Source organism: Flavobacterium fluvii (assembly GCF_900129545.1).
Taxonomy (GTDB): Bacteria; Bacteroidota; Bacteroidia; order Flavobacteriales; family Flavobacteriaceae; genus Flavobacterium; species Flavobacterium fluvii.
In genome coordinates, this window is sequence record NZ_FQWB01000005.1 from 1 (window position 1) to 115343 (window position 115343).

The 115343-nt window shown below is 36.4% G+C and carries 115 protein-coding genes and 1 other RNA gene (1 of these 116 running past the window's edge); 66 read left to right on the plus strand and 50 right to left on the minus strand.

Annotation, left to right across the window (positions count from 1 at the left end):
• Positions 1-159: 159 nt before the first annotated feature.
• The 3 genes from BUC16_RS11655 to BUC16_RS11665 are packed head-to-tail and all read left to right on the plus strand — an operon-like array spanning position 160 to position 1058.
• On the plus strand, positions 160-582 hold the full coding sequence (locus BUC16_RS11655) for a DUF6943 family protein (protein WP_073370784.1): 423 nt from the start codon (positions 160-162) through the stop codon (positions 580-582).
• Positions 583-603: 21 nt separating this feature from the next.
• On the plus strand, positions 604-783 hold the full coding sequence (locus BUC16_RS11660) for a hypothetical protein (protein ID WP_073370785.1): 180 nt from the start codon (positions 604-606) through the stop codon (positions 781-783).
• 2 nt (positions 784-785) lie between these two features.
• On the plus strand, positions 786-1058 hold the full coding sequence (locus tag BUC16_RS11665; RefSeq protein WP_073370786.1) for a hypothetical protein: 273 nt from the start codon (positions 786-788) through the stop codon (positions 1056-1058).
• 75 nt (positions 1059-1133) lie between these two features.
• Here BUC16_RS11665 and BUC16_RS17620 read toward each other — a convergent pair whose 3' ends face one another.
• The 5 genes from BUC16_RS17620 to BUC16_RS11695 form a co-directional block, all read right to left on the minus strand.
• Positions 1134-1310 (minus strand): hypothetical protein, encoded by a 177-nt coding sequence (locus BUC16_RS17620; RefSeq protein WP_170860871.1) that lies wholly within the window; start codon positions 1308-1310, stop codon positions 1134-1136.
• Positions 1297-1533, minus strand: coding sequence for a hypothetical protein (locus BUC16_RS11670; RefSeq protein ID WP_073370788.1), 237 nt, complete (start codon positions 1531-1533; stop codon positions 1297-1299). Before BUC16_RS11670 ends, BUC16_RS17620 begins: the two co-directional genes overlap by 14 nt.
• A gap of 19 nt (positions 1534-1552) precedes the next feature.
• Positions 1553-1969, minus strand: coding sequence for a DUF5675 family protein (locus BUC16_RS11675; protein WP_073370790.1), 417 nt, complete (start codon positions 1967-1969; stop codon positions 1553-1555).
• Between the two features lies 1 nt (position 1970).
• Positions 1971-2726, minus strand: coding sequence for a hypothetical protein (locus tag BUC16_RS11680; protein WP_073370791.1), 756 nt, complete (start codon positions 2724-2726; stop codon positions 1971-1973).
• A gap of 830 nt (positions 2727-3556) precedes the next feature.
• Complete coding sequence (locus BUC16_RS11695) at positions 3557-4213, minus strand: helix-turn-helix domain-containing protein (RefSeq protein WP_073370794.1); 657 nt, start codon at positions 4211-4213, stop codon at positions 3557-3559.
• 100 nt (positions 4214-4313) lie between these two features.
• On the opposite strand from BUC16_RS11695, the gene BUC16_RS11700 reads away from it, so the two are divergent.
• The 4 genes from BUC16_RS11700 (at position 4314) to BUC16_RS11710 (ending at position 8500) form a co-directional block, all read left to right on the plus strand.
• Complete coding sequence (locus BUC16_RS11700) at positions 4314-5027, plus strand: LytR/AlgR family response regulator transcription factor (RefSeq protein ID WP_073370796.1); 714 nt, start codon at positions 4314-4316, stop codon at positions 5025-5027.
• Positions 5028-5447: 420 nt separating this feature from the next.
• Entirely contained in the window at positions 5448-5636 is a 189-nt protein-coding gene (locus tag BUC16_RS17625; protein ID WP_141226148.1) for a hypothetical protein, read from the plus strand.
• Positions 5637-5722: 86 nt separating this feature from the next.
• A complete protein-coding gene (locus BUC16_RS11705) occupies positions 5723-7732 on the plus strand; it encodes a tetratricopeptide repeat-containing sensor histidine kinase (protein WP_073370797.1) in 2010 nt (669 codons plus the stop codon).
• Between the two features lie 408 nt (positions 7733-8140).
• Entirely contained in the window at positions 8141-8500 is a 360-nt protein-coding gene (locus BUC16_RS11710) for a hypothetical protein (protein ID WP_073370798.1), read from the plus strand.
• A gap of 307 nt (positions 8501-8807) precedes the next feature.
• Here BUC16_RS11710 and BUC16_RS11715 read toward each other — a convergent pair whose 3' ends face one another.
• Both BUC16_RS11715 and BUC16_RS11720 read right to left on the minus strand, forming a co-directional pair.
• Positions 8808-9497, minus strand: coding sequence for an SIMPL domain-containing protein (locus BUC16_RS11715; RefSeq protein ID WP_073370799.1), 690 nt, complete (start codon positions 9495-9497; stop codon positions 8808-8810).
• Between the two features lie 50 nt (positions 9498-9547).
• Positions 9548-10189: a rhomboid family intramembrane serine protease gene (locus tag BUC16_RS11720; RefSeq protein ID WP_073370800.1), complete on the minus strand. Its 642-nt coding sequence runs from the start codon at positions 10187-10189 to the stop codon at positions 9548-9550.
• 127 nt (positions 10190-10316) lie between these two features.
• Between BUC16_RS11720 and BUC16_RS11725 the strand changes: the two genes are divergently transcribed.
• Positions 10317-11186 (plus strand): lysophospholipid acyltransferase family protein, encoded by an 870-nt coding sequence (locus tag BUC16_RS11725; RefSeq protein ID WP_073370802.1) that lies wholly within the window; start codon positions 10317-10319, stop codon positions 11184-11186.
• Positions 11187-11349: 163 nt separating this feature from the next.
• On the opposite strand, the gene BUC16_RS11730 is transcribed toward BUC16_RS11725, so the two are convergent.
• Complete coding sequence (locus BUC16_RS11730; RefSeq protein WP_073370804.1) at positions 11350-11733, minus strand: hypothetical protein; 384 nt, start codon at positions 11731-11733, stop codon at positions 11350-11352.
• A 406-nt stretch (positions 11734-12139) separates the two neighbouring features.
• On the opposite strand from BUC16_RS11730, the gene BUC16_RS11735 reads away from it, so the two are divergent.
• Positions 12140-13342: a T9SS type A sorting domain-containing protein gene (locus tag BUC16_RS11735; protein WP_073370805.1), complete on the plus strand. Its 1203-nt coding sequence runs from the start codon at positions 12140-12142 to the stop codon at positions 13340-13342.
• A gap of 37 nt (positions 13343-13379) precedes the next feature.
• On the opposite strand, the gene BUC16_RS11740 is transcribed toward BUC16_RS11735, so the two are convergent.
• A complete protein-coding gene (locus tag BUC16_RS11740) occupies positions 13380-14054 on the minus strand; it encodes a TrmH family RNA methyltransferase (protein WP_073370807.1) in 675 nt (224 codons plus the stop codon).
• 103 nt (positions 14055-14157) lie between these two features.
• On the opposite strand from BUC16_RS11740, the gene BUC16_RS11745 reads away from it, so the two are divergent.
• The 4 genes from BUC16_RS11745 (at position 14158) to BUC16_RS11760 (ending at position 19619) form a co-directional block, all read left to right on the plus strand.
• The gene (locus tag BUC16_RS11745; protein WP_073370808.1) at positions 14158-14871 is read left to right on the plus strand and encodes an SIR2 family NAD-dependent protein deacylase; all 714 of its coding nucleotides are present in this window, start codon (positions 14158-14160) and stop codon (positions 14869-14871) included.
• Positions 14872-14934: 63 nt separating this feature from the next.
• On the plus strand, positions 14935-16281 hold the full coding sequence (purB, locus tag BUC16_RS11750; protein WP_073370810.1) for an adenylosuccinate lyase: 1347 nt from the start codon (positions 14935-14937) through the stop codon (positions 16279-16281).
• Between the two features lie 144 nt (positions 16282-16425).
• On the plus strand, positions 16426-17202 hold the full coding sequence (locus BUC16_RS11755; protein WP_073370811.1) for a polysaccharide deacetylase family protein: 777 nt from the start codon (positions 16426-16428) through the stop codon (positions 17200-17202).
• Between the two features lie 176 nt (positions 17203-17378).
• The gene (locus tag BUC16_RS11760) at positions 17379-19619 is read left to right on the plus strand and encodes a cation:proton antiporter domain-containing protein (protein ID WP_073370814.1); all 2241 of its coding nucleotides are present in this window, start codon (positions 17379-17381) and stop codon (positions 19617-19619) included.
• 98 nt (positions 19620-19717) lie between these two features.
• Here BUC16_RS11760 and guaB read toward each other — a convergent pair whose 3' ends face one another.
• The 4 genes from guaB to BUC16_RS11780 form a co-directional block, all read right to left on the minus strand.
• Positions 19718-21190: an IMP dehydrogenase gene (guaB, locus tag BUC16_RS11765; protein WP_073370816.1), complete on the minus strand. Its 1473-nt coding sequence runs from the start codon at positions 21188-21190 to the stop codon at positions 19718-19720.
• Between the two features lie 210 nt (positions 21191-21400).
• Positions 21401-22792 carry a DUF5723 family protein gene (locus BUC16_RS11770; protein WP_073370818.1) on the minus strand — a complete coding sequence of 464 codons (1392 nt, stop codon included), beginning with the start codon at positions 22790-22792 and terminating at the stop codon, positions 21401-21403.
• Positions 22789-23325, minus strand: a complete 537-nt coding sequence (locus BUC16_RS11775; RefSeq protein WP_073370820.1) for a hypothetical protein — start codon at positions 23323-23325, stop codon at positions 22789-22791. Before BUC16_RS11775 ends, BUC16_RS11770 begins: the two co-directional genes overlap by 4 nt.
• A 60-nt stretch (positions 23326-23385) precedes the next feature.
• Positions 23386-24249 carry a hydroxymethylglutaryl-CoA lyase gene (locus BUC16_RS11780; protein ID WP_073370822.1) on the minus strand — a complete coding sequence of 288 codons (864 nt, stop codon included), beginning with the start codon at positions 24247-24249 and terminating at the stop codon, positions 23386-23388.
• A gap of 197 nt (positions 24250-24446) precedes the next feature.
• On the opposite strand from BUC16_RS11780, the gene BUC16_RS11785 reads away from it, so the two are divergent.
• A complete protein-coding gene (locus BUC16_RS11785; RefSeq protein ID WP_073370823.1) occupies positions 24447-25058 on the plus strand; it encodes a SatD family protein in 612 nt (203 codons plus the stop codon).
• Positions 25055-25768 carry a DUF3307 domain-containing protein gene (locus tag BUC16_RS11790; protein ID WP_073370825.1) on the plus strand — a complete coding sequence of 238 codons (714 nt, stop codon included), beginning with the start codon at positions 25055-25057 and terminating at the stop codon, positions 25766-25768. The genes BUC16_RS11785 and BUC16_RS11790 overlap by 4 nt, the downstream gene beginning before the upstream one ends.
• Here BUC16_RS11790 and BUC16_RS11795 read toward each other — a convergent pair.
• A complete protein-coding gene (locus BUC16_RS11795; RefSeq protein WP_073370827.1) occupies positions 25751-26773 on the minus strand; it encodes a quinone-dependent dihydroorotate dehydrogenase in 1023 nt (340 codons plus the stop codon). The two genes, BUC16_RS11790 and BUC16_RS11795, sit on opposite strands and share 18 nt — an antisense overlap.
• Positions 26774-27236: 463 nt before the next feature.
• On the opposite strand from BUC16_RS11795, the gene BUC16_RS11800 reads away from it, so the two are divergent.
• The 5 genes from BUC16_RS11800 to BUC16_RS11820 all read left to right on the plus strand — a co-directional run bounded on the left by BUC16_RS11800 (position 27237) and on the right by BUC16_RS11820 (position 31416).
• Positions 27237-27818, plus strand: coding sequence for a YceI family protein (locus tag BUC16_RS11800; RefSeq protein ID WP_073370828.1), 582 nt, complete (start codon positions 27237-27239; stop codon positions 27816-27818).
• Positions 27819-27850: 32 nt separating this feature from the next.
• Positions 27851-29245 carry a hypothetical protein gene (locus BUC16_RS11805; protein WP_073370830.1) on the plus strand — a complete coding sequence of 465 codons (1395 nt, stop codon included), beginning with the start codon at positions 27851-27853 and terminating at the stop codon, positions 29243-29245.
• 71 nt (positions 29246-29316) lie between these two features.
• Complete coding sequence (locus BUC16_RS11810) at positions 29317-29937, plus strand: YceI family protein (protein WP_073370832.1); 621 nt, start codon at positions 29317-29319, stop codon at positions 29935-29937.
• Between the two features lie 136 nt (positions 29938-30073).
• The gene (gene prmA, locus BUC16_RS11815) at positions 30074-30907 is read left to right on the plus strand and encodes a 50S ribosomal protein L11 methyltransferase (protein ID WP_073370833.1); all 834 of its coding nucleotides are present in this window, start codon (positions 30074-30076) and stop codon (positions 30905-30907) included.
• Between the two features lie 233 nt (positions 30908-31140).
• Positions 31141-31416 carry an ATP-dependent Clp protease adaptor ClpS gene (locus tag BUC16_RS11820; RefSeq protein ID WP_073370835.1) on the plus strand — a complete coding sequence of 92 codons (276 nt, stop codon included), beginning with the start codon at positions 31141-31143 and terminating at the stop codon, positions 31414-31416.
• A gap of 78 nt (positions 31417-31494) precedes the next feature.
• Here the strand turns inward: BUC16_RS11820 and BUC16_RS11825 are convergent, their stop codons facing one another.
• Together BUC16_RS11825 and BUC16_RS11830 are read right to left on the minus strand one after the other, a co-directional pair.
• Positions 31495-31908 (minus strand): DUF6691 family protein, encoded by a 414-nt coding sequence (locus tag BUC16_RS11825; RefSeq protein WP_073370836.1) that lies wholly within the window; start codon positions 31906-31908, stop codon positions 31495-31497.
• A 3-nt stretch (positions 31909-31911) separates the two neighbouring features.
• Positions 31912-32469, minus strand: coding sequence for a YeeE/YedE family protein (locus tag BUC16_RS11830; protein WP_073370838.1), 558 nt, complete (start codon positions 32467-32469; stop codon positions 31912-31914).
• A 158-nt stretch (positions 32470-32627) separates the two neighbouring features.
• Here BUC16_RS11830 and BUC16_RS11835 point away from each other — a divergent pair, with 158 nt between their 5' ends.
• From BUC16_RS11835 to BUC16_RS11845, 3 genes are all read left to right on the plus strand, one after another.
• Positions 32628-33080 carry a 2-dehydro-3-deoxyphosphooctonate aldolase gene (locus BUC16_RS11835; RefSeq protein WP_073370839.1) on the plus strand — a complete coding sequence of 151 codons (453 nt, stop codon included), beginning with the start codon at positions 32628-32630 and terminating at the stop codon, positions 33078-33080.
• A 61-nt stretch (positions 33081-33141) separates the two neighbouring features.
• Complete coding sequence (gene kdsA, locus BUC16_RS11840) at positions 33142-33960, plus strand: 3-deoxy-8-phosphooctulonate synthase (RefSeq protein ID WP_073370840.1); 819 nt, start codon at positions 33142-33144, stop codon at positions 33958-33960.
• A gap of 13 nt (positions 33961-33973) precedes the next feature.
• Positions 33974-34909, plus strand: a complete 936-nt coding sequence (locus BUC16_RS11845) for a hypothetical protein (protein ID WP_073371233.1) — start codon at positions 33974-33976, stop codon at positions 34907-34909.
• Between the two features lie 43 nt (positions 34910-34952).
• Here BUC16_RS11845 and BUC16_RS11850 read toward each other — a convergent pair whose 3' ends face one another.
• Positions 34953-35303: a DUF1801 domain-containing protein gene (locus BUC16_RS11850; RefSeq protein WP_073370842.1), complete on the minus strand. Its 351-nt coding sequence runs from the start codon at positions 35301-35303 to the stop codon at positions 34953-34955.
• Between the two features lie 75 nt (positions 35304-35378).
• Between BUC16_RS11850 and BUC16_RS11855 the strand changes: the two genes are divergently transcribed.
• The 8 genes from BUC16_RS11855 (at position 35379) to BUC16_RS11890 (ending at position 40865) form a co-directional block, all read left to right on the plus strand.
• On the plus strand, positions 35379-36002 hold the full coding sequence (locus tag BUC16_RS11855; protein WP_073370844.1) for a hypothetical protein: 624 nt from the start codon (positions 35379-35381) through the stop codon (positions 36000-36002).
• 2 nt (positions 36003-36004) lie between these two features.
• Positions 36005-36301: a winged helix-turn-helix domain-containing protein gene (locus BUC16_RS11860; RefSeq protein ID WP_073370846.1), complete on the plus strand. Its 297-nt coding sequence runs from the start codon at positions 36005-36007 to the stop codon at positions 36299-36301.
• Between the two features lie 55 nt (positions 36302-36356).
• Positions 36357-36680, plus strand: a complete 324-nt coding sequence (locus BUC16_RS11865) for a hypothetical protein (RefSeq protein ID WP_073370847.1) — start codon at positions 36357-36359, stop codon at positions 36678-36680.
• Between the two features lie 2 nt (positions 36681-36682).
• The gene (creD, locus tag BUC16_RS11870; RefSeq protein WP_073370849.1) at positions 36683-38047 is read left to right on the plus strand and encodes a cell envelope integrity protein CreD; all 1365 of its coding nucleotides are present in this window, start codon (positions 36683-36685) and stop codon (positions 38045-38047) included.
• A gap of 127 nt (positions 38048-38174) precedes the next feature.
• Positions 38175-38795: a hypothetical protein gene (locus BUC16_RS11875; RefSeq protein WP_073370851.1), complete on the plus strand. Its 621-nt coding sequence runs from the start codon at positions 38175-38177 to the stop codon at positions 38793-38795.
• A 45-nt stretch (positions 38796-38840) separates the two neighbouring features.
• Entirely contained in the window at positions 38841-39335 is a 495-nt protein-coding gene (locus BUC16_RS11880; RefSeq protein WP_073370852.1) for a GNAT family N-acetyltransferase, read from the plus strand.
• Positions 39336-39385: 50 nt separating this feature from the next.
• On the plus strand, positions 39386-39913 hold the full coding sequence (gene hemG / locus BUC16_RS11885) for a menaquinone-dependent protoporphyrinogen IX dehydrogenase (RefSeq protein ID WP_073370854.1): 528 nt from the start codon (positions 39386-39388) through the stop codon (positions 39911-39913).
• A 157-nt stretch (positions 39914-40070) separates the two neighbouring features.
• Complete coding sequence (locus tag BUC16_RS11890; RefSeq protein ID WP_141226149.1) at positions 40071-40865, plus strand: transglutaminase domain-containing protein; 795 nt, start codon at positions 40071-40073, stop codon at positions 40863-40865.
• Between the two features lie 52 nt (positions 40866-40917).
• Here the strand turns inward: BUC16_RS11890 and BUC16_RS11895 are convergent, their stop codons facing one another.
• Positions 40918-41463 carry a nuclear transport factor 2 family protein gene (locus BUC16_RS11895; protein ID WP_073370859.1) on the minus strand — a complete coding sequence of 182 codons (546 nt, stop codon included), beginning with the start codon at positions 41461-41463 and terminating at the stop codon, positions 40918-40920.
• Positions 41464-41773: 310 nt separating this feature from the next.
• Here BUC16_RS11895 and pepT point away from each other — a divergent pair, with 310 nt between their 5' ends.
• Entirely contained in the window at positions 41774-43021 is a 1248-nt protein-coding gene (gene pepT / locus BUC16_RS11900; RefSeq protein WP_073370863.1) for a peptidase T, read from the plus strand.
• A 169-nt stretch (positions 43022-43190) separates the two neighbouring features.
• Positions 43191-43625 carry a hypothetical protein gene (locus BUC16_RS17495; RefSeq protein ID WP_084546181.1) on the plus strand — a complete coding sequence of 145 codons (435 nt, stop codon included), beginning with the start codon at positions 43191-43193 and terminating at the stop codon, positions 43623-43625.
• 151 nt (positions 43626-43776) lie between these two features.
• On the opposite strand, the gene BUC16_RS11910 is transcribed toward BUC16_RS17495, so the two are convergent.
• Genes BUC16_RS11910 through BUC16_RS11920 form a run of 3 tightly spaced genes read right to left on the minus strand, consistent with a single transcriptional unit; the run spans position 43777 to position 45545 of the window.
• Positions 43777-44511 (minus strand): alpha/beta hydrolase, encoded by a 735-nt coding sequence (locus BUC16_RS11910; protein ID WP_170860872.1) that lies wholly within the window; start codon positions 44509-44511, stop codon positions 43777-43779.
• A gap of 4 nt (positions 44512-44515) precedes the next feature.
• A complete protein-coding gene (locus BUC16_RS11915; protein ID WP_073371236.1) occupies positions 44516-45037 on the minus strand; it encodes a DUF8685 domain-containing protein in 522 nt (173 codons plus the stop codon).
• Position 45038: 1 nt separating this feature from the next.
• Positions 45039-45545 (minus strand): peptidylprolyl isomerase, encoded by a 507-nt coding sequence (locus tag BUC16_RS11920; RefSeq protein WP_073370865.1) that lies wholly within the window; start codon positions 45543-45545, stop codon positions 45039-45041.
• A 186-nt stretch (positions 45546-45731) separates the two neighbouring features.
• Here BUC16_RS11920 and uvrA point away from each other — a divergent pair, with 186 nt between their 5' ends.
• The 5 genes from uvrA (at position 45732) to BUC16_RS11945 (ending at position 55531) form a co-directional block, all read left to right on the plus strand.
• Positions 45732-48563, plus strand: coding sequence for an excinuclease ABC subunit UvrA (gene uvrA, locus BUC16_RS11925; protein WP_073370867.1), 2832 nt, complete (start codon positions 45732-45734; stop codon positions 48561-48563).
• 92 nt (positions 48564-48655) lie between these two features.
• A complete protein-coding gene (locus BUC16_RS11930; RefSeq protein WP_084546185.1) occupies positions 48656-49078 on the plus strand; it encodes an endonuclease domain-containing protein in 423 nt (140 codons plus the stop codon).
• Positions 49079-49331: 253 nt separating this feature from the next.
• Positions 49332-50060 carry an LOG family protein gene (locus tag BUC16_RS11935; RefSeq protein ID WP_073370868.1) on the plus strand — a complete coding sequence of 243 codons (729 nt, stop codon included), beginning with the start codon at positions 49332-49334 and terminating at the stop codon, positions 50058-50060.
• Positions 50061-50104: 44 nt separating this feature from the next.
• A complete protein-coding gene (locus BUC16_RS11940) occupies positions 50105-52933 on the plus strand; it encodes a gluzincin family metallopeptidase (RefSeq protein ID WP_317614995.1) in 2829 nt (942 codons plus the stop codon).
• 186 nt (positions 52934-53119) lie between these two features.
• The gene (locus BUC16_RS11945) at positions 53120-55531 is read left to right on the plus strand and encodes an alpha-ketoacid dehydrogenase subunit alpha/beta (RefSeq protein ID WP_073370872.1); all 2412 of its coding nucleotides are present in this window, start codon (positions 53120-53122) and stop codon (positions 55529-55531) included.
• Between the two features lie 99 nt (positions 55532-55630).
• On the opposite strand, the gene BUC16_RS11950 is transcribed toward BUC16_RS11945, so the two are convergent.
• Genes BUC16_RS11950 through BUC16_RS11965 form a run of 4 tightly spaced genes read right to left on the minus strand, consistent with a single transcriptional unit; the run spans position 55631 to position 61169 of the window.
• Positions 55631-57103: an oligosaccharide flippase family protein gene (locus tag BUC16_RS11950; RefSeq protein ID WP_073370873.1), complete on the minus strand. Its 1473-nt coding sequence runs from the start codon at positions 57101-57103 to the stop codon at positions 55631-55633.
• An 8-nt stretch (positions 57104-57111) separates the two neighbouring features.
• Entirely contained in the window at positions 57112-58404 is a 1293-nt protein-coding gene (locus tag BUC16_RS11955) for a glycosyltransferase family 4 protein (RefSeq protein WP_073370875.1), read from the minus strand.
• Positions 58405-58406: 2 nt separating this feature from the next.
• Entirely contained in the window at positions 58407-60845 is a 2439-nt protein-coding gene (locus BUC16_RS11960; protein WP_073370877.1) for a YfhO family protein, read from the minus strand.
• Between the two features lie 42 nt (positions 60846-60887).
• Positions 60888-61169, minus strand: a complete 282-nt coding sequence (locus BUC16_RS11965; RefSeq protein WP_073371238.1) for a DUF4834 family protein — start codon at positions 61167-61169, stop codon at positions 60888-60890.
• A 121-nt stretch (positions 61170-61290) separates the two neighbouring features.
• Here BUC16_RS11965 and BUC16_RS11970 point away from each other — a divergent pair, with 121 nt between their 5' ends.
• Together BUC16_RS11970 and BUC16_RS11975 are read left to right on the plus strand one after the other, a co-directional pair.
• Positions 61291-62226 (plus strand): transporter, encoded by a 936-nt coding sequence (locus tag BUC16_RS11970; protein WP_170860873.1) that lies wholly within the window; start codon positions 61291-61293, stop codon positions 62224-62226.
• Positions 62227-62249: 23 nt separating this feature from the next.
• Positions 62250-63368, plus strand: coding sequence for a GTP cyclohydrolase (locus tag BUC16_RS11975; protein WP_073370879.1), 1119 nt, complete (start codon positions 62250-62252; stop codon positions 63366-63368).
• A 107-nt stretch (positions 63369-63475) separates the two neighbouring features.
• Here BUC16_RS11975 and capB read toward each other — a convergent pair whose 3' ends face one another.
• Entirely contained in the window at positions 63476-64738 is a 1263-nt protein-coding gene (capB, locus tag BUC16_RS11980) for a cysteate-C-fatty acyltransferase (protein WP_073370880.1), read from the minus strand.
• Positions 64739-64999: 261 nt separating this feature from the next.
• Between capB and BUC16_RS11985 the strand changes: the two genes are divergently transcribed.
• Positions 65000-65857: an NYN domain-containing protein gene (locus tag BUC16_RS11985; protein ID WP_073370882.1), complete on the plus strand. Its 858-nt coding sequence runs from the start codon at positions 65000-65002 to the stop codon at positions 65855-65857.
• Positions 65858-65910: 53 nt separating this feature from the next.
• A complete protein-coding gene (locus tag BUC16_RS11990; protein ID WP_073370884.1) occupies positions 65911-67419 on the plus strand; it encodes an FMN-binding glutamate synthase family protein in 1509 nt (502 codons plus the stop codon).
• A gap of 142 nt (positions 67420-67561) precedes the next feature.
• Here BUC16_RS11990 and BUC16_RS11995 read toward each other — a convergent pair whose 3' ends face one another.
• Entirely contained in the window at positions 67562-69421 is a 1860-nt protein-coding gene (locus BUC16_RS11995; protein WP_073370885.1) for a polysaccharide lyase family protein, read from the minus strand.
• Between the two features lie 737 nt (positions 69422-70158).
• Entirely contained in the window at positions 70159-70602 is a 444-nt protein-coding gene (locus tag BUC16_RS12000; protein WP_170860874.1) for a lipocalin family protein, read from the minus strand.
• Between the two features lie 216 nt (positions 70603-70818).
• Between BUC16_RS12000 and BUC16_RS12005 the strand changes: the two genes are divergently transcribed.
• From BUC16_RS12005 to BUC16_RS12050, 11 genes are all read left to right on the plus strand, one after another.
• Positions 70819-71391, plus strand: coding sequence for a non-canonical purine NTP diphosphatase (locus tag BUC16_RS12005; protein WP_073371240.1), 573 nt, complete (start codon positions 70819-70821; stop codon positions 71389-71391).
• A 100-nt stretch (positions 71392-71491) separates the two neighbouring features.
• Complete coding sequence (locus BUC16_RS12010) at positions 71492-73432, plus strand: DEAD/DEAH box helicase (protein WP_073370888.1); 1941 nt, start codon at positions 71492-71494, stop codon at positions 73430-73432.
• An 86-nt stretch (positions 73433-73518) separates the two neighbouring features.
• Positions 73519-74286 (plus strand): carboxypeptidase-like regulatory domain-containing protein, encoded by a 768-nt coding sequence (locus BUC16_RS12015; RefSeq protein ID WP_073370890.1) that lies wholly within the window; start codon positions 73519-73521, stop codon positions 74284-74286.
• A gap of 273 nt (positions 74287-74559) precedes the next feature.
• Positions 74560-75189, plus strand: a complete 630-nt coding sequence (locus BUC16_RS12020; protein ID WP_073370891.1) for a hypothetical protein — start codon at positions 74560-74562, stop codon at positions 75187-75189.
• A gap of 206 nt (positions 75190-75395) precedes the next feature.
• A complete protein-coding gene (locus tag BUC16_RS12025) occupies positions 75396-75854 on the plus strand; it encodes a tungsten formylmethanofuran dehydrogenase (protein WP_073370893.1) in 459 nt (152 codons plus the stop codon).
• A 127-nt stretch (positions 75855-75981) separates the two neighbouring features.
• Complete coding sequence (locus BUC16_RS12030) at positions 75982-76440, plus strand: SRPBCC family protein (protein ID WP_073370894.1); 459 nt, start codon at positions 75982-75984, stop codon at positions 76438-76440.
• 99 nt (positions 76441-76539) lie between these two features.
• Entirely contained in the window at positions 76540-76968 is a 429-nt protein-coding gene (locus BUC16_RS12035; RefSeq protein ID WP_141226151.1) for a copper resistance protein NlpE, read from the plus strand.
• A 239-nt stretch (positions 76969-77207) separates the two neighbouring features.
• Positions 77208-78923, plus strand: a complete 1716-nt coding sequence (locus tag BUC16_RS12040; protein WP_073370897.1) for a tetratricopeptide repeat protein — start codon at positions 77208-77210, stop codon at positions 78921-78923.
• Positions 78886-79065, plus strand: coding sequence for a hypothetical protein (locus BUC16_RS17630; protein WP_141226152.1), 180 nt, complete (start codon positions 78886-78888; stop codon positions 79063-79065). The genes BUC16_RS12040 and BUC16_RS17630 overlap by 38 nt, the downstream gene beginning before the upstream one ends.
• A 76-nt stretch (positions 79066-79141) precedes the next feature.
• Entirely contained in the window at positions 79142-79579 is a 438-nt protein-coding gene (locus BUC16_RS12045) for a VOC family protein (RefSeq protein WP_073370899.1), read from the plus strand.
• A 115-nt stretch (positions 79580-79694) separates the two neighbouring features.
• Positions 79695-80141 (plus strand): VOC family protein, encoded by a 447-nt coding sequence (locus tag BUC16_RS12050; protein ID WP_073370900.1) that lies wholly within the window; start codon positions 79695-79697, stop codon positions 80139-80141.
• 36 nt (positions 80142-80177) lie between these two features.
• On the opposite strand, the gene BUC16_RS12055 is transcribed toward BUC16_RS12050, so the two are convergent.
• A complete protein-coding gene (locus tag BUC16_RS12055; RefSeq protein ID WP_073370902.1) occupies positions 80178-81197 on the minus strand; it encodes an LLM class flavin-dependent oxidoreductase in 1020 nt (339 codons plus the stop codon).
• A 233-nt stretch (positions 81198-81430) separates the two neighbouring features.
• On the opposite strand from BUC16_RS12055, the gene BUC16_RS12060 reads away from it, so the two are divergent.
• The 5 genes from BUC16_RS12060 (at position 81431) to BUC16_RS12080 (ending at position 85659) form a co-directional block, all read left to right on the plus strand.
• A complete protein-coding gene (locus BUC16_RS12060; protein WP_073371241.1) occupies positions 81431-81811 on the plus strand; it encodes a PH domain-containing protein in 381 nt (126 codons plus the stop codon).
• Positions 81812-81971: 160 nt separating this feature from the next.
• Positions 81972-82562 (plus strand): TetR/AcrR family transcriptional regulator, encoded by a 591-nt coding sequence (locus BUC16_RS12065; protein WP_073370904.1) that lies wholly within the window; start codon positions 81972-81974, stop codon positions 82560-82562.
• Positions 82563-82574: 12 nt separating this feature from the next.
• On the plus strand, positions 82575-82802 hold the full coding sequence (locus BUC16_RS12070) for a hypothetical protein (protein WP_073370905.1): 228 nt from the start codon (positions 82575-82577) through the stop codon (positions 82800-82802).
• A gap of 70 nt (positions 82803-82872) precedes the next feature.
• Positions 82873-84105, plus strand: a complete 1233-nt coding sequence (locus tag BUC16_RS12075; protein WP_073370907.1) for an MFS transporter — start codon at positions 82873-82875, stop codon at positions 84103-84105.
• Between the two features lie 513 nt (positions 84106-84618).
• Entirely contained in the window at positions 84619-85659 is a 1041-nt protein-coding gene (locus BUC16_RS12080) for a GMP reductase (RefSeq protein ID WP_073370908.1), read from the plus strand.
• Between the two features lie 30 nt (positions 85660-85689).
• Here the strand turns inward: BUC16_RS12080 and BUC16_RS12085 are convergent, their stop codons facing one another.
• From BUC16_RS12085 to BUC16_RS12120, 8 genes are all read right to left on the minus strand, one after another.
• Positions 85690-86139 carry a cupin domain-containing protein gene (locus BUC16_RS12085; RefSeq protein ID WP_073370910.1) on the minus strand — a complete coding sequence of 150 codons (450 nt, stop codon included), beginning with the start codon at positions 86137-86139 and terminating at the stop codon, positions 85690-85692.
• Between the two features lie 163 nt (positions 86140-86302).
• Positions 86303-87838 carry an MFS transporter gene (locus BUC16_RS12090; RefSeq protein ID WP_073370911.1) on the minus strand — a complete coding sequence of 512 codons (1536 nt, stop codon included), beginning with the start codon at positions 87836-87838 and terminating at the stop codon, positions 86303-86305.
• 70 nt (positions 87839-87908) lie between these two features.
• Complete coding sequence (gene uxuA / locus BUC16_RS12095) at positions 87909-89072, minus strand: mannonate dehydratase (protein WP_073370913.1); 1164 nt, start codon at positions 89070-89072, stop codon at positions 87909-87911.
• Between the two features lie 33 nt (positions 89073-89105).
• Positions 89106-89930, minus strand: coding sequence for an SDR family oxidoreductase (locus BUC16_RS12100; protein WP_073370914.1), 825 nt, complete (start codon positions 89928-89930; stop codon positions 89106-89108).
• Between the two features lie 3 nt (positions 89931-89933).
• Complete coding sequence (locus BUC16_RS12105) at positions 89934-90596, minus strand: beta/alpha barrel domain-containing protein (protein ID WP_073370916.1); 663 nt, start codon at positions 90594-90596, stop codon at positions 89934-89936.
• A gap of 7 nt (positions 90597-90603) precedes the next feature.
• Positions 90604-91053, minus strand: coding sequence for a NanQ anomerase/TabA/YiaL family protein (locus BUC16_RS12110; RefSeq protein ID WP_073370917.1), 450 nt, complete (start codon positions 91051-91053; stop codon positions 90604-90606).
• A 10-nt stretch (positions 91054-91063) separates the two neighbouring features.
• Positions 91064-92107 carry a sugar kinase gene (locus tag BUC16_RS12115; protein ID WP_073370919.1) on the minus strand — a complete coding sequence of 348 codons (1044 nt, stop codon included), beginning with the start codon at positions 92105-92107 and terminating at the stop codon, positions 91064-91066.
• A 45-nt stretch (positions 92108-92152) separates the two neighbouring features.
• Positions 92153-93160, minus strand: a complete 1008-nt coding sequence (locus tag BUC16_RS12120; RefSeq protein WP_073370921.1) for a sugar kinase — start codon at positions 93158-93160, stop codon at positions 92153-92155.
• 163 nt (positions 93161-93323) lie between these two features.
• On the opposite strand from BUC16_RS12120, the gene BUC16_RS12125 reads away from it, so the two are divergent.
• A complete protein-coding gene (locus tag BUC16_RS12125; protein WP_084546191.1) occupies positions 93324-94337 on the plus strand; it encodes a LacI family DNA-binding transcriptional regulator in 1014 nt (337 codons plus the stop codon).
• Positions 94338-94470: 133 nt separating this feature from the next.
• On the opposite strand, the gene BUC16_RS12130 is transcribed toward BUC16_RS12125, so the two are convergent.
• The 4 genes from BUC16_RS12130 to ffs form a co-directional block, all read right to left on the minus strand.
• Positions 94471-94926, minus strand: a complete 456-nt coding sequence (locus BUC16_RS12130) for a hypothetical protein (RefSeq protein WP_244534363.1) — start codon at positions 94924-94926, stop codon at positions 94471-94473.
• 60 nt (positions 94927-94986) lie between these two features.
• A complete protein-coding gene (gene fsa, locus BUC16_RS12135) occupies positions 94987-95643 on the minus strand; it encodes a fructose-6-phosphate aldolase (RefSeq protein WP_073370926.1) in 657 nt (218 codons plus the stop codon).
• 482 nt (positions 95644-96125) lie between these two features.
• Positions 96126-96929 carry an SDR family oxidoreductase gene (locus tag BUC16_RS12140; RefSeq protein WP_073370927.1) on the minus strand — a complete coding sequence of 268 codons (804 nt, stop codon included), beginning with the start codon at positions 96927-96929 and terminating at the stop codon, positions 96126-96128.
• Positions 96930-97002: 73 nt separating this feature from the next.
• Positions 97003-97100: signal recognition particle sRNA small type (gene ffs, locus BUC16_RS12145), an RNA gene on the minus strand.
• A gap of 87 nt (positions 97101-97187) precedes the next feature.
• Between ffs and BUC16_RS12150 the strand changes: the two genes are divergently transcribed.
• Positions 97188-98237 (plus strand): glutaminyl-peptide cyclotransferase, encoded by a 1050-nt coding sequence (locus tag BUC16_RS12150; RefSeq protein ID WP_073370929.1) that lies wholly within the window; start codon positions 97188-97190, stop codon positions 98235-98237.
• Positions 98238-98427: 190 nt separating this feature from the next.
• On the plus strand, positions 98428-99669 hold the full coding sequence (hutI, locus tag BUC16_RS12155; protein ID WP_073370930.1) for an imidazolonepropionase: 1242 nt from the start codon (positions 98428-98430) through the stop codon (positions 99667-99669).
• A gap of 429 nt (positions 99670-100098) precedes the next feature.
• Here hutI and BUC16_RS12160 read toward each other — a convergent pair whose 3' ends face one another.
• The 3 genes from BUC16_RS12160 to BUC16_RS12170 form a co-directional block, all read right to left on the minus strand.
• A complete protein-coding gene (locus BUC16_RS12160) occupies positions 100099-100548 on the minus strand; it encodes a hypothetical protein (RefSeq protein WP_073370932.1) in 450 nt (149 codons plus the stop codon).
• A gap of 721 nt (positions 100549-101269) precedes the next feature.
• Positions 101270-102160, minus strand: coding sequence for a helix-turn-helix domain-containing protein (locus BUC16_RS12165; RefSeq protein WP_073370933.1), 891 nt, complete (start codon positions 102158-102160; stop codon positions 101270-101272).
• Between the two features lie 168 nt (positions 102161-102328).
• Positions 102329-103210 carry a DUF8428 domain-containing protein gene (locus BUC16_RS12170; RefSeq protein WP_073370935.1) on the minus strand — a complete coding sequence of 294 codons (882 nt, stop codon included), beginning with the start codon at positions 103208-103210 and terminating at the stop codon, positions 102329-102331.
• A gap of 92 nt (positions 103211-103302) precedes the next feature.
• Here BUC16_RS12170 and BUC16_RS12175 point away from each other — a divergent pair, with 92 nt between their 5' ends.
• The 3 genes from BUC16_RS12175 (at position 103303) to BUC16_RS12185 (ending at position 106380) form a co-directional block, all read left to right on the plus strand.
• Positions 103303-104346, plus strand: a complete 1044-nt coding sequence (locus BUC16_RS12175; RefSeq protein WP_073370937.1) for a formimidoylglutamase — start codon at positions 103303-103305, stop codon at positions 104344-104346.
• Positions 104347-104464: 118 nt separating this feature from the next.
• The gene (locus tag BUC16_RS12180) at positions 104465-105709 is read left to right on the plus strand and encodes a DEAD/DEAH box helicase (protein ID WP_073370938.1); all 1245 of its coding nucleotides are present in this window, start codon (positions 104465-104467) and stop codon (positions 105707-105709) included.
• A gap of 200 nt (positions 105710-105909) precedes the next feature.
• Complete coding sequence (locus tag BUC16_RS12185) at positions 105910-106380, plus strand: Hsp20/alpha crystallin family protein (protein WP_073370940.1); 471 nt, start codon at positions 105910-105912, stop codon at positions 106378-106380.
• A gap of 113 nt (positions 106381-106493) precedes the next feature.
• Here the strand turns inward: BUC16_RS12185 and BUC16_RS12190 are convergent, their stop codons facing one another.
• The 3 genes from BUC16_RS12190 to aroC form a co-directional block, all read right to left on the minus strand.
• The gene (locus BUC16_RS12190; RefSeq protein ID WP_073370942.1) at positions 106494-108716 is read right to left on the minus strand and encodes a tetratricopeptide repeat-containing hybrid sensor histidine kinase/response regulator; all 2223 of its coding nucleotides are present in this window, start codon (positions 108714-108716) and stop codon (positions 106494-106496) included.
• Positions 108717-108855: 139 nt separating this feature from the next.
• A complete protein-coding gene (locus BUC16_RS12195; RefSeq protein ID WP_073371242.1) occupies positions 108856-110112 on the minus strand; it encodes a dicarboxylate/amino acid:cation symporter in 1257 nt (418 codons plus the stop codon).
• 73 nt (positions 110113-110185) lie between these two features.
• Complete coding sequence (aroC, locus tag BUC16_RS12200) at positions 110186-111247, minus strand: chorismate synthase (protein WP_073370943.1); 1062 nt, start codon at positions 111245-111247, stop codon at positions 110186-110188.
• Between the two features lie 301 nt (positions 111248-111548).
• Here aroC and BUC16_RS12205 point away from each other — a divergent pair, with 301 nt between their 5' ends.
• Together BUC16_RS12205 and BUC16_RS12210 are read left to right on the plus strand one after the other, a co-directional pair.
• Entirely contained in the window at positions 111549-112028 is a 480-nt protein-coding gene (locus BUC16_RS12205) for an outer membrane protein (RefSeq protein ID WP_073370945.1), read from the plus strand.
• Positions 112029-112304: 276 nt separating this feature from the next.
• Positions 112305-112751 (plus strand): hypothetical protein, encoded by a 447-nt coding sequence (locus BUC16_RS12210; RefSeq protein WP_073370947.1) that lies wholly within the window; start codon positions 112305-112307, stop codon positions 112749-112751.
• Positions 112752-112808: 57 nt separating this feature from the next.
• Here BUC16_RS12210 and BUC16_RS12215 read toward each other — a convergent pair whose 3' ends face one another.
• The 3 genes from BUC16_RS12215 to BUC16_RS12225 form a co-directional block, all read right to left on the minus strand.
• Entirely contained in the window at positions 112809-113234 is a 426-nt protein-coding gene (locus BUC16_RS12215) for a protease complex subunit PrcB family protein (RefSeq protein WP_073370948.1), read from the minus strand.
• Positions 113235-113322: 88 nt separating this feature from the next.
• Entirely contained in the window at positions 113323-114456 is a 1134-nt protein-coding gene (gene bshA, locus BUC16_RS12220) for an N-acetyl-alpha-D-glucosaminyl L-malate synthase BshA (RefSeq protein ID WP_073370950.1), read from the minus strand.
• Between the two features lie 120 nt (positions 114457-114576).
• Positions 114577-115343: the final stretch of a TonB-dependent receptor plug domain-containing protein gene (locus BUC16_RS12225; protein WP_073370952.1), read on the minus strand. 1201 nt of this gene lie beyond the right edge of the window; only the last 767 of its 1968 coding nucleotides appear in the window; its start codon lies off the right edge, out of view; the stop codon is at positions 114577-114579.

Sequence of the window (115343 nt, forward strand, 5' to 3'; positions counted from 1 at the left end):
AAATGAGATTTGAGCTTCCATAACATTAAGATTTATACACAAAGTTACGCATCATTCCATTTTCATCCGGGTTTGTGATTGCTCTTTAATCATGACTATTTCTTTTAAAAATTTTATGTGTGCCGAGCGTAGCGAAGCACACATTTTAAATCCAAAGCTATGACCAATTTTATCATCAAAACCCACCGAAAAGACACCCACTACACCAAACCCCATTTATTCATCCTTAACAAAGGGATGAATAGCGGGAAGCCCCAAAACGAGCCTTATACTAACAGCTTTGTAATTATTTTTTCTGAAGAAAAGGACCGGGATAATGTCTTTTTTATTGCATATAGCTTGTGGAAAACAAAATTTTGGTTCCCATACCTTTGCGGCTCAGCCATACTCTTTTTGCACCTTACAGACTTCAAAAAAGAGTTCAACCCCCAAGCCAGTTTGATGATGATGGAACACGAACAGCACATCAAAAATGTGGCAGCACTCAAGCTGTTGGAGAAAAAAGAAAAACAATACAAAGAAGACATAAACCTCATAAATGACCTCCGAAAAGCCATTTTATACCGCTATTGCAGGAAATAATAATCACTTAAACAATAAAATATGGGAATATTTATTTTATACCAAACCGACAAATGGAAATCCAAGGCTTCAAGAATTTGTTTTGGGATTTTCGACAGCAGAATCAAAGCAATGGAATCTGCCAAATGGAATGACCTCTATTCTTACAACTGCGAAGTGGTAATTATAGAGTTGACAATCAATGAATTTGAAGAAATTTAGCAATGAGGACAAATTTTAAAAATCAGGGCTATCTGCTCCTAACAACGGGCAATGACCAAATTATTTCAATAATTATTTGCAAACCAGGTTTGCGCAGTATCAAGAAAAAAATAATTCAAGCCATTTTGGAGGATTTCAATGCAAACAAAGCTGTAATATTGGCAAATGCCACATTGATTGAAAACGCAGTGACAACAATCTTTAAAGCCCAAATCGATTCTGATGTGGTCAGCTTTGAAGAATACTTTAAACTAAAAATTTTACCAGCTTATTAACATAAAAAAAGCCCATTCCTTCCGGTTTGGGCTTTCATTTTGTCTAATCCAAAGGTCACCACAACTAGAATTAGACTATTTTTTGTGCTTCTTGATGAGGTATTTGAGTGTCATCGATATAATAAAACTGACAATCGCTCCAAGAGAAGCCAATATAACAGTTTTTAAAACATCTGCCGAATGTAAATTCGGCAACACACTCAAAAAGGTGCCTCCTGCAGTACCCATCAGGGTATGATTACCGGTCGTCATTCTCGTCCTTGGGAAGAATAACCTCCTCAGTTGTTAGTTGGCTAACAGCCGTGACCACTCCACCCGCAACTGCCATATAACCACCAACAGTAGTCAACACAACTGGCAAAGCGATGGGAGCTGCCAGAATCGTTCCACCAATGGCAGCCATTGCCAATCCAATATTTCGAAGCACTTTAAAAAATTTCGGGGTTGGAGCTTTTACTCGTTTTATAATATTCATCTTTTCTCTTTTTTTTCTGCTATCCTTCCAAAGTCAGGAATACAGATTGAACAATCAATTCAACACTTTCTTCTTTGTCCAGGGCTTTGTAAACCAAGTCTTTTAATTTGATAAAAGCTTTTCGAGACATCAGACCCAATCCTGGTTCAGAAAGTTTCGTTACTGGAGCAATACAGCCTTTCAATTCCCTTTGGGCATTATTGGCAGGATGAAACAAAATCAAGCTTCTGTTTTTTACGTCCAAAACCTCCAAATGCCATTTAAACTTGTTGCTGTAGCGCTTTTTTATAAAATATTTCCCTTCCGGAATGCAGGAAACCTTCGTTTCGTTTTTCTTCCAAGGCAATTCAATCGTGTTGCAGATATATTTGCCCTCGCATTCGAGTTTACCATTGGTTCCATCAGGGAAATAAGTTCTAGATAGCCATAAAACCATCCTACAATCCACTCACCTGAACCAATGCCAATGGATTGTAGGCACCATTTTTCAAGGCATACATTTGTCCATTTACTTCTTGGTAAAACTCGACACCCAAAGCCAAAAACAAGGGTTTCGTGCTGTTTGGAGTCACTGTATTCACCTGATTGATGACAACCGTGGCTATGGCATCCCAAGGTAAAATCGCAGTTTCTGAATGCGCTTCAACAAAAGTTTCAGTTTCAAAATCAATTTCGGCACCAGCTGAAATAATTTTGAAATGGGTAGTGCCACTTGGTGCGGCAATCATGTTTGTTGGAACAAACGGATCAATATCAACAGTGATGTCTCCAGACACACGGTCAATGGCTCCCACATAAGGAGCAAATAAACTGGTGCCCAGTTTCCCCCTGATGTTGAACTCAAAACCGGCCAACAATTCAGCCTCACCGTCAATCACGTTTCGTAACCCTCTCACGCTGGTTACGTCCGCCTGAATCACCTCTACCATTTTCTGGGTCAATCGACTCACCATTCTGCCATCGGCAGTATTCAACAGCAAAGCTCTCAATGCCGTTCTCAAAATCTTGCCGGCTTTCCCGGCTCTGCCAAATTCTGAACCGTTCTCGCGTGTTCTTTGGAACGCAGGATCATTCTTGATTCTGTTGGCGTCGATGCCTCCTTTTTCACGAGCTAGATGCCCATCCTGCGTTTTGTAAAAAGTAATATCCCCGATAGTACCTTTCAATTTAATTATGCCTTTCTGTCTTGCCATAATTTCTGAAATTTAAATTAACAAATCATTTTTTCTCCTTCATTCCGAATACTCGTTGCAACTAAATCTCGAATGATTTCAAAACAAAGTTTCCTCTTTTAATATCACATTTCAAAAGACTGATGTCAATAACAGTACAAAAACGACTATAATTGCCTATTTAAATAACTTATTCATACCTTAGTTTGCATAACTTTGTAATAAAGAATTAGGACGGGTCAGGACGGGTCAGGATGGCAAGTTGAGGCTACTCAAAGCCATACCAAAGGCATAGATAATGTATTAAAACTAGATAAAAGTGATAGGAAGTAACACTAGGGTATGTATTTATCCCAAAGATGTACAACGTATTACAGGTAAAACATATAGGCAAGCAAGATTGTATTTGAACAAGGTAAAAGAAAACCTCAACAAAGAGCCACATCAATTAGTTTCCATTGAAGAATTTTGCAGCTTTTCAGGACTACAAATTGAACATGTTTTACGTTGTATTGTTGGATAAGTTTTGATGCTTCTACGAAGCTCTATAACATCTCCACAATCATTGATAACTAGTTCAACAAGCTGTTCAAATAGTGGTACAATCTGTTGGATTATAAAGAATTAATGACTAAATTTATACCATAAGATTTAATATGATTTAGTCTGTTTTTGGAGGGTGCATTTTCGGTTACCACAATAATGTATAGCTCCAAAACCATTGAAAATAGGAGGATTTTTGGTTAGGTTCGATTCCCGGCGATTCCACCAATCTAAATCAATTAGAACTAAATGCCCGTAAATCTTAGGATTTACGGGCATTTTTGTTTGTATTGCTTTCAAAAGCAGCATTAAATAAATCCTTGTTTTATGGCTTCTTTCACCAAGCCGCTGTCATCGGTTACCTCAAAAGCGGTTTTCATGCGAATGACTCGTTTTTGTACGGCACTAGTGCTGAGATGCACGACATCTTCAAGTTCTTTAACTTTAAAACCTATTGATAGATAGGAAAGGATTTGGCGATTGAAATCATCAAACATTAATTCTTTTTTCCAGATCTCGTTAATGCAATTTTTTACGGTAAGACTATGGTATTGATTGCCCTGCATCACTTCGCTTACAATGAGTTGCAAGTTGTCCGGGTTAATGTCGTTCTTGTTGATGAGTCCGCCAGGATTTACCTTCTTGACAATGTCGTAGATGGTGATTACTTCAGAATGTGCGGTTACCATTATGATTTTGCAATCAGGCATGCGTTTTCTTGTCAGAAGAGCCAAATCACTTCCTGATGTAAGAAACTGCTCCGGGTAACTGGGCAATCCTTGGTCTATAATGGCCAAATCAAATAATTGTCCGTTCTGAATAGCTTCAGTAATGGCAATATAAGCCCCTTCACAAGAATGCTTTTTGGTAAACACGGGTTTCTCTTTTAAAAAATCGGCTTTCAAAAGAACATTCATGAAACCTTCTACCGTCATGGGATGATCATCAACTAAAAGTATGTTCATTAAGTCTAATATTAAATTTTAACATCATAGGCAGTTTTACTGCATCAAAAGAAATAAGTTCCTGTTTAGATTGCGCCCTGCTTATATTAAGTAAGTTTGTATGCGTTTTTCATTTCTTATTATCGACGATAACGACAACTCTGCCAAGGGAATTTTGGATCTATTCGAAAATTTTCCCAATCATTTTTGTGCAGGCATTGTCAAAGATAGTCAAACTGCCATAAAACAAATTATAAAAGTGAAACCACAACTCGTAATTGTGCAAATTCCAACCAAATTAAATGATGCCAATTTATTGTTTGAAACAGTAAAAGAATCCTTTCAATACCTGGACAGTATCCCCTATTTTATTGCGTTGGCTCCAAAACCGGATTATGCCTTTAGGGCTATTCAATCCGGATTTTCGGATTATGTCTTGATTCCTCTGCAAATACATCAATTGGGAAAAAGCCTGTTTCAGTTCGAAAAAAGAAATCCGGCCGCAACGGCTTCAACTATTTGCATCAAATCATACAGTGACTATCATTTCGTGGCCCTGCAAGACATCCTTTACTTAAAATCGGACAATAACACCACCGACATCCAATTGTACAACGGTAAAAAAGTGAATGCATTCAAGACCTTGAAGCATTTTGAAAGCACCCTCCCCTTCTATTTTTTAAGAATCCACAAAAGCTATATCGTCAACATCAACCAGGTATCGCGCATTTATTTCAGCAAATCGAAATGCTACCTCAACTATGACGAGATCTTGCCCTTTTCTTTAACCTATCGAGAAAACGTCGAGGCCATTATACGGAAAATCAATATTTAGTATTCCCAACAAACTTTCTTCATTAAGAAAATTTCTTTCCCCTCTGTCATTGTGAATAGCTTGCACTCAGCTTGACGAAGTGAAGCAATCCTTTGGAAAGATGCTTGGAGGTATTAATTCAAAACCCAAGCTTTCACCATTCAGATATACCCTTAAACTACCACAATGAACCGGGTCACTATAACCCCTTTCAATTTAAAAAATCAACCCTTTTTTAACTGTTATTTTGCCCCCCGATCGTGATTAATAAATCAACCGAAGCTTCAAAAAATCAAGTATCGAGAATGGGGAAAAATCTGCCCATAAAGCAGTGTCATTCTCGATAGTACAGGACAACTACCTCCCAGTTTTTCTAAAAAATCGGCACTCCCACACGGATGTTGCCACACAAAATTATTTCTAATTTTTTAAACATTTTTTATGAAAAAGCTAGTATTTGCTATGGGCTGTTTTGCCGCTATTCTTTTAACTTCTTCCTGCACTGCAGACAGTCCTGTAGAGACCAAAAATGAAAATTTGACAACTCCAAGCAAACCTCCGGTTCCAAGAACTGATACTTCTGCCGATGGGAACGAAGAGATAACTCCTCCGAGACCACCACAACCATAGTTTTTAAAACTTAAACCAGATAATTAAAAAAAGATTATCTGGTTTAAAATATATATTTTTGATGAAAATAAAATAATTGTCAAAAATTGAAAACAAAATCTATAATAGGATTGTTTAGTTGCCTACTTCTGATAATATCTTGTCAGAAAAAAAACAATACTATTGAATATAAAAGCCAAGTTATCATTCTTTTGCAAAGTATCGACAAATCTAGTTCAAAAGAGGCTGGCAAAGAAAGTATATTGGATACTTTGAGTCAATTTGTACTAACTCATGACAATGATTCCATCAACAGAAATTTAATTTTTAAAGTGGCCAACAAGTATTATCATTACAATAAACTTGATAAATATTTAAAGCTGACCAATAAAGTACTTGATTTATCAATTCAAAAAAAGGACTCTGTCAATATTGCAAAATCATTGTATTATATAGGGAATTATTATGCAGATAAATCACAATTCGAAAGTGCTTTTCAGTATTATAATAAATCAGAAAAGATATACAAAACTTTAAATGACACCTTAATGTTGGGTACAATGTCTCTCTTGAAAGGAGGAATGCTATTCGAAACTGGAAATTTTTCGGAAAGTGAAACAGAGACAATAAAAGCATTGCGATTACTGTTAATCGCCAAAAACAAGGACATGATTTTCAATTGCTACAACTTAATTGCTATTTCATTGAAAGAGTTGAATAATTATAAAAAATCACTGGACTATTTTGACCTGGCTTTACAGCAATTGGACAAACTGGAAAAAGAGAATTACCCTAAAAAAACAATAGTACAATATAGAATTAATTGCTATAATAATATAGGCAGGGTTTATGAAAAAACAAAAAACTATACTGAAGCTGCACGTTTTTATGGTATTGGATTGCAAACAAAAGACATTAAAAAAAATTATCCAAGATCCTATGCAACATTATTGGATAATCTTGCCTGTTCAAAAATGAAATCAGGCAATTATTTGGGAGTAGAAAAAATGATTTTGAAATCCTTAAAAATCAGGGATAGTCTCGGTATAGAATCAGGTGTGGCAACAAGTAAAATTGATTTAGGAGAATATTACATTCTCACAAAAGATACGGTAAAAGGATTCACCTATTTGAAAGAAGGCTATTTATTGTCCAAAAAACTGAAAAGCAGTTTCCATACAATGGAAGCTTTAAAATTGTTGATGGAGCATGATTCCAAAAACAAGACATACTATACCAATCAATACCTAAAAATTAGCGACAGCGTACAGCAAGTAGAAAGGGCAACAAGAAATAAATTTGCCCGAATTGCCTACGAAACAGACCAAGTTGAAGAAAAAAACGTGATGTTGTCCAAAAAGAATACCAACATCATTATCGGTTCCGGAATTATTGTCTTCCTTTTAGGCGGTTTTTTGATCATATACCGTCTTAAATCCAGAAACAAGGAATTGCTTTTCATAAAAGATCAACAAGATGCCAACGAAAAAATTTACCAATTAATGCTTCACCAACAAGCGGAAACGGAACAGGCACGCGATGAAGAAAGAAATCGCATAGCAATGGAATTGCACGACGGCATAGTGAACAGTATTTTCACAACCCGTTTCAATTTAATGCAGCTGGAATCTGGAGCCGGGGACAAGAAACAGCAGTTGGTCGAAGAACTCGAAAAAGCGGAAAATGAGATCAGGAGGGTTTCCCACGACCTCAAACAAAATCTTCTTTTTGAGGACAAAACCGTACCTGAGATTTTGGCAAATTTAGTAGAAGCCCAACAAAATGAATTCAATACCAAATTTGATTTGTCGGTTGACAAATACATCGATTGGTCTGCAATTTCCAGCGATGCCAAAATACATGTTTATCGCATCATACAGGAAGCCTTGCAAAACAGCAACAAATACTCTAAAGCGGCAAGATGTTGTGTATTCCTGCTAAAAACCGGAGATAAAACCACCATTCGTATTTGGGACAACGGCATTGGTTTCAATCCTGAAAAAGTAAAACAAGGCATTGGCCTGAAAAACATCAAGGAAAGAGTCAAGTCCTTAAACGGAGAATTAAAAATCAATTCAAGTCCAGAAAAAGGAACAACAATCGAAATTATCTTTTAACAACTAACTCTACTGGCCTTCCACCTGAATATACATTTCCGTAAACAATCCCTTCTAACATAATTTATAATTTGACAACTCCATAATTGAATAATTACAGGAGGTACAATATCATTTAGGTTTTACCCACAATACTTCCCCTCGTATGGAGGGCTGCCTAAAGGGCGGGGTAGTTAATATTGTAAATATCATACTCCCATTCTTTTCTCTTTATTCTTTACTCTTGCCCCAAATTTCCCATCCCAAAACATTAAATTTTAACAAAATAGGCAGTTAAACTACCTCATTTGTTAAATCCAATACCCCAAAAACACCACCTACATCCTTTTGCTTTTACATTTGATATTTCAGGAACTTAAATATCACTGTTGATGGAATACCCCCAATCTATCCCTGCTAAAACACAAAATGAAACATAAAATTGACAATGTAATGGAAACTGGTAAAACAAACAAAACTTATATAAAACACTTGATTTCAAGAATAAGCAAAACAGCAACAAAGTATTGTTTTCTTTTTAAAGAAAATGCCGGCTTTCAACTCAGACAGAAATTATGGAGCAAAAAAATTCTAGCTATACTGTTTGTGTTGATTTTCACAATTGGCAATTGTATGGTTACGGCACATTACTTGTCCAGTTTTTCATTTGAACTCAAAAATGATATGTTTTCCTATTTAGCCTTCATCATTCTTTCCATTTTTGCAATAATAATCATAAATGCTAAATGGATAAAAATAGTGGCAGAAAAATATGCCGATAGATTCTAGAAGACCACTCCATAAACTAGCTAAAGCGTCTCGCTGATGCCAATTGACTTTGGAGATAGCTAAATAACACAAAAAAACAGGAAAGCCGAAAACTCTATCAAAAAGTAGAATCTATGAGAAAGAAAAGAGGCATAAACAAAGGGTAATTTTTAAGTATATTTGAATACTAATTAACAGATGAAAAAAAGTAGTTTTTAATGAAAAATGGAGGTGGTCATTTTGAATTGGAATCAGGTGGTCACTTTAAATTGGAATTGGGTGGTCAATATCACTTGAATTTGCACACATTACCATAAAATATGGATTTCTATTCTAAAACAAAACTCACGCTTACATTTGCCGTAATCTCTATTTCGCCAATGGCCAATGTTTCTCTTGAAGCTGATTCGTCCATAGCCATTGAAGCCTTCATCGCGTATACTCGAGGCTGCGGATGATAGCCTTGTGAATTATCCTGTATCAATAGTGCCTTGCCCACTTTTTGCCCCAATACCGAAACAAAATCCTCTGCTTTTGCTTTGGCATCTTTAATGGCCAATTTTCGTGCATCGGATTGCAATTGCGCCATTTTGGATGACTTGAATTCTACATTGTCAATTCGGTTGATTCCTTCATTGACCAATCCTTCCATCAACACGTCATATTTAGACAAATCTCTCAATAAAATCTGTACCGATTGAGTTGCAATATAACTGTATTTCTTTTTGTCTGCATCATAGTTGGGATTCAAGGAAATGCGTTGGGTCTGAAAATCTTCTGTAGCAATATTCGACTTCTTGATAAATTTCAAGATGGCATCCATTTTTTTGTCATTCTCCTGCTTTACATCCGCAGCTTTTGTTCCTTTAGTTTCAATAGAAACGGAAATCGAGGCTTGGTCTGGAGCCACTTTCAGCTTTCCTTCGCCGGAAACATTAACCATTGGAACTTGTTTTTGGTCTTGCGCATAAGACATTGTCACAAATAAAATGCCCAGAATCAATAGTGCTTTTTTCATTTTAATAAATTTAATTAGTTTTTACAATCTGTATTCAAATCCTGTGCCAATTATAGTTTCCCCATTTTGGACATTACAAAAAGTATCACGATGGGAATAGCCAAAAGCACTACCATAACCGTGTTGTCTACAAACATGGCAGGTTCTTTCAACAAAGTAATCAAATAGCCGCCAATAGCGCCTCCAAAATGAGCCGTATGACCTATATTGTCGTTCTTGGCTTTCATTCCATAAATGGAATACAACAAATAGCCAATACCAAAAAGATAAGCCGGAATGGGAATGGGAATAAAAAACAAATACAAACTCATGCTGGGATCAATCAAAATCGCCGAATATAGAATCCCCGTAACTGCTCCAGATGCTCCAATTGCACGATAACTATAATCGTTTTTGTGCATCATCAAAGTGAGTAAACTCCCAAAAACTAGACTAGCCATATAAATCAAGAAAAAAGAAGCACTCCCAAAATAATTGATTACCACGGGAGCAAACATGAAAAGGGTAAACATGTTGAAAAACAAATGCCCCATATCGGCATGCAAAAAACCCGATGTCACCATTCTTATTTGATCACCGGCACGAATGCTTCCGATGTGAAATTCAAATTTCCTAAAAAATGCCACATCTTTAAATCCTTTTAAACTGAATAAAACAGTGACGGCAATAATTACAATTAAAATAGTGCTCATAAATTGTTGGCTAGTTTTTTTAAAGTGTAAATCTAATTAATATAATGCTCATAAAAACAGCTTGCTCTACACAAACTGTCATTCAAAAGCTTTTTTTGAATTATATTTGTGAAAATATTTTTACCTAATGCGTTTTATAGTTTACCTCATAGCCTACCCCTTTTTATGGTGCATTTCGATGTTGCCGTTTTCATTCTTATACTTGTTTTCAGATTTTACCTACCTAATCGTTTATTATATAATTGGTTATAGAAAAAAAACGGTTCGAGAAAACTTGGCGATGGCATTACCACATTTATCCGCTGAAGAAAGATTGACCATCGAAAAAAAATCGTTTCGTCATTTGTGCGACATGTTTCTCGAAATGATAAAAACAATGACCATTTCCAAAAGTGAAATAGAAAAACGTTTTATTTTTCCCAATATGGAAGTCTATAAAAAACTGGAAGAACAAGACAAAAGTATTGCCATGATGCTGGCACATTATGGGAGCTACGAATGGGTAATTTCGATGAATGCTTATGTAAAATTTAGTGCTTTTGCCATTTACAAAAAAATAGCCAATCCTTATTTTGACCAATTAGTTCGTGACATTCGATCCAAATTCAAGGCTTCACTCGTAACCACCAAAGAAACGATTCCAACCATCATCAACAATAACAAAAGCGGAAAACTGTCCATTTATGGATTTGCAAGCGATCAATCTCCAAAAATTACTTCTGCTTTTCATTGGCAAAAATTTATGGGAATTGAAGTCCCTGTTCATACCGGTGCCGAGATATTGGCAAAGAAATACAACATGAACATAATTTTCCTGAAAGTAAAAAAAGTGAAACGCGGTTTTTATGAAGCCCACTTTGAAGTGCTGTGCGAAAATGCCAAGGATGTGCCCAACTACGAAATCACGGATAAATTCCTGACCTTGGTGGAACAACAAATTTATGAAGCTCCGGAATATTATTTATGGACACATAAACGATGGAAACACAAAAGATAGTGACTGATTGTCTATACAAAAACTGAAAGACTTAGGGACTTTATAAAATCATTTCAACTTAATAAACACTTTTTTAAAATAGTGTCATAATCATAAAAAAACCACCTTTCTCAAGAATGTTCAAGAAAGGTGGTTTTGTATTTTAATCTTAGTCCAGAAAAAATTAGCCCAATTGAATTCCGTTTTCTTCCAGGATTTCGAAAAGATAAATACTATGGTTTGGGTCGTATTTCTCTACTCCACTTAGATACCATTTCTCGATTACATCAAGTTGATATGGTGTATAACCATCTGTATCTATGCTTAATCCCAACAAACCCGACAACAGGAAATCTTCCAACACTTTATTGTTGACGATCCTCTGTGGAATTCCTTCCTTGAGAGTACCGTTCATTTCCTCGTAATCCATCCTTCCAGAAATAAATCCAGAATTAAAGGCTTCATTGCCTTTTATACAATTGGCTTGAGGAAAAGGATTAATGCCTTTAGCATATCCTTCAAAATAATCTTGTCTATAGGCTGGGGTAAATATTTTTTTCGTACTCATATAGAATTTGGTTTCAAATTTCGTTTCAAACTTATTAACAATCTTTAACTTAACATCTAAAAATCGTTTAAAGGAAAAAATACTCTTTAAATTACAAGCTCTATGCCGTTTATCGATAAAAAAAGAAATAATTCAAACGCCTCCTCATAATTCATAAACACTGCCAAATAATTAATTTATTGTAATAAAGGCGGGTTTCAAAAAACCTTGAGTCCCCTTCAACAACAAGAATACTTTTGCTTAATTCCAAAAAAAACACTTGTAAAATTATATTTATTAAAAAAACACGAAATATTATTTTTATGTATTGAATAAATCCATAGTTTTGTTAAACAATCGGTTGTTTTAAACAATCGGTTGTATGATTAAATTCTATTTAACTAACAACCACTTAAAACTTTAAATCATGATTAAAAAATTACTTTTTTTACTGGTAGCTGTAACAGGCACTTCATTGACAATGAATGCACAAAATTTATTATTAAACGGCAATTTTGAAACTGGAACTGGAGATGTTTTCCCGAATTGGACAAAACTCAATGGAGGCACAAGTTTAACGTCTGAAGCTGTAGAGATTCATGGAGGTTTAAGAGCATTAAAAGCTGTACCAACTGGAGTTGCAGGAGAACAATGGAAGGTACAACTGGAAAGCGATGCAGTAACAACTGTAATTGGAAAAACCTACGAACTAAGTATGTGGGTAAAAGGAGCAACAACAGGAAATACAGTGCGTTTTTCCAATAACATTGTTACTTATGGTTCTGATATTGCTGTAACAACAACTTGGCAAAAAATTTTTTACACAATTACAGCAACTACAACGACCACAAAGATTAGATTAGAATTAGGAGGAAACACTACTGCTGCAAATACCTTTTATGTTGACGACGTAGCAATGATTGATATAACTGCAACGTCTAAAGATTTTATATTAAATGGTAATCTTGAACTTGGATCAGGAGATGCAACTACAAATTGGTCAAGAGCCAATAATCCAGGCGGAAATAGTATTGTAGCCGAAACCGTAGAAGTTCACGGAGGAACAAGAGCATTAAAAGCAATATCATCGGGCTTACCTACTGCACAATATACTGTACAATTAATTAGTGATGCAATGACATTAGAAGTTGGGAGATCTTACACTGCAAGTATGTGGATAAAAGCGGCTAGTGCTGGAAATACTGTACGCTTTTCCACAACTGCCACAAGTGCAAACTTTGGCCCAGACACGACTATAGGGACAACTTGGCAACAAATTTCATATACTTTTGTTGCAAAAGCCGCTTCAACAAAACTTAACATAGACCTAGGGGGTAGTGGAAATACATTCTATTTTGACGACATCACTTTTATTGGAGCTTCTCCATTAAGTACAAAAAAATTTGATACAAGTGACCAAACTGTTTTTTACCCAAATCCTGTCAAAGACAATTTGAACATCAATTCCGATCAGACCATAAAATCAATAACCATTACCGACCTTGCTGGAAAAACGGTTCAAACCATCAAAGCCGAAAATATTCAATCGATAGATTTGTCTGGCTTAAATAATGGAATGTATATTTTATCTACAGATACCAACAAACAATTCAAGTTTTTGAAAAACTAAATATCCATAATTAACTAACCCAAAAAAACCAGCCCAATTACGAGCTGGTTTTTGTTTTTATTTCAGAAAAATACCTTGCCTCAATTCGTTTAATATCCTTTATTGAACTCCGTGCCCAAGCCAAACGTTTTTCCAAAATCTCGGCTTCGGATAAATGCCAATCGATATCTGATTGTCGCAATCTATTGGTTAGGTTTTGAATAATTATTGCCGCCGAAACTGAAATATTCAAACTTTCGGTAAAACCCGCCATCGGAATTTTGAGAAAACCATCGGCTCTTTGCATAATTTCTTCCGACAATCCGTCTCGTTCCGTTCCAAAAAACAAAGCGCTGGGTTTCGAAATATCAAAATCATCTAACAGACAATCATTTTCGTGGGGCGTGGTGGCGATAATTTGGTAGCCTTGGTTTTTCAACGTATCCACACAATTGGTCACATTGTCGAATTTATTGATGTCAACCCATTTCTGTGCTCCCATCGCAATTTCCTTGTCGATGCTTTTGCCATAACGCTGTTCAATCACGTTCAATTCCTGGATGCCAAAAACCTCGCAACTGCGCATCACGGCACTGGCATTGTGCATTTGAAAAACATCTTCCACAACAACCGTAAAATGTTTGGTTCGATTTTCCAGAACATTCAAAAATCTTTCTTTTCGATTATCAGTCAGGATATTTTCAAGAAAAGCGAGATACTCTAAATCAATCATAGTGCAACATTATTATTTTTGGTAAAAATAGTAAAAAGGAGTAGTTTTATTTCCAATTAAAAAATCAAAAAAAATCTGCAAATCTGCGATAAAACATTTTAAAATGAAAAAGAAACTAGTCGTCTTGACAGGAGCCGGAATCAGTGCCGAAAGCGGAATCAAAACCTTTCGTGATGCCGATGGACTTTGGGAAGGACATAATGTTATGGACGTGGCAACACCCGAAGGTTGGCAGAAAAACCCTGAATTGGTACTTGATTTTTACAACCAAAGACGCCAACAATTACACGAAGTACTACCCAATCTTGGGCATCAAATTTTGGCGGAATTAGAAAATGATTTCGAAGTTTACATCATTACCCAAAACGTGGACAACTTGCACGAAAAAGCAGGAAGTTCAAATGTACTACATCTTCACGGGGAATTATTGAAAGTGAGAAGTACAAAAGATCATAATTACATTTTGGATTGGCAAGAAGATTTGATTCTGGGCAATGTTGATACGAATGGAAATCAATTGCGACCTCATATTGTTTGGTTTGGCGAAGAAGTTCCCGCTTTGGATGAAGCCGTAACTATTGTCGAAAAAGCAGATATTCTGGTTATAATCGGGACTTCACTCCAAGTTTATCCTGCGGCAGGTTTGATGAATTATGCCAATGCATCAATTCCAGTTTATTATATCGACCCAAAGCCGGCGCAAATATATGACTTGCCAAATGACATTAAAATCATCGCTGCAACTGGCTCAGAGGGAATGAAAATGGTTCGAAAAGACCTTGAAAAAATGAAAAAGCAATTTCAAAAATCAATCTAAAAATCAATTTCAATTTTAAATCTTAATCCGCTATCTTTGCACCTTTCTAAAAAACCGCTAACAATGACAATCTTAAACGAATTAAACGCCGTATCGCCAATCGACGGAAGATACAGAAGCAAAACCAGTTCACTTTCTAAATATTTTTCCGAAGAAGCTTTAATCAAATACCGCGTATTGGTTGAAATTGAATATTTTATTACGCTTTGCGAAATTCCTTTACCTCAACTAAAAGACGTAAACCCGAATGTATTCGAAAGTTTGCGTGACATTTATAGAAACTTCTCTACCGAAAATGCACTTTGGATAAAAGAAACCGAAAAAGTAACCAACCACGATGTAAAAGCGGTTGAATATTTTATCAAAGACGCTTTCGAAAAACTGGGATTATCTCAATTCAAGGAATTCATCCACTTTGGATTGACTTCACAAGATATCAACAATACAGCTATTCCGCTTTCAACCAAAGACGCTTTCGAAAAAGTATATATGCCGTCATTAATCTCTTTGACCTCAAAGTTAAAAGAATTAAGTATTGAATGGAAGGACGTTCCAATGTTGGCCAGAACTCATGGACAACCTGCTTCACCAACTCGTTTGGGTAAAGAAATTGGTGTTTTCGTGGAGCGTTTGGAAGAGCAAATGCGTTTGTTGTTCAACATTCCTTTTGCTGCCAAGTTTGGTGGAGCAACAGGAAATTACAACGCCCATCACGTAGCGTATCCACAAATTGACTGGAGAAAATTTGGTAGCACATTCGTGGAAGAAAACCTTGGTTTACACCACTCCTTCCCTACTACACAAATCGAACATTACGATCACTTTGCTGCCTTTTTTGATGCGTTGAAAAGAATCAACACCATCATTATTGATTTGGACAGAGATATTTGGACGTATGTTTCAATGGAATATTTCAAGCAAAAAATCAAGGCGGGAGAAATTGGTTCATCGGCAATGCCACACAAAGTAAACCCTATTGATTTTGAAAACTCTGAAGGAAACTTGGGAATTGCCAATGCTATTTTCGAACACCTTTCAGCTAAATTACCGGTTTCAAGATTGCAACGTGATTTAACGGACAGTACCGTTTTGAGAAACATTGGTGTACCTGTGGGACATACTTTAATCGCTTTCGAAGCTACTTTGAAAGGTTTGAACAAACTTTTGTTGAACGAACCAAAATTCCACGAAGATTTAGAGAAAAACTGGGCAGTTGTGGCCGAAGCGATTCAAACAATTTTACGTCGCGAGGCTTATCCAAATCCTTATGAAGCCTTGAAAGGTTTGACCAGAACCAACGAAGCTATCACCAAAGATTCGATTCACGAATTTATTGGAACATTAGAAGTTTCCGCAGAAATTAAAGCAGAATTGATGCAAATCACGCCAAGTAATTTCTTGGGGATTTAATAAAACATAAGCTGTGGTTAATACCAAACTAAAAATTAACCACAGATTAAAAAGATTATCACAGATTTCCCTAATAATGCACATAAAATCTGTGTGAATCTGTGCAATCAGTGGCAAAAAAACATTTAAAAGTACAAAGCAATTATGAAGAATTCTATTCTAAAAATCGTATTGCTTTGTACTTTTTTAATTTTATTTTCTTGTGAAAAGGAAAAACCTAAACCAAAACCAAAAGTTAAACCCAGTATTGCAGGAGTCATTTTGTCCTTTGACGATGCTTATGTAAACGCTTGGTTTGACACGGATCAGGAACTAAAAAAATATTCCTGGAAAGGCACTTTTTTTGTTTCCAAAATAAACACCTTGAAGCATTACCAAATCCAGAAACTTCTTCAATTACAAAAAGAAGGACACGAGATTGCGGGTCACGGACTTCATCACTACAACGCAGCCGATTTTACCCGTGTTCATACCATTAATGAATATATGGATCAAGAAATTAATCCGATGTTGAAATTAATGAGTTTTTATGGTTTAAAAGTTTCTTCATTTGCATATCCGTATGGCGGTCGAACAAAAAAACTGGACGCTGCTTTATTGAAAAAATTCAAGATTATAAGGGGACGAGCATTTTGCGAAGAAGTTGCCAACAAACAAGGATGCTATTACAACAACTCTAATTTAGTTTTCAGTTTCAGTATTGATGACACCCATAACCACTTTAATATTCCGCATCTCTTGCAATTATTGGATTATGCCAAGAAGAACAATAAAATTTTGATCCTGAATAGCCACAAAACCGTAAAAAACGTGACCGCGGATTATCAGACGAAAAATGCAACATTGGAACTTATTTGCCAATACATCAAACGCAACAACATGAAGTTTTACACTTTGTCTGATTTGAACAAGTTGAAATAAAAACAATTTCAATACTCATCAATTCCTTTTGAAAATGAATATTAAATCTTTTCAAAAGGTTTTTGCTTTAAAAACAAGTTTCATAAAAGCTATTTTAACAAAGTTTAACTTTTGAAATAAAGTTTTTTTGTAACTTACCAAAATACAAAAAGAACAGTAAACACAACTATACGCCTATGAGTCCAGCAGAAAAAGCAGCAGAAATTTCACATCACTTGCAGCCATTAATCAGCGATTTGGGATTGATTCTCATGACTGCTGGAATTGCCGTTTTGATTTTTAAAAAATTAAAACAACCCCTTGTTTTGGGTTATTTAATTGCGGGTTTTTTGGCCGGAAACCATTTTGATTTTTTCCCTTCAGTAAAAGAAATCAAAAGCGTGGAGGTTTGGGCCGAAATTGGCGTCATCTTTTTGTTGTTCAGTTTGGGTCTCGAATTCAGCTTCAAGAAATTAATGAAAGTGGGCGGAACGGCCTCCATTACTGCGGGAACACAAATTGTTACCATGTGTATTCTGGGTTATGCCGTTGGCCAATGGATGGATTGGTCTCAAATGGACAGTATTTTTTTGGGCGTGATTCTCTCCATATCTTCTACCACGATTATTTTAAAATCCTTTGATGAATTAGGTGTAAAAACCCAAAAGTTTGCTGGAATAGTCATTGGCTCCTTGATTGTTCAAGACATACTGGCCATTTTAATGATGGTTTTATTGTCAACAGTTGCCGCGAGCAGCCAGTTTTCTGGAACCGATCTTTTAATGTCCGTATTAAAACTCGTGTTTTTCCTCGTGATTTGGTTTTTGGGAGGTATTTTTATCATTCCAACAGTACTCAAAAAAACCAAACATTTACTGACCGACGAAATGTTGCTTATCATTTCATTGGCCTTGTGCTTGACAATGGTCAGCTTGGCTGCAAATGTTGGTTTTTCGCCTGCGCTTGGTGCTTTCATAATGGGCTCCATCATTGCAGAAACCACGCAGGCCGAGCATATTGAACATTTGGTAAAACCCGTAAAAGATTTGTTTGGAGCCGTTTTTTTTGTGTCAGTCGGGATGTTGATCGCCCCCGAGGCCTTGTACGAGCATGCTATTCCTGTAGTAATCCTTTCATTTGTCACCATTTTTGGACAATCCATCAGTTCCACTTTTGGAGCTTTATTATCGGGGCAACCCTTGAAAGATTCCATAAGAACAGGAATGAGTTTGTCACAAATTGGGGAATTTTCTTTTATCATTGCCACTTTGGGCGTGACATTGAAAGCCACAAATTCTTTTTTATATCCAATAGTGGTGGCGGTTTCGGCCGTTACGGTATTTACGACCCCATTTATGGTTAAATATTCGCTGCCTTTTTCTGAATATTTGGCACATAATTTACCCCGTAAATGGACCAAACGAATCGAACGCTATTCCGCCAGTACCCAAGCGATAAAAACAGTTAGTTTATGGCAAACCGTAATCAATGCTTTTTTGATTCAGGTAGTTGCACTTGTCGTAATCATTCTTGGCATTATTTTGCTTTCTTCCCGCTACATATTGCCTTTGGTGAAAGATTATCATTTGGGGAATTCTATGGGAGCCTTGATAACATTGAGTATAATAGCCCCTTTTTTGTGGGCACTTGCTTTTCGAAGAGTAGCCATCAGGGAAGTAGAACAATTAATGCAAGACCGTAAATCCCGCGGCCCATTGACGATGCTGTTTTTCATACGCATTTTATTGTCCATTTTCTTCATTGGTTTGTTGTTGAACTTCTTCTTCTCTCCAAAAATTGCTTTGATTGCATTAATAATTGCAGTCATAATTTATTTGCTTTTCCAAAAGAAACTACACGTTCAATACCACAAAATCGAGAATCATTTCTTGGCCAATTTACACGGCAGGGAAATAGACAGGGCCAAAAGAAGTCGAAGCGATTTAACGCCTTGGGATGGTCACATGGCGGTTTTTGATATTGCTGACGAATCCAATATAGCGGGAAAAACATTGAAAAACCTGAAACTCCGAGAACTATTGGGCGTGAATATTGTCTCCATCAAAAGAGGTGAAATCACTATTCATATCCCTCAGGCCAATGAGCGTATTTTCCCGGGAGACGAAGTTTGTGTCATTGGAACTGATGAACAAGTCCAGGAATTCAAAAAATATCTGGACAAACATGAAATGGACGTTTCTCCAGTAATCAAAGATCCCGATATTGTTTTGCGTCAAATCGAATTAAAAAATCACGTTTTCCACGGAAAGAGTATCAAAGAATCTAGACTACGCGAGAAAACAAAAGGACTGATTGTGGGCATCGAAAAAAGAGGAAACCGAATCTTGAACCCGGAATCCTATGTCATTCTGGAAAAAGACGACATCCTGTGGATTGTGGGAGACCGAAAACTTTTGACGGATTTGGTTCACGATTAAACTATTACAATCAGAATAAAAAAAAGGTGCAAGAACTGAATCTTGCACCTTTTTGACTTTTATAATTTACCTCGATTCTTTGACTTCTTGGCAAAAAATTATCTCGAATAATTCGGAGCTTCTTTTGTGATGGTCACATTATGCGGATGACTTTCGTTGATACCACTGGCAGTAATGCGAACAAAACGACCTGAATCTTGCAAAGTCGCAATGTCTTTGGAACCACAATATCCCATACCGGCACGAAGACCACCTATGAATTGTTGCATGCTTTCGTTCAACTCTCCTTTATAAGGCACGCGACCCACGATTCCTTCCGGCACCAGTTTCTTCACATCGTCTTCCACGTCTTGGAAATAACGGTCTTTCGAACCTTCCTGCATCGCTTCAACAGAACCCATTCCTCGATAAGACTTGAATTTTCTTCCTTCAAAAATGATGGTTTCTCCTGGAGATTCCATTGTTCCGGCCAATAATGACCCTAGCATCACGCAATCAGCACCTGCAGCAATCGCTTTAGGAATATCTCCCGTGTAACGAATTCCACCATCGGCAATCACGGGAACTCCAGTCCCTTTTATGGCTGCAGCTACTTCAAGAACGGCAGAAAATTGAGGAAAACCAACACCTGCAACGATTCTGGTTGTACAAATAGAACCAGGTCCTATTCCTACTTTCACGCCATCGGCACCATTTTCCACTAAATATTTGGCAGCTTCTGGAGTGGCGATATTTCCAACAATAACATCAAGATTTGGAAATTTGGCTTTCACGGCTTTCAATACATCCACCACGCCTTTTGTATGTCCGTGGGCGGTATCAATAATTACGGCATCTACTCCGGCGTTAACCAAAGCAGTAGCTCTTTCGACTGCATCGGCAGTAACTCCCAAAGCGGCAGCTACTCTCAAACGACCAAATTTATCTTTATTGGCATTTGGTTTTTGGGTCAATTTAGTGATGTCTCTAAACGTGATTAAACCAACCAACTCGTTTTTGGCATTTACAACCGGTAATTTTTCGATTTTATATCCTTGCAAAACAACCTCGGCTTGTGCCAATGAAGTTCCTTCGGCAACGGTAACCAAGTTTTCACTTGTCATTATTTCGACGATAGGTCTTGCATTGTTTTTTTCGAAACGCAAATCCCTGTTGGTAACAATTCCTTTCAAAATTCTATTTTCGTCCACAATTGGAATACCACCAATACCATATTCTTTCATGGCACTTTTGGCATCGGCAACTGTAGAAGTCAATGGTAAAGTAACTGGATCGATGATCATGCCGGACTCGGCACGTTTTACTTTGCGAACTTTGGTAGCTTGCTGTTCGATAGTCATATTCTTGTGCAAAACACCTATTCCTCCTTCTTGAGCCATGGCAATTGCCATATCACTTTCGGTAACGGTATCCATGGCTGCGGACACAATTGGAACATTAAGCGTAATATTTCTGGAGAATTTTGATTTAATACTTACTTCGCGGGGAAGTACATTCGAATAATTCGGAACTAATAATACATCATCGTAAGTTAAACCTTCGCCGATAATCTTTGAGTTATGTGCTATCATTGCAATTTGAAGTTGTAGTTAAATTGCGTGCAAATTTAAGCAATCTTAAGCAGATATACATTATAAATAAAAAATTAAATCTGTAGTACATCTATTTTTCTAATTATAACCTGGGTTTGATTCTAAAAAACAGCACAAATTTTTCAATGGAAAAATCAAATCATTCACTGTTAATAACGTTCTAAAGAAGAAGTTCGAAACAAATTTCGTTTAGTCAGGCGTATTTTTATCTGGAAAAATGATATTGAACCCCAATTGAAAGGACAAACTATTGGCCTTGCTAATATCCTGATATTCCAAAAGGTTGTCGGCAAGAACATAAAAATTGACTTTACCAATGGTAGTCGACAATCCCAAACCAATATTTTTGGAAGAAAAAGAATCAACCGTATAAGTGGCTTTCATTTCCAACGAATCGAAAAACCTCCTTCTATAATAAGCAGTCAAAGCCATAAGCGGCGATCGTGGTGCCGACATTGCAAACAACTGCGCTCCAACGGAATTCTTGTAAACCATTTCATTGTCACCTAGACAATTACATTCGGAATCCCTGCCGTCCCCAAAAGAATATTGGATGGAAGAATTAAATTTTAAAGGCCTCCAAGTAGTGTATTTATAATTTAATGTGTCCAAAGGAATGGCATCCTCAAATTCTTGTACCAAATCATTTGTGTTTCCGGCAATAAAATCAGGCGTCAATCCTTCTGCTTTATAATATCCTTTATAACTGTAACTCTGGAATTCCTTGGTGTGACTAATAAAACCAATATCTATTAAACTTGCCGTAAATTGAACATTTTTTCGAGGATAATAGGTCAACCCCAAATCCAATCCCAAACCTAGATTTCCTCCTAAAAAAGCCTTTTTCATAATATCACTATTGACATTTCCCGCATAATTATCGATATAATTTGTAAATCCAGAGGTATTGACCAACATATCTGATGAAATAACCTGCTCATAGATGGAATTAGTACCCTGAATGGTGTAGAAATAACCTGAGTTTTTTGTCGAAGAAACATTAAAAATACTCGAATAAATCTTGGCACGAGCACCCAGAATTAATTCTTCATTTACATTTTTATGAATCCCAAAATGAAAAACAGAAAGCATTTCTCCTCTGGTAGTCAAATCGCCCAAATCGAAAACTTTGCCCAAATGAGGCTGGTTTCCGTCCAAAGCCAATATGGCAAAATCTTTAGGCACATAAGTGAATACATCCATTTCTTGGTACATTCCAAAAGAGACATAAGAGCCTTCCTGCCAATCCCCCAATTTAAAACCGCCGCTAAAGATTTCCAATTGTTCATTTATGGAAACCTTGTCGTTTCTTGAAGTAGAAAACACGACATTTCTCAGTTTGACATTAAAATCAACTCCATTGTCGGCAAACAAATCATATACGGAAAAACCACTGGAACCCACATTTGTAGAAATTCCAGACAACAAAGGAATGCCTACAAACCAATTGTATTTAACATCGGAACCTGGATTTGTCAACAAAGATTGGGGTGTCGAAGTGAAATTGTATAAAATTTGCCTGTTTTGCGAAAAGCAACTAAATGCCACAAAAAAGATGAAAAGCAATACTGTTTTTCTCATTCCACTACAAAATAAAGAGTGGCACTTGAACGCAATTTCAAACTCCCCAAACTATTCTCGCTCAAAGCTGGCCCAGGCAACAAGGTAACAACAAAAGCAACCTTGGAAGTTTTTTTCAATAAATCAAGTTTGACATTTTGAAATATTTCGGTTTTTGTGACCAAGTTTTGTGTGCCGGAATAGGCCGGGATATTAAATGGAATGGTGTAAATAGCTGCATTATTGGCATCAACAAAAAAAATATTAATCCTGAAACCTCTATTTATGGTATTGTTATATTCGAAAAAGAAATCGGCCCTGGTCAGGTTTTCATCAAAAAACGATTCTTTGAAAACATCAAAATCCATCAAATCACCAGACACGGTTTGTTCCACTCCTCCATCCACAAATTGATGGGCTTGAACATCAAAAGTCGCTAGATTTGTAACAACAACAGGTTCCAACTTCAAATCATTGACCTGATTGAAATCTAAATCGCTGGAACACGATAGAGAAAAAATGCAGAGGAAAACTATTCCTATTTTTTTTTTCATGCTATTCAATATCTTGGAAAAGTTAGAGATACAACGAAGTTATTGGTTTTTTATTATTTTCTAATGAAAGGCCTTGAATATTTTTGTAGCTTCATTGTAAGCACTTTCAAAACTCATGGCGCTTACATTTGTGTTTTCTTTTTTCGAAGTAAAATACGAGACTAATTTCTCGGTAGGCATATTGCCCGTCAGGATATCTTTGGCCATTGGACAACCGCCAAAACCCTGAATCGCACCATCAAAACGACGGCAACCCGAATTATAGGCTGCATCCATTTTTTCGAACCATTTATCCGGCGTGGTGTGGAGATGGGCTCCAAACTCAATCTTGGGATATTTTGGAATTAAATGTGAAAACAAATACTGGATAACCTCTGGTGTTGAACTGCCGACAGTATCCGAAAGCGAAAGTATCTTCACTCCCATATTGGATAATTTTTCCGTCCATTCGCCCACGATTTCCACGTTCCAGGGATCACCATACGGATTCCCAAATCCCATCGAAAGATACGCCACGACTTCTTTATTGCTTTTCTCCGCAATCTCCATGATTTCTTCCAAAGTTATTACGGATTCTGCTATGGTTTTATGGGTATTACGCATTTGGAAATTCTCCGAAATCGAAAATGGAAATCCCAAATACTGAATGGATTTATGTTGCGAAGCGGCAATTGCTCCTTGTGTATTGGCAATAATGGCCAATAATTTACTTTGTGTTTGCGATAAGTCCAGTTGTGCCAAAACTTCGGCAGTGTCCTGCATTTGAGGAATGGCTTTAGGCGAAACAAAACTCCCAAAGTCTATGGTATCGAAACCCACACGCAACAACGATTGGATATAACTTACTTTTCGAGCCGTGGGGATAAATGTCTTTATTCCTTGCATGGCATCACGAGGGCATTCGATAAGTTTTATTGCTTCCATAGAAAACCAAAGATAAGGCAAAATCAGATTTCAGGAAATCGTTTTTTATTAATTTTTCAAACACATAAATATTACGCTTTTTGGTAATAATACAAATTATTACACTTTTTGGTAATAATAGAAATTATTACACTTTTTGGTAATAATTAAGAATGACAAATTGTTTTTTGAATTAATTTTTTAATTACATTTGAAATATGATAGGCATAATTACAGGAGACATAGTCAATTCAAGGAAATTATCATCCAAAATTTGGATCGATGGTTTAAAGAATTTATTGAATACTTTTGGTGAAAACCCAGTAGAATGGGACATCTACAGAGGTGACGAATTCCAGTTGGAAGTCAAAAATCCTGAAGAAGCCCTGATTATTGCTCTACAGATAAAATCTTATTTTAAAACGTTGAAACTTGACGTGAGAATGAGCATTGGTTTTGGAGACATAACCTATAAAGCGAAGAAAATTTCTGAAAGCAATGGTACTGCTTTTATACGTTCAGGAGAACTTTTTGAAACATTAAAAAAACAAAAAAATAATTTGGCCATCAATTCTGGCAACGAAGTATTCGATACAGAAATCAATTTGATGTTGCGATTGAGCTTGACTTTCATGAACAATTGGCTGGTACAATCAGCTGATTTTGTTTTGACGGCTATCGAAAACCCATCACTTTCGCAAGAAGAAATTGGGGTAAAACTAGGAATTAATCAAGCTGCCGTTAGTAGAAGAAGAAAACGTGCCCAATTTGATTTAGTGATGGAAATGGAAAATTATTTTAGAAATAAAATCAAAACCATCAGCACATGATTATTTTTGTAAAACTGCTTTTGGCGCATTTGTTAGGCGATTTTTTATTGCAACCCACTTCTTGGGTTTTGGATAAAGAAAATAAAAAACACAGAAGTAAATACCTCTATATTCACACTGTTTTACATGGGATTTTAGCTTGGTTATTCGTTGGCGAAATCGCTTTTGGCTGGTTTGCGCTAGCATTGGCTTTAGCACACGGATTCATAGATTTTTTGAAATTGAAATTCCAAAAGAAGAAAACAAAACGGAATTGGTTTGTGGCAGATCAAATTTTACATTTGATAACCATTGTTATAATCGCAAGTCTTTATAAAAACTTGTCCATTGATTTTACCAGTTTCAATAACCAGTTTTGGATCCTGATTACCGGAATTTTATTTCTGACAAAACCCACTTCGATAATCATCAAAAATATCATTTCGATTTGGACGCCAGAAAGCAATAACAAAAAAGACAATTCTCTGGAAAACGCCGGTAATTACATTGGAATATTTGAACGCCTATTTGTTTTTTGTTTTATACTCACAGGACATTTTGAAGCCATCGGATTTTTATTGGCCGCAAAATCTATTTTCCGTTTTGGCGATTTGAAAGAAGCCAAAGACCGAAAACTGACCGAATATGTACTTATCGGAACTCTTTTAAGTTTCGGAATTGCTTTACTGACGGGACTTTTAGTGCAATTTGGTTTATTGCATTCCTTTTAAAATCTTCTTGTTGATTGCCTTTATCAATGCTGGTCCTTCATAAATAAAACCGGTATAAAGTTGGACTAAACTAGCTCCCGCTTCGAGTTTTTCCAGGGCATCTTCTGGCGAATGAATTCCTCCCACTCCAATAATTGGAAATGCTTTGTTGCTTTTCTCGGAAAGAAAACGAATCACTTCAGTAGAGCGTTTTCCTAATGGTTTTCCAGACATTCCACCAGTTTCAATTTTGTTTTCGGATTGCAAACCTTCACGTGACAAAGTGGTATTGGTTGCAATGACTCCCGCAATTTTGGTTTCTTTTACAATATCTATGATGTCCAATAATTGGGAATCGGTCAAATCTGGAGCGATTTTCAACAGGATTGGTTTTTGCTTCGGCTTTGTCAAATTTTGATTTTGCAAAGTTTGCAATAATTGTTTCAGCGGCTCTTTTTCTTGTAGTTCACGTAGGTTAGGCGTGTTTGGCGAACTCACGTTTACCACAAAATAATCGACATAATCGTATAAGGCATCAAAGCAAATCAAGTAATCAGAAGTGGCGTCTTCATTGGGAGTCACTTTGTTTTTTCCAATATTTCCACCAACAAGCACTCCTTTATTCTTCTTCAATCGCTCAACAGCTTTTTGAACACCTCCATTATTGAAACCCATTCTGTTGACAAGGGCGTTGTCTTCTTTTAAACGAAAAATACGTTTTTTTGGATTACCCTCTTGTCCTTTTGGCGTAAGCGTGCCAATTTCGATAAATCCAAAACCCAGGTTGGACAATTCATTAAACAAGGAAGCGTCTTTATCCATTCCAGCGGCCAATCCTACAGGATTTTTGAACTTCAATCCGAAGACTTCTTTTTCCAATCGTTTGTCGTCGACAACATACAATGATTTAAAAAGCGATGGAATTCCAGGTATTTTAGATAGATTTCTAATTAATGAAAAAGTAAAATAATGAACCTTCTCAGGATCAAAACAAAAAAATATTGGGCGAATAATTTGTTTATACATAATTAATGTGTGTTGATGTGCAAAAGTAAAATTATCTATTCGATTTTGTAAATATTTAAGAAAAACATTTATAAAAATATTCCCCTTTGAATCGAAAACGTTTGAGTTAAATTATTGATTTCAAGCAAAATTTAAGCTTTTGTTAAGAATAAAGCAATGTGCAAAATAAATACCATTAGGACAAAAAAATAACTAACTATCTAAAAATCAATTTTTTTTAAAAGGATAAAACCCGCTTTTATCATCGGAAGAAGAATTTAACTTTTATAACAATAAATTAAAAAATATCATAATTAATCAGTAAAATAATAAAAAAACAATGTTTATTCAAATAAATATCCATAATATGACAATTGTCATATTAATCGTTAAACGATAAAAATATCTTTGTTAAAGAAAAATGTCACAGAATTCTACAACTAAAAAAAGTTAAAATTTATTTAAATAATTTAAATTAAAAACAATGACTACTTCACAAATTTCAAAATCTTTTACAATACTTTTAGCAAGTATTCTATTCACAATCTCCGGCGTTGCAAATGCACAAAACGCTTCCGTCATTTCACAAAATTCCTCCTTTATAGTACATGGCACTTCGACAATCCATGAATGGGATATGAAGACTACTAAATTCAACGGAGAATTAGGATTAAACGCAGCCAAACAGATTAATGCTGCCTCAATAAAAGTAGAAGTTAAATCTCTAAAAAGCGGCAAGGATGGTATGGATGACAAGGCTTATGAAGCATTCGACATCAAGAAAAATCCATACATCACTTTTCAGTTGACCGAAGTTTCTCCTGTAAAATTATCAGAAGGTGATACCGAAGTCACTTTAACAGGAAACTTGACCACGGCAGGAACAACAAGAAAAGTTAGCTTTAAAACAATTGCCAAAATCACCAAATCTGGTGACTATCAACTTAAAGGAAGTCTTCCATTAAAAATGACCGATTTTAAAATGAAACCACCAACAGCCATGTTTGGAACCATTAAAAGCGGAGATGCAGTTACCATAAAATTCGACGTAACCTTCAAAGGATAATTATACAATAAAATAAATTTAAAATTAAAATCATGAAAAAAGTATTTAAAACTTCATTAATAGCTGCAGCTATCTGTCTTTCAGGTAACATGATGGCTCAAAACGTAACTTTTGGCAATATACAAAACCAAATAAAAAGAGACCAGAGAGGCATAAACCAATTTGACGTGAAAAAAGACAGTGTGGAATTCAAAGGAATTAGCATTGATTTAGGTGGTGCATTCAACATGGATTTCCAAGCAATTAATTCATTCAATGACCAACCTACAAATTTTCCGGCTCCTTCAGATATTACTGGATATAGATTAATGAACCAGGAAAACAATTTCAACCTTCCTTCAGCTGATATGGCCATTGGAGCCCAATTGTTTGACGGTGTAAGAGTAAATCTAGATGTTTATTTATCTTCAAGACACCACAACGAAACTTATGTAAAAGGTGGATACTTGCAAATTGACAAGTTAGACTTCATCAAAAAAGATTTTATGGCAGATTTAATGAAATATACTACGATCAAAATCGGACAAATGGAGAACAACTTCGGTGATGCCCACTTCAGAGCTTCGGATAATGGTAATACAATTAAAAATGCGTTTGTTGGGAACAACATCATGAATTCATTCACTACTGAAATGGGAATGGAAGTGTATTACAACAGAAGCGGATTGGTAAGCATGTTGGGAATAACTAATGGAAATTTAAATCAAGGTACCAACGAAGTGACTTTTACTCCTGGTCCAGATAAACAAACAACAGTTAGTCCTTCAATCTTGGCTAAATTAGGATATGACAAACAAATCAACCAAGATTTGAGAGTAAGACTTACAGGTTCTTACTACCATAATGCAAACTTGGGTAACGCAAACATTTATTCAGCTAATAGATCAGGATTTGGTTACTGGGGTGTATTGAACAATAGCGCTTATACAAATAACGGCGTTGCTGTTCCTGCTAACTACAACGCGAAATCTACACCAGAAGCAACATTCAACCCTGCTTTTGGTAACTGGGCTACTTCTTATATGATTAACCCATTTGTAAAATACAAAGGTCTTGAATTCTTTGGAACTGTCGAATTAGCTTCAGGAGGAGACAAAGCTGGTTCTGATGACAAACGTACTGCCAACCAATATGCTGGAGAGCTTGTTTACAGATTTGGACAAACAGAAAAATTCTTTTTAGGAGCAAAATACAATACTGTATCCGGGAAACTTTCTAATGCTGATGCAAATGAAGTTAGTGTAAACAAAGTTGAAGCAAGCGCCGGTTGGTTTATGACTAAAAATATCTTGGCAAAATTACAATATGTTAGCCAAAACTATAATGATTACTCACAATATGTAGGAACTCCAGCTTCTGGAAATGCAAACAACTTTTACGGTGGTAAATTCAATGGTTTAGTATTTGAAGCCACAATTGCATTCTAACAAAAATTCCATTAAAACTGGCAAGAAATTGTCTTGCCAGTTTTTTATAAAAACGTCTTATTTTATCTGTCATGAAAAGGCTTATTAGATTTCTGGTATTATCTTTCATCATATTTCAGTCAGCGACAGCCCAATCTCTGGTTACTGCAGAAATACAAAAAAACAGTTCTTTGACCATTAATGGATCAACAAACCTATTGTCTTTCAAAATATATCAAGACGGAGACAAACTATCCAGAAACAAATTTACGGTTGCAACCACTCAAAATCAAAACAAAATATTTGTAACCCAAAATCAACTTTCGGTAATAGTCAAAAATTTTGTTTCCACTAATGTCTTGGCATTAAGAGATTTTTTCAAATTATTAAAATCTGATATCTCTCCTACCCTGCAAGTTCAACTCAGTTCTTTGGATTTACAACCCATCAATCAAAAGGGGAAAGTGTATAATGGTCAAGCAATAGTAAACATTACGATTACTGGCAAAACCAAACAATATGCAGTTCCAATTTCTTTCAACAACAATGGCAATGTTTACATAGTTGATGGTTGCAAAAAAATGAGCATACGCGATTTTGGTCTAACGCCGGAAACAAAAATGATGGGAATGATAAAAGTAAGCGAATGGATCGACGTTGATTTTCATATTATTTGTAAAATATCAACCAACAGAGAAATTGCAGCACTATAAAAATAGAGCTTAAAAAAAATAAAGTTTTTTCATGTTTATTTGGGGTTAAAAGAGGGTTGAGAATGTTCAATCCTCTTTTTTCGTTTTACACTATTCGATAAAAAGAGAAATACTACCTTTGCAAAAAAACAATCTTATGTCAAATATATATTTAGGCTATCATTTTACGGTTGAACCCAAAGAATTGGGTTCTGAAATTCTGATTGCCGAACTGGGAGAACTTCCTTTCGAAAGCTTTGTTGATACCGATTTGGGCATTGTTGCCTATATTCAAAAAGACCTTTGGGCAGACGGAATTTTGGATGATTTATTCATCTTGAAATCGCCTGAATTCACCATTTCATACAAAGTGGAAGAAATAGACCAAGTCAACTGGAACGAGGAATGGGAAAAAAATTTCGAACCTATCGATGTTGATGGAAAATGCCATGTTCGCGCTCCTTTCCATCCAAAAACCGCTGCCGAATTTGACATTGTAATTGAGCCGAAAATGAGTTTCGGAACCGGACACCACGAAACTACGCACATGATGATCCAGCATTTGTTGGAAATCGATGTCACTGGAATGAAAACCCTGGATATGGGTTGCGGAACAGCTATCTTGGCCATCTTGGCAGAAATGAAAGGCGCTCAACCCATTGACGCAATTGACATTGACAATTGGTGCTATTTGAATTCCATCGAAAATGCTGAACGCAACAATTGCAAACACATTACGGTTTATGAAGGTGATGCAACTTTGTTGAAAGACAAAAAATACGACTTGATTATTGCCAACATCAACAGAAATATTTTGTTGAACGACATGCAAAGTTACGTGGACTGTTTGAACCCAAAAGGAACCCTTTTATTGAGTGGTTTTTATACCGAAGACATTCCATTTATAGAAGCCTCTTGCACAGAAAAAGGCTTGACATATGTTAAAAAATTCGAAAGAAACAATTGGGTTTCACTAAAATACGTAAATTAGTAGCACCAAATGACAACAGTGGAAATCAACCAAAAAAATCAAATATAGTGGATTGGATATCAAAAAATATCCAGAATTGGAAAATCGATTTTAGAATCGTTTGAAAAAATTAAAAGCATTATTGAAGATTAAGCAACACTTTTAGAACTACGTAAAACTTTACGTTTCATGTTTAAAAAAAGTAAGTCGAGAACCAACTGTATTTTTATTTAAAACCTACAAATTATCTAAAAATGGGTACAAAAGAAAAAACAAGAACAAGAGTCAGTCAAAAAGAAGTTACATCAATAAACAATGAAATCATAGTCTATAATGACGATGTAAACACTTTTGACCACGTAATCGAAACCTTGATTCGGGTTTGTGACCACACCCCAGAACAAGCGGAACAATGTTCCTTGATTGTGCATTATAACGGGAAATGTACCGTAAAAACAGATGTGCTGGAAAAATTAAAACCACAATGCAGCCAATTACTCGAAGCAGGATTAAGTGCCGAGATTGTATAAATTTCTCATTCCATTATAAAAAAACAGGATTCTCTTAAATGAGAATCCTGTTTTTTTTTTTATGATCGTAATTATGGTTTAATGTGGCAATTTATCACGTATCAATCCATACAGGAAAGTTCCGAAAAGCGCTCCGAAAAGAACCAAAATCACGGGCAAAAATCCTGCCCCCAACAATATGAATATCGGACCGGGACAAGAACCAACCAAAGCCCAACCCAATCCAAAAAATATTCCGCCAATCCAAAACCGAATAGAACCCGGTTCTTTATCCTGAATTTCTATTGGCAAACCTTTGATGTCCTTGATGTTTTTACGCTTTATGATTTGGATTCCTATAACTCCAGTCACGACGGCAACCATGATAATTCCATACATGTGAAACGATTGAAACTGGAACATTTCATAGATTCTGTACCAAGAAACGGCTTCGGATTTTGTCAACACAATCCCGAATACAAACCCAACGATTAAATATTTTAATGCTCTCATGTCTTAAAAAAGTAAGGGTAAAATAAAATGACTCATAATCAATCCGCCGATAAAAAATCCAATTACGGCTTTCAACGATTTGATTTGCAAATTGCTCAATCCAGAAATGGCGTGACCCGAAGTACAACCGCTGGCGTAACGTGTTCCAAAACCTATTAAAATGCCTCCGACAATCAAGATCAAAACCATTTTTGGAGATTGGAAAACCTCGTTTGCAAATAAAGTATCGGGCAACAACTTTCCGTTTGGAGCATCGATTCCCAGTTGTGCCAATTGGGCAATTGTTTTGGGGTTGATGTCCACATTCGATGCGTCACCCATAAAATGAACCGCAACAAAACCACCAATCATTGCACCCAAAACCACCAATAAATTCCAACGGTATAATTTCCAGTCAAAATCAAAAAAAGACACGCGTTTTCCTATTCCAGTCATCGAACACAAAGTGCTCAAATTGGAAGACATCCCGAAAGCTTTCCCGAAATAAATCAGGCAAAGCATTATCATGCCTATCAAAAACCCTGAAAGATACCAAGGCCAAGTTTGAAAAATAACATCCATACTATTTCGTTTATTTAGACAAAAATAACACTTCCTATGCCATAAATAGAATTATTAAGGCAATATTGTTGTTTATGCCCACAATACCGTTTAAATTTGTTTCATGAATTAGACGCAAAAATTACGCACCCTTACTATTCTAAAAACAAAATACACTTATGAAAAAAATAGCCTCGTTTATTGCATTACTGCTTATCGCCACATCCTGTGTAAGCACCAAATCAACACTAAAAAACGTGGATGACAATGCTCCCACTCCACAACTAAAAAACAACATCTTTGTCATTACTGAATACAGCAAAGACAAAAAGTACGGTTACAACAAAGATTATCCCATCAATATTTTTTACGGAAACACCACCAAAAACGAAATCATCAACCAACAGCGTTTCTTGAATGCCTTGGCCGGTCCAAATGGTGAAAAAATCACTTATACCAAACTGGAAAGTTGTTGTCCATTTCCAACAAAAAGAAGCGACATGGGTGCCGGTTTACTGGAAGTGTATGAATTAAAATGGGAAGGACAGAAAACTCCAGTCACCCTATATTTGAACATTTACGAAAAAGGACTTTTGAAGGTTCCAGTGGGATTGTCCTTGAAAAAAAATTAACTCTAAACTTAAATCGTAAACCATAAATCCTGACTATCTTTGCGCTTTCAAAAATCACGTTATGAACATACAGCATATTCCACAAATCAAACATACCGATAGTGGCAACTTCTTTTTATTGGCTGGCCCTTGTGCCATTGAAGGCGAAGAAATGGCGATGCGAATTGCCGAAAAACTAGTGGGAATCTCCGATAAGTTAGAAATTCCTTATGTTTTCAAAGGTTCTTTCAAGAAAGCCAATCGTTCTCGAATTGACAGTTTTTCAGGAATTGGAGACGAAAAAGCTTTACGAATTCTTCGCAAAGTTTCTGAAACTTTTGGCGTTCCCACCGTTACCGATATTCACACCAATGAAGATGCCGTTATGGCTGCCGAATATGTGGATGTGTTGCAAATTCCCGCTTTTTTGGTTCGTCAAACCGATTTAGTTGTGGCTGCTGCCAATACCGGAAAAGTTGTGAATCTAAAAAAAGGCCAATTCATGAGTCCTGAAAGCATGAAACACGCCGTACAAAAAGTATTGGATTGCAACAACCAAAACGTGATGGTAACCGATCGTGGAACCATGTTTGGCTACCAAGACATGATTGTTGATTTTCGTGGAATTCCAACCATGCAACAATATGCCAGCACGGTTCTTGACGTGACCCATTCCTTGCAACAACCCAACCAAACTGCCGGAGTGACTGGTGGAAGACCCGACATGATTGAGACCATTGCCAAAGCAGGAATTGCCGTGGGCGTGGATGGAATTTTTATAGAAACCCATTTTGATCCTGCCAATGCCAAAAGTGATGGTGCCAATATGTTGCATTTAGATTACTTCGAAGCTTTAATGACCAAGTTGGTTGCGATTAGAAAAACCATCAATCAATTTTAATTCAATCTCAAAAGTGAAAACAAACATTTTAAATTTTTCGTTTTTAATACTCTTCGTTTCCATCAATTCATTCGCACAGAATGACACCATCAAAAAAGAGAATGACACTATCAAAATAGAAAGATATACCAGCCACAACAAGGGAAAATTCACCGTTTCTTGGGGAGGAAACCGAGAAAAGTTTACCGAATCAGACATTCATTTTATGGGAGATGATTACAATTTTGTGGTAGCCAATGCCAAGGCTCATGACAAACCAAAAGGCTGGCATGTGGACTACATCACCCCAGGCCGAATGACGGTTCCTCAAACCAATTTTAAAATGGGTTATTTTGTGACTGACCATTACAGTGTTTCTATAGGTATTGATCACATGAAATATGTAATGACACAAAACCAAACGGCCAATGTTACCGGAATCATTAATTTACCTGCAGAACAATCTGGATCTTATTACAACGGAGGTTATAATAATACACCTGTAGATATGTCCCAAAATGGTGCTCAGGAAGGTGGTTTTGAGGAAGGTACAACTCAGGAAGGTATTCCTGCTTTTCTAATGTTCGAACATACAGACGGATTGAATTATGTTTACAGCGAAATCGCTAGACAAGACGATATTTCGCATTGGTTTGGCATTACAAACACAGACAAGATACAGATAAACATCAACGAAGGTTTTGGAATAGGATTATTATATCCAAAAACCAATACCACCCTTTTGGGCAAAGAAAGATACGACGAATTTCACGTATCGGGTTATGGAACTTCAATCAAAGCTGGAATCAACTTGACTATTTTCAAATATTTTACCATTGAAGGCGCATTAAAAGGCGGTTACATCAATATGCCAGATATTCGAACTACACAAAGTACATCAGACAAGGCAAAACAAGAGTTCTTCTTTGGAGAAACCATCATTGCTTTTGGAGGAATCTTTAGAATATAAATCCATTTCAAGTTCTATTAAAAATCTCCTTCGGGAGATTTTTTTATTTATACAAAGTTTGGGCTTCCCGAATTACGTCTTTCAAAACATCATTGTCAATAACTTCCAGATTATAATAACGAAGCGATTTTACGGTGTTTCTATTTTCGGATTCAAGAAATTTTTGGTTTCCTTTCAGTTTAAAACCTCTGGCAAAACCGGCATCAACAAAACCTTTCTTGTGATTGGGTGCCAGATAACAAAATGGCTTTTTATTGTAATAGAAATAAGGAATCCCATACTTGAACAACAACTCCAAATCGGGAATTTCACGTTTAAAAACACTAATCAAATGCAGTAAAATCGATTGGTATTTCTCGGGTTGGCGAAAGATATATTCCTCTGTTAATTTCATTTTGTAAAAATAATTAAAAAAACAGTGTACAATTCAAATATTATCATTTACTTTGTAATTCAAAGTACTTTAAAAATGGAAAACGAAAAATACCTTAACGACATTTCTGAAATTAAAAATTTAATGGATAAATCGTCTCGATTCATTTCATTGAGTGGACTTTCTGGAATTTTGGCGGGTCTGTATTGCTTGATTGGAGCTGGACTCACGTATAAAATAATTTATTTTGACACGACAACATTAGGAAACTATGGCGATTTAATCATCACTGAAACAACACTACTCCAACTTTTCATCATTGCTGCAACAGTAATTGTGTTGTCGTTAGTAACTGCCATCGTTTTAAGTATTAGAAAAGCTAAAAAAAGCAACGACAGGATTTGGAATACTTCCACGAAACGATTGCTAATCAATTTTATGATTCCATTTTTGTCTGGCGGTATTTTTATTTTGTTTTTAATCGAAAAAGAAATATTGGGATTGGTTGCTCCATTAACATTGATTTTTTACGGTTTGGCTTGTGTAAATGCGAGCAAATATACCCTTGGCGATATTCGCTATTTAGGAATTTCGATGATACTTTTAGGCTTGCTTTCTACTTGGTTTTTGGGATATGGTTTGCTGTTTTGGGCATTGGGTTTCGGAGTTTGCCACATTCTTTATGGTTCCATAATGTATTACAAATACGATAGAAAATAATTTTGAAAAACATCATCCAAAATATAAACAAAGCTTTTGATCATAGAATACGACTGGGAATCATGTCGGTTTTGATGGTCAATGAATCTGCCGATTTCAGTACACTGAAAGAACTTTTGGGCGTTACCGACGGAAATCTGGCCAGCCATACCAAGGCATTGGAACTCGAAAATTATATCGCCATTGAAAAACAATTCATCGGCAAAAAACCAAACACCAGTTACAGGGCATCCAAAGAAGGAAGAAAAGCATTCCAAGAACACATTGAGGCTCTTGAAAAATTAATTCAAAAACGATAACAGTATTTTTTTTTTCATTTACTTTGAAATTCAAAGTACTTTTAGAAAACAAATTATGGAAACACCAACATTTGAACCATCTCTCAAAGGAAAATTTTCGACAGAATTGGCAATTACATCCTTTGCAATAGGAACAGTTTTATTGGTAATCCAAAAACTTGCTCCCTACAATTTTGCAATTCTATTCATAGGCTTTTTTTATGTTCTTTTTGCCATACTGGTCAATGGAATAATGCTAATAAGCCTCGCTTATCACTTCATTATTTTACCCAAGTATAGAGATTATATTGCCATTAAGATCTTGATTCTGTTGGCAAATATTCCTATTACCATCTTGTATATTCTAATCGTATTCAATATCAATCTTTTAAATCTTTAATCATGGAAACACCAGAAAATCAAAATGTAATATCTAATTTCATTAAATCCAACACTGCCAAAATGATCATGGTTGGCATGCTGACACTCGTTTTACTTATTCCACTCGAATTCGTAAAAAACTTGATTGCCGAAAGGTCGCAAAGACAAGAAGAAGTCATAACCGAAATCAATGATAAATGGGGAGGAAACGTCTTTCTGTATGGTCCAATATTGAAAGTTCCCTACACCTATTATGAAGAAACACTTTCTATAAACGAAAAAACAAAAGAAACCGTAAAGCAGAGAAAAGCTTACACCAACTACGCCTACTTTTTCCCTGAAGAACTCAAGGCAAAATCGAATGTAACCACCAAAGTCTTGAACAGAAACAATTATGAATCGGTGGTTTTTAGTTCCAAAATGAAGTTTGAGGGCAATTACATTCATCCGGATTTCAGCAGCAAAAACATTGTAAACGAAGATATTCAGTGGAATAAAGCCACAATTTTGATACAAACCACCAATTTGAAAAGCATCAAAGACGAGGTGAAAATCAATTTTGGAAACACCAATTTGACCTTTGAACCCGTTTACAATTCGAACTCAAAAGTAACCACCGAAGCCTTGGAAACTGGTTATATCGATTTGGGCAAAATACTGAATCAAGGAAAAACCGCCTTCCATTTCGACATCTCTTACAATGGAAGCCAACAATTAAAAATGGTTCCCATCGGGAAAACCACGCAGTTGAGTATGGAATCCAATTGGGCATCGCCAAGTTTTACCGGCAATTTTCTTCCGGATGACAAGACCAAACAAATCAGCGCCAATGGATTTGTGGCCAATTGGAAAATTCTGCATATCAACAGGTCTTTTTCGCAACAAACTTTCAATAATTTGCCGGATTTAAGCCAATATGCTTTTGGCGTTGATTTCGTGATTCCCGTAAACCAATACCAGCAAAACGAACGAGCCTCGAAATATGGTTTCTTGGTTATCGGCTTGACTTTCCTAATTTTCTTCTTGATACAATCGATAAGTAAAATCAAGATTCACATCTTCCAATATACAATGATTGGACTTTCATTAATTATGTTTTACACCTTGTTGATTTCGATTACGGAACACAGCAGTTTTATGAAAGCCTACATCATTGCCGGAATTTCGGTAATTACGCTAATCACGCTGTATTCTATTTCTATATTAAAAAACAGGAAGTTCCCACTATTTATAGCTGCTTCGCTTGGCTCTTTATACACTTTTCTGTATGTAATTATCCAGTTGGAAAACTATGCTTTACTGGTGGGAAGCATCGGATTGTTTGCCATTCTTGCCGCCGTAATGTATTTTTCCAGAAAGATTGATTGGAGCAACGGGAATTCTTAATTTATCTCTAAAATCAAAAAAAAAAGAACTCTTTACTTAATTGTTTTGAGTTCTTTTTTTTGTACATTATTGTAATAATTTATCCTTACTTTAGTGGGGTAAATAAGGAACCTTATTTTTTAGCCTAATGCCAAATGGATTTGGGAAAATTGCGGCCATTTTTTTGGCTGTTATAACAGAAGTTGTGCGTCATACTAAAAACCGAATCGGAGAAATGGAATTACTTATAATACTTTATACCATTGTCACTTTCTTAATTGGAATACCAATTGGTATTTCATATTTAATTTATCGATGGATTAAGAAAAGAGAATTTGACAAAATGTATAGATTATTAGCACTTATTCCATTGATTATTGTTGGATATTTCATTTATGATGCTATTTATCCTGATACCGATTTTTACAAAACCGACTTTCAAGAAGTAACAGAAATGGAATTTCCAGAAAATGGTGAAATAATTTATAAAACTGCTTCATTTCCTGACCAATTTGGAGATTATACATCTTCATTTTTAGCTGAATTTGACAAAGAATATATTAAAAAACTTGAAGCAAATCTGAAAAATAAAAGCTTTGTTAAGGAAGAAGACAAAATGAGCTCAAATGAACTCTATTATATAGAAAACCGAAAAGGCAATATAAAATATTCAGCAGAATATAGTAAAGATTTAGATGGAGGGAAATATTATTCAGTCGGATTTTTAAATGATAATAAATCTGTAATAGTTACAAGAGTAAGTTGGTGAAAGTACAAAAGCACAACAACACGGAAAGAAACAACATCAAACAAAATGAAACTACCACCATACAACATTTTTCCAAATATCACAGGCGACAAAATTTACCTAAGACAAATTCTGATATCGGACATTAAAGACCTTGTCGAAATTTCGTTTTATGACGCTGTTCAAGCCACAACAGTAAAACAGGCGACAGTAATGCAAGTTAAAATCAACCAAGATTATATTGACGGTAATTCAATTCATTGGGGAATTGCAGACCAATTAACGAATAAAATTGTAGGGACTTGCGGTTACTATCGTGGACTTGACAAAGGAGAAGGCGAATTGGGTTGCGTTTTATTACCTCCATACCGAGGACAAGGTTATATGACTTCTGCAATGGCATTAGCCATTGAATTTGGATTAAATACTATTGGACTAAAACGTATTTGGGCAGCAACAAGTCAACAAAACAAGGAAGCAATTAAGCTTCTTGAACGGCTTAACTTTATAAAAATTGCCGATTTGGACGACAATGAAGTTGAATACGAATTAAAAAAATAATACCTTCTGGTAGTTTTAAAAGTTAACTCATCCCTAAATCCTTGACCAAAATGAACTCAAAAATTGGAATTCTATACGCCACGGTTGATGGACAAACCCTGAAAATCTGTAATGTAATCAAGGAAGTTTTGATCGAAAAGGGCAACTCGGTCGAATTGTTCTCCATTGATGATTTTGACCGCAAAATAGCTGATTTTGACAAGTTCGTGATAGGTTCCAGCATTCGCTACGGAAAACACAATCCAAAAATAATTGAGTTTATAAAAGAACATAAACAAGAATTAGACAACACCCAAAACGCCTTCTTTTCGGTCAATCTTGTGGCCCGAAAACCGGAAAGAGCCACACCGGAAACCAATCCTTATTTTATCAAATTCCTTGAAACCATTGATTGGATTCCCAATATATCGGCAGTTTTTGCAGGCAAACTCGATTATCAAAAATATCCTTTTACCGACAGATTGATGATTCAATTGATTATGTGGATGACCAAAGGCCCCACAAATTCCAAAACAAAAATAGAATACACCGATTGGGACAAAGTCAAAGAATTTGCGGTTTTACTGAACAATTTCTAACATTTGGCCGAGTATTTTATTCATTTACACCTTTTTTGAAGAGTTTTTAAAAAATTTATCCTTACTTTAGATTTCAATTACACATAGAAAACCCCCAAAATCTATTGTGTAGCCTTTTTATTTCTAAACAAATTTTGGTCTAAATTCATCGTCAAAAATGGGTAAAACTCTAAATTGGTACTTAAGAAGACATCCGCTATTATACAAAATTAGATATCGATTAGTGTCTAAAAAAGTTTCTTTGGATAAAATCGAAAATTTTTGCTACAATGATTTAAACCTAAAAACCAATATTCCTCCCCTATTTTTTGAAATAAACCATTTAATATTTAATGGTGTTGGCAAGGATTTAAGCGATTTTGAAAAAGCCAAAACAATTGCCATTTGGTTAAAAAAAAATATAAAAGGCGGACCAGGATTAGGCAAATCATCGACAAGGGCTTTGCAGAAAATGATCAATGGCGAAGGCGGCGTTTGCAGTGATTTCTCCCAGATTTATTCCAATTTTTGCGTCATCAACGACATAAAAGTCAAGGAATGGGGCATGAAAAGTTTGTCGAACGAATCAAGCGTTTCCGGAGGACATTCATTTAATGAAGTGTATTCGAAAGAACTTCAAAAATGGATTATGATAGATGTGGCAAAATCCATCCTTTTTTATGATGCAAATAAAAACAATCCCTTGTCAACGTTGGAATACATTGATTTTAAAAAAGAAGAAAAAGAAATCAACATTGTATCCATTTATGAAAATGACACCTTTGACAACAGCAATGCAAAGAATATCTTCCTGATTTCAAAATCCCTCCCTTTCCTCATTACGAATTACGACAATCAAACCTATGATTATTTTCTGGACAAACTGGATTTTTTTCCAGAGTCAATTGTACATGGAATATTGATTTTCATTGGGAAAAGTTATACTTTTGAGTTTCCAACAAAAGAGAATTAGCAAAAAAAAAACGGCACTAAAAGCACCGTTTCAAGTTTCCATTAATCTAAAATTATTTCTTTGGCTTCATGGCAGCCATAATAGGCACGCGATCCACAAACTGATTTACCTCATCTACCTTGTCATTCTCGTCAAAATGATAGAGAATGTGCATCCATTGTGTCATTGATGAACCTCCTTTATATTTGGCAGTTACTTCATACCAACCCATAAGCCAAATACCCGGTTTTTCCATTTGTTGTGGTTTGTTGATTTTTATTGGCAACCAAATCTCATTTTTAAAACTAATAGTTTCTACAACATTTAATCTTCTATTTCTCCAATACTCGTCTATTGCAGGTTTGCCAACCAAGCTGTCTCCTCCATTCCAATAGTATTTTGCATTATCGGCAAAGTTAGACATCCATCCATCCATGTCTCCACTAGCCATGGCGGCCATTGCTTTCTTGCCTATTTCGGTGTACTTGGCATCGGCAAATTCTACTGGAGAAGCAGATTCTGCAGTTTTAGGTTCGTTTGCCGCTGGTTCGGCAGCAGTTTCTTTTTTGCACCCTACAAAAAGGAACGCACACAAAACAACTAAAAATAGTTTTTTCATAATTCAAAATTTTAAGTTAGTGATATATAAACAGTTCTAAAAAAAATTATTTGGAAAATACTTTAAAAAAAGGGGATATAAATTTAACAATAAAAAAGTAGTTTTTTAGAAATAAGCACAAAATACCATCTTAAAACATATTGACTACCAGTGTTTTACATAAAATAACTTACGAAAAATAATCAAAAAACAGAGTGCTTTTAAAAAGGATTTCCATAGCCTTCGTAGAAATAACCGCATATCCCAAAAGCGATTCAAAGAAGTAATTCTCTCCTAAAAAATTGATTATATTTGTATAAAAAAATTCAAAATGCAACATATCATTGACCGCTTCATAAGCTACGTCGTCATAGACACCGAATCGGATTCCAATTCACAAACTACGCCAAGCACCAAAAAACAATGGGATTTAGCCAATAAATTGGTCGAAGAACTGAAAAGCATTGGGATGAAGGATGTAACCATCGACAAGAAAGCCTACATAATGGCCACTTTGCCATCCAATGTTGACCACAAAGTACCAACCATAGGTTTTATTTCCCACTTTGACACCTCTCCTGATTTTAGTGGTGCCAATGTAAAACCACAGATTGTTCCCAATTATGATGGTGGCGATATTGTATTAAATGCCGAGCAAAATATAATTTTATCCCCAAAATATTTCAAGGACTTGCTGCAATACAAAGGACAAACCTTGATTACCACAGACGGAACCACGCTTCTTGGTGCCGATGACAAAGCCGGAATCACCGAAATCGTGACCGCAATGGAATTCCTGATAAATAATCCAGAAATCGAACACGGAAAAATCAGGGTTGGTTTTACACCCGACGAAGAAATTGGCCGTGGAGCCCATCATTTTGATGTCGAAAAATTTGGTTGCGATTGGGCTTACACCATGGACGGAAGCCAAGTGGGAGAGCTGGAATACGAAAATTTCAATGCTGCTGGAGCCAAAATCACTTTCAAGGGGAAAAGCGTTCATCCGGGTTATGCCAAAGATAAAATGATTAATTCGATGCTCATCGCCAATGATTTCATCAATGAATTACCAAAAGGAGAAACACCACAAGAAACTAGGGGTTACGAAGGATTTTTTCACGTACACCATCTAAAGGGAAGCATTGAAGAAACAGTTCTGGAACTCATTATTCGCGATCACAACAAGAAAAAATTCGAAAAGCGTAAAGAATTAATTGACAAAATCGCCAAAAAAATCAACAAGAAATTTGCCAAGAAATTCGGAGAAGACATTGTCATTGCCGAGGTGAAAGACCAATATTACAACATGAAAGAAAAGGTTTTACCTGTCAAACATATTGTGGACACAGCCGAAACTGCCATGAAACAATTAAAAATAAAACCGCTCATAAAACCCATTCGAGGCGGAACCGACGGTTGCCAATTATCATACAAAGGCTTGCCTTGCCCCAATATTTTTGCGGGTGGTCATAACTTTCACGGAAAATATGAATATGTTCCCGTAGAAAGCATGCAAAAAGCAGTTGATGTCATCGTGAAAATTGCAGAATTAACCGCAAATCCCATCATTAAATAAAATTATTAAAAATTCAACAGAATTATCAAAAACCATCGAATGATGGTTTTTTTTTGAAAAAAATTTAAGGATAAACTTAACATTGGCGAATTGTTTTAATGATTATATTTGATAGTAATTTATTAACCGTTGATTTACATTTAACTAACCTTTTAAAGATTATAGAATTATGGAAGAAAACAAAGAAGAAATTGCAAGTGAAATTACCCCGGAAAAGACCGAGGTAGTTCCAACACCAAAACCTAGAAAACCTAGAATCAGCAGATCAACTAAAGTAGTGGAACCAGCCATTGAAGTTCCCGTGGCGGAAGAAAATCAAGAAGAACCTTTTTTGGAGGAACTTGATTCTTTAATAGAATTGGAACCTGTAAAAGAAAAAAAAGACAAGAAAAAGAAAAAAAACAAGATGAAAGAAAAGGAGAAAGAGAAGTCCAAAAAAGCTAAAGCAAAAGAAAAAGCCAAGGCTAAAGCCAAAAAGGCGAAAAAAGCCAAAAAGGAAAAAGCTAAAAAAGCAAAAGTAAAAGCCAAGGCCAAAGAAAAAAAGGCTAAAGCAAAAGCCAAAAAAGCCAAGAAAAATAAAAAGAATAAAAACAAGAAAAAATAAGAGATTTCCTTTACTGAATTCTCAATAAAAAGTCCCGATTCTAATTTATGAGAATTGGGACTTTTTTTATCGTGATTTCTTGAAAAAACAATCCCAAACAAACAACATCAACCAATGATAATTCACCAGTTTTTAAGTCTGCCAGGATTATTTACTGTTTTATAAATGCCAAAATAAGCTGCAGCGTTTCTGCTTGTTGCTGTTCTCTGTCAATGGTTGCCCAGTTGTCTCCCAGCTGAAATCCGTAATACCCAAATTGGGAATGGTTTGCCCCATTTATTTTTACAAATTTTGTGGTAGCAGGCAGTTTGGATTTGTTCTTAATTATGGATTTCTCATCAGCCACGCCATCATTGGAACCGTAAATTTTCATTATGGGAATTGTGCTATTGGCAAGCGAAATATCTCTTGGATGCGTAGTTCCAATCAATATCAATTTATCAATCAGGTTCGGATTTTCATACGCAAATTGTGCTGCCATTTTTGCTCCCAATGAATGTCCTGCCAAAATATACGTCTTGTTGGTGTCGGCGAACAATTTTAATTCCTTCGGAAGATTATATCCTTTAGAAGCCAATCGCCACGGCATTTTTATCAGATATACTTTAATGTTGTTGTTCGCTATTTTTCTGCAAATCGGAACATAAGCTTTCGTTTCAACCATAGCACCCGGAAAAAAGACCAACACTTCTTCACCTTCTTTTACAGGTTCAAACGAATAAAAATCGCTGCTTTCTTTCACCGTGATACTTTCGTTGTTTTGCAATAAACTTTCATCAACACCACTGGATTGAAATGAATAAAATTGCCAAAACATAAAAATAAAGACCGCCGAAAACCATATTGTTTTTAAAGTTTTTTTAATGTTGTGTTTTTTGGTTGTCATTTTTTCACTTGGATTTCTCTCCAACAAAATAATCGTTTGAGTTTTTGAACAAGACATTAAAAGTGGTCAAACTTCCATAGATTCTGGTGATGTATTGTTGCAAATCGATTTTCTCGGCTTCATCAAGATTACTGGAATTAATTTTTTGTTCCATCACTCTTATTCTATCGCGAACCATCGTGATTTTATGAAAAAAAGTATCAATGGGTACTTCTTTATTTGCGGTTGCTGTACCTGGTTCCAAAATGATTTTACCACCTTTCCATTTATCCGCGATTGGGACAATTTGGGAAACATCGCTCCATTTTTGCAGCAAATTTTTCAATGATTTTTCGACATCACGAAAACTAACCGAATCTACTTCGTCTTCAACAGCTTCAATGATTTCAAAATTGCTGTCTATTTCAATGGTTTCCAATCCATCTTCTATAAAAGTAACCCAATACTGTTTTGAAGTTACATTCGTTACTACTCCAAGACCTAAATCTGGATGTTTTATGCGTGATCCAATTCCTAAAATATTCATATTAATTCTCATTTAAAATATACGTTATTTTTGTTTTTTCTATATCATCAAAAGTTTTCAAAACTACATAAAACCAGTTATTCGCAGGAATATCTACTGTAAAAATCGAGCCCTTTTTATGTTTTAAAATTTCATCTTGAAAAGATTTTTCCATTTGACCTTCATCAAACCAACCCAAATCTCCATCTTTTGCATTGTCCATAGTATATTTGTTTGCTAATGCTGCAAACGAAATTCCGTTGCCGTACTCTGAAATTATTTTCTTTCTCAAAGCTTCAATTTCTTCTATTTTTAATTTAGAACCATCTAAATAAATGTAACTCACTCTCATTGATTTACATTTAGCAAATGCAATTGATTTTGAAATTGACTTCAATTTATTTACATAATAATTAACGCTGTCTTTTGGAGTAATAATTTCCTTTGAAATAGTATTCGATTCCTGCGAAAACAAGAAATTAAAATTAAATATCGCTAGGACATAAAACATTCTTTTTAAATCAATCATAATACATATATTTTCTTCAAATATAAAGATCTTAAACAAATTTAAACCATTAAGTAATTCAGAAAATTCAGCATTTATTTGATTTGAAATTAGACGTTTGTTTGAACAATCAAAAACCAATTCTTTTACTTAGCCATACCATAAAGTTACTCTTAAAATGGTAACTTTGCGTTTTGCCAAAATTCTATGCTAGAAAACGATAACAACATTGAAGTATTGGGTGCGCGAGTACACAATCTAAAAAATATAGACGTCCGCATTCCACGGGAAAAACTGGTAGTAATTACGGGGCTTTCAGGTTCGGGAAAATCATCTTTAGCTTTCGATACAATTTATGCCGAAGGACAACGCCGTTATGTAGAAACTTTTTCGGCTTATGCCCGACAATTTTTGGGTGGTTTGGAACGTCCCGATGTCGATAAAATTGATGGTCTTTCTCCTGTAATTGCCATCGAACAGAAAACAACCAGTAAAAGTCCGCGCTCGACCGTTGGAACTATTACCGAAATTTATGATTTCCTGCGTTTGCTGTATGCTCGTGCGGGCGATGCCTACAGTTACAACACAGGCGAAAAAATGGTATCGTATGACGATGAGCAAATTAAAGATTTGATTACCCAAGATTTTGCTGGGAAACGTATCAATATTTTGGCTCCAATTATTCGTGCCAGAAAAGGACATTATGCAGAATTGTTTCAGCAAATTGCTAAACAAGGTTTTTTGAAAGTTCGTATTAATGGCGACATCAAAGACATTACTACAGGAATGAAACTCGACCGTTACAAAACTCACGACATCGAAATCGTGATTGACCGAATGGTTATCGAAGATACTCCCGACAACGAAAAACGTCTGACTGAAAGCATCAAAACAGCAATGTACCAGGGAGAAAATGTCCTGATGATTTTAGATCAGGACACGAATGAAATTCGGTTTTTCAGTCGGAACCTGATGTGTCCATCCACTGGAATTTCGTATCAGAATCCGGAACCTAATTTGTTTTCATTCAACTCACCAAAAGGAGCTTGTGATCATTGCAAAGGTTTAGGAACGGTAAACGAAATCAACCTCAAAAAGATTATTCCCAATCCGAAATTGTCTATAAAAAGTGGCGGTTTTGCACCTTTGGGCGAATATAAAAGCAGTTGGATTTTCAAGCAACTGGAAATCATTGGTGAAAAGTACAATTTCAAACTGACCGATGCTGTCGAAACCTTTTCCGAGGAAGCGATGGAAATGATTTTGAATGGCGGGAAAGAAAAATTCTCAGTTGAATCAAAAGTTTTAGGTGTTACCAAAGAATATAAAATTGAATTTGAAGGAATTTCTCATTTCATCAAAAACCAACACGACGAAAGTGGTTCAACCACCATAAAACGCTGGGCAAAAGAATTTATGGACGAGGTGAAATGTCCTGTTTGCGAAGGTTCACGATTGAAAAAAGAAGCCTTGTTTTTCAAAATCAATGAGAAAAATATTGCCGAATTGTGTGATATGGACATTTCGGATGTAACGGCCTGGTTTTTGGAATTGAACAATCATTTATCGGTAAAACAAAAAACTATCGCTACTGAAGTTATCAAGGAAATCAAAGACAGATTAGCCTTTTTGATGAATGTTGGCTTGGATTATCTGGCGTTAAGCCGAAGTTCCAAATCACTTTCGGGAGGGGAAGCACAACGCATCCGATTGGCTACCCAAATTGGTTCACAGTTGGTAGGAGTTTTATATATTCTGGATGAACCGAGTATTGGTTTGCACCAAAGAGACAATGACAAATTGATTCATTCATTAGAACAATTACGTGATATTGGCAACTCTGTAATCGTGGTTGAACACGATAAAGATATGATTGAACGAGCCGATTATGTAATTGATATTGGTCCAAAGGCGGGCAAATATGGTGGTGAAATCATCAGTATTGGAACGCCTGCCGAAACTTTACAATCCAATACGATTACTGCGCAATATCTGAATGGCAAAATGAAATTGGAAATTCCTGCAACACGCCGCGAAGGCAACGGAAATTTCCTTAAACTAACCGGAGCAACAGGAAACAACCTAAAAAACGTTTCGATTGATTTGCCTTTGGGTAAAATGATTTGCATCACCGGAGTTTCGGGAAGCGGGAAATCGACTTTGATTAATGAAACTCTCTACCCTATTTTGAACGCTTATTATTTTAATGGCGTCAAAAAACCGCAGCCTTACAAGAAAATTGAAGGTTTGGAACATATCGACAAAGTAATTGATATTGACCAAAGCCCGATCGGAAGAACACCTCGTTCAAACCCTGCTACTTATACGGAAGTTTTTAGCGAAATCAGAAATCTGTTTACGATGACTTCGGAGAGTATGATTCGTGGTTATAAAGCAGGACGTTTTAGCTTTAATGTAAAAGGCGGACGTTGTGAAACCTGCGAAGGTTCTGGAGTTCGAACGATTGAAATGAATTTTTTACCTGATGTTTATGTGGAATGTGAAACCTGTCAGGGAAAACGTTTTAACAGAGAAACTTTGGAAATCAGGTACAAAGGAAAATCCATTTCAGATGTGTTGAATATGACGGTGGATGAAGCGGTTCCTTTCTTTGAAAACATTCCAAAAATTTACCGAAAAGTAAAAACAATTCAGGATGTTGGTTTGGGTTATATTACTTTGGGACAACAAAGCACGACACTTTCGGGTGGTGAAGCACAACGTATCAAACTGGCTGGGGAATTATCTAAAAAAGATACCGGGAATACGTTTTATATTTTGGATGAACCTACGACGGGATTGCATTTTGAAGATATTAGAGTTTTGATGGAAGTGATTAATAAACTGGTGGACAAAGGAAATACCATCCTAATTATCGAACACAATATGGACGTCATCAAACTGGCGGATTACATCATCGATATCGGTCCTGAAGGCGGAAAAGGCGGTGGCGAAGTGGTCGCCAAAGGAACTCCTGAAGAAATTAGTAAAAATAAGAAAAGCTATACGGCGCAGTTTTTGAAAAAAGAGTTATTTTAATTCCCCTCCTTTGGAGGGGTGCCTGAAAGGGCGGGGTGGTCTTTTGCTGCTGTTGATTTTTTCTGTAAATTCAAAAAAAAAAAGTAAATGGTATGAAAAACGATAAAGAAATAACTGCTTATATAAATGGGCAGCCCATATATAGAAACTTTATCGAAAACCTACCTTACAACATAAAACTAAAACCCCGAGCCCGAGCCTTACGCAAAGCAGGTGTATTATCGGAAGTCATTTTTTGGTTGCAAGTTCACAAAGAGATGTTTTGGAAGATTGACTTTGACAGACAAAGAATTATAGGCAATTATATCGTAGATTTTTATGTAAAAACCTTAGGATTAGTAATCGAAATTGACGGTTCTAGTCATAACAACAAAGAAACATACGACCAAAAAAGGGAAGATTACCTCATTTCATTAGGATTAAGAGTATATAAAATTTCGGATTTAAGAGTGAAGCACGATTTGAATAATGTGATGATGGAATTAGAAAAATATATTGTTGATGAATTCGGATGAAATGACATTGACTAAAAAACAACCCCGCCTTTCAGGCACCCCTCCTGAGGAGGGGAAAAACAAACAAAATAATTTTTACCAAAATTATTAAAAATAAGAAAAGTTATACGGTGCCGTTTTTAAAAAAAGAGTTAACTTAGTGAAACATCTTTTTCAAAGTTGAAAGTTGAATTTAAAACAGATGCCCTGGTCTTGATGGACACGAGCGCAACGAACTGACTAAGTAAACTGCTCCAAATTAAAAAACACGAAAATGAGATTAGAAGATTTTGATAACGACGAGGATAAAGTAATTCAGGATAAACTGAAAAGAAAAACTTGGAACGAGATTCGAACCAATGACAGTTGGGGGATTTTCAAGATTATGTCCGAATTTGTAAACGGATATGAAACTATGGGTCGCATTGGACCATGTGTCACTATTTTTGGTTCGGCAAGAATAAAACCAGAGGATAAATATTATTTATTGGCAGAAAAAATTGCTTACAAAATAAGCAAAGCGGGTTACGGAATCATTACTGGTGGCGGTCCAGGAATTATGGAAGCGGGCAATAAAGGGGCGCATCTTGGCGGTGGAACTTCGGTGGGATTGAATATAGAATTGCCTTTTGAGCAGCATTTCAATCCGTATATCGACCACGACAAGAACCTGAATTTCGATTATTTCTTTGTCAGGAAAGTGATGTTCGTGAAATATTCGCAAGGATTTGTGGTAATGCCTGGAGGTTTTGGCACTTTGGACGAAATGTTTGAAGCCATAACCTTGATCCAAACTAAAAAAATTGGAAAATTCCCGATAATATTGGTTGGAACCACATTTTGGTCAGGATTGATAGAGTGGATAAAAACGGTTTTGGTAGAACAAGAAAAAACAATAAGCGCAACCGATTTGGAGTTGTTCAAAATTGTGGATACCGAAGACGAAGTGGTTGATGTTCTGGACAAATTCTACAAAAAATACGATTTGTCACCCAATTTTTAAACCAACTTATTGCTGTTTTTCATATCACTCTTTAAAAGAACTAATTGAAAACATTCCATAAAAATATCATTTTTATCCTTGTTTTATTTACTTCGTTACAACATTATGGGCAGCATAATTCCCATATGGTTGTCGAGGTAAATACAGCAAAAAAAACGCTGACTGTTCAACAGGAATTGGTGTTTTTTAATCAGTCGGAAGATACTTTGACCACGATTGTCTTGAATGATTGGATGAATGCGTATTCGTCCAAAACATCGCCTTTGGCCAAACGTTTCTCGGATGAGTTTTACAGGGGATTTCATCTGGCCAAAGATGGAGAAAGAGGAAGTACCAATAATTTAACTATTTCCAACCTTGACAAAAAACCCCTTTCTTGGGTAAGAACCAAAAAAAATCCAGATTTAATAACACTCATATTAGGGACTAAATTAGCTCCAAACCAAAAAATATCTTTGCATCTTTTCTATATAGTGAAGATTCCTAGCGATAAATTTACCAGCTATGGTTATACTGACCTTGGTGGAATGAACCTTAAAAACTGGTTTCTTACTCCTGCCCGATACGAAAATCACGCTTTTGTCAAAAACAGCAATTACAATCTGGACGATATTGCCAATGCCGTTTCCGATTATGAGATCAATCTCATCATTCCAAAAAAACTAGAACTGACTACCGATTTATTAAGCAGCAAAACCCAACAAACCGAAGTCTTTTCATTTTATAAACTGACCGGAAACAACCGAACCGATTTTAATCTTTTTTTGGAACCAAAAGCATCTTTTCGAAGCTACAAAAACAGTTCCGTTGAAGTATTGACCAATATAAAAGGCTTCAGGGCCGACGAAATTAAAAAAGCAATTGCCATTGACAAAATCGTTAATTACACAAACAATTTAATTGGCAAATATCCTTTTGAAAAAATAACCGTTTCACAGGCAGAGTACAATCGCAACCCTTTTTATGGACTGAACCAACTGCCCTCTTTCTTTGTTCCGTTTCCCGATGAATTTCTTTTTGAAATTAAATTCATGAAAACCTATTTGAATAATTATCTCAAAAACGTCTTGAAATTGGATCCTCGAAAAGACAACTGGATTTATGACGGAATCCAGGTGTATTGCATGATGCGCTACATTGAAGAAAACTACCCCGACTGCAAAATGATGGGACGTGTTTCGGATTATAAATTATTTAAGGGATTTAATTTGTTGAACTTGGATTTCAACGAACAATACAGCTATTTTTATTTGTTGATGGCTCGAAAAAATTTGGATCAACCTCTTGGAGCGCCAAAAAACACCCTGATAAAATTCAATGAACAAATTGCCAGCAAATACAGGGCAGGATTGAGTTTGATTTATTTAGACGAATATATCGGCAACCAATTCATGTCCAAAAGTGTTCAGCAATTCAATACCAAAAACAAGGAAAAACAAACCACCAGAAATGATTTTGAAACGGTATTAAAATCGAACACAAATAAAGATATAGACTGGTTTTTTAATACCATTATCGATTCGCGGCAAATTATTGATTACAAGTTTTCGAACGTGTCAAAAACCAAGGACAGTGTTGCGTTTTCCATTAGAAACCGAACCAATGTATCTGTTCCAATTCCAATTTATGGAATAAAAAATGATACCATTGTTTTCAAGAAATGGATAGAAACCACCCAAAAAGATTCGGTATATAAATTCGAAAGAAAGGATGCCCAAAAAATTGTCATCAACTACAAGAACGAAGTTCCCGAATTTAATTTAAGAAATAACTGGAAGAAAATAGAAGGAATTTTTCCAAATAATCGCCCCATAAAATTTGCCTTTGTCAAAGATTTGGAGGATCCATATTACAATCAGATTATTTATGCGCCCATATTGACCTACAATGTTTATGACGGTATTTCACCCGGAATGCGGTTCCACAACAGGGCCATTTTAAACCGACCTTTTGTTTATGACATCAACCCTACTTATTCCATAAAGTCAGAAACGGTAACTGGCTCAGCGGTATTTATCGTCAATAAAGATTACAGGAACAGCAATTTATATAACGTAAAGTATTCTGTCAGCGGCAATTATTTTCATTATGCGCCAGATGCAACCTATCTAAAAATCAATCCCATGGTGCTGATGCAAATACGTGAAGAAAATTTTAGAGACAACCGAAAACAGATGATTTATGCTCGACATGTACTCGTCGAAAGGCAAAAAAGTGAAATTGTCATAGACAACTCGCTCGAAGATTATTCCGTTTTCAACCTGAAATACATCAACTCCAAAACAGAAGTTACCAATCACATCAGCTTCACGGCCGATGTCCAGTTTTCGGGGGAATTTGGAAAAGTATCGACTGAAATTCAATTCAGGAAACTTTTTGAAGACAATCGTCAAATCAATTTGCGAATATTTGCCGGAAGTTTTTTATACAACACCAGTAATTCTGACTTTTTTAGTTTTGCATTAGACAGACCCACGGATTATCTTTTTGACTATGCTTATTTAGGAAGATCATCAGACACAGGTCTTGTTAGTCAAGAATTCGTCCTGGCTGAAGGGGGATTCAAATCGAAATTGGACACGCCTTATGCCAACCAATGGATTGCCACCTTAAATGCAGGTTACTCCATTTGGAATTGGATAGAAGCCTATGGTGACGTGGGTTTTGTGAAATATACGCAGCAAAAACAGCACTTTGTTTACGACAGTGGAATTCGATTTAATTTACTAACCGATTATTTCGAATTGTATTTTCCTGTGTATTCCAATAACGGTTGGGAAGTTGCACAACCCCATTATGGCGAAAAAATAAGATTTGTAATCACGCTTAACCCTAACAAGCTGGTGTCTCTTTTTACCAGAAAGTGGTTTTAATTCCAGGGAAAAATACATAAAATTACACTATTGCAAATCATTAGACGATTTACATATAAATAATCCAAAGAAAATATCAATATTCAAAAAAATATTACCAAAAATTAAATTGCATTTCGTTTGATGAATTATGAAAAATAGCTAGTTTTTAAGTAAATTTGCATCGTTAAGCTATCCTTTTCAATTATGATAAAAGAAAAAACCAATACTACATTGACTTTTGACGACTTCAAAACCGAAGTATTAAATGATTATAAAATCGCAATAACAAGCAGGGAATGTAGTTTATTGGGACGTAAAGAGGTTTTGACAGGAAAGGCAAAATTTGGAATTTTTGGCGACGGAAAGGAAGTTCCTCAATTAGCGATGGCAAAGTCATTCAAAAACGGGGATTTTCGTTCAGGATATTATCGCGACCAAACCTTCATGATGGCTATTGGAGAATTAACCCTTCAACAGTTCTTCGCAGGATTATACGGCCACACCGATATTTCTCAGGAACCCATGTCGGCAGGAAGGCAAATGGGCGGTCATTTTATGACACACAGTTTGAATGAAGATGGCAGTTGGAAAAATTTGGCCCAACAAAAAAATTCCAGTGCCGATATTTCTCCAACAGCAGCACAAATGCCACGTATGTTGGGATTGGCACAAGCATCAAAAATATATAGAGAAATACCGGAAATTACCAATAAAGAAAACTTTTCCATTGATGGAAATGAAATTTCATGGGGAACCATTGGAAATGCAAGTACTTCCGAAGGTTTGTTTTTCGAAACCATAAATGCAGCCGGAGTGTTGCAAGTACCCATGGTTTTGAGCGTTTGGGATGATGAATACGGGATTTCGGTTCACGCCAAACATCAAACAACCAAAGAAAGCATATCCGATATTTTAAAAGGCTATCAACGAGAAGGAGATAGCAACGGTATCGAAATTCTTAAAGTAAAAGGTTGGGATTATCCCGGTTTGATTGAAACTTATGAAAAAGCGGCCAATTTAGCCCGTGAAAAACATATTCCAGTACTAATTCACGTTTACCAATTGACGCAACCACAAGGACATTCCAGTTCAGGGTCGCATGAAAGATATAAAGACTCGACAAGACTGGCTTGGGAAAAAGATTTTGATTGCGTTCGCCAAATGAAGCTGTGGATGATTGCCATCAATATTGCCTCTCCAGAAGAGCTGGATGAAATTGATGCCAATGCAAAAAAAGAGGTTCATGAAGCTAAAGTTGCAGCATGGAATGCATTTATTGAACCTATCGTTGAAGAAAAAAAAGAATTGGTTTTGTTATTGGAAAAAATAGCTCCAACAAGTTCCAACAAAGATAAAATACTAAAAATCACCAGTGATTTAAACAAAATAAAAACTCCTTTAAAAAAGGAAATCCTCGTTTCGGCACGCACTGTTTTACGATTGATTGCCCACGAAAGCAATAAAACAGAACTTTCTGCCTGGATTACTTCCTATACCGACAAAACCCAACAAAAATTCAGCAGCAACTTGTTTTCAGAATCTGGCTCGAATGTATTCACTGCAAAAGAAATTTTGCCGGAATACCCAAAAGAAGCAAAAGAAGACACTGATGGCAGAATGATTTTGCGTGACAATTTTGACGCCTTGTTTACCAAATATCCAGAAGCCTTGATTTTTGGCGAAGATGCAGGAAATATAGGAGACGTTAATCAGGGATTAGTTGGATTACAAGAAAAATATGGAGAACTGCGCGTTGCCGACGTTGGCATCAGGGAAGCAACCATTATTGGTCAAGGAATTGGAATGGCTTTGCGAGGACTTCGTCCCATTGCAGAAATCCAATATTTGGACTATTTATTGTATGCCATCCAGATTATGAGCGACGATTTGGCAACTTTGCAATACCGAACTGCAGGAAAACAAAAAGCGCCTTTAATCATCCGAACTCGTGGCCATCGACTGGAGGGAATTTGGCATTCTGGATCACCTATGGGAATGATTATAAATGCCATTAGAGGAATCCATGTCTTGGTACCCAGAAATATGACCAAAGCAGCCGGCTTCTATAACGCTTTATTGGAATGTGACGAACCTGCGCTTGTAGTGGAATGCCTTAACGGTTATCGATTGAAAGAAAAAATGCCACTGAATTATGGCGAATTCAAGACTCCAATTGGGGTAGTTGAAACCCTAAAACAAGGAGCCGACATCACTTTGGTTTCTTATGGTTCCACATTAAGATTGGTGGAACAAGCGGCCAAAGAGCTCTTGAAGGAAACGGGAATTGATTGCGAAATCATCGATATCCAATCCTTGCTCCCATTAGACGTGAATCACGACATCGTGAAAAGTATCGCCAAAACAAACCGATTGTTAATCATAGACGAAGATCTTCCCGGTGGAGCTTCTGCCTATATTTTGCAACAAATTATTGAAGAACAAGACGCTTATAAATATTTGGACAGCAAACCACAAACATTGACGGCAAAAGCACATAGACCCGCTTACGGCACTGATGGTGATTATTTTTCGAAACCATCCATAGAAGATATTTTCGAAAAAGTATATGCGATGATGAACGAGGTAAATCCTTCGAAATATCCTGCTTTGTATTAGAATTATAATAAAATCGTACTATAAAAAAACTTGCCGAATTCTAATTGGTTGATTAGAATTCGGCAAGCTTTTTATTAGGGGTAATGTGGTCAAAAATGGTTACTGTTTCATTAGTTTTAACTTCTTCAAAACAGTATCGATAACATTGTTGATTTCAATGGAAATCACAAACTTGTAATTGAGATAAACGTAAGCAATAGTCAATACTATCGATTTTAAAACTATAGAAATAAAAGGATTAAAAGGAAACTCCCAGAAGTAAAATGCAACAAACAAAACAAAAGTAAGCACAATTGAATACACCGTTTGCATTGTGAAAGGATACAAATGCAGTCGCTTGACAACAAAAAGCAGTTTAGCCACACTATATAAAGTAATGGACAATAAAGTCGCAAATGCAGAACCAATAATTCCAAAAAGAGGAATGAAAATCATGTTCAACACTACCGTTAAAACAACTAAAACCACTCCTAAAAACAATACCATTCTATAGTATTTTGTATTAAAAATAATGGCGTTATTATTGCCCAAAATCAAATCAAAATACTTTGACAATCCAATCATGAAAACCACCAAAATACCTCCGGCATATTCTTTGGGAACCATTTCGTACAACATGTTGATATTCACAAAAATTCCCAACATCACGTAACCGCCCACCACCTGTAAATTGATGGATGTTTTTTTGTATAAAATATCCATTTCATCGTGATTGTTCTCGTGCATCAGTTTTGCAGTAATCGGATAAACAATTTGGTGCATCGCACGACTGGGAACTGAAATAACCAATGCAATGTATGTCGCAACCGAATAAAAAGCAATATTCTCGATATTCATATACTGGTTGAGTATCATTTTATCGCCATCCAAAAGTAAATTAGCCACACTTCCCGACAAAATAATATAAAAAGTATAGGTCAAAATGTCTTTGGTGTTAATTGGAATGGTAAACTGAAAATTTGGTTTCTGGATGCTAAAAGCATAAAACATCGTTACCAAAAGTGCCAAAAGATAAACAACGGCAGTTGCATATACAAAGCCTTCAACAGTTATCCAATTGTAATAAACGGCCATCAACAAAAGCAATGAAGCTGTTCGCAAACCTACTTCCTTGATAAAATTCCCAAAGACGGAATGCATGTGGACCCGCAACCAAGCATAAAAAATTTCGAAATAAGCCATACATATTCCAATAAATGGAATAAGCCAAATATAATTTTTAACAATGGCATTCTTTTTCGACAAGAAAATTAAAATCTCATCATAAAAAACAAGTCCCATCAAGAGCAGTGGAATGATTAACAGCAAGGGAAACAAGACCGTAAAAGACAAGAAACGGGATCGTTCTTCGTCTGTTTTATATTGCGAATAGAATTTGACCAAGGTATTTTGCATTCCAATGGCAAACAATGGCATGATTACATTGGCGCTCGAAGTCACGTAATTTGTCAAGCCGTAAAAAGTTGCTCCAAGAAAAACGGGGTACAAATAAATGGTATTGATTCCGCCAATCGCAAAACCGATGTAAGTTATTATGGTGTTCTTTAAGGACTGATTTAATACTATTCCCATTTATGAGGTTAGAGATTAGAGGTTAGGAGTTTTACCAATTTTTCGGTCAAACTCTTTCTGGAATATTGTTGCAAACCTACTGCATTTGATTGTAGTTTCCCTTCCAAAAACTGGTTATAATAACCCAAAAGTACACTTTTTAGTTTCATTTTCTCTGAATAATCAAAGAATACGCCCGTATTGGTATTGGTGATGATTTCGGCAAAGTCGGAACCATTGGGTCCAATGGCAATAATGGGTCTGTTGGAAACCATATATTCAAATAATTTTCCCGGAATAATGCTTTTGGTATCTTCCGAATTGATTTCTATAAGCAACAGTACTTGTGATTTTCTTTGATGGGCAATCGCTTCGGAATGCGAAACATATCCCAAGTTGTTCAAATAGGAATTCAATCCAAATTGGGCAATGGTTTCCAATACTTCCTGGCTCACCGCTCCCATCAATTTTATTTCCAAATGCGATTTAAAATCGGGAATTTCATCGATTAATTCGACCAAACTCTCCCAAAGCATTTTTGGATTTCGTTCAGAAAGAAAAGAGCCAATGTGTGCCAAAGAAAACTTGGTATCCAAAGTCTGTTTTGCCACGTTTTCAGTATCATAACCATTGGTAATTACGGCAATTGGTTTAGTCGTAATGGCCTGAAACTCGGTTTTTGTGGTATTGCTGGTCACGATAATCGTGTCGGCCGAATTCAGCACTTGATGTTCCAATGTCTTGTGTTTCTTGGCTGCATAATTCGACAATCGCAAGGATTTGTGATAGCCAATGGTTGTCCAGGGGTCACGGAAATCGGCAAACCATTTTACATCCAATTTTTGTTTCAGTTCCAGTCCAACAAGATGTAAACTGTGTGGCGGCCCCGAAGTGACAATCGTGTCGATATTATTTTCGACAATGTATTTTTCCAAAAATGCCACCGAAGGTTTTACCCAAAAAACACGGGCATCTGGAATAAACAAATTACCCCGAATCCAAAGAAATACTTTATCCAAAAAGGATTGCTTTTTTTGATTTGGAATAATTCCCGAATTCATTTTTTTGGTTTTATTCTTCGAAAGAAACGACGCCAATTGATACGGTTCGAAAATTTTATGCTTGAGAATAATGGCTTTATCCGAAACCTCATTTACCAAGTTCTCGTCAACAATGGGATATGTTGGATTCTCAGGAATATAGACAATCGGCTGAACGCCAAAATCAGGCAAATATTTCACGAATTTCAACCAACGCTGAACACCTGGCCCTCCAGCTGGCGGCCAATAATAGGTTATGATAAGCAGTTTTTCTGGTTTCAAGTTTAAGGTTTAAGGTTTAAACTTTTCTTCCTTTCAAAATATATTCCGCCAATTAAAAGTAACAACATACCCAAAGAACTGAAAAGCGTAATCGTGCTTCCCGTTTGAATTACCTGTGGTTCGAACTTGAATTCTATGGTATGTTTTCCTGCTGGAATTCGCATTGCTCTCAATACGTAATCTACAGGGAAATGGTCGGTTAATTTTCCATCTATATATGTATTCCAACCTTTTTCATAATACATTTCAGAGAAAACAGCCAATCCGTTTCCTGTATTATTTGAAGTATATTTTAAATGATTAGGTTTATATAAATCCAATTGAATGGTTGCCAAAGAATCTTTTTGAAAAAATTGGGAACCACCTTCAATTTTTGTCATTGTTCCAAATTTTAAATAATTTATTACTGCAACATTTTTGGTGTCTAATTTGTCCAATGCCTTCATTTCTGCATCGGCAGAATTTACAGCCCTTAATTCTTTTACAAACCAAGCATTTCCATTGGCATTCGGGTTTGGAATTGGAATCGAAGCACCCGTTGAGTCTGATTGAATAATGTATTTCACGTTCAACATGTTCAGAATCTCGATATTGTTCTTGGCAATTTGATAATCGAATAATTGTTGTATTCTTCTAGGTTTCACGGCACTGTAGCCACCAATAGATTTATGGAAATAAGAAGCCCTTGCACTTGATAAATTACCGGCAACTTCAAAAACTCGGTAATGGGTCGTGTCTTGCAAAATCTGCGTGTCGGCAGGTGTTTCCTGAAAAGGAACTTCCACTTCGCTTCTACTCACAAAATCCTTGGTCGAAACATATTTCTTGTCCACGAAAAACAAATCGAAAACCATCAATAATCCCACCAAAATTATCGCCGTGTTCTGGGCTAATTTTTCTTTGACAAACAACCATAAAACACCGGCTGCCAGCAAAATAAAAAATCCGGAACGCAACAAATCAGCCGAATAAAGCGTCATCCTGTCTGATTTCAATGCATCCACAAATTCTGGTCCGTAACTTTCCCTGAAATAACTGTCGTTCGCTCCGGCAAAACTGAAACTGTCCTTCAACAAAAACAAACCTACAATAATCCCGAAGCCAACTGCGGCGGATTGCCACAAGACTTTGAATCGTGCTTCCTTTTCCAAATTGAAAAAGGATTGCAAGCCCATAATTGCCAAAACAGGAAAACACAATTCCAGAATTACTTGTATCGAAGAAACTGCCCTGAACTTATTGTACATAGGTACATTATCAATGAAAAAATCGGTCAATGCCGGGAAATTTTTCCCCCAAGACAACACCAAGGCAACGATGGCTCCCGAAAGAAAGACGTATTTTATTTTTCGTTTATCGGCGAATAAAGCCAAAACTCCCAAAAAGAAAACCACAATCCCAATGTAAGCCGGAGCAGCCACAATAGGTTGATCGCCCCAATAGGTTGGCATTCCCGAAACAAAATCGTTGGCTTGATCAGCAGGAACTCCTTTCCCCATCATAAACTCGTACATTTTGCTGTCTGGGCCAATATTTTCGTTATTCGAACCTCCAAAAAGTCGTGGTGCAATTAAATTGAAACTTTCGGCAATCCCATAACTGTATTCCGTTATATAATCGCGGGACAAGGCACTGTTGCCAACATTTTTTGTACCATCGGCATTATAAGTCAATTCACTTTTTCCTCTTGTGCTAAAGTTGGCATATTCGGCCGTGGCCAATAAATTGGTGGCATTGGCTCCAAGGGCAAAAATTCCGGCAATTGCCAAAACGCCAAATGAAGTCAACAACGATTTGTACTCCTTTTCTTTTAAAGCCTGATAAATAAAATAACCTGAAAGCACCAACAAGAAAATCAACAAATAATACGTCATTTGAAAGTGATTCGCATTGATTTCCAAGGCAACGGCAAACATTGTCAGCAATCCACCCCAAATATATTTCTTTTGAAAAACTAATATAAAGCCGGCAATTACCAATGGCATATAGGCGATGGCGTGCGCTTTGGCATTGTGGCCAACACCGAGAATTATAATCAAATAGGTAGAAAATCCAAAAGCCAAAGCTCCGAAAAAGGCTTTGAGTGGATCTATTTTCAAAACCAAAAGCAAGCCGTAAAAACCTAGAAAATACAGAAATAAATAATCAGCAGGACGAGGCAAGAAACGTAAAGCATCATCCATCATTCCGATGTAATCGTGCGGATATTTGGCTCCCAATTGATAGGTTGGCATTCCTCCAAAGGCGGAGTTTGTCCAATATGGCTCTATTTTTTCGGCTTTTCTAAAATCGTTTTGTTCCTTTGCCATTCCGGTATATTGGGCAATATCGGATTGGAAAATTTGTTTTCCCTGCAAAACGGGATAAAAATAAATAAGGGAAATTAATACGAATCCAAGTAGGACTAAAGCGTGCGGATAGAACTTTTGAAGTTGCTTCATTAAATTTGGTTGTTGGGTTTTGGTTGTTGGTTTTGGGTAAATTTAATCTATTTCTTCGTAATCGACATAATCCCCCACTTTTTTGGTTTCTCGAGATTTCTTGGCATTGGCGGTATCAATAATAATCTCATCGTTATTTGACGTTTTTTGCCAAGAATTACCTTGGGCATATTGCTGCTGCCTTTGAAAATTTTCACCGGCTTTTTCTACTACTTTTTTAACTATTACAGGCAAAAACAATCTTGCCAAAAATTTAAAAATATAGTAAAAAGCTATTATGTAAAACAATGTTTTTATAAAACCGTAAAAAGACGCTTCTTGCATAATCAAATAATTTTTTGCAAAATTAACAATTCCAACGTTCAAAATTAAAATATCATTCTTAAATAAATAATAAAATATAGTACATTTGAAAAGCCTTATTCCCTTTTAACCTAAAAATAGCATGTACAAAATCAAAACCTTAATTGTCACCGTCTTTTTGATGCTACCATTAATTCATTATGGACAGCACACCGATGAAATCAATTCGAACAGGCCGGGCGAAACCATGTCGGCTTTTGGAGTGGGAAAATCAGTTTTTCAAGTGGAATCAGGTATTTATGGCATCAAGGAAAATCACAGCATCTTGAATTATGATGCCAATGGTTTTGGAGTTGACTTGACGTTGAGATGTGGATTGTTTTTGGAAAAACTGGAATTCATTGCCGACTTCCAATATCAATATGAACAAGTCACTTCTCCGATGAGCATCATAGACAAATCCGCTTTTAAACAAACCGTTTTGGGAGCCAAATATTTGATTTACGATCCATTCAAAAACTACGAAAAACAAATCAATGTATACAGTTGGAAAGCCAATCATTCCTTCAATTGGCACCAATTAGTTCCAGCATTTTCAGTATTTGTGGGAGCCAATCTAACCTTAGAGGATAATCCATATTATTTTTCACCGGATGCCGCTATTTCGCCAAAAGTAGTGCTCATTGCCCAAAACCATTTAGGCGATGGAACCTGGGTTTTCGTGACCAATATTATTGCCGATTACATTGGAACCGATTTTCCTAGTTACGGTTACGGGATTACCTTGACCAAAGGTTTCAACCGAAATTGGTCTGGTTTCATAGAAAACCAAGGCTACATGAGTGACTTTTACAGCGATGCCATTGTTCGTGGCGGTGCTGCTTATTTGCTTAATAACGACATGCAAATTGATGCTTCCATAAGTACAAGTTTAAAAGACACGCCTTCCATACTTTATGGTGGAATTGGATTTTCTTGGCGTTATGATGCCAGATATAAAGAAGTGCGAATGAAAGTTGACACGGGAGATTCAGACAAAAAAGCCAAAAGAAGAGCCAAAAGAACCAAAAAAGGATAAACTCACAATACCTAATACACAAAATGATTACCATAAAAGAAGCCGTTACAAAAAAGGAAATGACCGAATTCGTCAAATTCCCTTTCTCCTTGTACAAAGACAACAAATATTGGGTTCCTCCCATCATTGCCGATGAATTGGAATCCTTCGACAAAACCAAAAATCCAGCTTTCGAAAGCGCAGAAGCCTATTTTTATTTGGCCTACAAAAACAATGAGATTGTCGGCAGGATTGCCACCATCATCAATTGGAACGAAGTGAATAATCAACACAAAAAGAAAGTTCGTTTTGGTTGGTTCGACGTGATTGATGATATCGAAGTGACCAAGGCTTTATTGGAAAAAGCCTATGAATTAGGAAGAAAAAACAATTTGGAACACGTAGAAGGACCGATGGGTTTCTCCAATCTGGATAAAGTTGGCGTTCTCACCGAAGGTTTTGAAGAAATGGGAACCATGATCACTTGGTACAATCATCCTTATTTCGCGACTCATTTGGAGCAATTGGGATTTGTCAAAGAGAAAGAATACATAGAAAGCATCTTTCCTTTTTCGAACGTAAAACCCGAATTCTTCCTGAAAGCACAAGCGTTAATCAAAAAGCGTTATGAACTGACGAGTTTGAACTTTACCAAAACAAAAGACATAATGCCTTATGTGGACAAAATGTTTGATTTGTTCAATAATTCTTATGCCAGTTTGTCTTCGTTTGTGGCCATAACCGATATTCAAAAAGAATATTTCAAGAAGAAATACATCAGTTTCATCAATCCGGAATACATCAAATTCGTGATGGACAAGAACAATGACATTGTGGCTTTCAGCATTGTGATGCCTAGTTTTTCGGAAGCGTTGCAAAAAGCCAAAGGCAAACTTTTTCCATTTGGGTTTTACCATTTACTTAAAGCCCGAAAAGATAGCAAAGACGTTGTTTTTTACTTGATAGGCGTTCATCCTGAATACCAAAACAAAGGGGTAACGGCAATCATATTTGATGAATATTTCAAGACTTTCAGTGAAAAAGGAATCGTCAACTGCATCCGAACTCCAGAACTGGAGGAGAATCACGCCATACACAATTTATGGAAAAATTTTGATCCAAGAGTGCATTGTAGAAGGAAAACTTTTATCAAAAACCTGTAAAAAAGTTTGCAATATCAGTTAACACAAAAAAAATCCATTCACATAACGAATGGATTTTTTTTATATAATTTCACTGTAAACTGTGACTGCAAACTATAAACTAAATATTAAGCATCCAAATCAACCTTAGTTCTACTGGCTATCTCTTTATAAGTTCCGTTTACCAATTTCTCACGAATTGCTTCAAACGCAGTAAGTGTTTGATCAATATCATCCAATGTATGTGGAGCAGTAGGAATAACACGCAGTAAAATCATTCCTTTTGGAATAACCGGATAAATTACTATCGACAAGAAAATACCATAATTTTCTCTTAAGTCATTCACCATTACCATCGCTTCCGGCACACTTCCTTCCAAATAAACCGGTGTAACGCAAGTATTGGTGTCACCAATATTAAATCCTTTGCTTCTCAAACCATTTTGCAAAGCATTTACGTTTTCCCATAATTTGTCTTTCAATCCCGGGTTATCACGCAATAACTGTAAACGTTTCAAAGAACCGATAGTCTGAATCATTGGCAATGCTTTGGCAAACATTTGGGAACGTAAATTGTATTTCAAATAATCGATAATATCTTTATCGGCAGCCACAAAAGCTCCAATATTCGCCATTGATTTGGCAAACGTAGAAAAATAAACATCAATTCCATCTTGACAACCTTGCTCCTCGCCTGCTCCGGCACCTGTTTTACCAAGTGTACCAAAACCGTGGGCATCATCAACCAAAAGACGGAAATTGTATTTCTTTTTCATTTCCACAATTTCTTTCAACTTTCCTTGCTGACCGCGCATTCCAAAAACACCTTCAGTAATAAAAAGGATTCCTCCACCTGTTTCCGTAGCTATTTTGGTAGCGCGTTGCAGGTTTTTCTCCATACTTTCAATGTCGTTGTGCTTGTACGTAAAACGTTTTCCGCTGTGTAAACGAACCCCGTCAATAATACAAGCGTGCCCATCAACATCATACACAATCACGTCGTTTCTTGTAACCAAAGCATCGATGATGGAAACCATTCCTTGGTAACCGAAATTCAATAAATAAGCTGATTCTTTCATTACAAAAGCAGCCAATTCTTGCTCTAATTGTTCGTGATATTTAGTATGACCACTCATCATGCGCGCACCCATTGGGGCAGCTGCACCAAATTCCAAGGCTGCATCTGCATCTGCTTTACGCACTTCTGGATGGTTTGCCAGACCTAAATAGTCATTCAAACTCCAGTTTAAAACCTCTTTTCCTTGAAATTTCATTCTTGGTCCCAAGTCTCCTTCCAACTTTGGAAACACAAAATAACCTTCTGCTTGTGAAGCCCATTTTCCTAGTGGACCTTTATTGTTTTGAATTCTTTCGAATAAATCTTTTACCATAATATAAATGAAGTGATACTATTAATTTTAAGAAGTTGCAAAAATAATTATTTAAATTTTATTATGGTCTCGAAAGCAAAATTATTTTTAGGAGCTAATCCTGCTGTCCACTATATCTTTTGCTTTTAAAGAAAAAAGCAAAAGGATACCGTTTAACTTCGTTGAATCTTCGATTTCCATCAGGGCTAGGCATCTTTGGTAACAATAAACTTTGTACATTTGAATACTATTTTTCATTAGCAAAAATCATATCAATAAAATATGTCACAAACCTCCAAAGAATTAAAACTCGCCGTTCTCATTGATGCCGACAACGTTCCTTACAGCAATGTCAAAGGAATGATGGAAGAAATAGCCAAATATGGCACACCTACCACCAAGCGTATTTATGCCGATTGGACCAAACCCAATGCCGGAGGTTGGAAATCGGTTTTACTCGAACACGCCATCACTCCTATCCAACAATACAGTTACACGGTGGGAAAAAACTCTTCGGATTCTGCTTTAATCATTGATGCGATGGATTTGCTGTATTCTGGAAAACTGGATGGTTTTTGCATTGTTTCCAGCGATAGCGATTTCACCCGATTGGCCATTCGTTTGAGAGAATCCGGAATGAAAGTAATTGGCATTGGCGAGAAGAAAACACCAAGCGCCTTTATCGCTGCTTGTGATAGATTCGTGTTTATTGAAGTGCTGGACGGAGCCATCAAAAAGACTAGAGCAATTGCAAATGGACAAAACAAATTACCAAAAAGCAAGATTGTGGAGGAGAACAAAAAAGTAATAGACCCGACCGCTAACGAACAGGCGAAGCAAAAAATAACGGCAAAATCTCCTGAAAAAATAGTACAAAAACCGCTCAATAAAATTGACAATCAAACCATAGAACTCATTGAAGACACCCTCGAAGCGATTGGCGATGAAGACGGTTGGGCTTTTCTTGGCGATGTCGGCAACCTCATCGTGAAGAAAAAACCCGAATTTGATCCCAGAAATTATGGTTTTTCGAAACTGACTCCAATGCTTAAATCACTGACCGATATTCTCGAAATCGACGAAAGAGAATCCGACAAAAAAGGAATCAAGCATGTTTATGTAAGATTACGTTTTGCATAATAGTCAGAATCAAAAACTTCAATCCATAAAAAATTTTTAAATTTTTCTGATTAATGAGAAAACAATTATTCGCAATTGGCTTAACACTATTGACAATTTCCTTTTGTTTTAACTACTTTCTAAAAACAGGATTTGTGTTTTCAACTTTAATGATAATTCTAATAATTATCGGATTCTACAATACCATACAACAAAAACACGCCATACTTAGAAATTTTCCGGTTTTGGGTTATTTCAGGTATTTGTTCGAAAAAATTGTACCCGAAATCCAGCAATACTTCATAGAGCGCACTACCGACGGGAAACCGTTTTCAAGGAACCAACGCAGCTTGGTCTATCAAAGAGCCAAAAATATTGATGCCACATCCCCTTTTGGAACTCAATTGGTACTGAATCAAGACAGTTATGAAGGAATCAAACATTCGATATTTCCGGCAACAGTCAACGAAGAACTGCCAAGAGTTATCGTTGGCGGACCAGCTTGTACCCAACCTTATTCGGCTTCTTTATTGAATATTTCTGCCATGAGTTTTGGGTCATTGAGTGAAAACGCCATTGTTTCACTCAACAAAGGCGCACAAAAAGGAAATTTCTACCACAATACCGGAGAAGGAGGTTTAACCGAATTTCATCAAAACGGTGCCGATATTACTTGGCAAATCGGAACGGGTTATTTTGGTTGCCGCGATGACAGAGGCGGTTTTGACGGTGGGAAATTTGCGGAAAAAGCCAATCTTTCTGCCGTAAAAATGATTGAAATAAAATTGTCGCAAGGTGCAAAACCAGGTCACGGAGGCGTACTTCCTGCTTCCAAAAACACGGAACAAATTGCAAAAATAAGAGGCCTTCAACCCCACACAACCATACTTTCGCCACCTTGCCACAGCGCTTTTTCCGATGGTAAAGGATTAATTGAATTTATTACTCGTTTACGCCAATTATCCAATGGAAAACCTATTGGATTCAAATTATGCATTGGTGACACGTCCGAATTTGAAAACTTGTGCCAGGAGATGATTCATCAAAATTGCTATCCCGATTTCATAACCGTTGATGGTGCCGAAGGCGGAACGGGAGCTGCTCCATTGGAATTTGCCGACGGTGTTGGAATGCCTCTTGAACCTGCCTTGATTTTTGTAAACAAAACCTTGATTCGATTGGGAATTAGAGATGAGATCAGGGTAATTTGCAGTGGGAAAATCATTTCGGGTTATTCCATATTAAAAGCGATTGCCTTGGGAGCGGATATGTGTAATTCAGCACGTGGGTTCATGTTTTCTTTGGGCTGCATTCAAGCATTGCGATGCAACAACAACGAATGCCCAACGGGAGTGGCCACGCAAAACAAAATGTTGATAAAAGGATTGGTGGTTACCGATAAATCCGAAAGAGTGTTTCATTTTCACAAAAACACCTTGCACGCCGCCAACGAATTACTGGCTGCAGCCGGAAAAAACTCTTTTGCCGAAGTCGACATCAACATCTTTATGCGGGGAGACGAGTTTTCGAACCTTGCCGATCACTATTTTCCGGATAATTTAACGAATGTCACTAAGCATTAAACACAAAAAAGGAGGGCTTTTTACAGCCCTCCAATTATTGATTTTGATTTGCCTATGTCCACAATAGTTATTAAAGAAAGTCACATAAAGCATTAAGTGCAAAAAACAACCTAAGTTTTGAAACGAATTCTTTATATTTCATTTATTTTGAATCATCCAACTCTAAACGTAAATAATCGTACAATACACCGAAAGGCCATTTTTTTGCATCAAAAGAGAGTTGAATAGTATTCTTGCCTTTTTGAAGTAATTGGGCATCAAAAACCAAATTTATTTCCACTTCTTTTCCTCTTATCCCATCACGGTGCATTACTCCCATTTCTGGTAAATGTCCTGTGTTTCCAATTGGTTTACCATTCAAAGTAACATAAATAATTTCTCCTTTTCTACTACCACAAATGGCCAATCTCAAAGTCCCTTTACCCTTTTTTTGTTCGGCTAAATCAAAATTTACATTCCATTTTGTACCACCTACAACAGTATAATCTGCATCAATAACCGTGGGTTGGCAATAATTCCAATCTTTACTCCAATCACTCTTTCCAATGGTAAAATTTACATCATTGGGAAATTCTTTTGGATATAACATGTACAGTCCCCATTGCCAGTAATGGTCTCCGTGTTTGAATTCGGAAGCTGAACGATTGGGAATTCCTATTTCCCATAATTGTTTTCCGTATCGAATGGGTGTCCAAATTTGTGTTCCTATATCCAATTTGCTTCCAGAAGTAATTGTTATGGCTGTTTTTTTAAACTCTCCCAAAATTCCATCGGCAAAAGCATATAAATTGTATTTTCCAGCACGAATATTGGGAATTGTAAAAGTTCCATTTGCGTCAGCATGTACCCAAAATTGATAATTTTTCCCTTCATATTGCCAATTTGTATCCATTGTCGCTAATCCAACCCAAATATTTGAAATAGCAGTTGTTGGTGTTAAGGAATCATTGATTTTAATTTGACCTTCTAAAGTTCCTCGTTCTTGTTTTAACGGATATTCTTTATCTTTAACCCAACTAAAAGGCCATTGCAGTTGCTGTTTTTTAGATTCCTCGATGGCGTCATTCCACATTAAATCACTGTTTGCACCCGAATTGCAATAAAAATAGAAAGGACCAATAAATTTATTCCAATCTTCATTTGGGTTAAATTTTAGTGCAGTACCTCCATAATGCCCATCTTGCCAATGATTTAGCAAAATAGCTTCTACATGACCCGTGTTGCCTACTTGTGTTGGACCTCCGTTAATGTATTCAAAACTGGGATTTATCACCCAAAAGCCAATGTTTTTTTGTGTACTGGTCCAACCCCAAGTGGGAGTTTGGGCCAAAATAGCCGAATAATCGTATTTATGCTCTACTTCGCCTTTTCTAATTCCGGTAGTAAGAAGCTTTGCTTCTTTTACATTTCGTTTTATGCCGTTTTCAACATCAAAAGCTGAAGCCATTTTTTGTTTTCGGTTAGCATCAACAGTATAAAAATCAAAAATAGTTGGATTTAATTCAACAATCATTCTTCCTTGTCCTAATTTAAATTTAGGATAATCTGGGCGATGATGGAAGTACGCTGAAAGATAAACTCCTTTGTCTTGCTTTCCTAACGTAAATCGAAGGTCAATATCCAAGGGAATAGTTGTAGTGTCATTTTCGTATTTGAATTTAAAACTTACTTCTGCACGTTCACCATTATTTTCAGAAGGATTGGTGCGAATACTATAGCTCATCTTTTTAGAAAATTGAACTAATTTTTCATCATCATGAAATTCATCGGTAGTGGCTACAATATTCCAATTAGCCCTTTGTTTTCCAACCATTTCCAGTCCTTTGTATTTGATTGAAGATATATACGCACTTTTTTTATTGAGTGTTACTTGCACAAAATCGTTTGAAAGTATTACGGTAGTACCTTGATCGTTTATTGCTACACCTTTTTGGGAATAACCAATGGATGTAATGAAAATGATAGCTAGAAGGAAGGGGTTTTTTAGACTTTTTTTTATCATAAGTAGGTGTTTGGGGACATACAGCATTCCTTAAGATAAACAAATAGGGATTTGGTTTAAGGGTTAATATAGAAAAAGGCAAAAAGGTTCAACTTTTGACTACAACCAAAATTAAGCCGATCCATTTTACCCAATGATGACAAAAAAAGGAGGGCTTTTTACAGCCCTCCAATTGTTGATTTTGATTTACAATTGTTTACATCTACTTACCCTTTAGTTGACTAATAAATAATCTTCCATATTTCGGTACTTATGTAAATAAGTAATGAATCAAAACCATATTCAAATGTACAATAATTTCACTTTCAAATATTTCAAAAACAAACATTTAACACCAAATTAACTCCGTTGTTTTTTCACCATTGAAATTGAATGGAAACCTTTTAATTTTAAATTATTTTAGAAATAAATCAGGTCTTCGCAATCAATTTTCAAAACCCTTAATTTACCCAAAAATCAAATCCCTAATTGTCAAAAAAAAAGGAGGACTTTTTACAGTCCTCCAATTTGTACGTTCTGATTTATCATTATCTAACTTATACTTAAATTCGGTATAGCTGACTATTGAGATACTTTTTCTAATATTAAAATATTTATGATATTATATGCTCAAGTAATTAATCAGAACCACACCCAAATTTACGATTAATTACAACACAAAACATTGTTTTCAAATACTTTAACAACGAATTAAGAGTCTTTTGTCTTCTTTCTGTAAAAAAGAAAACAATTCCTGCTTATTTCTTGAAATACAGGTTAAATGTCCCGGATTGTCCCGAATAGGTTCCGTCAATTTTCAACAACAAATCGGTTGCCGAAAGACTGGCCACATTAAAAGTTCCGTTAAAACTGGTGCCTGAAACAGCAATTGTAATCGTGTTTCCACTTTGCGTCCAAGTTCCCGTTTTTTCTTCAAAGGCACAAGCCGTTGTATAATTGCCATATTTTGCATTACCTCCAGCATTAAGTTCAATATAATCCTTGTTGCAACCATCTTCATTCTTGAAATAATCAGTTGAATATGGGATGGTAAACGCTCCAGAAGTTGCGGTTGATTTGTTGAAATTCCATTTTCCTTCAATATAATTCATGTCCACAGGACCGCTGTCATCTTTGGTGCAAGAAGCAAAGATTGTCACTAAAATTAATGTCAAAAGAAATAAAGTACCTGTTTTTTTCATGGTTTTTTCTAATTTGGTTAGCATTACAATAATAAGCAAAAAAAATCCAACCCAAAAGCTTGTCAGTTCATCTACCGACAATAACAACAAATAACAAGTTAAAACTTATGTTTTTTTCGTTTGTTTAATGAACATTCCACAAAATGAAAATCGGATATCATGATACCATTTTCAAAAGATTGTATCTTTGTTTTTCATCCTATTAAAAACAAAAAAATGAAACTCGTTTTTGCCACCAACAACAAAAATAAAATCCTTGAAGTCCAACAATTGCTTCCTTCCACTATCGAAATTATAAGTTTGGAAAGCATTGGCTGCTTCGAAGAAATACCGGAAACCGCCGATACCATCGAAGAGAATGCCATAATGAAAGCCAATTACGTGACCCAAAAATACGGTTACAATTGTTTTGCCGACGACACTGGACTGGAAGTGGAAGCGCTAAACGGAGCTCCCGGCGTTTACTCGGCACGATACGCGGGCGAACAACGCAATGCCGACGACAACATGAACAAGCTATTGGAAGCATTGACCGACAAGACCAATAGAAATGCCCAATTCAAAACCGTAATCGCCTTAAACCTGGACGGCAAACAACATCTTTTCACTGGAATTGCCCGTGGCGAAATCACTTTGGAAAAAACAGGAAATCAAGGTTTTGGCTATGATCCCATCTTTCAGCCGGAAGGTTTTACAGCCACTTTTGCACAACTTTCCATGGCAGAAAAAGGCATTATCAGCCATCGTGGCAAGGCTACACAGCTCTTGATTGACTTCCTGAAAAACTAACTAATTGATTTTCAAATGACAATAAAATATTAAATCTGAATTTTCTATTAGATTATATCGTTTTTAAACTGTACTTTTGCACCAAATTTTAAAAACATATATGAATAAATTTGAACAATTAGGATTGAGTGAGTCGCTACAACGTGCGATTATCGATCTAGGATTTGAGAATCCGACCGAAGTACAGGAGAAAGCGATTCCCCTATTATTGGAACAAGACACAGATTTAGTTGCGTTGGCTCAGACAGGGACAGGGAAAACGGCAGCTTTTGGTTTTCCAGTCATCCAAAAAATTGATGCCGACAACAGAAATACACAGGCGTTAATCTTATCACCTACCCGCGAACTATGTTTGCAAATTACAAACGAACTTAAAAACTACTCCAAATACGAAAAAGGTATTAATGTAGTGGCTGTTTATGGTGGTGCGAGTATTACAGAACAGGCTAGAGACATCAAAAGAGGTGCGCAAATTATTGTGGCTACTCCAGGTAGAATGCAGGACATGATTAACAGAGGATTGGTAAACATCTCTCAAATTAGTTACTGTATTCTTGACGAAGCAGACGAAATGTTGAATATGGGCTTCTATGAAGACATCGTAAACATTCTTTCTACTACGCCAGACGAAAAAAACACATGGCTGTTCTCGGCTACAATGCCGGCAGAAGTAGCCCGAATTGGAAAACAATTTATGACCAACCCAGTTGAAATCACGGTTGGAGCAAAAAACTCGGGTTCAGCTACCGTTTCTCACGAATTTTACTTGGTAAATGCCCGTGACCGTTACGAAGCTTTGAAAAGATTGGCCGATGCCAATCCAGACATTTTCTCGGTAGTTTTTTGTAGAACAAAACGTGACACACAAGCGGTTGCCGAAAAATTAATCGAAGACGGATACAGCGCTGCTGCCTTGCACGGAGATTTATCTCAAGCGCAACGTGACGGTGTGATGAAATCTTTTAGAGGTCGTCAAATCCAAATGCTTGTGGCTACTGACGTTGCTGCTCGTGGAATTGACGTTGACAACATTACTCACGTAGTAAACTATCAATTGCCTGACGAAATAGAAACCTACAATCACCGTTCTGGCCGTACAGGTCGTGCAGGGAAATTGGGAACTTCTATCGTTATTGTAACCAAAAGTGAAATCCGCAAGATTTCTTCCATCGAAAGAATCATCAAACAGAAATTCGAAGAAAAAACAATTCCTTCTGGAATTGAAATTTGCGAAATCCAATTGTTGCATCTTGCCAACAAAATCAAGGATACTGAAGTAGATCACGAAATTGACAACTATCTTCCGGCTATCAACAGCGTTTTGGAAGGTTTGACAAAAGAAGAATTGATCAAGAAAATGGTATCTGTAGAATTCAACCGTTTCATCAATTACTACAAGAAAAACAGGGACATCTCTAATCAATCTTCGGGTTCTGAAAGACGTGAGCGTGACGACAGAGAACCAAGAGAAAACAACAATGGCGGTGCCACAAGATATTTCGTGAACATCGGGTCCAGAGACAATTTCGACTGGATGTCATTGAAAGATTACTTGAAAGAAACATTGGACTTGGGTCGTGATGATGTTTTCAAGGTAGATGTAAAAGAAGGTTTCTCTTTCTTCAACACCGATCCGGAACACACGGATAAAGTAATGGAAATATTGAACAACGTACAATTAGAAGGACGTCGTATCAATGTTGAAATTTCTAAAAACGACGGTGGCGGAAGACGCGATCATAACGGAAGAAGTTCTGGAGGTTTTGGTGGCGGAAGAAGTTCTGCTCCAAGAAGAGAAGGAAACTTTGCTCCAAGACGTGAAGGTTCTGGTGGTGGATTCAGAAGCGACAGAAGTTCTGCTCCGAGAGAAGGTGGTTTTGGACCTAGAAGCAATTCAGCTCCAAGAACTGGTGGTTTCTCTGATAGAGCTCCAAGATCATCCGATGCTCCAAGACGTGACGGTGGTTCTTCGGAAAGACCGGCAAGACGCTCTGAAAGCTTTGGTGATGCACCAAGAGAAAGAAGACCGAGAAGAAGTTAACACATTTTGTTAATTTTCTTATAATTATATTGAAACTACAAAATATTTAATACCGTTTTATTACTTTTAAAGTTTTAAACCAGTTTATGAAATATTTTGTAGTTTTCTTTTTTTTAATACTCTCCTCAACAGCTTTTTCGCAAGTTATTGAACCAGCCCAAACCGTTACTGGGACTATTATTAATGACAATACGAAATTCCCTTTACCAAATGTAAACATCATCAACATCAATAAAGTAAAAGGCACAACCACGGATGACAAAGGTAATTTTGTACTTGCCGTTTCCGTAAACGACACCTTGCACATTAGCTGTATTGGATTTCAATCTTTAAGAATCAAGGTTACCAATGACTGGGTAAAAACCAAAACCACCACCATACAACTGACCGAAAAAGCCTATGCGCTGGAAGAAGTAATCGTTGGACGATACAACTTGACGGGCTATCTGGAAGTGGATTCCAAATTAATTCCAACCCACGAAAACTACCGCTACAGCATCAATGGATTGACCGAAGGATATGAAACCGGAGACACTTCACCCAATGCATTCAGCAAAACAATGGGAGCTATTTTCAATCCCGCCGACAAGCTTTACAACTTTTTTGGCAAGAAACCCACCGAACTCAAAAGACTAAAAGAAATGAAGAAGGACGATACCGTTCGCAATCTTCTGGAAACCAAATTTGATCGTGAAACCATTTCCGTATTGCTGGGCATCGACAAAAAAGAAATCGCCGAAATCCTGGAACGTTGCAGTTACTCCGAGTCCTTCGTGAGAACCGCCAACGACCTGCAAATTCTGGACGCCATAAGCGGTTGCTATGAAGAATACAAAATTTTGAAAAAGAAATAGTTTTTTTCAGTACTCCGTTTTCATTCGCAGTAGGCAGAACTCCCGTAAATAAAACTAATCCCTAATTGTGAATCAGTTAGGGATTTTTTATTGGTGTTTTGGGTTGAAAAAGTGGATTGAAAACATAAAGTGGATTGGATAATTTGTAATAAAAATATTATTTCTATATTTGTTGACATTCACTATTCAATAGCGACTATACACCCTAAATTGGGTAGATTGTTGCTACTTTGTAGCGAGTATATGCAAGTTACCAGTAATTGAAAAAATAAAATGAGAATAACCAACGTAGAAAAGAAGCAATTATCTGATGTTTTTCATAAATACAAATTAAATATTTTAGACTTTGAAGCAACAGGAGAATACGAAGTATTTAAAATTAAATTTAAATATGATTATTTTTCGTTTTCTATTATCAAACAAAAAACCAATGGTTATCTAATTGAATATTTTTCAGTCGACGATAAAAATGCAATTTCAATATCAACAAGTTGGAATGGTTTGGTGCAACATTTTTTGATGTGGACAGAGAAACTTGTTGCTGAATTTAATTCTCCAACTGGTTGGGAATCTTTTCAAAATACAAATTTCCTTAATGCTGAATATGAAGAACTAAACAGCAAATTTACAGATATTGAAAAAATTCAGACTAAACAAAACATAGAAGACTTAAAAGTAAAAATTAAGCTTTTAAATTTAAGTCCAGAGAAATTAGAAATAATTGAAAGTAAATTAGATTCTTTGTCTGCAAAAGTTGACGAGTTGAATAAATTTGATTGGAAATCAATGTTTATTGGTACAATTGCAAGCTTAATAATGACTTTTGTAGTTCCTCAAGAAGCAAGTGGAATGTTTTGGGAATATGTAAAAAGCTCATTTCATAATTTAAAGATTAGTGCATAATCAACTACTGGTAACAGCTACAACTGATTTTGGCAATTGGATTAATGGAAAGTTGGTTTTATTTGGAAGTTTTGACAAATCCGAAAATAGGGATTAATTTAGCGACAAACTATTTATTACCAAAACATTATAGGTTTTGTAAAACGACAGCTCGTATGACAGATAATAACGACTCGAAAGATTGAGACAAACAAACATTTAACATTATGAAAAAGTTACAATTCAAAGTAAGCATCAATGCTCCCGTGACCGAGATATATGATTTTATGCTTGGCATTAACAGTAAATCAACTTATGAACAATGGACTGCATTGTTTAATCCTACATCGACCTATGAAGGAAGTTGGGACAAGGGAACTAAAATTCTATTTGTTGGAGTAGACGAAAAAGGAGAAAAGGGAGGCATGGTTTCCAGGATAGCTGAAAACATTCCCAACCAATTTGTTTCGATTCAACATTATGGCCTTTTAAAAGGGGACAAGGAAATTACGGAAGGACCAGAAGTGGAAAAATGGGCAAACGGATTTGAAAACTATACCTTCGAAGAAAACAATGGAACAACAACCGTTACAGTAGACTTAGACACCACAGAAGATTTTGTGGGTTATATGAACGAGAACTACCCAAAGGCACTAGACAAGCTGAAAGAACTTTGTGAAAAATAACAATTTCAAGAATATCTTAAAAAGACAAAGAAGCGAAGTTCAACGACAGCATTAGAAAAAATAATACTGGAGTTAAATAAACACAGCCTATAACCGCGGTTTTGCAAAATAACTAAATCTATAAATTATGGTAAATATAATTCACAGAGTAGGCATTAAAGCAGAAATTCAAAAAGTATACGAAGCTTTGGCAACGATACAAGGAATATCGAATTGGTGGACAAAAGACACAAGCGGAGAATCCGAAATTGGGAAAACGGTTACGACCCGATTTCATACTTTGGAAGGAAATGAAATTGGCAGCATGAGTTTTGAAATAAAAGACTTGGAACCCAATAAAAAAATTCATTGGAAATTTCTGGAAGGTCCAGAAGAATGGATTGGAACTGAAGTCATATTCGATTTACATCAAGAAGAAAACTATACAATCGTATTGTTTAACCACGTTAATTGGTCTGAAGAAGTAGAATTCAAAGCGCATTGCAGCATGAAATGGGCAATTTTTATGCTTAGTTTAAAACAACTCATCGAAAACGGAGAAGGAAAACCTTCGCCTCATGACATAAAAATAGATAACTGGAATTAGCTGTCTTCACGGCAATGAACTGCCAACAGCGGTGTGACGTTGTGAAAAACGCTGTCAGAAACCGTAAAATCAAGAAAACATTATTTAAAAACTACTCCAATGAAAGCATTTTTTACAATTTTAATTTTAATTTCAAGTATGACGGTATTCTCTCAAGTGGACAAATCGGCTGGTGACTACCTGCGTACTCTTAAAACTGATAACGGTGACTTGATAGAATACAAATTGACTTTAAACGAAGATGGAACTTTTATATTCCACTCTTATTCAAACATTAAACAGGCAGTTCCACCCGAAACAAACACATATGGTAAAGGAAAATGGACTGTAGAAAACAACGTGATTTCATTCTTTGCCGATAAACAAAAAGACATTGATAAAAAAAATACTTTGGACTTTACTAATTCCAAGGCGAGGTTCATCACAAAAAATCCTAGAAACAAAACGGACCAAATAATTAAAACAAGACTTCAATTCTTACAATCAGATATTTTCTGGATGGCAAGAATTGAAATGTTTAAAATATAAAAACTCATTACCGTATAGTCAGCTTTTCTCTCAACAGCTTCCACAACGGATTTACTTCGTCCGTTCGGCTTGCAGCCTCGGGTGTACAATAGGCTTAATTTGAAAATGGCTTTGTATTTTAAAGTTTAACAATAACCAAAAGACAAACCTTGGTCAAGCCACGACAAGACTGTATTACAACACATTAACACCAACTTTCAAAAATATTTTGTAAATTCAAGGTCTTAAAACCATGAATTATGCGAACCACTTACTATTTACTTTGTTTTATTATAATTTGCTGTTCATGCTCCAAAAACAAGACAGTAAATGAAGCTAAATCTGTATCCAGTAATTTTAGCTGCAGCACACCTGAAGTAACAGACAAAAACTGGTATTCTTCAGGCAAAAAAGCCCCTTTATTCAAAGGGCTAGATGGTCTTCATTTTCCTATTTCGACAAAAAATGCAGAAGTACAAAAATATTTCCATCAGGGATTAATGCTTTCCTTTGGATTTAATCATGCTGAAGCTGCCCGTTCCTTTTTTGAAATCACGCGACAAGAGCCCAAATGCGCCATGGGTTGGTGGGGTTTTGCCTATGTTCTTGGCCCAAATTACAATGCAGGCATGGAAAAGGATAATTTTCTGCGGGCTTACAACGCTGTCAAAAAAGCAAAATTATATTCGGCCTCCTGCACGGAAAAAGAAAAAGATTTGATTGAAGCCTTAATGCTTCGCTATTCCAACGATACCATTATTGAGCGTTCTGTACTCGATTCGTCTTATGCCTCTGCCATGCGAAAAGTGTATAAAAAATACCCAAAGGATGCAACGGTAGGTGCACTGTTTGCGGAATCGTTAATGGACATGCATCCCTGGAATTTATGGAATAAAGACGGAACACCACAGCCTTGGACACCTGAAATAATAACAGTGCTCAAAAAATGCCTGCAATTGGAACCAAAAAATGCAGCTGCAAACCATTTTTACATACATGCCGAAGAAATGTCACAGAAACCCGAAAATGCAGAAGCCAGTGCAGACTTGCTTCTCGATTTGGTTCCGGGTTCCGGACATTTAGTGCATATGCCATCCCATATTTACATAAGAAACGGGCGTTATCATGATGGTGTCACAACCAATCTAAAAGCTGTTGCAATTGACAGTTCCTACATAGATGCATGTCATGCCCAAGGAGCCTACCCCCTTGCCTATTACCCTCACAATTATCACTTCATCGCGGCTTGCGCCACACTTAGCGGAGAAAGCAAAATTGCCCTGAAAGGTGCGCATGCAACGGCAAACCATGCCCACAAAAAATTATTGCTCGATCCGGCTTGGTCCACTTTACAGCATTATTATTCAATTCCTTGGTATGTGAAAACAAAACTTGGTTTATGGAATGACATCCTGAACACTCCCGCACCCGAAAAAGAGTTGAAATATCCATTGCTGATTTGGCATTACGCCCAAGGAATGACAATGCTTTCCAAAAATAAACCAACCGAAGCCAAAAAACATCTCGCCACGATAAAAAAAATAATGACCGATCCCAAACTAAAAGATTTGACAATTTGGGGTATTAACAGTGTATTGGACTTATGCGAAATAGCCTCGAAAACTTTGGAAGGAGAAATCAATGCCAACGAAAAAAATTATGTCAAAGCAATTTTACTTCTGAAGGAAGCTGTGGCAAAAGAAGACGCACTGAATTATAATGAACCACCAGATTGGTTTTTTTCGGTTCGCCATCATTTAGGCGTCATATTGATTGATGCAGGAAAATATCAAGATGCCATAAAAATATACGAAGAAGATTTAAAAAACTTCCGCAATAACGGTTGGGCTTTGAAAGGACTAATGAATGCCTACGAAAAGCTTGGCGACAAAAAAAGACATGAAGAAACAAAAGTTCGTTTTAACGAAGCCTGGAAACATGCCGATATGCAAATTGCTTCTTCAAGAATATTATAAAACGGCTGTAGAATTAAATCTTGGCGGTTATGCTAGATGTTTGCTGGTAGCCATAATTATCGAAGATTTTGACGGACACACTTGGGAGATTCTCTATATGGACATTTCCAAATTTCCAAAAGAACAACCAGCCAGACAATAACAGCAAAATGCCAACGTCGGTTTCGCTCGTGTAGCAAATATAGCAGCTGAAAAAAAAACACTTAAAAATATAAATTATGGCACTTATCAATCCGCACATTAACTTCAACGGAAATGCCGAAGAAGCATTTAATTTTTACAAATCGGTATTTGGTGGAGAGTTCACAAAGATTATACGCTTAAAAGACCTATCAAGCCCCGAATTTCCGGTAGCCGAAAATGATGCCAACAAGATTATGCACATTGCTTTGCCCATTGGCCAAAACATTTTGATGGCCAATGACATTCCGGAAAGCATGGGACAAGTAAATGAAAATGAAAACAGATCCAAAATCTCCATCAGTGCAGAAAGTCGTGAAGAAGCCGACCAATTATTCAACGGACTTTCAGCAGGCGGAACTATTGAAATGCCCATTGGCAACAGTCCTTGGAATTCCTATTTTGGAATGTTTAGAGACAAGTTCGGCATTGAATGGATGGTGGATTTAGACCCAAACCATAAAGGGAAACCATAAGCGAAAATTAACTAATACTTGATTGAATAATGGGCTTAATTTAATCCAAAACTCGTTGTAGTAGCGGGATATTATAGCAACTTAAAGAAAATCCGTTTAAAATAAATTTTAGACCATGACAAAAAATAATTTGCTTAGAATGGACAATGTCGGAATTGTGGTGGAATCTCTTGACGAAACCATTTCTTTTTTCCTTGAACTCGGCCTAGAGTTGGAAGGAAGAGCAATGATTGAGGGCGAATGGGCCGGTCGTGTAACAGGACTTGGCAATCAATCCGTGGAAATTGCCATGATGGTTACACCAGACGGAAACAGCCGACTGGAGTTATGTAGATACATTAATCCGAAAGTAATTGAAGATCATCGCAACGCTCCGGTAAATGCCTTGGGTTATTTGCGCGTCATGTTTGCGGTTGCCGACATAGACGATATGCTCGAAAGACTTTATAAGCACGGCGCACAACTTGTCGAAGAAGTTGTGCAATACCAAGACGCTTATAGACTTTGTTACATTCGTGGACCCGAAGGGATTTTAATAGGAATTGCTGAACCACTTAAATAAAAATAAGTAGTGGATATGCAAATAAAAATTGCGGTTTTAATTGGTGCCATTTATTTCATCCACAACTTCTTTGAGCAGGCGCAAGCTTTTCAGTTTATCTTGATGGTCAAATATGGCACTGTTAATCATCAATTCGTCCACACGGGAATAACCGATAAACTCTTTTAATTCCGCAGTCAAGGTCTGCTTGCTTCCCACAAACGAACAAGCCGTCATTTGGTTGACCTGAAAACGGGCTTCTTCGCTCATTCCATTCATCAGCTGGGTCAATGACTCGACTGGTGGTTGCAACGGTTTTCTATTGTTTTGCACCAAGTTCCCAAACATTTGATACAAACTGGTCGAAAGGATTTCGGCTTCTTGATCCGTGTCGGCCGCTATGGCATTGACACAAGCCATTGTATGGGGACGTTCCAGAAACTCGGACGCCTGAAAATTATCGCGATACAATTGAAAAGCCACCAACATTTCTCTGGGGGCAAAATGTCCCGCAAACGCATAAGGCAAACCTTTGGATGCCGCCAAAACAGCACTCTCCCTACTCGATCCCAATATCCAAATGGGAACATTCGCGCCTTCGGAAGGAAAGGCACGCACTTTTGCCATGGCGTTCTCCACAGAAAAATAAGCCTCCAAAGCCTCCACATTTTGCGGAAACTGTTGGGATTGTTCATAGAAATCTTTCCGAATGGCCAGGGCTGTCTGCGTGTCGGTTCCGGGTGCTCTTCCCAAACCCAAATCAATACGGTTGGGATAAAGGGTTTCCAGTGTTCCAAACTGTTCCGCAATGATGAGCGGGGAATGGTTGGGCAACATGATTCCGCCAGACCCCACTCGAATATGTTGGGTTTGACCGGCAATATAGCCTATCAAAACCACCGTTGCCGCACTGGCCACATGAGGCATGTTATGATGTTCCGCCAACCAAAATCGTTTGTATCCCAAAGTATCCGCCATTTGGGCTAGTTCTTTTGTTTTTTCGAATGTTGTGGCGGCATTGCTGTCTTGGGAAACCAAGGCCAACTCTAATAAGGAAATGGGAATCGTATTAGTCATTAAATTTTTGGATTTCAGTAAAATTACTCTTTTACAGTAAAAAACCGCCTATTCGTTTGTGTTAATTGAATGGTAATGTTTCGAAAAAAATCTACGACTATTTTGAAAACTCAAGGGTTTACCCAATTTCCGTGGTCAAAACAATTGTTGCCTTTTTTATTCAAAACTGCCCGCAAAAGTTTACTTTTGAAATATCAAACAAAACTCACACAATAACAAATAAAAACATCATTATGGGATTTTTTTCAGCCTTGTTAGGCAACGCCGGAGCAGTAAGCCAAGAAAGTTTAATGAAAGACTACAGCAAATTATTAATTGAAGGAGAAGAAATAGAATTGGGTTTCAAACTCATTCGCGATGTATTCATCTTTACCACCAAACGTTTGATCTTGGTCGAAAAACAAGGTTTGACCGCCAGCAAAGTCGAATACAAATCCGTTACTTATAAGAGTATTTCCAGGTTCAGCATTGAAACTGCGGGTACTTTTGATTTGGATGCAGAACTTAAAATTTGGGTTTCCAGCGAAACACAACCCAGTATCAGGAAACAATTCAACAAATCGGTAAACGTATATGACGTGCACATGGTTTTGGCATCACACGTGTTGGGTTAAAAAGTCATTGTGAAGAACGAAGCAATCCTATTTGTTGCATCCTTCTTGGTCATAATTACATCAAATCTCCGAAGTTTCATGACTTCGGATTTTTTTTTATTCATAAATAAGCGAACATTCATTTATATTCAATACATTTGCTCCTTTAAAAATAAAAACAATGCGAACTAGAGATACAAACAAAGAAGAGCTCGTCAAACAGAAAGCCATAGAAATGATGGTGAAATTGGGCATTGAAGGCTTTGGAATGAATCGGTTGGCAAAGGAAAGCGGCGTTTCGGTGGCGACTTTGTACATCTATTACACCGACAAGGAAGACTTGATAAAAAAAATCGGTATCGAAATTGGACAAAATTTCTTTAATGAAATGGTCAAAGATTTCTCCCCCACCATGTCGTTCAAGGATGGGTTACGCAAACAATGGGAAAACAGGGCACGATTTGTCATCAAATACCCTTTGAATGTTGCTTGTTGGGAGCTTTTGAGTCACTCCAGTTATCGAGATTATATCATGAAAGAAAGTCTGTGTGATTTTAAATCCATAATGACTGAATTTATAAAAAATTCCATTGACAAAAAAGAATTAATGCCCATATCCAAAGAGATATTTTGGAGTATAGCCTACGGTCCATTATATTCTTTGCTCCGTTTCCACAATGAAGGAAAAAGTATGGCTGGAACGCCTTTTGAGCTTACCAAAGAAGCTGCCGAGGAAGCATTTGAATTAGTAATAAAAGCATTGACACCATAAAACAATACAGCCATGGAAAACCTGACAGAAAACATATTGGTATTCGCCACCAATATCCGAACCGTAACCGACAAGCTAACGATAAGCGCAGCATTGGATAAAAATCCTGCCATCGAGAAATGGAATATTGACCAAGAAGACGTCGATTGTGTATTGCGAATCATAAGCAAAACCTTGTCCGAAGAGGAAATAATCAACATTGTCGAGAATCAAAATTTCAAATGCGCTTCATTGGAATAAACAAAAAACGGGATTGGTTTGATATCTTTGTCGAAGATCAAAATTTTGGCAAAGATTAAAAAAATTAAAAATGGAAAAACAAACAGCATCGATACCTTTCACAGCCTATCAAAAATTTGCTGTTTTCATACTTGCCATTACACAATTTACCGTGATTCTCGATTTTATGGTAATGTCTCCACTGGGTGACATTCTAATGAAATCACTGGATTTAAAACCGGCACCTTTTGGCTTGGTCGTTTCCGCTTATGCCTTTAGCGCAGGAATCTCCGGTCTTCTCACGGCAGGATTTGCCGATAAATTCGATCGAAAAAAACTTTTGTTGTTTTTTTATATTGGTTTCATCATTGGAACCATTCTCTGCGGAATCGTCAACTCCTATCCTTTACTTCTGGCTGCCAGAATAGTGACGGGTTTGTTTGGAGGCGTTATTGGCTCCATTTCCATGGCAATAGTTGCCGATTTATTCAGTCTTCAACAACGTGGCCGAGTTATGGGATTTGTTCAAATGGGATTTGGGGCAAGCCAGATTTTGGGAATTCCAATTGGGTTGTATCTTGCCAATGCCTGGGGTTGGCACGCTCCCTTTTTATGGGTAGCTGGTATGGCTGGAATCGTGGCTGTCGCAATTGCCGTCAAACTAAAACCAATCACGAAACATTTGGAAGTGCAACGAGACAAATCTGCTTTTCTGCACTTAATCCACACCCTTGCCAAAAAGGATTATCGAATTGGATTTACTGCCACGGCTTTGCTTTCCATTGGCGGTTTCATGATGATGCCATTTGGAAGTGCATTCGCCATCAATAATTTAAAAATTACCGAGCATCAATTACCCATGATGTTTATGGTCGCCGGTTTATCTACATTGATAATTATGCCGCTAGTGGGAAAATTAAGCGACAAAATAGACAAATACAAAATATTCGCTTTTGCCTCAATATGGACTATGATAATGGTGGGGGTTTACACTAATCTTGGCGTTACCCCTTTTTATTTGGTCCTTGTTTTCAATGTCCTGATGATGGCAGGAATCATGAGCCGCATAGTGCCTTCCACGGCTTTGGTTACTTCCATCCCCGATGTGCAGGACAGAGGCGCTTTTATGAGCATTAATTCCTCGTTGCAACAAATAGCAGGCGGCATTGCAGCCGCTTTTGCAGGTACAATCGTGGTACAAAAAAACAAATTGAGTCCTTTGGAACATTACGACACCTTGGGAATCATAATCATTTTCGTTTTAATCCTGTCCATAATTCTTATGTATCGAGTGGATCGACTAGTCAAAAAGAAAGCCAAATAAGAATCATCATCCCCTTTTGGGCGTGACCCTGCAGACTGCTTCGTCATTCCTCCTCGCAACTTCGGGTCGGGCTTTCCGTTCCCGCTTTTTTGGAAGCGTCTAAAAACCGCCGCTCCCAAAAAGAGCTCCACTACAAACGAAGTTCACTGAACTCCGATGAAAATAAAAATTAAGTGAAGTAATCCCTCACGCAAAGCACAATATTATTAAGTTAAAAATTCGTCAATTCGAGTGTTTTATTAAAAATGCGACAGCTTTTTTAATAAAATGTATCGAGAATACTATCCGTGTAGGCTTCTCGATACAATCCTGCCCAAAAGCGGGACCACTCGAAGTGACGGATTAAAATCTAAACGAAATGACATTACACAAGTACAACAAACAAAAAAACTCTAACTTATATGCCTTATATGGTTTAAAAATAATTAAAGAATCTGCAAACATTTAGCCTTTATTCTTCTTCCCTTTTTTATTAAATTAATACATTTGTTAGACAACCTAAGAATTAACATCATGAGAATTGAAACCGAACTCAAATTAGGATTTAAAGACGTAATGATTAGGCCCAAACGTTCTACTTTAAAAAGCAGATCCGAGGTTTCATTACTTAGGGATTTCAAGTTTTTACACGGTTCCGTCAGCTGGTCTGGCGTACCCATTATGGGAGCCAACATGGATACTGTGGGCACTTTTGAAATGGCATTGGCATTGGCCAAAGAAAACCTTTTTACGGCCATTCACAAACATTATACAGTCAATCAATGGACCTATTTCATGAAAAATGCTCCAGAGAATATTGAAGATTATATTGCCGTCAGTTCTGGAACCGGCAAAAGCGATTTCAAAAAAATAGGCGAAATATTTGAACAAAATCCACAACTAAAATTCATCTGCATTGATGTTGCCAATGGTTATTCGGAGCATTTCGTGAATTTCCTGAAACAAGCACGAAAACAATATCCCGACAAAGTAATTATAGCAGGAAACGTGGTTACCGGCGAAATGGTCGAGGAATTATTGTTGGCCGGCGCCGATATCGTGAAAGTGGGAATTGGTCCAGGTTCAGTTTGTACCACAAGGGTAAAAACAGGCGTTGGTTATCCCCAACTTTCTGCCATTATCGAATGTGCCGACGCAGCCCACGGATTGGGAGGACACATCATCAGCGATGGCGGATGCACCACTCCGGGAGACGTGGCAAAAGCTTTTGGCGCCGGAGCCGATTTTGTAATGCTCGGAGGAATGTTGGCTGGACACACCGAAAGTGGTGGCGAGCTCATTGAAATTGAAGGCGAAAAATATAAAAAATTCTACGGAATGAGTTCCGAAACGGCAATGACCAAACACGTGGGTGGTGTCGCTGAGTACCGCGCCAGCGAAGGAAAAACTGTTCAGGTTCCTTTTAAAGGTCATGTTAGTGCTACTTTGAAAGATATTCTTGGCGGTATTCGAAGTACTTGTACTTATGTTGGCGCATCCAAATTGAAAGAGCTGACCAAGAGAACAACTTTTATTCGGGTTTTGGAACAGGAAAATGTGATATTCAACAAGTAAACTTAAAAAAACGGAATAGTCTATAGTAGACTATTCCGTTTTTTGGTATTTTTTCATCACCAGATACTTCAATTCCGTGTCTCCTGCATTACTGATTCCGTGCTCCGCATTGGAAGGACAATAAAAACTGGTATAAGGTCCTGCCGTTACCGTTTTTCCATCCAAATAAAAAGTAGCAGTTCCTTCCAAAACAAAAAAGAATTCCTCTTCAATATGTCTATGCGGTGCATGTGTCGATAAACGTGGCCCAACGATGCTCATTTTAAGCGTATTTCCATCGATAAAATTCTTGTCGATAAACCAATATTGATACCCCACTTTGTTCTTTGTGGCTTTATCCAACTCAAAGTGATTGACGCAATTTTCAATTGTATACTTTTCTTTTGGCAAAGTCACCTCTTTTTTTGCCTCTTGTCCCATAATCGATTGTTGGGTCATTAGAAAAACGATCAGGATTTTAATAACTTGTGTTAGTTTCATATTTGTGTAATTTTAAATGATATAAAAAATTTGGCTTTCAAAATTAAGCCATTAATATCCAAATAGGACATAATATCACAAGAATTTTGCATTTCAACTTTGGTCAAAAAATAACCCCGAAGTAAACTTCAGGGTTATTTTAATTTTATTTTATTTCTATGACCTACAAATCCTTGATAGGTGCATATTTAGGAACTAATGATTTCATTACTGTCCAGCCTATTAAATAACAAACCGCACAGATAGAGAAAATAATCATGTATCCCGTGTCGATACCATCAGAAATTACCACTCCTGTTTTCTTTAATTCTGCAAAAAAAGTTTCAGGTATTGGCTCTGTTACATATTGTGGGAATTTTTCCAAAAATGGTTGACCATCCACAGTAGTCCAATTTCTATGAGTAAAATCAAATAACACTCCAGAACCTTTGTTGATTAAAGTAGAACCTAAACCTCCTGCTAAACCTCCAATACCCGTGATGGTGGCAATTGCTTTTTTAGGGAACATATCTCCAACTGTCGTGAAAATATTAGCAGACCAAGCTTGGTGTGCAGCTCCAGCGATACCAATAATAATTACGGGTACCCAATAGCTAATATATCCTAAAGGTTGCGCCACTAATGCCAATAATGGAAAAAATGCAAAAATCAACATCGCTCTCATTCTTCCTTCGTAAGGATTCATTCCTTTCTTGTCAACAAAATAAGTTGGCAACCAACCTCCAATAATTGAAAGCAAAGTAATCATGTAAAGTACAAATAAAGGAAAAGCAGCTTCAGTAGAATCCATGCCATAAACAGATTTTAAATAAGCTGGAGTCCAGAACAAGAAAAACCACCAAACACCGTCTGTCATAAACTTACCAAAAGCAAAAGCCCATGTTTGTTTGTATCTAAAGCAATCTTTGAAAGTTACTTTGATAGTTGTTTCAGGCACATAACCCACTAATTTACTGTCGGCTACATCATCTTGTTGGATATATTCCAATTCAGCTGCATTAACTCTTGGGTGTCTCTCTGGTTTATCATACATAAAAATCCAAAATCCCATCCAAACAAAACCTAAAGCTCCAATAATGATAAAAGCCATTTCCCAACCAAAAGCTTCCGCAATAAACGGAATAGTTATTGGGGCAGCCAATGCTCCCACTGTGGCACCTGCATTAAAAATACTGGTAGAAAAAGCCCTGTCTTTCTTAGGAAAATATTCAGCTGTTGTTTTAATAGCTGCAGGAAAGTTTCCTGCCTCTCCAACCGCCAGAACAAAACGAGCAAAAATAAACAAGGTAACACTCACGTTAATTACCAAGGCTGTATCATTTACGGTGCTAATAGCTTCTTTAGCTCCTTCAAAACCAACAAACCAATTTCCTGTTATCCATCCTGATGTTGCAATCCCTGCAAAAGCGTGCAAACAAGCTCCAATAGACCATACACCAATAGCCCATAGAAAACCTTTTTTGGTATCCATAAAATCTACAAATTTCCCTGCAAACAATAAAGAAACTGCGTAAAAAATAGAGAATAAAGCTGTAATATTTCCGTAGTCATTATTTGTCCAGTGGAATTCTGGTGCTATGAAATCGCTCCATGTCAAGGAAAGTACTTGTCGGTCCAAGTAGTTGATCGTCGTTGCAAAAAAGAGTAAACCGCAAATTGACCAGCGGTAATTTCCAATTGATTGTTTTGTTTTGCTCATTAGTGGTCTTTTTTTTAATTGGTTAGAGAATAAGGATCTCTTTTGCCTAAATGTTTATATTAATTTAATTTTATTGAAACAGGCTTTTTTCTATTCCCATCTCTAATCCACGCAATTCGGCTAAACCTCTTAAACGGCCAATTCCTGAGTAACCTGGATTTGTTTTTTTGTTCAAATCATCCAACATTTGATGTCCGTGATCCGGACGCATCGGAATGATTCGTTTTGTTTGTTTTTGCACTTTAAGGATAGATTTCACTACCTCGTACATATCTACATCGCCTTCCAAATGGTTGGCTTCATAGAAATTTCCTTCAGCATCGCGTTGCGTGCTTCGCAAATGTATGAAATTCATTTTACTTCCATGACGATCCACGATTCCCGGCAAATCATTTTCGGCAATAACACCGTAAGAACCCGTGCACATGGTAAATCCGTTTGATGGAGAATCAATTGCGTTTAACAACTGTATTAAATCCGCTTCCGTACTCACAACTCTAGGCAAACCTAAAATTGGATAAGGAGGATCATCAGGGTGAATTGCCATTTTTACGCCTACGCTCTCTGCCACTGGCACAATTTCACGCAAGAAATAATATAAATTTTCTTTCAACCTATTGGCATCAATACCATCATATCCTTGAAGAACTTTCAAGAAATCTTCCACTGAATAGGATTCTTCTGCACCCGGTAATCCTGCAATAATGTTTTGTTGCAATTTTACTTTATCGGCATCGGTCAACTTTTCAAAAGTGGCTTTTGCTTTCTCTTTTTGCGCTTCTGTATAAGTGTTTTCTGCTCCAGGTCTTTTTAGAATGAATAATTCGAAAGCGGCAAATTCGTTGATGTCAAAACGAAGTGCTTTTGAACCGTCGGGCATTTTATAAGACAAATCAGTTCTAGACCAGTCCAAAACAGGCATAAAATTATAGCAAACAGTATAAATACCGCAAGTTGCCAAGTTTTTGATGCTTTGCTTGTAGTTTTCTATGTAGTTTAAATAATCACCCGATTGCTTTTTGATATCCTCATGAACAGGAATACTTTCCACAACAGAAAAAGTCAATCCTGCCGCTTCCACTTCATTTTTTCTCTTCATGATTTCATCCACTTCCCACACTTGACCATTTTTAATGTGGTGCAAGGCAGTAACAATTCCAGTAGCTCCGGCTTGTCTGGCATCAGATAATTTTACGGGATCATTTGGTCCGTACCATCTCCATGTTTGTTCCATACTTTATGTATATAATATTTTAAGTACTGTTTTTTAAACTCCGCTAAACGCACTAAAACCTCCATCGATAGGAATAACGACACCCGTCACAAAAGAGGATGCGTCATCACATAAATAAAGCGTGGTGCTGATTAAATCTTCAGGTTCTCCAAATCTTCCCATAGGGGTTTGACCAATGATGGTATTCCCTCTAGGTGTTAATTCGCCGTTTTCCGTAGTCAATAAAGCACGGTTTTGGTCTGTCAAGAAAAACCCTGGAGCCAAGGCATTCACACGAATACCCACTTTTGAAAAATGTACTGCCAACCATTGCGTAAAATTGGAAACAGCAGCTTTTGCGCCGCTGTATGCCGGTATTTTCGTCAAAGGTGTAAAGGCATTCATCGAAGAAATATTCAAAATGCTGCAACCTTTTTTACCAATCATGTCTTTTGAAAAAACTTGTGTTGGCAATAAAGTCCCGATAAAATTCAAATTGAAAACAAATTTTATCCCTTCGGCGTCCAAATCGAAAAAAGTTTTGAAACCTTCGGTATCATTTAGCAAGTCCTCCTCCAACAAAAATGGATTAGAAGTGGTTCCCAATGGATGGTTTCCTCCTGCTCCGTTGACCAAAATATCGCAGCTTCCCAATTTTTCGTTGACTTCTTTTTTGGCGGCTTCCAATGAGTCTCTTTCCAACACATTGGCGGCAAAGCCAATGGCTTTGCCCCCTGCTGCATTGATTTCGTCGGCAACTCGATCTGCCGCATCTTTTTTCAAGTCCAAAACGGCTATTTGGTAGCCCTGTTTGGCCAATGCTTTTGCCAATGTACCACACAAAACTCCTCCTGCACCAGTTATTACTACTGTTTTCATCTATTATTTTTTAATAGAATGAATCAAACTTAGCACTTTTTTGGTTTCAGATTCGATAGTTGCGTAATCTTTGTCAGCCATTAATTGTTTGCTGATTAATTTGCTTCCCATACCTACTGCAGAAACTCCGGCTTTGAACCAACCACCGATGTTTTCGGCTGTTGTGTCAACACCACCTGTAGGCATAAATCTTAAATTTGGGAAAATATCTTTGATTCCACTCAAGAAATCAGGTCCCAACATGTTTCCAGGGAACAATTTGATGAATTTTACTCCTGCATTTTCGGCAGCAATAATTTCTGTAGGAGTCATACAACCTGGGCTGTATAAAACTTCTTTGCTTTTCAAGAAAGTAGCCACTTCGGGAACAAAACCAGGACTGATAAAGAAATCAGCTCCAACAGCCAAATATTCTTGAGCTTGTTGCAGGTTTTTGATGGTTCCAATTCCAAGCAATAAACCAGGCATTTCTGCATTTCTTACTTGAACCATTTTAGTGAAGTTGCTTAAAGCAGTTTCTCCACGACTTGTATATTCAACCGCTTTGATTCCAGCTCTGTAAATTGCTCTTAACACTTCTATTGTTACGGTTTCGTCTGCATTGAAGTACAAAGGAAGCATTCCTTGTTCTACGATTGCATCTGTTACATTTTGAATTTTACTCATTTTATTTTTAGATTTTAACTTTAAATACCAATTTTTTGATTTCTCCTTCTCCAATCATTGGAGCATGCACATCCTCTGGGTAAAATATTCCAAATTGTCCATCGGTTAATTGAAAATACATGTCGGGAGCATCATTAAAAAAACGCACGTCCTTTTCTGGATTATAATCTCCATTTGGCGTCACACATTTTTCTCTTGGTTTCCAAGCTATAGTTTCCAATCCATTTACGCAAACTTGAATGTCTATGTTTTTATCATGACATTCAAACTTGGCCAAACTAGCTTCCGCAGTTTTTCCATTTGCAGTACTTACAATAACTTTCAGGCCGTCTTCAATTTGAATAACTCCGTTTTCTAAAGTTGCAATGTCATTTTGATTTATAAAATCAAATGCTTTTGCAAATAAAGGGTTCAAGCCACTGTATTTTGATGCGTTATTTAGTGTATCTATTATCATAATTACTTAATTATCTGGCAACTCTTCCAGAAGCATCACCTCCCATAAGTTTAGAAACTTCTTCTACAGTAACCAAGTTAGCATCACCTTTGATAGTGTGTTTCAAGCAAGAAGCTGCAACAGCAAAATCCAATGCGTTTTGATCATCATCTGGATAAGTCAATAATCCGTAGATCAAACCTCCCATAAATGAATCTCCACCACCTACTCTATCAACGATATCCGTAATTTGATATTGACGAGTTTGCAACATTTGTTTTCCATCGTATAAAACTCCAGCCCAAGTGTTGTGAGATGCAGAGATAGAACCTCTTAAAGTAGTAATTACTTTTTTGGCTCTTGGGAATTTTGCCATCATTTGTTGACAAACAGACAAGAAAGCTTCTGCTTTTACATCATGTCCATGAGTTTGAACTGCTGCTCCTTCTGGTTTGATTCCAAAGTGCATTTCAGCATCTTCTTCATTTCCTAAAATCACGTCGCAATAAGATGTCAACTCAGTCATGATAGCTTCACGATCTCCACCGTATTTCCATAGTTTAGCACGGTAATTCAAATCTGTTGAAATAGTAACACCCAATCTACTTGCAGCTTTTACAGCTTCCAAACAAGCATCGGCAGAACTTTGAGAAATTGCTGGAGTAATACCGGTCCAGTGGAACCACTCTACTCCTTTGAAAACTTCGTCCCAGTTGATCATCCCTGGTTGGATATCAGACATTGAAGAGTGTGATCTATCGTAAACTACTTTACTTCCTCTGCTTACAGCTCCAGTTTCAAGAAAATAAATTCCCAAACGATCTCCACCCCAAACAATATTATCTACACCAACTCCTCTTTTGCGCATTTCCATCATCGCACATTCTCCAATATCATTTTTTGGTAAACGTGTTACAAAATCAACTGAAATTCCATAGTTTGCCAGTGAAACAGCTACATTAGACTCTCCACCTCCATAAACAACATCAAAATTGTCTGCTTGTGAAAATCTTAAAAATCCTTGTGGTGCTAATCTCAACATAATCTCACCAAATGTTACTACTCTTTTTCCCATCTTTCTAATTGTTATTAATATTTATATTTAGTTTATTTATTTAAGTTATCTAGATACTCTTCCACCTCCGGAACCTCCCATAAGTGCCTTTATTTCATTTACGGTAGCCAAATTGATGTCTCCTGAAATGGAGTGTTTCAAACAAGTCGCCGCCACTGCAAATTCAAGTGCCGTTTGAAAATCTTCCGGCCAAGTAATCAATCCATAAATGATTCCGGCCATAAAGGCATCTCCTGCACCAATTCTATCTATAATGTGCGAGATATTGTATTCTCGGGAATGCAATAATTCTTTGCCATTCCATAACGAAGCACTTATGCTGTTCGAAGAAGCGTTGGCGTGCATTCTATGAGTGGACACCACGATCTTCAATTTAGGAAATGCTTTCATCCAATTGGCAAAAACTATGTCTTCGGTATCATTTTCTTTTGCTTCAACTCCCAACACTGATTCGGATTCGCCAATACCCCCCAATAACAAGTCGCAATGCTTGACCAAATTAGGCATTATTTCATTGGCCTTTTTTCCATATTTCCATAAAGTAGGTCGGTAATTCAAATCGGCAGATATCGTCAATCCCATTCTGGAGGCAACCAATAATGCTTCTTCGCATATTTCAGCCAAATCAAGAGAAAGAGACGGAGTTATTCCCGACCAATGAAACCCATCGGCATCCTTGAAAATAGTTTCCCAGTCAATCATGCCCTTTTTCAAAGTGGAAAACGAAGAATCTTCCCTGTCATAAACGACTTTTCCCGGTCTTTCTGATGCGCCTTGTTCAAAATAATATATTCCGAGTCTTTTACCTTGAATCAAGGCAACTGGATCCACACCAAAAGAACGCAACATACTCAAGGAAGATTCTCCCAATTCATTTGGTGGTACAGCGGTTATAAATTTCACGGGGAGCCCAAACTTAGACAACGAGGCAGCAACGTTGGCTTCTGCACAACCATAATATAAATCAAATGAGGTGGCTTGGGTAAGTCTCAAGTGGCTTGGAGGAGAAAGTCTGAGTAATATTTCTCCAAAAGTTACGATTCGTTTAGACATAGAAATATAATTTTCGTGTTCGCACACGCACCTTGCAAATATAAAAAAAAAGTTAGGTTAAACAAGGGATTTAAAAAAAATATAAATTATGGTTTTTGACATAAAAAAATATAAATTTACACCATATTAAAAAACACAAACAGCCATCATAACAATCAAGAAAATAGCAAAAATTGCCAACGTGTCTGTTGGAACAGTAGATAGAATTATTCACAATCGCGGTCAAGTATCTGAAGAGAATATAGAAAAAGTGAACGCGATAATTAAAGAATACGGCTATACCAAAAATATTTTTGCCAGTAATCTAGCCTTCAACAAAAAATTCAAATTTGCCGTTTTTCTTCCTAAAAACAAAAATATAGAGTATTGGCAAGCTCCCATAATTGGAATAAAAAAAGCTGCGGAAGAGCTGGCTAAATTTGGAGTCATTATTGATTATTTTTTCTTTGATTACAATACCATCTCTTTCAACGATACGGCTAGCAAACTATTGGAACTCGACTACGAAGGTCTTTTGTTTGCCCCCATATTTTACGAAGAATCGATTTCCTTTTTGAAAGAATACAAGAAAAAAAACATTCCAATCGTGATGATTGATTCCAATCTTCAGGAGATTGATGGCATTGCCTACATTGGTCAAGATTCTTATCAAAGTGGGTATCTGGGAGGAAAACTGATCAGTTACGGCATCAAAACCGAGAGTAATGTCTTGATATTGAAAATTACCCGAAATGTGGAAAGCACGACAAGAACCAACGTTTTTCTACAAAGAATAAAGGGGTTTTATTCCTATTTTAAAGAGAACAAACATCTTCCAAAATTTAATTTTACCGAAATAAGCATAAAATATGATACGGAAAAACAATTGACAAAAGACATGTTTGTTGGGATTGATTGTGTTTTCGTGCCTAATTCCAGAGTTCACGTCATCGCCAAATTCATCAAAGATAACAACCTAAAAGATATCCGGGTGGTTGGTTACGAATTATTGAAACAAAATTTAAAATTCTTGAACGACGGTGTCATCGACTTTTTAATTCATCAGAAACCAGAAGACCAGGGTTATCTGGGAATCAATCATTTGTACAAAAAAAGTGTACTGAAAGAACCGGTTGAAGACATACACTATATGCCGCTAGAAATTATTGTCCAAGAAAATTGCACCATAAAAAAATAGCAGTATCCTAATTTTTGATTGTTTCCTAATCATTTCCAAAAACCAAAAACCCCACAAAATTAGATTCTGTGGGGTTTTGATATTAAAATTTACTCGAAAAAACTATCTAAACAAAGAGGACTTAAATCTTCAATTATTTAGCGTTAACTACATTCTGCAAATTTGTTTTAAATTCCTTGCTTTTTTCGGGTGTTATGGTATAAACCACTTGTTTCGTGCCAGTATTAATGATGACTTGTTTTAAATCCAAGGTCAATCCAAGTACAGGAGGACTTGCCAATTTTAAAGTACATGCACCATCAAAATAACCATCAGTCTCGATTGTTTCCTGCTCGGTCACAGCTGTACCATCACTGAACACTGCCGAAATAGTCATGTTACTGTTAAGCGCATCCGTAAAAAAACCATCCATTACCAACATGACATGATAGGTATTTTTCAAATCGGCACCCTTAAATTCGTGACGCGTGATAGTATACTTCAACCCTTTGGCCAAAACTGGAAATCTTTTACTACAATCCAACTCAAAACGACCTACATCACCAGCTTCATTAACTGAAGTAATTATTTTTGCGACCTGAGCATTCATCACTAAACTTGTTAGCACAAATACGATTGATAATGCAAGTTTCCTCATTATTTACAAGTTTTATTTATTTCCTTTTTCGAAATCAGCAACGAATTGTGCCAATCCAATATCTGTCAATGGGTGTTTCAACAATCCGTAAATTGCAGAAAGTGGTCCAGTGATAACATCTGCACCAATTTTGGCACAGTTTACGACATGCATCGTGTGACGAACTGAAGCAGCAAGAATCTGGGTTTCGTAACCGTAGTTATCATAAACCAATCTAATTTCTTCTATAAGTGCCAATCCGTCTGTAGATATATCATCCAATCGACCAATGAACGGAGAAACATAAGTAGCTCCTGCTTTAGCAGCCAACAAAGCTTGTCCAACCGAGAAAACCAAAGTAACATTGGTTCTGATTCCTTTGTCCGAAAAATATTTGGCAGCCATGATACCTTCTTTGGTCAAAGGCAATTTTACCACGATTTGCTCATGCAATTCAGCCAATTCTTCCCCTTCTCTCACCATTCCTTCAAAATCAAGCGCATTCACTTCGGCACTTACGTCACCATCCACAAGATTGCAAATGTCAACATAATGTTTCAAGATATTGTCTTTACCCGCAATACCTTCTTTTGCCATCAATGACGGGTTTGTAGTAACTCCATCCAATACGCCTAACGCTTGCGCTTCCTTAATCTGGGCTAAATTAGCCGTGTCAATAAAAAATTTCATGTTCTGTTTATTTATTTAATTTGTGTTTTATAATGATTTATTTGGGTATTGCTGAACTCCCAAAAAATAAAAATTAAGCACGAGAATCCCTCACGCAAAATTCGGTGCCAATTTACAAATTTATAATCACTTAACAGAATTGTTTTTGTTCAATTCTTTCAATTCGTACCGGTTTTTTTTCCAGAACTTCCATTAAATCATCACCATAAATTTCGATATTGTCAATTATCCCACTCGTTTCTTTGGATATTCTGCGAATTATTTACCACAAGCAGCCAAACAGGAATGATGATACATTTATTATGACTATCCGTAACCAATAACAAAAGCCTAAAAACACGCAACCGATTGTGTGAATTAACACAAATCTCTCAAGAAAAGCAAAAAAAATCTGTGGAAATCAGTGCAATTTTGGCCAAAAAAATTGTCTGATACCCTTTGCGAACTGCCAAGTTTCCCAATTAGTCTAAAAAAAAACACAACTACAATCCATAATGATTCATCAACATTTTTTCATATACTTTGTCGGGTAAAATTCGTTTCAATACAATAGAAAATTTCTGTAAAAAAGCACCCACTTTATAATGAATTCGAGGTTCTTTGGTTTCGATGATTCGATACACCGCTTCTGCCATTTCGTTAGGATTACTGCCGCTATCCACGTGTTCGTCCATCATTTTAAGCGTATTTCCATATGGAATCTCATAAGCAGAGTCCTTGAACAAGGGAGCGTGAAAACGTCCCGAAGCAATATTGGTGGCAAAATCACCCGGAGCCACATTGGTAATATGGATTCCAAAAGATTTAACTTCCATCCTCAAAGCTTCCGTAATTAATTCCAACGCCCCTTTGGAAGCCGAATACACGCTGCGATACGGCAATCCCATATATCCCGCAATAGAAGTTATATTGATGATCAACCCAGATTTTTGGGCTCGCATTTGGGGCAAAACCGCTTTCATCACTTCTATGGGACCAAAGAAATTGGTCTCGAAATTGTTCCTGATTTCCTCGGTTGGAATTTCTTCCAAAGGCCCCGTGATACCCACTCCTGCATTATTGATGACAATATCCAATCGACCTGAAACAGCAATAATTTTGGCGACAGCCGATTGAATCGAATCTGTATTTCGAACATCCAAAGCAACTAGAGGAAAAACTGAATTCGGTACTCGTTCCGGATTTCTGCTCGTTCCGTAAACCACGAAACCTTTATGATGCAAATACTCTCCAATGGACTTCCCTATTCCTGAAGAACCGCCTGTAATTAAAACTACTTTGCTCATTTTTAAATTTTAGATATAGGTAAAAATAAAAAAATCTTCCCTTGGGAAGACTACTTTTCGTATAAAATAAAAAAAATGGCAAGCGACCTACATCGCACCGCTCAACCACTTACCCTTGCTATGTTCCCATCCTGGGGGATTCTGCAGGAGCTGGTCGTGTAGGACTTGCCGGTGCAAATATACACTCTTTTTATATTTTTGCAAGCGCTTTGCGACTATTAAATAAGGTTGTATATTGCATTATCAAAAATTTATTTCATGAAAAAATATAACTTCCTATCTATCATTTTATTAGGAATAGCAATAACAAGTTGTGGCGACACAAAAAAAAGCGACAATAGTCTGTTTAGTTTCGACGAATCCAAATTCCAAGCCCATTATGTGCCCCAAGAAGGTATAGAATTGGGGGTTTTAAATCCCAATTCAAAAGAAGTTGACAGCGTGGTTTATTTCGTGAACGACACGAAAATTGGCAGCAAAAAAGGACTTGACAAATTATCCTTTGCATTGCAAACCCAAAAATTGGGTTACCAAAACCTGAAAGCCGTAGTCTATTATAATGGAGAAAATGCCCAAGCTTCCACCAGAATCGAGTTGGTTTCCAATATTCAACCCAAATTGCTCCAATACAAAATCATAAATACCTATCCCCACGATATTGGCTCGTTTACAGAAGGTTTGGAGTTTTACAAAGACACTTTGTATGAAAGCACGGGGCTAAACGGAAAATCTTTTTTGAGAAAATACGATTATAAAACAGGAAAAACATACCAGCAAGTAGATTTGGATTCCATATATTTTGGCGAAGGAATCACTTTCATCAACAACAAGGTTTATCAATTGACTTGGCAAGAGAAAACCGGTTTTATCTACAATGCCAACACCTTGAAACTCGAAAAAACCTTCACTTACGACAAAGATATCGAAGGTTGGGGAATGACCAATGACGGCAAATACATTTATCAAACCGACAAAACGGAGAAAATTTGGAAAATGGATCCGGAAACCCAAAAAATGATTGATTATGTAAATGTTTATTCGGGAAATTCAAAGATAAAAGCAATAAATGAGCTCGAATGGATAAATGGCAAAATCTATGCAAATGTTTGGGAAAAAGAGGCCATTGCAGTTGTTGACCCAAAAACTGGTGCTGTTGAAGGAATATTGGATATGTCGGGTTTACGAAAATTTATTACTGCCGAACCAACCGATTACTTAAATGGTATCGCCTACAACCCCAAAACAAAAACCATTTTCGTGACCGGAAAAAACTGGGACAAAATGTTCGAAATCACGGTTTCGGAATAATTGCAACAACCGCAAATTGTCAATTCAAAAAGTGAAATTTGTGTAAAAGATAATTACATTTAAACCATTAAGAAAATTTAAGATTGACATCATTCTTAACCATCTTAATTTACTCAATTTCCTTAATGGTTTAAAAAAATGTGTTCACAATAGTTCCAACAGAACCTAAATTATAAATCTTTCACGCCCAATGAAAACGCTAATCATCAATATCAAGGAATTACTTCAGGTGCGGGATTCCTCGGTTTTGAAGGTTTCCGGTGTTGAAATGGCGGTACTTCCCACCATCAAGAATGCCTATTTGTTCATTCAAAATGGACTTATTGCCGATTTTGGCTCGATGGAAGATATGCCCGAAGATTTCAATCCCGAAAAATGCATTGATGCAGATGGAAAAATGGTGTTGCCATCTTGGTGTGACAGCCATACCCACATTGTTTATGCCGGCAATCGGGAACAAGAATTTGTAGATCGAATCAATGGACTTTCTTATGAAGAAATTGCACGTCGCGGAGGCGGAATTTTAAATTCGGCACGAAAACTAAACGAAACATCCCAAGAAGAACTTTACGACCAGTCCAAAGCCAGATTGGAGGAAATCATTCGATTGGGAACCGGTGCCGTGGAAATAAAATCAGGTTACGGACTCAGCCTCGACGGCGAATTGAAAATGCTTCGGGTAATCAAACAATTGTCGCAAAATTATCCCATAACCATAAAAGCCACTTTTCTGGGTGCACACGCCATTCCATTGGAATACCAAAACAATCGAAAGGGTTATATCGATGTAATCATCAACGAAATGCTTCCTCAAATTGCCGAAAATAAATTGGCTGATTTTATAGACGTATTTTGTGAAACCGGTTATTTCACCGTAGCCGAAACCGAACAAATTATGGAAGCAGGAATTCGTTTTGGCTTAAAACCAAAAATTCACGTCAACCAGTTCCACTCCATTGGAGGAATTCAAGCGGCCATAAAACACGATGCCCTTTCGGTCGACCATCTGGAAGTCATGACGACCAAAGACATAAAGGCCTTGACAAACACTGAAACAATGCCAGTTGCCTTGCCTTCTTGCTCCTATTTTCTGGGTATTCCTTATAGTCCGGCAAGAGAAATGATGGCAAACGGATTACCATTGGCACTTGCCAGCGATTATAATCCAGGTTCCTCTCCATCTGGGAACATGAATTTTGTGGTTTCGACAGCCTGTATCAAAATGAAAATGACTCCCGAAGAAGCCATAAATGCCGCCACCATAAACGGAGCTTACGCCATGGGGATTTCTGAAACCCACGGAAGTATTGCCATTGGCAAAAAAGCCAATTTCATTATCACAAAACTCGTTTCTTCCTACTACCAACTACCCTATTCTTTTGGCAGTAATTTGATAGAAAGCACATATATTGAAGGCGAAATTTGGACATAAAAAAAGACCAACAAATGTTGGCCCTTTCAGTAAAAGCTCAATCCCATCCTCTTCAAGGTGCTCATGCGTACGAAACACCAATCAACAATCCCAGCATAAAAGCTCCTAATACTATAGCAACCATAAAAAGCCTAAAGGAAGTCGGATCAACATCTAAAATATAGTAATCTACTCCATAATCCTTTTTCATTGTTTCCTCTTTATTTTTTAAAATTTAAAAATCTTCTTTAGGCTTTTTTTATCGTAAAATTAATGGCATTAGAATTTACTTTTTTGAATCTTAATGGGAATAAAACTCTACTATCCAAGATTTACGATTTGGTTACTATAACCTGAGGGTTGATTATTATTCCACCACATGGGAATTAAAATCCTGTAATTCGAATAATTATCAATCTCAGGCTAGATATCATGTTACATTTTTTCTATTTATTTGGAATAATGCAATTCAACATTTCTATAAAAATATTTCAAAATTACTTTGACAATGGTATTGTTTTCCAATAATACCGAAATACCGTAATCCGAAAAGAAAACTCCCATGGAATCATCCCCATATCCGCACAACTCCAATCTATTTTTGGAGACTTCCTTTATTTTCATCTGTTTTATGGCCATTTGAACATCATCTCCCCATCTGTTCTTTTGGTAGTCCAAAGTTCTTATCTTGACAAAATAGGAATCCTCCTCAATATTGGAATTTTTGTCAATTTGTATCCCTCTCCAACAATTGTCGATAGTGGCTGTTTGAATTCCATTTTCGAATTTTGAATGCTTGCTTGAAACGAACATAAAATTGGATAAATCGATCGATAATTTTTTCAATCTACTCTCTTTCCCTTTATCCTTGTTATTTTTAAAAAATGAAAACATTTTCATAATTTATTTGTTTAATTTTTAATGAATAAACACGACAACATTGCTAATCGAACCTTGTAAAGGTCCACAATCTATAATGATACAAAATAAATAGCCAGACCATTTTCCATCTTTACATTGGTTTAAATTCGCTTTAATAATGGGGAATACCCTCCATTATTCTTAACTATTTTATTGTACAACAAAATAATTAAACAGGTAATAATCATAATTTTTGGTTTTTTAGTAATATTTAGTAATTGGCTTATTTTATAGTACAAAGTTGCAACTATTACCAGTCTATTTAATAACCAAAACAAGAGCATTTATGACCAAAATTATCCTTGCTGTAGTTCTATATTTTTCTATGGTTTAATTGATTTTGAAATTAAAAAACACCCAACCACAAAGTTGGGGAACTTCATGGAAGGATGCTTTATATTGCATTATCCAAAGTGTTATCTTATAGTTGTTTTACAAAAAAAAAATTCGTAGAGCAGACCAATTTTGAGAATTGGATAGAAACATGCAATTTAATTTTCGAATTATAACTTTATCCTATGGCAATTGTTGAGATCAAAAACGCAATCCAAAGAAGTAAACTCAATGCAAAATTTTTCATAAAGTGTTCTTTTAAATTTAAGCTTGCTTTTACCTAAGCCTATCATTTCATTTTATGGCACAAAGTTGCGATGATTACCAAAATACTTGATAACCAAAACGACAGCATTAATGACCAAAATTATCCTTTTTGGATTCTGTATTCTTTTGGAGTTCGTTGAGTGTGCGTTTTGAAGAAACGAATAAAGTGTGTAGGTTCATCAAAACCAATGGTGAAGGCAATTTCAGAAATGTCGTTCGAAGTATAGATCAACATTTTTTTGGATTCTAGTATTACTTTATCATTTATGATTTCTTTGGCAGTTTTGCCGGTCAAATCTTTAACTATTTTATTCAAGGTGTTTGCGGAAATAAACAATTTATCGGCATAATCGCCAACTTGTTTGTACGTTATAAATAGGTTGTTTACTAAATTCTTGAATTTAAAAACCAAAGTTTGTTTTTTGCTGGGCAATACATCTTCTGCCGAAAATTCTTCCTGGATTCCCTTGAACTTGTATAATAATGTCAATACCAATGTTTGCAGTATTTGTTCCCTGTACACACTTGGAGTATGGAATTCTTTGTACAACTTTTTAAAATCTTCTAAAACTTCTTCAATTTTGGAAGGAGAAAGGGCAATAATATTGCTGTCTGCAAGGTCAAAAAATGAAAAGTCTTTTTCAAAACTACCTGTGTAAAAATTAAGGAAGGACGGTTTAAAAAATACGGTAAGTCCTTTAATATCAAAATCTCTTTGCCAAGAAAAGATATGTTCAGGGGAGAGAAAATACAGAAAATTTTCTTGAATGGTGTTGTGTTGCTCGTCAATGGTTATTTCTGCATTATTTGCGTTCAAAACCAAAGTAATATGGTAAAAGTCTTTTTGATAAGGTTGCATTGACATTATCCCATTTTCGGAAAAATCGTCAAAAGAAAACACTGAAAAATCTGGAATATCGGTTCGCATTTCAAAACCCGTGGCTTCAAAAAACTCGTTAATTTCTTTAAAACGTCTTATTGGATTTCTCAATATCTGTAGCGATTAAATTTCAATACTTGCACCTATCTGGTAAATTTAATCAATTATAATGTAAATGAAAAAAAGGATTTTAGTAATCGGGAAATTTATTGCTTCAGGAAAAATTTGGGCATAAAAAAAGAGGAACATTTTGTTCCTCTTTTGTATAAATAAAAATTATTATTTTAAGGTAAAACTTGTTTTGGAAACCAATTCGTTTTGGTCAAAAACATTGACAAAGTAAGCTCCTTTTGCAAAATCTTTTCCTCTTAAATCTTGTGAAACTTGAACTGTTTTATTTTCATATTTCACTTTGGAAATAAAACTATAAGTCAATGAATTGTCGCCGAAAGTAGCTGTTTGTTTTTCTCCAAGAACATTGTTTTTGCTGTCAATTACTTGAACATAATATTCTTTGTCCCCAGATTTTGCAATTTGGTTTTCGGCAATCGTGAAGCTGATTCTAAGAACATCCGCTCTACCCGCTTTGTCAGTTTCTATTTGTTTTCCAGAACTTCTTATTTTGTAAGCTGATGTTTTCATGTTCAAAACAGACAATTTAGATCCTTTTTCAACTGTTTTTGACAATTCTTCATTTTGACCTACCAATACCTGATTGTATTTTTGGGATTCACCCAAAACAACAATCGTACTGTCCCTTTGAGTGGTCAAGGTTTTATTTTCTTTTTTCAGGGTTTCATTTTCAGCTATTAAAACCTTCATGTTTTTTTCCAGTTTAGCATATTGTGTTTTGTATTTTGACACATCCCCTTTTGATTTGCTTACCTCGTCCATCAATTTTACCACTTTGTCTCTCTCTTTTACTAATTCGTCAGACATTGAGGTGTTTTCCGCTATTGCAGCATCATAAGTTGTTTTCAACTCTTGTAAATCTTTCATGACCATATCTTTATCAGATACTGTTTTGGTCAATTCGGTTTTCACCTCTTTTACATCTGTTGAAATCTTATAAATATACACTAAACTTCCTACCAGTAGGACTGCTAAAATTGCGATAATCACTTTTAGACTTGAACTTGAATTGTTTTGTTGTTCTTCCATTTTTAAATGTTTTTTATACAAATTTAATAATATAATATGACCTATTAACGTATTCTAAACATTTATATTATATTTGGGGGATTAATATTTTTATGGAAAATCTTATTATTTTTACGGTCAATGACCTTGCAAAAGTAACCAACCACAGAAGTGGCGAAATAAAATTTGGGGAGAAAATGCTGACCATTCCCAAAGGAACGGATCCTGCTGCATTTTTAAAAACTTCGGATGCAAAATATGTGTTGTTTGGCATACCGGAAGACATCGGCGTAAGAGCCAATTATGGTCGACCAGGAGCTGCATCGGCTTGGAAAAGCGCCATTGGCAGTATTGCCAATATTCAGCACAATCGGTTTTGCAAAGGCAGCCAAATTCTAGTTTTGGGTCAATTGGACGTGAGACAGGAAATGGAGGATGTAGAGGATCTGGATTTCAACAAATTTGACGATCGTGTCAAACTAAGCCAGTTGGTAGAAAAAATTGACAAGGAAGTTTCCCATATTATTTTCAACATCATAAAATCAGGCAAAACACCAATAATCATTGGAGGTGGCCACAACAATGCCTACGGAAACATAAAAGGAACGGCACTCGCCAAAGGAAAACCAGTCAATGCCGTCAATTTTGATGCCCATTCCGATTTCAGGATTCTCGAAGGAAGACACAGTGGAAACGCTTTTTCTTATGCTTTTGAAGAAGGTTTTTTAAAAAAGTATTTCATATTTGGCTTGCATGAAAATTATACCTCAAAAAGTGTCTTGGACATTATCAAAAAAACAGATGACCGAGTACGCTATACCACTTATGACTCCATCAAGATAAGAAAAGAAAAAGATTTTATCCAGGAACTTGTCAATGCATCCGATTTTGTTCAAACGGATTGTTATGGAATTGAAATTGATTTGGACGCAATTCCAAATATTCCAAGCAGCGCCATGACTTTAAGCGGTTTTTCGGTTGAAGAATTGAGGCAGTTTGTTACTTTTTTCGGAAAAAACAAAAATGCGGCTTACCTCCATATTTCCGAAGGTGCACCGGACTTGGGAGATGAAAAAAACAGCCATTTAATTGGAAAACTCATTGGTTACCTGGTCACCGATTTTATAAAAGCCAACAACAGCATTTACCCATCGTAATGAAATAACATTGTTTTTTGACATCCAAAAAATGTGAACTAATTTCCATCAAAAATATTAATCCTATCTTTGCGTAACTATCCCTGTACTTATTGCAGGATATTTAATACACTAAAGTATGTTATTCGAAGATTTATCACTTTCAAAAAGTATCCAAAGAGCCGTATTTGAAGAAGGCTATACTGAACCCACTCCTATCCAAGAACAATCCATTCCACTAGTTCTGTCAGGCAGGGATTTAATAGGTTGTGCACAAACAGGAACCGGAAAAACGGCAGCATTCGCCATTCCCATCATACATCAATTGCACCGAATTGTTGGTTCATCCAAAAAAGCCAAAGAAATCAGGGCCTTAATCGTAACTCCAACAAGAGAATTGGCGGTACAAATTGGCCAAAGTTTTGACACCTACGGCAAATATACCAACTTGACCCAACTCACCATTTTTGGAGGAGTTTCACAAGTTCCACAAGTAGATGCTTTACGAAAAGGAATTGACGTCCTTGTGGCTACACCCGGAAGATTGTTGGATTTGCACAAACAAGGATTTATCGATTTCGACTCTTTACATACGTTAGTCCTTGACGAAGCAGACCAAATGCTGGATATGGGATTCATAAACGACGTCAAAAAAATTGTAAAGCTTACGCCAAAAAACAGGCAAACCTTGCTGTTCTCTGCAACAATGCCCATTGCCATTCGAGAATTAGCCGAAATGTTCTTGAAAGACCCTGAAAAAGTGGAAGTTTCGCCAGTATCATCAACGGCAGAAAGTGTGGAGCAACGGGTATATTTTGTCGAAAAAGGCGAAAAAAGAAACTTGTTGTATCATTTGATAAAAACCGAAAATTTATCGGATGTATTGGTTTTTTCGAGAACCAAACACGGAGCAGACAATGTAGTGAAAGCATTACGCAAAAAAGACATTCCTGCCGAAGCCATTCACGGCGACAAATCACAAAATGCCAGACAACGCGTTTTGGATGCATTCAAAAACAAGGAAATCGGGGTTCTTGTGGCAACCGACATCGCTGCCCGCGGCATCGATATTGATCAATTGCCCGTTGTAATCAATTTTGATTTGCCCAATATTCCTGAAACTTACGTTCACCGAATTGGTAGAACGGGTCGCGCTGGAAATGAAGGAATTGCTATTTCTTTTTGCGGCAAAGACGAACACCAATACTGGAAAGACATTCAAAAACTGATAAAAGTAGATGTAAAAACAATAAGTGACCATCCTTATCCTTGGCATTCCGGAAGTCAGGAAACGGCTCCACAGAAAAACTCAAATCGAAGTGGTGGCGCACATAAATCAAGGAAATCAGAAGTTTCCAAACAAAACAAAAAGCGCTGGTATTAATTGCCAATCCATTTCGGAATCACGTTATTTAAAAAACACTTTTTAGTAAAAATAAAAGGTGTTTTTTTTTATTAGTAACATTCTTGCTACCAACAAATTACGAGTTAATTATTTGTTATATTTCTTTACAAAAGGTCTGTTTTTAATTATATTTATATAGCAAATTTTAAACTTAAAATAACCTTAAACTAGTCAAAATTATGGAAACTTTAGTTAAAAAAAGAAATGGCTTGTTTCCGTCAATTGGAAGCAAATCTGTCAACAGTTTTTTTGATGATTTTATCACAAAAGATTTGTTTGATTGGACAGATAAAAATTTTGCAGGATTGGGCAGTAATCTACCCTCCGTGAATTTAATAGAAACAGACACCCAAATTGAAGTTGAATTGGCAGCACCAGGAATGAAAAAAGAAGATTTTAAAGTTGAAATCGAAAATGATGTGCTCATAATCTCTTCAGAAAAAGAAGAAGAAAAAGAGGAAGTCAGGAAAAAAGACAACTACGTTAGAAAAGAATTCAATTATCAATCTTTTTGCAGAACTTTTAGTTTGCCAGAAACTGCAAATGAAAACAAAATAGAAGCCACTTATAAAGATGGCATTCTTCACGTAGTTATAGCAAAAAAAGAAGGCACCAAAAAAAGAAATCTAAAAAGTATTCCCATCAAATAAATATTGATCCTATTTTGGCCAACCCTCGAATAAAAAAGAAAACCATTTGAATAAGAAATTGTTCAAATGGTTTTCTTTTTATCCAAAATCCTTAAAATTAAATCCTTTCAGCATCAAGAAACGTTGACATCACCAAGGTTTCTTGCTTTCTTGATTTGGTCGGTAATCACCTTGAACAATTTTATTGGTTCAAAAGGTTTCACCATGATGTCGTTCATTCCGGCAGAAATAGCTTCTTCGATTATTTCTCCTTTTGCGAAAGCTGTCAAAGCAATAATGGGAGTTTTTATTCCATTGTGACGAATCTTTCGGGTGGTTTCAAATCCGTTCATAATGGGCATGTTAATATCCATCAAGACAATATCAAAAACTTCCTTGTTTAATATTTCTATGGCCTGAAATCCATCATCGACTATGATGCAGCTGCAATTATTCTTTTGGATAATTCTTTTGGTAACCGTTTGATTAATCTTGTTGTCTTCCACCACCAATATCCTGAATATCTGGCTTGAACTTAAATCCACCTTGATGTTCTTGATTATTTCATCAGTCTTGTCAGGATTATGTTCGAAAGCTATCGTGAACTTGAATTTTGTTCCCAAACCCAATTTGCTTTTAAGTGAAATGTCGCTATTGAACAAGGTCAACAATCGTTTCACTATGGCCAGCCCCAAGCCCGTTCCTTGATAATCATTTTCATTTCTTCCAATTTGCACAAATTTTTCGAAAATTTTATCCTGGTCCTCTTTTGCTATTCCTATTCCGTTGTCCTCAACTTGAAATTCTATATAATGTGTTTTTCCTTCTACTTTAATTAAATTGGCACTAATTTTAATTTCTCCGTTTTTGGTGAATTTCAATCCGTTGCTCGCTAAATTCATCAGTATTTGGGAAAGTCTCAATTTATCTCCAATCAAATATTCCGGAATATTTGGGTCCACATTTATCGTTATTATGTCATTGTTGTTTTGTGCAATGAAAGAAAGCGAGTTTTTAATCATGTCTATCTCGTCCAAGACATTGAAAGTCAAACTTTCGAGAACAATCCTGTTTTCCTCTATTTTGTTAATCTGGAGAATATCGTTCACCAACGACAATAAATACCGGGCGGAGAATTTTAAGGAACTCAGGTGAGGACTGTCGACCAGTTCTTTGTGTTCGTCCAACAGCATATTTGTGATTCCAATTACGCCATATAAAGGCGTTCTCAATTCATGGCTCATCGTCGATACAAACTGCGTTTTTAACAACGAGGCTTCTTCTGCTTTTTCTTTGGCGATATATAATTCCTCATTGGCAATGGTGAGATCTCTATTGGCCTTCTTCTTTAAACTGTAGTTTCTATACAAAGAATACATCAATAACAGCACCACGATCAAGGCCAAAATAAAAAGAATAACAATAATTCTGGATTTTTTCAAACTTTGGGCTTGTATATTTTTCTCGATTTCAATTTTGTCGACCTCTCTTTTGTATTCATCCAATTCAAGGTGTACTCCGGCTATATCAGCCTTTTTCAACTTCTCCTCATTATACAATTTTTCGGTGATTTTATTGTAAATGACCAAGTTTTCGTAGGCTTGTTTATAATCCCCTTTTTTAAATAAAAACTTGGAATACTCTTCGTGTGAATAGGACAAATCTGACTCTGGGCCTTTGTTTTTCCCTAATTGAATGGCATTCAAAAAATAGGATTCGGCTTTTTGATTTTCACCTTTGTAACTGGAATACATCCCGTTAAGCATATTTTGAACAACAATAGTCAATTCATTTCCAAATTTTGAATGGTATTTATTTACATATTCCAAATAGGGATTCCCTTCTTTGTACTGTCCAATGTCAAAATAAGCCCAGGCAATATTTAATTTTGTAAAAACAATCTGAGTAGTATCAGCCTCTTTTTGACTGTATACAAGAGATTTTTTGTAATAATTAATTCCTTTTTCGTATTGCTTTTTTTCAAAACAATACACATTGCCCAAATTATTGTTTATGTAGTTTTTTATGGAATTATCATTGGTTTTATTGGCATAAAACAAGCCTTTATTGTAATAAAAAATGGCTTTGTCAAATTCGGACATTTCATCAAGATTTGCTGCAATTATATTATAGGAAACTGCAATAAGATAATTGTCTCCAATGAGGTTGGCATAATGCAGTACCTGTCTTGATGTCGACATTGATTTTTCAAAATTGGCATCATTCAGGTATTTTACAGCTTGTTTGGCTATTTTCTTGATTTCTGTTTTTGAAGGTGTTTTTGTCTGTGCAAAAGAAGTAGCACTGAAAGAATTCAGCAATACCAGCAAAAAAATAAAAATTCTTGGTTGAATCATAGCTTATTAATCTCATTCCAAATATACATTTTAAAAACATATGAAACTACAAAAGGAGCGCTTATATAAGCTATTTCTTAATATAAATTGTTAATTTTGATATCTAAAAGTGATTAAAACCTGAAAACAAGACTTAATTCTAGTCATCACCTTCCCATTTCCCGACTACAGAAGTTGCCAAAGCATTTCCCAATACATTGGTCGCTGTCCTAAACATGTCACAGAAATGGTCGATTGGAAGAATCAAGGCTATTCCTTCGATTGGAATTTTAAACATTCCGCAAGTGGCAGCCACAACCACTAAACTTGCTCTAGGAACTCCGGCAATTCCTTTACTGGTCAACATCAACACCAAAAGCATCACCATCTGTGTTCCTGCATCTAAATCAATACCATAAGCTTGGGCGATGAACAAACTGGCAAAAGTCATGTACATCATGCTTCCATCGAGATTAAACGAATAACCCAACGGCAACATGAACGAAACTATTTTGTCTTTTACACCAAACCGTTCCAATTCTTCGGTCAGTTTAGGAAACACGGCTTCACTACTGGTGGTTCCGAATGCAATGATCAAGGGACTGATGATGTGTTTCAACAATATTTTCATCCTTTTTCCCAGAAAAATAAAGCCTATCAACAACAAGAAAACCCACAAAGATGTAATTCCAACCAAGAAAGAACTGAAATATTTTATATAGGTAAACACTAAATCATTCAGGTCTTTTATGGCAAAAACACCTGCTATTGCCCCAAAAACACCCATTGGCGCAAACTTCATCACGTAATTTACCATCTTCAAAATGATGTGCGATGATTTGTCCAAGGCATTGATAACCGGTTTGGCAAAACTGCCTATGGAAGCGGCTGCCAATCCAAAAAAGATGGAAAAAATGACAATCTGCAAGATTTCATTGTTCGCCATTGCTTCAAAAATACTTTTGGGAAAAATATGCTCAATGAAATTTTGGGCAGAGAAACTTTGTGTTTTTTCGGTAACTTCAGAGACAGAAGTTACATCAACATCGGACAAATTGAGTCCAACTCCGGGTTTCAAAATGTTTACCCAGAACATTCCTATCAACAGTGAAATAAATGAAGCACTAAAAAACCACCCCAGTGCTTTACCACCCACTCTTCCCACGGTTTTGATGTCGCCCAGTTTGGCAATTCCCACCACCAATGTAGTAAACACCAAGGGCGAAATAATCATTTGAACCAACCGAATGAAAATAGTCGCCAGAATTTTGATTTTATCACTGAATTCTTTGGCAAAATCAGCATCGTAGCTATTGTGGATAACGATTCCCAAGATTGCCCCAAGCAACATGGCAATTAGAATTTGAAAAGTAAGATTTCCTAATAATGATGTTTTTGGGGTATTGGTTGGCGTCATTTTTTTAGTATTCAGCATTCAGTGTCCAGCGTTCCGTCTTCAGCAAACCGAACACTGAAAATCGAATACTATTTTATAGATAGGTTTTGTTTATCAAATAAAAATCGGCAAGAACGATGGCTGCCATCGCTTCAACAATGGGAACAGCGCGGGGAACCACGCAAGGATCGTGACGTCCTTTTCCGGTCATCTCGGTAATATTTCCTTTATTGTCCAATGATTCTTGTTTTTGCATAATGGTGGCCACGGGTTTGAAAGCCACACGGAAATAAATATCCATTCCGTTGCTGATTCCGCCTTGAATTCCACCCGAAAGATTCGTTCTGGTGGTTCCGTCCGGATTGTATAAATCGTTGTGTTCACTTCCTTTCATTTTTGAGCCACAAAATCCGCTTCCAAATTCAAAACCTTTTACGGCATTTATCGAAAGCATGGCTTTGCCTAATTCAGCGTGTAGTTTATCAAAAACAGGTTCGCCCAAACCAATTGGCACATTCTTGATCACGCAAGTCACGGTTCCACCAACGGTGTCGCCGTCTTTTTTAATAGTTTTTATATATTCTTCCATTTCGGCAGCCATTTTCTCGTCTGGACAACGAACGGGATTGCTTTCAATTTTTGAAAAATCCAAGTCTTGGTAAGGCTTTTCCAAGAAAAGTGGTCCTACGGAAGAAACGTAGGCATTTATTTTTATTTCAGGCAACATTTGTTTTGCAATGGCACCAGCCACTACTCTACTGGCTGTTTCACGGGCAGAACTTCTTCCACCACCGCGATAATCGCGAACACCGTATTTTTTTTCGTACACGTAATCGGCATGACTGGGTCTGTAATTATCCTTTATGTGCGAGTAATCATCTGATTTTTGATTGGTATTCGGGATAATGAAACCTATTGGAGTTCCCGTGGTTTTTCCCTCAAAAATTCCGGATAGAAATTGAACGTCGTCTGGTTCTTTTCGTTGCGTCACAATTTTAGATTGTCCTGGTTTTCTTCGAGACATTTCCAACTGAATGGCTTCCATATCCAATTCTATTCCGGATGGGCAGCCGTCAATTATACCGCCTAAAGCTTCTCCGTGTGATTCTCCAAAAGTTGTTATTCTAAATAGTGTTCCGTAGCTATTTCCTGCCATTATGATTAGTTTTTAACAAAAGTACTATTTTAGATTAAAGTTTAAAAGTTTATCCAATGATTTCAGGATAAACTTTTAAAAGCTATTTCAATTGCCCTAAAAACTACTTTTAAAAACAACCTGATTTCGACAATAAAGTAATTTTGCATGTTTTATTTTCAGGCAATTTATTTCAAATTAAAACCTGCTTGACAATCAGTATATTCGAGAAAAAATGTGGCAATTATGCAACTTTTTTCTATTAATGTATAATATATTGGTTCGAAATTTGTTTAATCTTTGTAGTAACAAAAACACATTTATGAAAAAAATTATTTTATCGGCCATAATGTTAATGGGATTAACATTCGCTGCAGAGGCTCAACACATTGCAAAAAATGCTTTAGGATTGCGCTTGGGAGACAATGATGGTTTTGGCGTAGAAATCTCTTATCAAAGGGGATTATCCCAAAAAAATCGTTTGGAATTGGATTTAGGCTGGAGAAACAGCAACGAAATTGACGCCTTCAAGCTAGCAGGTTTATACCAATGGGTATGGAATATTGACGGAGGATTCAATTGGTATGCAGGAGTTGGTGGAGGTTTAGGCAGCTGGAGAGACAACAATTACGATGACAACGGAACATTCGTTTTTGCAGCCGGAGATATTGGAATAGAATATAGTTTCCAAGATGCACCAATTTTGCTTTCATTGGATTATAGACCAGAATTTGGAAGTAACGGCTATAATGAAGACAATTATAATGGAGACATCGCTTTGGGAGTTCGATTCAAATTCTAACAAAGTATTTATATAGACCAAGAATCCCGTTTCAAAACTATTGAAACGGGATTCTTTGTTTATAGACTGAGAGTTCGATCATTATTTACCTGCAAGGATTATATGTTGACAACAATATCAACATAAAATCCCCATAAATGAAAATTATCCAAAAGTCAAAACAAACAAAAAAAACATTTCTGATGTTCAAGACATTGCAGAATTTATTCTTTTATTTTTTGTTAATTTTATTAAAAATACACTTATATTTGTGTATAACATTTAAACAAAAATCTTATGAAAAAAATAACTCTATCAGTTTTTGCATTAGTATGTTTTGCAAGTGTTTCTGGACAAGCCAGAAAAGAATTAAACTTTGGTCTTATAGGTATTAATTATGAAATTCCTGTTCATAAAGATATTACAATTGCTCCAGGCGTTGGAACCAATTTTGATTTAGATTGGTTAAATGTTGGAGTAAAAGCCAATTATTATTTCGATAATCTATTTGGAATTACAAATGCTGCTTGGGATGTTTATGGTGGCGCAAATGCTGGATACTCTTTTTGGATTGGGGACGACAATGCCAACGGCAACGCTAATGGTCACGATGATGATTTCGACATTGGACTTCAAGCTGGAGCCCGTTGGTTTTGGGATGATAAATGGGGTGTATACGCAGAATTGTCTGGCGGAAGTACCTCTGGATTTTCACCTGGAATTGGAATAACAATGAAATTGTAACAAATACAGCTTATAAAATGAATAAAAAACAGCCGTCTCAATTTGAAACGGCTGTTTTTATTTTATGATAATTTCCTTTTTAGAATTTATTTTAACAACACAATATGGATAAGTCATCATTTGCGAAACCATTGCATTGGGTTCGGGAACCGTTTCTTTTACGGTAATAATTATGTTTTTATCCGTTTCCACGACACTCTCCACGCCTATTTTATACCCTCCAGAGGCTTTTTCTCCCATATTCAAAACAACGAAATTGGAAGTTTGAACATCATTTGAATGGATTTTGTTTTTGAGTTTTTCATCATTTTGCAACATGGCAATTTCATTGGATTCAGACAAAATTTCAAAAAAACGAATACTGGCGCCTCCATCTACCTGTTGGGTCAAAACTTCAAACAAAGATTTGGTTTCCACAGGTTTTACGGTCGAGGAACAGGAAGCCAAAATCACTATTAGCAACGCAAATACTATTTTTTTCATATGTTGTGCTGTTTATTGTTTTTTATCGGTCACATGTAATTCGCATATCAACATTAGTTTTTGCTACCAATTATCGATTATGCTCATTTCATAAAAATTTATTTATGGCTTTTTGGTACAAGTCTTCATATAAAGGCAAAATGTGTTTAATGTCAAATTGTTTGGCAATGGACAAGGCATTCTTTTTGAATTCAGCCAAAACACTGTTGTCTTTTAAAATTTTCAGGGCGTTTTCGGCCATTTCATCGGTATTGCCCACGTCGCTCAAATAACCTGAAACTCCTTCAAAATTCACCTCCGGCAAACCTCCTGAATTACTGGAAATCACTGGAACGCTCCACGCCATGGCTTCTAATGCCGCAAGACCAAAACTTTCAGTTTCGGAAGGCAATAAAAACAAATCGGTATAACTCAAAATCTTGTCTATCTCATTGCTGTTTCCAAAGAAAATCACTTTGTCTTGAATACCCAATTCTTGGCAAAAAGATTCGGCTTTTTCCTTTTCTGGCCCATCACCCACCATCATTAATTTGGCTGGAATTTCTTGCTGGATTTTATAAAATATTTTAATGATATCCGGAATTCGCTTTACTTTTCTAAAATTACTGATATGCGTAATAATCCTTTCATTTTCATTGGCAATAATCGAACGACGGCAAGAAGTAACGGCTTCGACTTCATGTTTATCCAATTCGATAAAATTGGGAATTACCTGAATTTCATTTTTGATATTGAATAGCTTCAAGGTATCGTCTTTCAAACTTTGGGAAACCGAAGTAACGAAATCCGATTTGTTGATGCTGAAGGTTACCGCTGATTTATAAAACGGATGACTGCCCACCAAGGTAATATCGGTTCCGTGAAGCGTGGTTATCATGGGTAAATTTATTCCTTCGTCCTTGAGCATTTGCTTCGCCATATAGCCCGCATAAGCGTGTGGAATGGCATAGTGAACGTGCAATAATTCTATTTTATGCAACTTGACCATATCGACCAATTTGCTTGACAAAGCCAATTCGTAAGGTTGAAAATGAAACAAAGGATATTCTGGAACGTTGACTTCGTGGTAATGAACATTGGGGTTCAATAATGCCAATCGAACAGGTTGACTGTAAGTTATAAAATGGATTTCGTGACCACGACGAGCCAATTCAAGTCCTAATTCAGTAGCAACTACGCCACTTCCGCCAAACGTAGGATAACAAACTATTGCTATTTTCATATGTAATTTTTAGTGGAACGAAATTAAGGAAATTTGAGGTGTGTTTTATTAATATTTTGTAAAAAAATACGGTTTCTAAATAGGTTAGAAAGCGTAACAATAAATTTAATTAATCAACATTTATAGCTTGATTTTTATGCCGCCATTAATCGTGAAACCTTCGGTATGCATCCAAATATCATCAAAAGCAGGATTGTTGTTGGGACCGTTTACAACACGTTTGTAGTTGCTTTGTCGGGTATCCGTGAAATTTTCAAAATTAATAAAGAAAGAAAAGTGCTTCCACAATGTTTTTTCGGCCATAAAACCAAACTCCCAATAACTAGGTGTTTGTTCGCCATTATTCAAATATTGCTTGTCCGTGAAATAACCTTCCAAGCCCAATTTAAAATTATTTTCCTTTTCATAAATCAACGCCAAATTCAATTTGTTTTTGGGTATTAATGGCATAACCTGATTTCCAACAAGGTATTTCTCTTGGGCATTGGTAAAAGTATATCCGGCAAAAAGCTTGAAGTCTTCTTTGAAAACAAACTTGACATTGGTTTCAAATCCCTGGCTAACAACTGGCTCTGAAGCATTGGCAAAAAAGGAATTCGTTCCATCATTTTCCAAAACCAAAGGTTTATTAATCTGGGTCAAAAAAAACATTTGATTGACACTAACCAACAAATCTTGAAAAACCAATGTCTTGTAATTTACATCCACGGTTCCTCCCACACTGCGTTCTGCAACAACATTGTCCAGCGGCAATAGATTTTGATACTGGTTTTGCTCGGTTTCTTCAGTAAAAATAGTTGGGATTTTATAGCCTAATCCGCCACCAATTCTTGACGACCATTTAGAATCAATGATAAACAAGGCGGCAATTTTTGGCAAAAGGAAAG

Coding starts and splice junctions, on each gene's coding strand:
- BUC16_RS11655 (WP_073370784.1), top strand. CDS start 160: ATGACCAATTTTATCATCAAAACCCACCGAAAAGACACCCACTACACC.
- BUC16_RS11660 (WP_073370785.1), top strand. CDS start 604: ATGGGAATATTTATTTTATACCAAACCGACAAATGGAAATCCAAGGCT.
- BUC16_RS11665 (WP_073370786.1), top strand. CDS start 786: ATGAGGACAAATTTTAAAAATCAGGGCTATCTGCTCCTAACAACGGGC.
- BUC16_RS17620 (WP_170860871.1), bottom strand. CDS start 1,310: ATGACGACCGGTAATCATACCCTGATGGGTACTGCAGGAGGCACCTTT.
- BUC16_RS11670 (WP_073370788.1), bottom strand. CDS start 1,533: ATGAATATTATAAAACGAGTAAAAGCTCCAACCCCGAAATTTTTTAAA.
- BUC16_RS11675 (WP_073370790.1), bottom strand. CDS start 1,969: ATGGTTTTATGGCTATCTAGAACTTATTTCCCTGATGGAACCAATGGT.
- BUC16_RS11680 (WP_073370791.1), bottom strand. CDS start 2,726: ATGGCAAGACAGAAAGGCATAATTAAATTGAAAGGTACTATCGGGGAT.
- BUC16_RS11695 (WP_073370794.1), bottom strand. CDS start 4,213: ATGAACATACTTTTAGTTGATGATCATCCCATGACGGTAGAAGGTTTC.
- BUC16_RS11700 (WP_073370796.1), top strand. CDS start 4,314: ATGCGTTTTTCATTTCTTATTATCGACGATAACGACAACTCTGCCAAG.
- BUC16_RS17625 (WP_141226148.1), top strand. CDS start 5,448: ATGAAAAAGCTAGTATTTGCTATGGGCTGTTTTGCCGCTATTCTTTTA.
- BUC16_RS11710 (WP_073370798.1), top strand. CDS start 8,141: ATGAAACATAAAATTGACAATGTAATGGAAACTGGTAAAACAAACAAA.
- BUC16_RS11715 (WP_073370799.1), bottom strand. CDS start 9,497: ATGAAAAAAGCACTATTGATTCTGGGCATTTTATTTGTGACAATGTCT.
- BUC16_RS11720 (WP_073370800.1), bottom strand. CDS start 10,189: ATGAGCACTATTTTAATTGTAATTATTGCCGTCACTGTTTTATTCAGT.
- BUC16_RS11725 (WP_073370802.1), top strand. CDS start 10,317: ATGCGTTTTATAGTTTACCTCATAGCCTACCCCTTTTTATGGTGCATT.
- BUC16_RS11730 (WP_073370804.1), bottom strand. CDS start 11,733: ATGAGTACGAAAAAAATATTTACCCCAGCCTATAGACAAGATTATTTT.
- BUC16_RS11735 (WP_073370805.1), top strand. CDS start 12,140: ATGATTAAAAAATTACTTTTTTTACTGGTAGCTGTAACAGGCACTTCA.
- BUC16_RS11740 (WP_073370807.1), bottom strand. CDS start 14,054: ATGATTGATTTAGAGTATCTCGCTTTTCTTGAAAATATCCTGACTGAT.
- BUC16_RS11745 (WP_073370808.1), top strand. CDS start 14,158: ATGAAAAAGAAACTAGTCGTCTTGACAGGAGCCGGAATCAGTGCCGAA.
- purB (WP_073370810.1), top strand. CDS start 14,935: ATGACAATCTTAAACGAATTAAACGCCGTATCGCCAATCGACGGAAGA.
- BUC16_RS11755 (WP_073370811.1), top strand. CDS start 16,426: ATGAAGAATTCTATTCTAAAAATCGTATTGCTTTGTACTTTTTTAATT.
- BUC16_RS11760 (WP_073370814.1), top strand. CDS start 17,379: ATGAGTCCAGCAGAAAAAGCAGCAGAAATTTCACATCACTTGCAGCCA.
- guaB (WP_073370816.1), bottom strand. CDS start 21,190: ATGATAGCACATAACTCAAAGATTATCGGCGAAGGTTTAACTTACGAT.
- BUC16_RS11770 (WP_073370818.1), bottom strand. CDS start 22,792: ATGAGAAAAACAGTATTGCTTTTCATCTTTTTTGTGGCATTTAGTTGC.
- BUC16_RS11775 (WP_073370820.1), bottom strand. CDS start 23,325: ATGAAAAAAAAAATAGGAATAGTTTTCCTCTGCATTTTTTCTCTATCG.
- BUC16_RS11780 (WP_073370822.1), bottom strand. CDS start 24,249: ATGGAAGCAATAAAACTTATCGAATGCCCTCGTGATGCCATGCAAGGA.
- BUC16_RS11785 (WP_073370823.1), top strand. CDS start 24,447: ATGATAGGCATAATTACAGGAGACATAGTCAATTCAAGGAAATTATCA.
- BUC16_RS11790 (WP_073370825.1), top strand. CDS start 25,055: ATGATTATTTTTGTAAAACTGCTTTTGGCGCATTTGTTAGGCGATTTT.
- BUC16_RS11795 (WP_073370827.1), bottom strand. CDS start 26,773: ATGTATAAACAAATTATTCGCCCAATATTTTTTTGTTTTGATCCTGAG.
- BUC16_RS11800 (WP_073370828.1), top strand. CDS start 27,237: ATGACTACTTCACAAATTTCAAAATCTTTTACAATACTTTTAGCAAGT.
- BUC16_RS11805 (WP_073370830.1), top strand. CDS start 27,851: ATGAAAAAAGTATTTAAAACTTCATTAATAGCTGCAGCTATCTGTCTT.
- BUC16_RS11810 (WP_073370832.1), top strand. CDS start 29,317: ATGAAAAGGCTTATTAGATTTCTGGTATTATCTTTCATCATATTTCAG.
- prmA (WP_073370833.1), top strand. CDS start 30,074: ATGTCAAATATATATTTAGGCTATCATTTTACGGTTGAACCCAAAGAA.
- BUC16_RS11820 (WP_073370835.1), top strand. CDS start 31,141: ATGGGTACAAAAGAAAAAACAAGAACAAGAGTCAGTCAAAAAGAAGTT.
- BUC16_RS11825 (WP_073370836.1), bottom strand. CDS start 31,908: ATGAGAGCATTAAAATATTTAATCGTTGGGTTTGTATTCGGGATTGTG.
- BUC16_RS11830 (WP_073370838.1), bottom strand. CDS start 32,469: ATGGATGTTATTTTTCAAACTTGGCCTTGGTATCTTTCAGGGTTTTTG.
- BUC16_RS11835 (WP_073370839.1), top strand. CDS start 32,628: ATGAAAAAAATAGCCTCGTTTATTGCATTACTGCTTATCGCCACATCC.
- kdsA (WP_073370840.1), top strand. CDS start 33,142: ATGAACATACAGCATATTCCACAAATCAAACATACCGATAGTGGCAAC.
- BUC16_RS11850 (WP_073370842.1), bottom strand. CDS start 35,303: ATGAAATTAACAGAGGAATATATCTTTCGCCAACCCGAGAAATACCAA.
- BUC16_RS11855 (WP_073370844.1), top strand. CDS start 35,379: ATGGAAAACGAAAAATACCTTAACGACATTTCTGAAATTAAAAATTTA.
- BUC16_RS11865 (WP_073370847.1), top strand. CDS start 36,357: ATGGAAACACCAACATTTGAACCATCTCTCAAAGGAAAATTTTCGACA.
- creD (WP_073370849.1), top strand. CDS start 36,683: ATGGAAACACCAGAAAATCAAAATGTAATATCTAATTTCATTAAATCC.
- BUC16_RS11875 (WP_073370851.1), top strand. CDS start 38,175: ATGCCAAATGGATTTGGGAAAATTGCGGCCATTTTTTTGGCTGTTATA.
- BUC16_RS11880 (WP_073370852.1), top strand. CDS start 38,841: ATGAAACTACCACCATACAACATTTTTCCAAATATCACAGGCGACAAA.
- hemG (WP_073370854.1), top strand. CDS start 39,386: ATGAACTCAAAAATTGGAATTCTATACGCCACGGTTGATGGACAAACC.
- BUC16_RS11890 (WP_141226149.1), top strand. CDS start 40,071: ATGGGTAAAACTCTAAATTGGTACTTAAGAAGACATCCGCTATTATAC.
- BUC16_RS11895 (WP_073370859.1), bottom strand. CDS start 41,463: ATGAAAAAACTATTTTTAGTTGTTTTGTGTGCGTTCCTTTTTGTAGGG.
- pepT (WP_073370863.1), top strand. CDS start 41,774: ATGCAACATATCATTGACCGCTTCATAAGCTACGTCGTCATAGACACC.
- BUC16_RS17495 (WP_084546181.1), top strand. CDS start 43,191: ATGGAAGAAAACAAAGAAGAAATTGCAAGTGAAATTACCCCGGAAAAG.
- BUC16_RS11910 (WP_170860872.1), bottom strand. CDS start 44,511: ATGACAACCAAAAAACACAACATTAAAAAAACTTTAAAAACAATATGG.
- BUC16_RS11915 (WP_073371236.1), bottom strand. CDS start 45,037: ATGAATATTTTAGGAATTGGATCACGCATAAAACATCCAGATTTAGGT.
- BUC16_RS11920 (WP_073370865.1), bottom strand. CDS start 45,545: ATGATTGATTTAAAAAGAATGTTTTATGTCCTAGCGATATTTAATTTT.
- uvrA (WP_073370867.1), top strand. CDS start 45,732: ATGCTAGAAAACGATAACAACATTGAAGTATTGGGTGCGCGAGTACAC.
- BUC16_RS11930 (WP_084546185.1), top strand. CDS start 48,656: ATGAAAAACGATAAAGAAATAACTGCTTATATAAATGGGCAGCCCATA.
- BUC16_RS11935 (WP_073370868.1), top strand. CDS start 49,332: ATGAGATTAGAAGATTTTGATAACGACGAGGATAAAGTAATTCAGGAT.
- BUC16_RS11945 (WP_073370872.1), top strand. CDS start 53,120: ATGATAAAAGAAAAAACCAATACTACATTGACTTTTGACGACTTCAAA.
- BUC16_RS11950 (WP_073370873.1), bottom strand. CDS start 57,103: ATGGGAATAGTATTAAATCAGTCCTTAAAGAACACCATAATAACTTAC.
- BUC16_RS11960 (WP_073370877.1), bottom strand. CDS start 60,845: ATGAAGCAACTTCAAAAGTTCTATCCGCACGCTTTAGTCCTACTTGGA.
- BUC16_RS11965 (WP_073371238.1), bottom strand. CDS start 61,169: ATGCAAGAAGCGTCTTTTTACGGTTTTATAAAAACATTGTTTTACATA.
- BUC16_RS11970 (WP_170860873.1), top strand. CDS start 61,291: ATGTACAAAATCAAAACCTTAATTGTCACCGTCTTTTTGATGCTACCA.
- BUC16_RS11975 (WP_073370879.1), top strand. CDS start 62,250: ATGATTACCATAAAAGAAGCCGTTACAAAAAAGGAAATGACCGAATTC.
- capB (WP_073370880.1), bottom strand. CDS start 64,738: ATGGTAAAAGATTTATTCGAAAGAATTCAAAACAATAAAGGTCCACTA.
- BUC16_RS11985 (WP_073370882.1), top strand. CDS start 65,000: ATGTCACAAACCTCCAAAGAATTAAAACTCGCCGTTCTCATTGATGCC.
- BUC16_RS11990 (WP_073370884.1), top strand. CDS start 65,911: ATGAGAAAACAATTATTCGCAATTGGCTTAACACTATTGACAATTTCC.
- BUC16_RS11995 (WP_073370885.1), bottom strand. CDS start 69,421: ATGATAAAAAAAAGTCTAAAAAACCCCTTCCTTCTAGCTATCATTTTC.
- BUC16_RS12000 (WP_170860874.1), bottom strand. CDS start 70,602: ATGAAAAAAACAGGTACTTTATTTCTTTTGACATTAATTTTAGTGACA.
- BUC16_RS12005 (WP_073371240.1), top strand. CDS start 70,819: ATGAAACTCGTTTTTGCCACCAACAACAAAAATAAAATCCTTGAAGTC.
- BUC16_RS12010 (WP_073370888.1), top strand. CDS start 71,492: ATGAATAAATTTGAACAATTAGGATTGAGTGAGTCGCTACAACGTGCG.
- BUC16_RS12015 (WP_073370890.1), top strand. CDS start 73,519: ATGAAATATTTTGTAGTTTTCTTTTTTTTAATACTCTCCTCAACAGCT.
- BUC16_RS12020 (WP_073370891.1), top strand. CDS start 74,560: ATGAGAATAACCAACGTAGAAAAGAAGCAATTATCTGATGTTTTTCAT.
- BUC16_RS12025 (WP_073370893.1), top strand. CDS start 75,396: ATGAAAAAGTTACAATTCAAAGTAAGCATCAATGCTCCCGTGACCGAG.
- BUC16_RS12030 (WP_073370894.1), top strand. CDS start 75,982: ATGGTAAATATAATTCACAGAGTAGGCATTAAAGCAGAAATTCAAAAA.
- BUC16_RS12035 (WP_141226151.1), top strand. CDS start 76,540: ATGAAAGCATTTTTTACAATTTTAATTTTAATTTCAAGTATGACGGTA.
- BUC16_RS12040 (WP_073370897.1), top strand. CDS start 77,208: ATGCGAACCACTTACTATTTACTTTGTTTTATTATAATTTGCTGTTCA.
- BUC16_RS17630 (WP_141226152.1), top strand. CDS start 78,886: ATGCCGATATGCAAATTGCTTCTTCAAGAATATTATAAAACGGCTGTA.
- BUC16_RS12045 (WP_073370899.1), top strand. CDS start 79,142: ATGGCACTTATCAATCCGCACATTAACTTCAACGGAAATGCCGAAGAA.
- BUC16_RS12050 (WP_073370900.1), top strand. CDS start 79,695: ATGACAAAAAATAATTTGCTTAGAATGGACAATGTCGGAATTGTGGTG.
- BUC16_RS12055 (WP_073370902.1), bottom strand. CDS start 81,197: ATGACTAATACGATTCCCATTTCCTTATTAGAGTTGGCCTTGGTTTCC.
- BUC16_RS12060 (WP_073371241.1), top strand. CDS start 81,431: ATGGGATTTTTTTCAGCCTTGTTAGGCAACGCCGGAGCAGTAAGCCAA.
- BUC16_RS12065 (WP_073370904.1), top strand. CDS start 81,972: ATGCGAACTAGAGATACAAACAAAGAAGAGCTCGTCAAACAGAAAGCC.
- BUC16_RS12070 (WP_073370905.1), top strand. CDS start 82,575: ATGGAAAACCTGACAGAAAACATATTGGTATTCGCCACCAATATCCGA.
- BUC16_RS12075 (WP_073370907.1), top strand. CDS start 82,873: ATGGAAAAACAAACAGCATCGATACCTTTCACAGCCTATCAAAAATTT.
- BUC16_RS12080 (WP_073370908.1), top strand. CDS start 84,619: ATGAGAATTGAAACCGAACTCAAATTAGGATTTAAAGACGTAATGATT.
- BUC16_RS12085 (WP_073370910.1), bottom strand. CDS start 86,139: ATGAAACTAACACAAGTTATTAAAATCCTGATCGTTTTTCTAATGACC.
- BUC16_RS12090 (WP_073370911.1), bottom strand. CDS start 87,838: ATGAGCAAAACAAAACAATCAATTGGAAATTACCGCTGGTCAATTTGC.
- uxuA (WP_073370913.1), bottom strand. CDS start 89,072: ATGGAACAAACATGGAGATGGTACGGACCAAATGATCCCGTAAAATTA.
- BUC16_RS12100 (WP_073370914.1), bottom strand. CDS start 89,930: ATGAAAACAGTAGTAATAACTGGTGCAGGAGGAGTTTTGTGTGGTACA.
- BUC16_RS12105 (WP_073370916.1), bottom strand. CDS start 90,596: ATGAGTAAAATTCAAAATGTAACAGATGCAATCGTAGAACAAGGAATG.
- BUC16_RS12110 (WP_073370917.1), bottom strand. CDS start 91,053: ATGATAATAGATACACTAAATAACGCATCAAAATACAGTGGCTTGAAC.
- BUC16_RS12115 (WP_073370919.1), bottom strand. CDS start 92,107: ATGGGAAAAAGAGTAGTAACATTTGGTGAGATTATGTTGAGATTAGCA.
- BUC16_RS12120 (WP_073370921.1), bottom strand. CDS start 93,160: ATGTCTAAACGAATCGTAACTTTTGGAGAAATATTACTCAGACTTTCT.
- BUC16_RS12130 (WP_244534363.1), bottom strand. CDS start 94,926: ATGAATGCTCAGGTCGCAAAAATAATTACTTCAGTTAATGAAGCTGGT.
- fsa (WP_073370926.1), bottom strand. CDS start 95,643: ATGAAATTTTTTATTGACACGGCTAATTTAGCCCAGATTAAGGAAGCG.
- BUC16_RS12140 (WP_073370927.1), bottom strand. CDS start 96,929: ATGAGCAAAGTAGTTTTAATTACAGGCGGTTCTTCAGGAATAGGGAAG.
- BUC16_RS12150 (WP_073370929.1), top strand. CDS start 97,188: ATGAAAAAATATAACTTCCTATCTATCATTTTATTAGGAATAGCAATA.
- hutI (WP_073370930.1), top strand. CDS start 98,428: ATGAAAACGCTAATCATCAATATCAAGGAATTACTTCAGGTGCGGGAT.
- BUC16_RS12160 (WP_073370932.1), bottom strand. CDS start 100,548: ATGAAAATGTTTTCATTTTTTAAAAATAACAAGGATAAAGGGAAAGAG.
- BUC16_RS12170 (WP_073370935.1), bottom strand. CDS start 103,210: ATGGAAGAACAACAAAACAATTCAAGTTCAAGTCTAAAAGTGATTATC.
- BUC16_RS12175 (WP_073370937.1), top strand. CDS start 103,303: ATGGAAAATCTTATTATTTTTACGGTCAATGACCTTGCAAAAGTAACC.
- BUC16_RS12180 (WP_073370938.1), top strand. CDS start 104,465: ATGTTATTCGAAGATTTATCACTTTCAAAAAGTATCCAAAGAGCCGTA.
- BUC16_RS12185 (WP_073370940.1), top strand. CDS start 105,910: ATGGAAACTTTAGTTAAAAAAAGAAATGGCTTGTTTCCGTCAATTGGA.
- BUC16_RS12190 (WP_073370942.1), bottom strand. CDS start 108,716: ATGATTCAACCAAGAATTTTTATTTTTTTGCTGGTATTGCTGAATTCT.
- BUC16_RS12195 (WP_073371242.1), bottom strand. CDS start 110,112: ATGACGCCAACCAATACCCCAAAAACATCATTATTAGGAAATCTTACT.
- aroC (WP_073370943.1), bottom strand. CDS start 111,247: ATGGCAGGAAATAGCTACGGAACACTATTTAGAATAACAACTTTTGGA.
- BUC16_RS12205 (WP_073370945.1), top strand. CDS start 111,549: ATGAAAAAAATTATTTTATCGGCCATAATGTTAATGGGATTAACATTC.
- BUC16_RS12210 (WP_073370947.1), top strand. CDS start 112,305: ATGAAAAAAATAACTCTATCAGTTTTTGCATTAGTATGTTTTGCAAGT.
- BUC16_RS12215 (WP_073370948.1), bottom strand. CDS start 113,234: ATGAAAAAAATAGTATTTGCGTTGCTAATAGTGATTTTGGCTTCCTGT.
- bshA (WP_073370950.1), bottom strand. CDS start 114,456: ATGAAAATAGCAATAGTTTGTTATCCTACGTTTGGCGGAAGTGGCGTA.